This window comes from Paracoccus angustae, from assembly GCF_042648745.1.
GTDB classification, from domain to species: domain Bacteria; phylum Pseudomonadota; class Alphaproteobacteria; order Rhodobacterales; family Rhodobacteraceae; genus Paracoccus; species Paracoccus angustae.
Genome location: NZ_JBHRXY010000001.1, coordinates 1 through 114,138 on the forward strand (window position 1 = coordinate 1; position 114,138 = coordinate 114,138).

General features: G+C 66.4%; 99 protein-coding genes, 2 tRNA genes and 2 pseudogenes (1 of these 103 only partly in view). 60 read left to right on the forward strand and 43 right to left on the reverse strand.

From position 1 onward, the window contains the following. Positions 1–601: 601 nt before the first annotated feature. Both ACFOM8_RS00005 and ACFOM8_RS00010 read right to left on the reverse strand, forming a co-directional pair. On the reverse strand, positions 602–1,612 hold the full coding sequence (locus ACFOM8_RS00005; RefSeq protein WP_377758217.1) for a purine-nucleoside phosphorylase: 1,011 nt from the start codon (positions 1,610–1,612) through the stop codon (positions 602–604). A 429-nt stretch (positions 1,613–2,041) separates the two neighbouring features. Continuing rightward, positions 2,042–2,284 (reverse strand): 3-keto-5-aminohexanoate cleavage protein, encoded by a 243-nt coding sequence (locus tag ACFOM8_RS00010; RefSeq protein ID WP_377758218.1) that lies wholly within the window; start codon positions 2,282–2,284, stop codon positions 2,042–2,044. Positions 2,285–2,961: 677 nt separating this feature from the next. Here ACFOM8_RS00010 and ACFOM8_RS00015 point away from each other — a divergent pair. From ACFOM8_RS00015 to ACFOM8_RS00035, 5 genes and pseudogenes are all read left to right on the forward strand, one after another. Then, positions 2,962–3,651 carry a hypothetical protein gene (locus tag ACFOM8_RS00015; protein WP_377758219.1) on the forward strand — a complete coding sequence of 230 codons (690 nt, stop codon included), beginning with the start codon at positions 2,962–2,964 and terminating at the stop codon, positions 3,649–3,651. Continuing rightward, positions 3,648–5,846, forward strand: a complete 2,199-nt coding sequence (locus ACFOM8_RS00020) for a hypothetical protein (RefSeq protein WP_377758220.1) — start codon at positions 3,648–3,650, stop codon at positions 5,844–5,846. Before ACFOM8_RS00015 ends, ACFOM8_RS00020 begins: the two co-directional genes overlap by 4 nt. Next, on the forward strand, positions 5,843–6,856 hold the full coding sequence (locus ACFOM8_RS00025; protein ID WP_377758221.1) for a TniB family NTP-binding protein: 1,014 nt from the start codon (positions 5,843–5,845) through the stop codon (positions 6,854–6,856). The genes ACFOM8_RS00020 and ACFOM8_RS00025 overlap by 4 nt, the downstream gene beginning before the upstream one ends. After that, positions 6,853–8,355: a TniQ family protein gene (locus tag ACFOM8_RS00030; RefSeq protein ID WP_377758222.1), complete on the forward strand. Its 1,503-nt coding sequence runs from the start codon at positions 6,853–6,855 to the stop codon at positions 8,353–8,355. Before ACFOM8_RS00025 ends, ACFOM8_RS00030 begins: the two co-directional genes overlap by 4 nt. 249 nt (positions 8,356–8,604) lie before the next feature. Further along, a pseudogene (locus ACFOM8_RS00035) lies at positions 8,605–8,885 on the forward strand (transposase); the annotation flags it as partial. Between the two features lie 130 nt (positions 8,886–9,015). Here the strand turns inward: ACFOM8_RS00035 and ACFOM8_RS00040 are convergent. The 3 genes from ACFOM8_RS00040 to pyrC form a co-directional block, all read right to left on the reverse strand. Continuing rightward, on the reverse strand, positions 9,016–10,503 hold the full coding sequence (locus tag ACFOM8_RS00040; RefSeq protein WP_377758223.1) for a replicative DNA helicase: 1,488 nt from the start codon (positions 10,501–10,503) through the stop codon (positions 9,016–9,018). Positions 10,504–10,610: 107 nt separating this feature from the next. Next, a complete protein-coding gene (locus tag ACFOM8_RS00045; protein ID WP_377758224.1) occupies positions 10,611–11,282 on the reverse strand; it encodes an orotate phosphoribosyltransferase in 672 nt (223 codons plus the stop codon). Next, entirely contained in the window at positions 11,279–12,322 is a 1,044-nt protein-coding gene (pyrC, locus tag ACFOM8_RS00050) for a dihydroorotase (protein ID WP_377758225.1), read from the reverse strand. Before pyrC ends, ACFOM8_RS00045 begins: the two co-directional genes overlap by 4 nt. 135 nt (positions 12,323–12,457) lie before the next feature. On the opposite strand from pyrC, the gene ACFOM8_RS00055 reads away from it, so the two are divergent. Beyond that, complete coding sequence (locus ACFOM8_RS00055) at positions 12,458–12,757, forward strand: antibiotic ABC transporter (RefSeq protein ID WP_377758226.1); 300 nt, start codon at positions 12,458–12,460, stop codon at positions 12,755–12,757. Between the two features lie 46 nt (positions 12,758–12,803). Here the strand turns inward: ACFOM8_RS00055 and gap are convergent, their stop codons facing one another. From gap to purB, 4 genes are all read right to left on the reverse strand, one after another. Continuing rightward, a complete protein-coding gene (gap, locus tag ACFOM8_RS00060; protein ID WP_377758227.1) occupies positions 12,804–13,805 on the reverse strand; it encodes a type I glyceraldehyde-3-phosphate dehydrogenase in 1,002 nt (333 codons plus the stop codon). Positions 13,806–13,893: 88 nt separating this feature from the next. Then, on the reverse strand, positions 13,894–14,037 hold the full coding sequence (locus ACFOM8_RS00065) for a hypothetical protein (protein ID WP_377758228.1): 144 nt from the start codon (positions 14,035–14,037) through the stop codon (positions 13,894–13,896). A 41-nt stretch (positions 14,038–14,078) separates the two neighbouring features. Beyond that, entirely contained in the window at positions 14,079–15,089 is a 1,011-nt protein-coding gene (locus ACFOM8_RS00070; RefSeq protein WP_377758229.1) for a FliG C-terminal domain-containing protein, read from the reverse strand. 60 nt (positions 15,090–15,149) lie between these two features. Then, a complete protein-coding gene (gene purB, locus ACFOM8_RS00075; protein ID WP_377758230.1) occupies positions 15,150–16,472 on the reverse strand; it encodes an adenylosuccinate lyase in 1,323 nt (440 codons plus the stop codon). Positions 16,473–16,618: 146 nt separating this feature from the next. Here purB and ACFOM8_RS00080 point away from each other — a divergent pair, with 146 nt between their 5' ends. Both ACFOM8_RS00080 and ACFOM8_RS00085 read left to right on the forward strand, forming a co-directional pair. After that, positions 16,619–17,335: a hypothetical protein gene (locus ACFOM8_RS00080; protein WP_377758231.1), complete on the forward strand. Its 717-nt coding sequence runs from the start codon at positions 16,619–16,621 to the stop codon at positions 17,333–17,335. A 24-nt stretch (positions 17,336–17,359) separates the two neighbouring features. After that, positions 17,360–18,382, forward strand: a complete 1,023-nt coding sequence (locus ACFOM8_RS00085; RefSeq protein ID WP_377758232.1) for a YihY/virulence factor BrkB family protein — start codon at positions 17,360–17,362, stop codon at positions 18,380–18,382. Here ACFOM8_RS00085 and ACFOM8_RS00090 read toward each other — a convergent pair whose 3' ends face one another. From ACFOM8_RS00090 to ACFOM8_RS00100, 3 genes are all read right to left on the reverse strand, one after another. Then, entirely contained in the window at positions 18,383–20,065 is a 1,683-nt protein-coding gene (locus ACFOM8_RS00090; RefSeq protein ID WP_377758233.1) for a peptidoglycan -binding protein, read from the reverse strand. A 3-nt stretch (positions 20,066–20,068) separates the two neighbouring features. Further along, positions 20,069–21,307: a biopolymer transporter ExbB gene (locus tag ACFOM8_RS00095; RefSeq protein WP_377759145.1), complete on the reverse strand. Its 1,239-nt coding sequence runs from the start codon at positions 21,305–21,307 to the stop codon at positions 20,069–20,071. Positions 21,308–21,526: 219 nt separating this feature from the next. After that, entirely contained in the window at positions 21,527–22,084 is a 558-nt protein-coding gene (locus ACFOM8_RS00100) for a gamma-glutamylcyclotransferase (RefSeq protein ID WP_377758234.1), read from the reverse strand. 70 nt (positions 22,085–22,154) lie between these two features. On the opposite strand from ACFOM8_RS00100, the gene ACFOM8_RS00105 reads away from it, so the two are divergent. Then, positions 22,155–23,096, forward strand: coding sequence for a DUF2125 domain-containing protein (locus ACFOM8_RS00105; RefSeq protein ID WP_377758235.1), 942 nt, complete (start codon positions 22,155–22,157; stop codon positions 23,094–23,096). 180 nt (positions 23,097–23,276) lie between these two features. Here ACFOM8_RS00105 and ACFOM8_RS00110 read toward each other — a convergent pair whose 3' ends face one another. Both ACFOM8_RS00110 and hisC read right to left on the reverse strand, forming a co-directional pair. Next, a complete protein-coding gene (locus ACFOM8_RS00110; RefSeq protein ID WP_377758236.1) occupies positions 23,277–24,197 on the reverse strand; it encodes a prephenate/arogenate dehydrogenase family protein in 921 nt (306 codons plus the stop codon). Then, positions 24,194–25,279 (reverse strand): histidinol-phosphate transaminase, encoded by a 1,086-nt coding sequence (gene hisC, locus ACFOM8_RS00115; RefSeq protein WP_377758237.1) that lies wholly within the window; start codon positions 25,277–25,279, stop codon positions 24,194–24,196. Before hisC ends, ACFOM8_RS00110 begins: the two co-directional genes overlap by 4 nt. Before the next feature lie 169 nt (positions 25,280–25,448). Here hisC and ACFOM8_RS00120 point away from each other — a divergent pair, with 169 nt between their 5' ends. From ACFOM8_RS00120 to ACFOM8_RS00135, 4 genes are all read left to right on the forward strand, one after another. Beyond that, complete coding sequence (locus ACFOM8_RS00120; protein ID WP_377758238.1) at positions 25,449–26,702, forward strand: glycosyltransferase family 4 protein; 1,254 nt, start codon at positions 25,449–25,451, stop codon at positions 26,700–26,702. 147 nt (positions 26,703–26,849) lie between these two features. Next, positions 26,850–28,010 carry an isovaleryl-CoA dehydrogenase gene (locus ACFOM8_RS00125; protein WP_377758239.1) on the forward strand — a complete coding sequence of 387 codons (1,161 nt, stop codon included), beginning with the start codon at positions 26,850–26,852 and terminating at the stop codon, positions 28,008–28,010. Beyond that, complete coding sequence (locus tag ACFOM8_RS00130; RefSeq protein WP_377758240.1) at positions 28,010–28,546, forward strand: lysozyme inhibitor LprI family protein; 537 nt, start codon at positions 28,010–28,012, stop codon at positions 28,544–28,546. The genes ACFOM8_RS00125 and ACFOM8_RS00130 overlap by 1 nt, the downstream gene beginning before the upstream one ends. Then, on the forward strand, positions 28,539–28,742 hold the full coding sequence (locus ACFOM8_RS00135; RefSeq protein ID WP_377758241.1) for a lysozyme inhibitor LprI family protein: 204 nt from the start codon (positions 28,539–28,541) through the stop codon (positions 28,740–28,742). Before ACFOM8_RS00130 ends, ACFOM8_RS00135 begins: the two co-directional genes overlap by 8 nt. Positions 28,743–28,798: 56 nt before the next feature. Here the strand turns inward: ACFOM8_RS00135 and ACFOM8_RS00140 are convergent, their stop codons facing one another. Next, positions 28,799–29,410: an OmpW/AlkL family protein gene (locus ACFOM8_RS00140; protein WP_377759147.1), complete on the reverse strand. Its 612-nt coding sequence runs from the start codon at positions 29,408–29,410 to the stop codon at positions 28,799–28,801. Between the two features lie 134 nt (positions 29,411–29,544). Between ACFOM8_RS00140 and ACFOM8_RS00145 the strand changes: the two genes are divergently transcribed. The 8 genes from ACFOM8_RS00145 (at position 29,545) to ACFOM8_RS00180 (ending at position 39,178) form a co-directional block, all read left to right on the forward strand. Then, the gene (locus ACFOM8_RS00145) at positions 29,545–31,149 is read left to right on the forward strand and encodes a carboxyl transferase domain-containing protein (RefSeq protein WP_377758242.1); all 1,605 of its coding nucleotides are present in this window, start codon (positions 29,545–29,547) and stop codon (positions 31,147–31,149) included. Between the two features lie 162 nt (positions 31,150–31,311). Beyond that, positions 31,312–33,240, forward strand: a complete 1,929-nt coding sequence (locus ACFOM8_RS00150) for an ATP-binding protein (protein ID WP_377758243.1) — start codon at positions 31,312–31,314, stop codon at positions 33,238–33,240. Further along, the gene (locus tag ACFOM8_RS00155; RefSeq protein ID WP_377758244.1) at positions 33,233–33,952 is read left to right on the forward strand and encodes a glutathione S-transferase family protein; all 720 of its coding nucleotides are present in this window, start codon (positions 33,233–33,235) and stop codon (positions 33,950–33,952) included. The genes ACFOM8_RS00150 and ACFOM8_RS00155 overlap by 8 nt, the downstream gene beginning before the upstream one ends. Then, positions 33,945–34,808, forward strand: coding sequence for a hydroxymethylglutaryl-CoA lyase (locus tag ACFOM8_RS00160; protein WP_377758245.1), 864 nt, complete (start codon positions 33,945–33,947; stop codon positions 34,806–34,808). The genes ACFOM8_RS00155 and ACFOM8_RS00160 overlap by 8 nt, the downstream gene beginning before the upstream one ends. Next, entirely contained in the window at positions 34,801–35,583 is a 783-nt protein-coding gene (locus ACFOM8_RS00165; RefSeq protein WP_377758246.1) for a crotonase/enoyl-CoA hydratase family protein, read from the forward strand. Before ACFOM8_RS00160 ends, ACFOM8_RS00165 begins: the two co-directional genes overlap by 8 nt. A 45-nt stretch (positions 35,584–35,628) precedes the next feature. After that, positions 35,629–36,084, forward strand: coding sequence for a dUTP diphosphatase (gene dut / locus ACFOM8_RS00170; RefSeq protein ID WP_377758247.1), 456 nt, complete (start codon positions 35,629–35,631; stop codon positions 36,082–36,084). 5 nt (positions 36,085–36,089) lie between these two features. Continuing rightward, on the forward strand, positions 36,090–37,130 hold the full coding sequence (locus tag ACFOM8_RS00175) for a HesA/MoeB/ThiF family protein (protein WP_377758248.1): 1,041 nt from the start codon (positions 36,090–36,092) through the stop codon (positions 37,128–37,130). A gap of 23 nt (positions 37,131–37,153) precedes the next feature. After that, positions 37,154–39,178: a M3 family metallopeptidase gene (locus ACFOM8_RS00180; protein WP_377758249.1), complete on the forward strand. Its 2,025-nt coding sequence runs from the start codon at positions 37,154–37,156 to the stop codon at positions 39,176–39,178. Between the two features lie 239 nt (positions 39,179–39,417). On the opposite strand, the gene ACFOM8_RS00185 is transcribed toward ACFOM8_RS00180, so the two are convergent. Continuing rightward, entirely contained in the window at positions 39,418–39,981 is a 564-nt protein-coding gene (locus ACFOM8_RS00185; RefSeq protein ID WP_377758250.1) for an SH3 domain-containing protein, read from the reverse strand. 170 nt (positions 39,982–40,151) lie between these two features. Between ACFOM8_RS00185 and ACFOM8_RS00190 the strand changes: the two genes are divergently transcribed. Continuing rightward, positions 40,152–41,153: a 2-hydroxyacid dehydrogenase gene (locus ACFOM8_RS00190; RefSeq protein ID WP_377758251.1), complete on the forward strand. Its 1,002-nt coding sequence runs from the start codon at positions 40,152–40,154 to the stop codon at positions 41,151–41,153. 37 nt (positions 41,154–41,190) lie between these two features. Then, on the forward strand, positions 41,191–42,354 hold the full coding sequence (locus ACFOM8_RS00195) for an MFS transporter (RefSeq protein ID WP_377758252.1): 1,164 nt from the start codon (positions 41,191–41,193) through the stop codon (positions 42,352–42,354). Here ACFOM8_RS00195 and ACFOM8_RS00200 read toward each other — a convergent pair. The 3 genes from ACFOM8_RS00200 to panC form a co-directional block, all read right to left on the reverse strand. Next, positions 42,351–42,926, reverse strand: a complete 576-nt coding sequence (locus tag ACFOM8_RS00200) for a LysE family translocator (RefSeq protein ID WP_377758253.1) — start codon at positions 42,924–42,926, stop codon at positions 42,351–42,353. The two genes, ACFOM8_RS00195 and ACFOM8_RS00200, sit on opposite strands and share 4 nt — an antisense overlap. 69 nt (positions 42,927–42,995) lie before the next feature. After that, positions 42,996–43,805, reverse strand: coding sequence for a 3-methyl-2-oxobutanoate hydroxymethyltransferase (gene panB / locus ACFOM8_RS00205; protein WP_377758254.1), 810 nt, complete (start codon positions 43,803–43,805; stop codon positions 42,996–42,998). After that, a complete protein-coding gene (panC, locus tag ACFOM8_RS00210; protein WP_377758255.1) occupies positions 43,795–44,661 on the reverse strand; it encodes a pantoate--beta-alanine ligase in 867 nt (288 codons plus the stop codon). The genes panB and panC overlap by 11 nt, the downstream gene beginning before the upstream one ends. A gap of 163 nt (positions 44,662–44,824) precedes the next feature. Here panC and ACFOM8_RS00215 point away from each other — a divergent pair, with 163 nt between their 5' ends. Then, positions 44,825–47,317 carry a GcvT family protein gene (locus ACFOM8_RS00215; RefSeq protein WP_377758256.1) on the forward strand — a complete coding sequence of 831 codons (2,493 nt, stop codon included), beginning with the start codon at positions 44,825–44,827 and terminating at the stop codon, positions 47,315–47,317. Positions 47,318–47,337: 20 nt separating this feature from the next. On the opposite strand, the gene ACFOM8_RS00220 is transcribed toward ACFOM8_RS00215, so the two are convergent. Then, entirely contained in the window at positions 47,338–47,895 is a 558-nt protein-coding gene (locus tag ACFOM8_RS00220) for a TetR/AcrR family transcriptional regulator (protein WP_377758257.1), read from the reverse strand. A gap of 306 nt (positions 47,896–48,201) precedes the next feature. Next, a tRNA-Gly gene (locus ACFOM8_RS00225) sits at positions 48,202–48,276 on the reverse strand. A 171-nt stretch (positions 48,277–48,447) separates the two neighbouring features. Here ACFOM8_RS00225 and ACFOM8_RS00230 point away from each other — a divergent pair. Together ACFOM8_RS00230 and ACFOM8_RS00235 are read left to right on the forward strand one after the other, a co-directional pair. Then, positions 48,448–49,065: a DUF5671 domain-containing protein gene (locus ACFOM8_RS00230; RefSeq protein ID WP_377758258.1), complete on the forward strand. Its 618-nt coding sequence runs from the start codon at positions 48,448–48,450 to the stop codon at positions 49,063–49,065. After that, the gene (locus ACFOM8_RS00235) at positions 49,058–49,432 is read left to right on the forward strand and encodes a hypothetical protein (RefSeq protein WP_377758259.1); all 375 of its coding nucleotides are present in this window, start codon (positions 49,058–49,060) and stop codon (positions 49,430–49,432) included. Before ACFOM8_RS00230 ends, ACFOM8_RS00235 begins: the two co-directional genes overlap by 8 nt. A gap of 3 nt (positions 49,433–49,435) precedes the next feature. Here the strand turns inward: ACFOM8_RS00235 and uvrA are convergent, their stop codons facing one another. Beyond that, positions 49,436–52,288, reverse strand: a complete 2,853-nt coding sequence (uvrA, locus tag ACFOM8_RS00240; protein WP_377758260.1) for an excinuclease ABC subunit UvrA — start codon at positions 52,286–52,288, stop codon at positions 49,436–49,438. A 183-nt stretch (positions 52,289–52,471) separates the two neighbouring features. Here uvrA and pyc point away from each other — a divergent pair, with 183 nt between their 5' ends. Next, positions 52,472–55,903 carry a pyruvate carboxylase gene (gene pyc / locus ACFOM8_RS00245; protein WP_377758261.1) on the forward strand — a complete coding sequence of 1,144 codons (3,432 nt, stop codon included), beginning with the start codon at positions 52,472–52,474 and terminating at the stop codon, positions 55,901–55,903. Between the two features lie 16 nt (positions 55,904–55,919). Here pyc and ACFOM8_RS00250 read toward each other — a convergent pair whose 3' ends face one another. Further along, a complete protein-coding gene (locus ACFOM8_RS00250; RefSeq protein ID WP_377758262.1) occupies positions 55,920–57,317 on the reverse strand; it encodes a hypothetical protein in 1,398 nt (465 codons plus the stop codon). A 57-nt stretch (positions 57,318–57,374) separates the two neighbouring features. Further along, positions 57,375–58,889 carry a YifB family Mg chelatase-like AAA ATPase gene (locus ACFOM8_RS00255; RefSeq protein WP_377758263.1) on the reverse strand — a complete coding sequence of 505 codons (1,515 nt, stop codon included), beginning with the start codon at positions 58,887–58,889 and terminating at the stop codon, positions 57,375–57,377. A 127-nt stretch (positions 58,890–59,016) separates the two neighbouring features. Here ACFOM8_RS00255 and coaBC point away from each other — a divergent pair, with 127 nt between their 5' ends. From coaBC to uvrB, 10 genes are all read left to right on the forward strand, one after another. Beyond that, positions 59,017–60,252 carry a bifunctional phosphopantothenoylcysteine decarboxylase/phosphopantothenate--cysteine ligase CoaBC gene (coaBC, locus tag ACFOM8_RS00260; protein WP_377758264.1) on the forward strand — a complete coding sequence of 412 codons (1,236 nt, stop codon included), beginning with the start codon at positions 59,017–59,019 and terminating at the stop codon, positions 60,250–60,252. Next, positions 60,249–61,286 (forward strand): cysteine desulfurase family protein, encoded by a 1,038-nt coding sequence (locus tag ACFOM8_RS00265; RefSeq protein WP_377758265.1) that lies wholly within the window; start codon positions 60,249–60,251, stop codon positions 61,284–61,286. Before coaBC ends, ACFOM8_RS00265 begins: the two co-directional genes overlap by 4 nt. 31 nt (positions 61,287–61,317) lie before the next feature. Then, a complete protein-coding gene (gene sufB / locus ACFOM8_RS00270) occupies positions 61,318–62,862 on the forward strand; it encodes a Fe-S cluster assembly protein SufB (RefSeq protein WP_377758266.1) in 1,545 nt (514 codons plus the stop codon). A gap of 68 nt (positions 62,863–62,930) precedes the next feature. Continuing rightward, positions 62,931–63,686, forward strand: a complete 756-nt coding sequence (gene sufC / locus ACFOM8_RS00275) for a Fe-S cluster assembly ATPase SufC (RefSeq protein WP_377758267.1) — start codon at positions 62,931–62,933, stop codon at positions 63,684–63,686. Continuing rightward, positions 63,686–65,020 (forward strand): SufB/SufD family protein, encoded by a 1,335-nt coding sequence (locus ACFOM8_RS00280; RefSeq protein ID WP_377758268.1) that lies wholly within the window; start codon positions 63,686–63,688, stop codon positions 65,018–65,020. Before sufC ends, ACFOM8_RS00280 begins: the two co-directional genes overlap by 1 nt. Beyond that, complete coding sequence (locus tag ACFOM8_RS00285; RefSeq protein WP_377758269.1) at positions 64,993–65,511, forward strand: hypothetical protein; 519 nt, start codon at positions 64,993–64,995, stop codon at positions 65,509–65,511. Before ACFOM8_RS00280 ends, ACFOM8_RS00285 begins: the two co-directional genes overlap by 28 nt. After that, entirely contained in the window at positions 65,508–66,101 is a 594-nt protein-coding gene (locus tag ACFOM8_RS00290; protein ID WP_377758270.1) for a Yip1 family protein, read from the forward strand. Before ACFOM8_RS00285 ends, ACFOM8_RS00290 begins: the two co-directional genes overlap by 4 nt. Further along, a complete protein-coding gene (locus ACFOM8_RS00295) occupies positions 66,098–67,309 on the forward strand; it encodes a cysteine desulfurase (protein WP_377758271.1) in 1,212 nt (403 codons plus the stop codon). Before ACFOM8_RS00290 ends, ACFOM8_RS00295 begins: the two co-directional genes overlap by 4 nt. A 92-nt stretch (positions 67,310–67,401) precedes the next feature. Next, entirely contained in the window at positions 67,402–68,616 is a 1,215-nt protein-coding gene (locus ACFOM8_RS00300; protein WP_377758272.1) for an NAD(P)/FAD-dependent oxidoreductase, read from the forward strand. A gap of 155 nt (positions 68,617–68,771) precedes the next feature. Continuing rightward, on the forward strand, positions 68,772–70,958 hold the full coding sequence (gene uvrB / locus ACFOM8_RS00305) for an excinuclease ABC subunit UvrB (RefSeq protein WP_377758273.1): 2,187 nt from the start codon (positions 68,772–68,774) through the stop codon (positions 70,956–70,958). On the opposite strand, the gene ACFOM8_RS00310 is transcribed toward uvrB, so the two are convergent. From ACFOM8_RS00310 to glpD, 8 genes are all read right to left on the reverse strand, one after another. Further along, positions 70,955–73,591, reverse strand: coding sequence for a PAS domain-containing hybrid sensor histidine kinase/response regulator (locus ACFOM8_RS00310; RefSeq protein ID WP_377758274.1), 2,637 nt, complete (start codon positions 73,589–73,591; stop codon positions 70,955–70,957). The genes uvrB and ACFOM8_RS00310 overlap by 4 nt on opposite strands. Before the next feature lie 223 nt (positions 73,592–73,814). After that, complete coding sequence (locus ACFOM8_RS00315) at positions 73,815–75,542, reverse strand: ABC transporter substrate-binding protein (RefSeq protein WP_377758275.1); 1,728 nt, start codon at positions 75,540–75,542, stop codon at positions 73,815–73,817. Between the two features lie 39 nt (positions 75,543–75,581). Then, on the reverse strand, positions 75,582–75,983 hold the full coding sequence (locus tag ACFOM8_RS00320; RefSeq protein WP_377758276.1) for a DUF2160 domain-containing protein: 402 nt from the start codon (positions 75,981–75,983) through the stop codon (positions 75,582–75,584). Beyond that, positions 75,983–76,792: a carbohydrate ABC transporter permease gene (locus ACFOM8_RS00325; RefSeq protein ID WP_377758277.1), complete on the reverse strand. Its 810-nt coding sequence runs from the start codon at positions 76,790–76,792 to the stop codon at positions 75,983–75,985. Before ACFOM8_RS00325 ends, ACFOM8_RS00320 begins: the two co-directional genes overlap by 1 nt. Further along, complete coding sequence (locus tag ACFOM8_RS00330; RefSeq protein WP_377758278.1) at positions 76,789–77,655, reverse strand: carbohydrate ABC transporter permease; 867 nt, start codon at positions 77,653–77,655, stop codon at positions 76,789–76,791. The genes ACFOM8_RS00325 and ACFOM8_RS00330 overlap by 4 nt, the downstream gene beginning before the upstream one ends. Next, positions 77,655–78,734 carry an ABC transporter ATP-binding protein gene (locus ACFOM8_RS00335; RefSeq protein WP_377758279.1) on the reverse strand — a complete coding sequence of 360 codons (1,080 nt, stop codon included), beginning with the start codon at positions 78,732–78,734 and terminating at the stop codon, positions 77,655–77,657. The genes ACFOM8_RS00330 and ACFOM8_RS00335 overlap by 1 nt, the downstream gene beginning before the upstream one ends. Continuing rightward, positions 78,734–79,798: an ABC transporter ATP-binding protein gene (locus ACFOM8_RS00340; RefSeq protein WP_377758280.1), complete on the reverse strand. Its 1,065-nt coding sequence runs from the start codon at positions 79,796–79,798 to the stop codon at positions 78,734–78,736. Before ACFOM8_RS00340 ends, ACFOM8_RS00335 begins: the two co-directional genes overlap by 1 nt. Beyond that, a complete protein-coding gene (gene glpD, locus ACFOM8_RS00345) occupies positions 79,795–81,345 on the reverse strand; it encodes a glycerol-3-phosphate dehydrogenase (RefSeq protein WP_377758281.1) in 1,551 nt (516 codons plus the stop codon). The genes ACFOM8_RS00340 and glpD overlap by 4 nt, the downstream gene beginning before the upstream one ends. A gap of 121 nt (positions 81,346–81,466) precedes the next feature. Between glpD and ACFOM8_RS00350 the strand changes: the two genes are divergently transcribed. Continuing rightward, the gene (locus tag ACFOM8_RS00350) at positions 81,467–82,231 is read left to right on the forward strand and encodes a DeoR/GlpR family DNA-binding transcription regulator (RefSeq protein ID WP_377758282.1); all 765 of its coding nucleotides are present in this window, start codon (positions 81,467–81,469) and stop codon (positions 82,229–82,231) included. A gap of 451 nt (positions 82,232–82,682) precedes the next feature. Here ACFOM8_RS00350 and ACFOM8_RS00355 read toward each other — a convergent pair. Then, a protein-coding gene (locus tag ACFOM8_RS00355; RefSeq protein ID WP_377758283.1) for an IS5 family transposase occupies positions 82,683–83,440 on the reverse strand; the annotation gives its coding sequence in 2 pieces (ribosomal slippage) (positions 82,683–83,104 and positions 83,104–83,440; 759 coding nt in all). Positions 83,441–83,747: 307 nt separating this feature from the next. Here ACFOM8_RS00355 and ACFOM8_RS00360 point away from each other — a divergent pair. Continuing rightward, on the forward strand, positions 83,748–84,089 hold the full coding sequence (locus ACFOM8_RS00360) for a transposase (protein WP_377758284.1): 342 nt from the start codon (positions 83,748–83,750) through the stop codon (positions 84,087–84,089). Between the two features lie 544 nt (positions 84,090–84,633). Here ACFOM8_RS00360 and ACFOM8_RS00365 read toward each other — a convergent pair. Beyond that, positions 84,634–85,533: a LysR family transcriptional regulator gene (locus tag ACFOM8_RS00365; protein ID WP_377758285.1), complete on the reverse strand. Its 900-nt coding sequence runs from the start codon at positions 85,531–85,533 to the stop codon at positions 84,634–84,636. 105 nt (positions 85,534–85,638) lie between these two features. Here ACFOM8_RS00365 and ACFOM8_RS00370 point away from each other — a divergent pair, with 105 nt between their 5' ends. Genes ACFOM8_RS00370 through ACFOM8_RS00380 form a run of 3 tightly spaced genes read left to right on the forward strand, consistent with a single transcriptional unit; the run spans position 85,639 to position 88,158 of the window. Continuing rightward, entirely contained in the window at positions 85,639–86,619 is a 981-nt protein-coding gene (locus ACFOM8_RS00370) for a quinone oxidoreductase family protein (protein WP_377758286.1), read from the forward strand. Between the two features lie 57 nt (positions 86,620–86,676). Next, on the forward strand, positions 86,677–87,669 hold the full coding sequence (locus ACFOM8_RS00375; RefSeq protein ID WP_377758287.1) for an aldo/keto reductase: 993 nt from the start codon (positions 86,677–86,679) through the stop codon (positions 87,667–87,669). A 27-nt stretch (positions 87,670–87,696) separates the two neighbouring features. Continuing rightward, positions 87,697–88,158, forward strand: a complete 462-nt coding sequence (locus ACFOM8_RS00380; protein ID WP_377758288.1) for an aldo/keto reductase — start codon at positions 87,697–87,699, stop codon at positions 88,156–88,158. Positions 88,159–88,264: 106 nt separating this feature from the next. Here the strand turns inward: ACFOM8_RS00380 and ACFOM8_RS00385 are convergent, their stop codons facing one another. Continuing rightward, complete coding sequence (locus ACFOM8_RS00385; RefSeq protein ID WP_377758289.1) at positions 88,265–89,512, reverse strand: phospholipase D family protein; 1,248 nt, start codon at positions 89,510–89,512, stop codon at positions 88,265–88,267. Between the two features lie 127 nt (positions 89,513–89,639). Between ACFOM8_RS00385 and ACFOM8_RS00390 the strand changes: the two are divergent. The 3 genes and pseudogenes from ACFOM8_RS00390 to ACFOM8_RS00400 form a co-directional block, all read left to right on the forward strand. Continuing rightward, positions 89,640–90,167 (forward strand): annotated as a pseudogene (locus ACFOM8_RS00390) (restriction endonuclease subunit S); the annotation flags it as partial. Next, positions 90,164–91,285, forward strand: a complete 1,122-nt coding sequence (locus ACFOM8_RS00395; RefSeq protein WP_377758290.1) for an AAA family ATPase — start codon at positions 90,164–90,166, stop codon at positions 91,283–91,285. The pseudogene ACFOM8_RS00390 and the gene ACFOM8_RS00395, both read left to right, overlap by 4 nt. 14 nt (positions 91,286–91,299) lie before the next feature. Next, positions 91,300–92,916 (forward strand): type I restriction-modification system subunit M, encoded by a 1,617-nt coding sequence (locus ACFOM8_RS00400; RefSeq protein WP_377758291.1) that lies wholly within the window; start codon positions 91,300–91,302, stop codon positions 92,914–92,916. A 279-nt stretch (positions 92,917–93,195) separates the two neighbouring features. On the opposite strand, the gene ACFOM8_RS00405 is transcribed toward ACFOM8_RS00400, so the two are convergent. After that, positions 93,196–93,285 (reverse strand) — tRNA-Ser (locus tag ACFOM8_RS00405). A gap of 44 nt (positions 93,286–93,329) precedes the next feature. Next, complete coding sequence (gene edd / locus ACFOM8_RS00410; protein ID WP_377758292.1) at positions 93,330–95,132, reverse strand: phosphogluconate dehydratase; 1,803 nt, start codon at positions 95,130–95,132, stop codon at positions 93,330–93,332. 146 nt (positions 95,133–95,278) lie between these two features. On the opposite strand from edd, the gene ACFOM8_RS00415 reads away from it, so the two are divergent. Genes ACFOM8_RS00415 through pgi form a run of 5 tightly spaced genes read left to right on the forward strand, consistent with a single transcriptional unit; the run spans position 95,279 to position 100,821 of the window. Then, positions 95,279–96,472 carry an RSP_2647 family RNA methyltransferase gene (locus tag ACFOM8_RS00415; protein WP_377758293.1) on the forward strand — a complete coding sequence of 398 codons (1,194 nt, stop codon included), beginning with the start codon at positions 95,279–95,281 and terminating at the stop codon, positions 96,470–96,472. Then, complete coding sequence (locus ACFOM8_RS00420) at positions 96,472–97,011, forward strand: RSP_2648 family PIN domain-containing protein (RefSeq protein ID WP_377758295.1); 540 nt, start codon at positions 96,472–96,474, stop codon at positions 97,009–97,011. The genes ACFOM8_RS00415 and ACFOM8_RS00420 overlap by 1 nt, the downstream gene beginning before the upstream one ends. A gap of 60 nt (positions 97,012–97,071) precedes the next feature. Continuing rightward, on the forward strand, positions 97,072–98,523 hold the full coding sequence (gene zwf / locus ACFOM8_RS00425) for a glucose-6-phosphate dehydrogenase (protein WP_377759148.1): 1,452 nt from the start codon (positions 97,072–97,074) through the stop codon (positions 98,521–98,523). Positions 98,524–98,525: 2 nt separating this feature from the next. After that, entirely contained in the window at positions 98,526–99,197 is a 672-nt protein-coding gene (gene pgl, locus ACFOM8_RS00430; protein ID WP_377759150.1) for a 6-phosphogluconolactonase, read from the forward strand. Positions 99,198–99,210: 13 nt separating this feature from the next. After that, a complete protein-coding gene (pgi, locus tag ACFOM8_RS00435) occupies positions 99,211–100,821 on the forward strand; it encodes a glucose-6-phosphate isomerase (RefSeq protein ID WP_377758297.1) in 1,611 nt (536 codons plus the stop codon). 88 nt (positions 100,822–100,909) lie between these two features. On the opposite strand, the gene ACFOM8_RS00440 is transcribed toward pgi, so the two are convergent. Next, positions 100,910–101,128 carry a SlyX family protein gene (locus ACFOM8_RS00440; RefSeq protein ID WP_377758298.1) on the reverse strand — a complete coding sequence of 73 codons (219 nt, stop codon included), beginning with the start codon at positions 101,126–101,128 and terminating at the stop codon, positions 100,910–100,912. 51 nt (positions 101,129–101,179) lie between these two features. On the opposite strand from ACFOM8_RS00440, the gene hisS reads away from it, so the two are divergent. From hisS to ACFOM8_RS00460, 4 genes are all read left to right on the forward strand, one after another. Beyond that, on the forward strand, positions 101,180–102,661 hold the full coding sequence (gene hisS / locus ACFOM8_RS00445; protein WP_377758300.1) for a histidine--tRNA ligase: 1,482 nt from the start codon (positions 101,180–101,182) through the stop codon (positions 102,659–102,661). Next, complete coding sequence (locus ACFOM8_RS00450; RefSeq protein WP_377759151.1) at positions 102,661–103,722, forward strand: ATP phosphoribosyltransferase regulatory subunit; 1,062 nt, start codon at positions 102,661–102,663, stop codon at positions 103,720–103,722. Before hisS ends, ACFOM8_RS00450 begins: the two co-directional genes overlap by 1 nt. Then, entirely contained in the window at positions 103,719–104,399 is a 681-nt protein-coding gene (gene hisG / locus ACFOM8_RS00455) for an ATP phosphoribosyltransferase (RefSeq protein ID WP_377758301.1), read from the forward strand. Before ACFOM8_RS00450 ends, hisG begins: the two co-directional genes overlap by 4 nt. 106 nt (positions 104,400–104,505) lie before the next feature. Continuing rightward, the gene (locus ACFOM8_RS00460; protein ID WP_377758303.1) at positions 104,506–104,775 is read left to right on the forward strand and encodes a DUF2171 domain-containing protein; all 270 of its coding nucleotides are present in this window, start codon (positions 104,506–104,508) and stop codon (positions 104,773–104,775) included. Positions 104,776–104,853: 78 nt separating this feature from the next. Here the strand turns inward: ACFOM8_RS00460 and ftsY are convergent, their stop codons facing one another. Beyond that, entirely contained in the window at positions 104,854–105,861 is a 1,008-nt protein-coding gene (gene ftsY / locus ACFOM8_RS00465; RefSeq protein WP_377758305.1) for a signal recognition particle-docking protein FtsY, read from the reverse strand. A 138-nt stretch (positions 105,862–105,999) separates the two neighbouring features. Between ftsY and ACFOM8_RS00470 the strand changes: the two genes are divergently transcribed. From ACFOM8_RS00470 to ispG, 4 genes are all read left to right on the forward strand, one after another. After that, the gene (locus tag ACFOM8_RS00470; protein ID WP_377758306.1) at positions 106,000–107,292 is read left to right on the forward strand and encodes an adenylosuccinate synthase; all 1,293 of its coding nucleotides are present in this window, start codon (positions 106,000–106,002) and stop codon (positions 107,290–107,292) included. A 72-nt stretch (positions 107,293–107,364) separates the two neighbouring features. Then, a complete protein-coding gene (locus ACFOM8_RS00475) occupies positions 107,365–107,577 on the forward strand; it encodes a DUF2842 domain-containing protein (protein WP_377758308.1) in 213 nt (70 codons plus the stop codon). Beyond that, positions 107,574–108,236: a thiamine diphosphokinase gene (locus ACFOM8_RS00480; RefSeq protein WP_377758309.1), complete on the forward strand. Its 663-nt coding sequence runs from the start codon at positions 107,574–107,576 to the stop codon at positions 108,234–108,236. Before ACFOM8_RS00475 ends, ACFOM8_RS00480 begins: the two co-directional genes overlap by 4 nt. A 78-nt stretch (positions 108,237–108,314) precedes the next feature. After that, complete coding sequence (gene ispG / locus ACFOM8_RS00485; RefSeq protein ID WP_377758311.1) at positions 108,315–109,442, forward strand: flavodoxin-dependent (E)-4-hydroxy-3-methylbut-2-enyl-diphosphate synthase; 1,128 nt, start codon at positions 108,315–108,317, stop codon at positions 109,440–109,442. Positions 109,443–109,566: 124 nt separating this feature from the next. Here the strand turns inward: ispG and moaA are convergent, their stop codons facing one another. Then, the gene (gene moaA, locus ACFOM8_RS00490) at positions 109,567–110,574 is read right to left on the reverse strand and encodes a GTP 3',8-cyclase MoaA (protein ID WP_377758313.1); all 1,008 of its coding nucleotides are present in this window, start codon (positions 110,572–110,574) and stop codon (positions 109,567–109,569) included. Between the two features lie 110 nt (positions 110,575–110,684). Between moaA and ACFOM8_RS00495 the strand changes: the two genes are divergently transcribed. Next, on the forward strand, positions 110,685–111,188 hold the full coding sequence (locus tag ACFOM8_RS00495; RefSeq protein ID WP_377758314.1) for a hypothetical protein: 504 nt from the start codon (positions 110,685–110,687) through the stop codon (positions 111,186–111,188). Here the strand turns inward: ACFOM8_RS00495 and ACFOM8_RS00500 are convergent. Continuing rightward, positions 111,176–111,850 carry a DNA alkylation repair protein gene (locus tag ACFOM8_RS00500; protein WP_377758316.1) on the reverse strand — a complete coding sequence of 225 codons (675 nt, stop codon included), beginning with the start codon at positions 111,848–111,850 and terminating at the stop codon, positions 111,176–111,178. The genes ACFOM8_RS00495 and ACFOM8_RS00500 overlap by 13 nt on opposite strands. 82 nt (positions 111,851–111,932) lie before the next feature. Between ACFOM8_RS00500 and aroA the strand changes: the two genes are divergently transcribed. Beyond that, a complete protein-coding gene (gene aroA / locus ACFOM8_RS00505; RefSeq protein ID WP_377758318.1) occupies positions 111,933–113,264 on the forward strand; it encodes a 3-phosphoshikimate 1-carboxyvinyltransferase in 1,332 nt (443 codons plus the stop codon). Here aroA and ACFOM8_RS00510 read toward each other — a convergent pair. Next, on the reverse strand, positions 113,261–113,641 hold the full coding sequence (locus ACFOM8_RS00510; RefSeq protein WP_377758320.1) for a VOC family protein: 381 nt from the start codon (positions 113,639–113,641) through the stop codon (positions 113,261–113,263). The two genes, aroA and ACFOM8_RS00510, sit on opposite strands and share 4 nt — an antisense overlap. 54 nt (positions 113,642–113,695) lie before the next feature. Next, a protein-coding gene (locus ACFOM8_RS00515) for a propionyl-CoA synthetase (RefSeq protein ID WP_377758322.1) crosses the window boundary here: on the reverse strand, positions 113,696–114,138 show its final stretch. The gene runs 1,450 nt beyond the window's last position; the window shows 443 of its 1,893 coding nt (coding positions 1,451–1,893); its start codon lies off the right edge, out of view; the stop codon is at positions 113,696–113,698.

Below are 114,138 nucleotides of genomic sequence, written 5' to 3' on the forward strand. Positions count from 1 at the left end.
CCATCTGTCATGCAGGCAGGGAATCACAGATCAAGCCACAGGGGTATCCTGAATCGGGAATGGCGCAACGTGCTCTAGTTCGCCGGCTTCGGCTTGGGCCTTCATCCGACGCTGCTGGCGCATCGCGGTTAAAAACTCGGTCAGACGCGCTGCGATATCTGTGCTCGAAAGCTGGGGCGATCTTGCATGCATGATGGGGAACTTGGACACTTGGGCCTCCACGGATCAGAAAATAGCAGGAAATGGAGGAAGCGCTGCGAAGCTGAAGTCATCACATCAAGCTTGACGAATGCTGTCTGGAAGAGATCCGAACTGGCTCGCACGCATCATCCGTTGTCGCCCCGAACAGGGACGGGACGGTCAGCGTATGAGACGAGATGAGCAGAACTGGATCATGAGGCGAGACTACGAGCGCCAGACGAAAAGTCAACGACCTCGACCGCGGTCGATCATGTAAACCGGCCGTATCGCGCTTCACTTCCTCGGTCAGCTACAACTTGTCGGACGGATTGCAGCTCAGGCTACGTCCAAAAAGGGTAACAGAGACGAGGAAATCTCCTCTCTTCGAGGACAGCCGAACTCGCTTTGAACGGGTTGCAGGTCAGTTGTTTTCCGGTGCTTCCGGCACGCCGTCCTTCCACGTCTCCCACTCGCTGACGATCTGATCTACGAGAGGCGCACCCACCAAGGCGATGTTCTCGACCGTTTCCGCAAAGCCGCCCGCTGTCTCACCCGGTGCGGGGTCCAGGTGCTGCAGGGTGGTCTCATTCGGATTGCCCTGGTCGAAGTTTACTGAACCCCGGATGGCCGCGATCCGGTCGGTTCCATGCAGGCGCTTGATGACCTGGGCGATGGCATTGTCCTCCATCTCGGTGACCAGGTAGTCATCGGCTCCGTAAAGATCGGCCATGTATTGCGCCTCTGCCGACAACCCTGGTCCGTGGAAGAAGGTATCACCGGTCATGTGCGTGCCGACCTTTACCGTAGGAGCGGCCTGTGCGGCTTCATCCGGATACCGCATCCGATAGGTCCGTGCTTCTTCCGAGTCCTTCAGCTCGATGTCCGATGACAGGTGAACGCCCCAGGCCACAAGATCCGGGTTCAACTGATGCACGCGGTAATCCTCGTAGCCCTTGCGTGGCATGAAGACGGGTGTGCCCGGCTCGCCCTCTTCAGGCGCCCAGCGATGACCGAGGTCATAGTCGATCAGCCAGCTTCCCCACACCACGTCGCCGATGGTTCCCCTGGAGGGCGGTGTTCCCGCGACCCCGGTGATCAAATAATAGGCCTGGGAGAAGTCGTAGTCCGGGTTCAGCAGGATGGCCTGCATCGAGGCAGATGCATTGACCTTGCCCATTCCCAAGACCGAACCGCAGACGCCATCGTCATTGCAGTGGACGGGCGCAAAGGCACCCGGCACGTCAGTTGCCTCTGCGTCCAGCCAGTAGCGCTTATACCAGTGCTGATACTCACCGGCACGATCGCCGGTGTTCTCGCCGATTTCGAACATGGAGCCCACGAACACCTTGACCTGGATCGGCTCGGCCGATGACGCTCCCGCCAAGGCGAGAGCAAGGGCCGAAACCGCTAGGGAGCTGGTAAGGACATGCATGGTTGCTCTCCTTTTTTGCTGCGGACAGGCACGCCGACATCAGCCACGGCACCTGTCAGCAAGGACAACTGCGAGGATAGAGCAAGACAGGGCGATTGTCAGGCGCCCCTGCGGGAATTTCGGTCAGAACAGCCATTATCGTGCGAACCTTGCGAAGTGCTGTCCTTGAACTTCGGGATCGGCAGGCAGTCAATCCCTCTGCTCAAAGATCATCACCTGTCCCGACATGCTTATGCTGTGCCGCAGGCAACTGGCCTGTTGAAAAACCATTGCGAACAGGGTCATCTGCAGACTGCAGTCACATGTGTCAGCCGGGCGAGCCCTTCGGGCCCGGCAGGGGGCGGCATCTGCTGAGGTCTCAATGTCCAGCGACAGCTCTGTCTGAACGCGCCGGCCCTTGCTGACCTGTTCAGCACAGGGCACCGCTGGCTACCCTCCACCCAGAGACCGGCTATCCTCCAGCCCCACGCCAACATGGCTGCCCAAGATTGCGCCTATCGTGGAAAGGGGCATCTGGTGCCGTCCAGCCGCCAGCACCGAGAACTCATAGGCGTCGTGGCCGAAGAGGCGGTCGGCCGTTTGGCGCATGACCATCAGGTTCTCGGCGCTAGGCCGACCCCACTCAGGACACCCCTCACGGTTTGGATCACGAAGTGCGGCTTGATCAGCCATTCGGGGAGGCACTGATTCTACCAGGTCGCAACTCGATCATGTGATCTAAATGGTGAGGGGAGCCGATCCGCCTGATTCGCCGAGAAAAAATAGCGATCTGGAGCGGAAGAAGGCTCTCCACAGACTGTTGGATCACATTGTCCTCTCGAACCCGCCATTGACATGATTCGATATGGGAAGAAGGTAGCCGTTTTGTTCCTCCGGCGAAAAACACAGCCTCACCGCGTCGGACTTGCCTGCCCGCTATCCCACTCCTCCTTGGGCCTCCTACGTTTGCTCGCCGCCAGCGCATGAGCAGGTCTAGAAACCCATGATGCCGGAATTTGCGAAAAAGTTTCTGATGCGGATCAGGAACTTGGAAGAACAGGACGTTCGCCCGCTTGGTTGTGGATAACCTTGTCAAGTGGCTTTCTTTTTTCACAGGGACTCGGAATCAATAGGGCCATCGACAACGACACTGAGGTGACTTCCGAACTGATCAACCGATGAAAAGAAAAGCCCGGCACAAGGCCGGGCGGGAAGTTGACGGGCGAACCCGTAGAATCGACCTTGAAGGTAAGCTCTCGATAGAAGAGCGCAAGTGGTTCCGTCGACATTTCCAGCAACTTCGTCTCATCCCAACCTGCACCGGTCTCCAGAGCAGGGTTCGCATTCTATTGTCGAAGGAAATCCAACCCATGAAGCTTCCGGCTTCTACGTTTTACCTGCCCGACCCGGCGAACAGCCGCGCGGTCCGCGCGATTCCGAAGGCGTCGCAGGGCCACTTCGTCGGAGAATTTGTCTTCGGCGTGGAGAAGCCGCAGCGCGTCGGGTTCGAAAGTCTGCTCGAGTTCAAGGCGGCGCTCTGCACCGTTTATCGCCCTGGCTTCGTTGACTTGGAAGAACAGATCGCGCCGATCGCTTTCCGCAAGCAGAACGGGGAGATCGGCCATCATCATCTCGATTATAGAGCAACCTTCGAAGGAGGCATGCGGATCGGGATCGTCGTGAAGCCGTTCTATATCGCCGCGCGTTCGACCTTCCGCGCCCACATCATGGCTGTGGCGGAAGCTGCCATGCCCGCTGTTGTGGACAGGATCGCCGTGGTTACGGAACAGCACATTCACCCGGTCGAACTTTACAACGCCACGCTGTTTCACGCCGCCCGTCGGCCTGTCGAGGAGGAGGACATTGCGATCAGCCACCGCGCTGCTCGACTGCAGGCGCCTGTCACGGTGGAACATTTGATGGAGCAGGGCCGTCAGGATGGGGTGACCTTGTTCGGCATCGCGCGGACCATCCACCGCGGCGATTTGAGGCTTGTCCGCAAGGAGCGCATCGATGGTCGAGCTCTGATTGCCGCCAATGATGCCAAGGCCGCAGCATGAGCAGGGGGAGCCATCTTGCGGTTTCGGCGCAGGTGCCCGTCGAAAAAGGCGCCGTGTTCGAGCTGAACAATCGCCGAGGCAAGGTCGCGGAACTTCGCACTACGTCCTGCCTCGTCGTTTGGGACGAATTCGTTGATCCAAACACGGGCGAAGTATTGCCTGCGATCTCCGACACCGTGTCTCATGAGGACTTCTGCCGCTACGATCGGAATGGGCGCTTGAGCATCATCCGTCGCCCCTCTGCTGCTGCAGCCGAAGGGCAGCGTGACCGGAGCCACCGCACCAAGGCGGAAATTGCGCGCATGAAGCATCGTTACTGCTACGTTTCCGCGGCGCAGCAGATGATCTCCGATGGCGACCTGGAAGAAAGTCGTGCCGGCTTCATCGCGCGGGGTGAAATTCTCATCGGTCTCGGCACGGTCTACTACAACCAGTATCTTAAGAAGGAGGCCGGCGCATCAGGCAAACGGGGCGGCGCAAAGGTGAACCTGGGGGATCAGTCCGACCTGCCGAAGTCCCCGGCCAACATCTACAAGTGGTATTGCGCCTTCCGGCGCGGTGGCCAGAACGCCCTGTTCGACAGATATATCAGTTCTGGAAACCGCGGGAGCCGCTATACGGAGGCTGAACAGGCACTTGTTCAATCTGTAATACGTCAACGTCTGGACGAAGAACGTTGTTCGATCGCGTCCATCGTGGACAGCGTGAGAGCGGTTATCGATGTTCGGAACGACGAGGCTGCGCGGAGCAACCCGCCTGGGAAGTTCTTCAACAGACCGGGTTACGAGTTCATCCATAGCGCCATCGATGCACTTGCCCCGCTCGACCATGCCATTCGAACCCGAGGCCTGAAGGTCGCGTATCGCGACATGCATGCCTTGGGGATCGGGGTAAAAACCAGCCGTGCGCTCGAGCGGGTGGAGATCGATGAATACACATTCGATCTCATGGTCATCCTGAAGGGACTCGGGGTCTGGGACTGGCTCCGTCTTGAGGAACGGTCGATTCTCGGGCTGGATGGCTCGACCCGTCGCGTCGTCCTCTCCGCCGCCCTTGATGTCCATACCCGTTGCATCGTCGGCATGCAGATCTCGGCAAGCCGAACGACGTCTCTTCTGCGGGAGACCGTCGAGATGATTTTTATGGACAAGACGCCAATCGCAGATGCGGTCGGCGCGCACGAGCCATGGCACATGCATGGCCGTCCCGAGACGATCGTGCTCGACCGTGGGCCAAACTACATTGGCGACGAGGTCTATGACCTCCTGGCAGATCTCGGCATCGTCAATCTCGGTGCACCCGCCAAGAAGCCTTGGCTCCGGCCGTTCATCGAGCGGCTCTTCAGGACGATCCATCTCGGCTTCGCGCAGCGGTTCTCCGGGCGGACCTTCAGCGACGTCGTGGCTCGGGGAGAGAATGACCCGGCGGCTCGTGCGTCAATGACCATCGACGAATTCCTTCACTGGCTCGTGCGATGGATCGTCGATATCTACCACAATACGGAACATGCGGGCCTTCTGGGCCGCACGCCTGCCGAGGCTTGGACGCAGTCCCAGACCAGTTCGCGTCTCCAGGCTGTCTCGCGCGAGGAACTGCGCAAGGTCTTCGGGATTCGCCGGACTCGCAAGCTGGGCCCATCTGGCATCACCATGATGCACATCCGATATCAGACCGATGATCTGATGAAGATCTACTATGCGCCGCCCAACCGGCAGAAGTCCTTGGAAGTGGCCTGGTGGCCACATGACATCGGCACGATCTCGGTTAAAGTCGGGCCAGACCGCTGGATGAATGTCACGTCAGCGGATCCGATGTGGATCGGCAAGTCCTTCGACGACCTGATGATGGTTCGCTACAGGCTCACAGGCGAACGTGACCGCTCAGACGCCGTAAAGGCGCGGGCGCTGGCGGACCTAAATGCAGCGGCTCATCGGGGCAAAGTGCTCCGGGGGTTGCTGCCGACGTTCGTCACGGACGGGACCTACGACCGCTATGAGGCCGACTTCATGCGGTTCATGTCGACGGCCGAGCGCGAGTTCGACGTGCCCGAGCACATGGACCTGTTCGATGGCATCATAGACCTTCAGGCCGCAGCACCTGCAGCCGACATGTCGCTGATGCCGTCAGCCACCCCAACCGCCTTTCCGCCCACCACCTCGACGTCCTTGGACGACGATGACGACATCATGGAATGAAAACGATGAAGGCGATGATCGAACGCGACGCACAGCCTGCAACCGCGATCGCGGCCCCGCCCGCGCCGCCCGACCTGCCGGGCCGCATTGCGTGGTTGGATGCCCGCTACCTCAAGAATGCCCGCGACGCCGAGTTTCAGGAGTGCCTGCGCGACATCCTCCAGGTCGGACCCGAGGGCACGCTCCTGCCGATCGCCATCCGCGATCCTCTGAACGGAGAGACGCGCGGCATGCAGGTCATTGGCGCATCCGGGGACGGCAAGTCCGTCATGATCCAGCGCAACCTGTTCGCACTGCCCGGCTTCGTGAAAATGAACGCTGGCACCGCAGGAAACTATCTCCACATCACCGTGTCCCCGGAAGCCACGATCAAGAGCCTTGCTTCAGATATCGCGGCTGCTACGGGATATGGCCGGCTGGCGGAACGCACAAAGACACATGAAGCATGGGCTATCGTCCGCCATCGCCTCAAGAAGTTCGAGATTGCGATGCTGTGGATCGACGAAGCACATCACCTGCTGCGGGGAGGGGCGGGGCGAGATGTTGCCGGAGCCCTCCAGACCCTGAAGAACCTGTTGCAGGGGGAAGGGGCTGTCGCCGTCATCCTGTCCGGCGTGCATCACCTCGAAGACCGCATCGCAGCGGATCCCGAGACGTTTCGTCGTTATCGCCTGTGCCAGCGCCTCCAGTCTCTTGCCGCGGGAGGTGGGGACATGCAGCTGCTGAGGCGCTTCATCGAAAAATGCTGCCAGAAGCTTGATCTTTCGCTTCCGGACGATCCTTCCTTCGCCGAGCGTATCGTGTTTTCCCAGGCTGGGGGCCTGGGCCGTTCGATCATCTTCGCCAAGATGACCATTCGTCGTGCGCTAGTTAATCGAAAGGAAGGCGTAAGCATCGAGGATGCGCGCCGAACCTGGATTCTGAATGGCGGAGAAGACAACGGGCCGTGCCCCTTTGATCCCATGCCTTGGTCGGACCTGCGCAAGCTTCTCGCAGAGAGCGGTTGGTGACGAAGTTGTTGACGCCCCGCATTCCTTACGATGCGGCTGAGACTATCCAGTCCTATGCCGCTCGCCTGTCCTTCTTCCATACCGGACAAGGCACGTCGCGCCTGCTCGAAGATTACGAGGTGAGGCCGGCGCGCTTCGCAGCAGGTCACCATGACGAGGTGGCCAAATTTGCTGCTGCGGTGGGTGAAGATATCAGTGCTCTCCAGGCTGGCACAGTCCGCACATACTCTCGCTATAATTCCTTCCGCGAGGAGGATTTCTCGAGGAATGTTCTGTCAACCCACGTGCGGCAGTTCTGCCCGCATTGTTTGCGCGAGGATGGGCCGCCCGCCGAATGGCGCCATCGGCTCATCTGGTGCTTTCTGCCAATACCTGACTGCCTGCGGCACCGTTCCAGCCTCGTGGAGGTTACGCCTGGGGACGCGGCCGACATTCGCGATGCCGTCGCATGTGTCGGAGGCCTTGATGTGGCTGAGACATCGACGTCTTACGCTGAGGGTGGACGACATCTTGCTTGGCTGCATGCGCGCCTGTCGTCGTCGAATCGCCCCGGATGGCTGGATGGACAAAGCATTGAGCAGGTGCTGAACGCATCGGAAATGCTCGGGATTGTCCTGGAGCACGGGCAAGGCGCCCGCCCCGGGCGCTTGTCACGGCGGGATAGGAGTTCCGCGTTGGCAACTGGATTCCGAATCTACGAGGAAGGTGCCGGAGCGGTCTACGGGGCGCTCGACGAGATACGGAGGAGCGCCACGGCCACAGCCGTTCATGCCGGACCCTTGGCGATGTATGGAGCCCTCTACGACTGGCTTGATCGTCGGTCGCAGCTGATCGCTCCGGGACCTGTGCGCGATATCCTGCGCGAGCACATCCTGAACCATGATGCGTATGCGCCAGGTGAGAGGCTCCTGGGCGAGCCGGTGGGGAAACGGCGCCTGCACTCGGTGATCAGTCTTGCGATGACGCTGAAAGTCAACCGCCGGCGCATGTCCCGCCTGCTGCAGAAATTGGGACTGGTGCCCGAGGGTGCTACGGACGGTGAAAGCGGACGCCTTGTATTTCCCGTTGAGGAGGTGGAACAGCTTATCAAGGATTACGAGACCGCGATCCCGCTTGCGCAGGTGCCGGACTACATTGGCGGCACGCAGAGCCAGACATTGGCCTTGTATCGCGCGGGGGTCTTGCCACCTGTCATTCCGGCCGACGCGCCGGGCGCCGTGCGCAGGGTCATTTTCGCACGGCGCGTCCTAGATGATCTGCTCTCGAGGATCGGGGAGCTCTCACCGTTTGATGATACGCAGCGTGAGAAGGTTCTGTCCATCGGAGAAGCCTGCCAACGTCACGGCGGCCGAACTGAGGATCTGACGCAAGCTGTGCTTGCAGGAAAAATCGAAGCCTTTCGCCTGCCAGGGGATACCCGCCTTCACGCTGTTCGAGTCAGCGTCTCGGAGCTCGCGGCTGCAGGACAACCGGGGAGGCATGTAGGCAACCGGCCTTAGCAATACTCTTGTTCAACTCGATAATCTTGTCACAGGGCCCGTATATGCGGGCCCTTTTTCTTTCGCATGGTTCGAAGCGCCACGAAAACTATGTCCCAAACTGCAAAAACCTTTGCTCCTAGGTGTATTAACCTCATTGTTTTCGCACGGAAAATCCTTGACTTCGGCACTAACTATGCCCCGAATAACATGTTGTTCGGAGCATAGCTGCTGCCGGCTGGGGGCTATGTTTGTGCAGTCGGGGTTTAGCGGGGCTATCCGGCGAAGGAGGTTTCGGAGCGGCTCGGTGTCAGCACGCATTCGCTCTATGCTTGGAAGCGCCGGTTCGCAAAGGCAGTGTCGGGTGATACGGTGAAGGATGCCGAGATCCGTCGGCTGAAGCGAGAGCTGGTCCGGGTATCGGAGGAGCGTGACATCCTTAAAACGGGCGCGCCATTGTCCGCCATTGGTCCGAGGACAATGGCGAGCGCGTATTTCGCCAGGGATGCAAAGTGAGATACGCGTTTGTGGCCGAGCATCGGGGTCAGTTTAAGCCTGCGATCGTTGTATTGCTGCTCTGACAGCGTGCGTGGTCGTGGCGCTTTCGTGACGAACTTGTCCCCCAGGGCATCCTTCCATTCCTGAGAAAGGATCGCACCATCAAACCATGGGATCAAACAGCTAGTCCCATTGCGACTGCCGGTCCTTGGCCAGATTGCCGAAACGGGTGAACTGGCCTTCAAAGGACAGCTCGACCGTGCCGATAGGGCCGTGGCGCTGCTTGCCCAGGATCACCTCGGCCTTGCCGTGGCATTGCTCCATGACCTGCTGCCATTTCGCCATCGCGTCCAGATCGCTGTCCGACGGCTTTTCGCGTTCCTTGTAATATTCCTCGCGGAACACGAACATCACGATGTCGGCGTCCTGCTCGATGGACCCGGACTCGCGCAGGTCGGACAGTTGCGGGCGCTTGTCGTCGCGGTTTTCCACCTGCCGCGACAGCTGCGACAGGGCGATCACGGGAATGTTCAGCTCCTTGGCGACGGCCTTGAGACCCTGCGTGATCTCGCTGACCTCGTTCACGCGGCTGTCCTTGGCCGAGGCGGCTTTCAGCAGTTGCAGATAGTCCACCATCAGCACGTCCAGCCCATGCGTCCGCTTCAGCTTGCGGGCGCGGGCGGCAAGCTGGTTGATCGGCAGGGCGGGCGTGTCGTCGATATACAGCGGGCAGTTCTGCAAGGCATGCGCGGCCTCGACAAAGCGGCGGAACTCGGCTTCGTCCATGTTGCCGCTGCGGATGCGTTCCGAAGGCACCTCGGCGGCTTCCGACAGGATCCGCGCGGCAAGCTGTTCGGCCGACATCTCCAGGCTGAAAAAGCCCACCACGCCGCCTTCGACCGTGCCGACCGTCCCGTCCGGGCGCTCGCCCGTCTTGTGGGCCTTGGCGATGTTGAAGGCGATGTTGGTCGCCAGCGAGGTTTTCCCCATCGACGGGCGTCCCGCCAGGATCACCAGGTCGGAATTGTTCAGCCCGCCCATCTTGGCGTCCAGGTCGATCAGCCCGGTCGAGATCCCCGACAGCTTGCCGTCGCGCTGATAGGCGGCGTTCGCGGCCTGCACCGCGCCCGTCACGGCCTTGAGAAAGGACTGGAAGCCCCGCTCGGCCGTGCCCGCCTCGCCCAGCTTGTACAGCGTCTGTTCGGCGGCCTTGATCTGCTCCTCGGCCTCGTCGCCCACCTCGACCGTGGCGGCGCGGGCCGAGATGTCCTGGCCCAGCTGGATCAGTTCCCGGCGCAGGGCGAATTCGCGAATCATCTGGGCATAGTCGCGCGCGGCATAGGCGCTGATCGCCGCCCCCGCGATCCGCGCCAGATAGGGCGCGCCGCCCAGCTCCTTCAGCCCCTCGTCATGTTCCAGGAACGCCTTGATGGTGACGGGGCTGGCAAGGGCGTTCTTTCGGATGCGTTCCGCGCAGATCTCGAAAATGCGGGCGTGGACCGGGTGATAGAAATGATCGGGCTTGATGATCTGGCTGACGCGGTCGAACACGTCGTTGTTGGTCAGCAACGCGCCCAGAAGCTGCTGTTCGGCTTCAAGGGAAAAGGGGATCGTCGGCGTGTCCTCGGCGCTGACGGGCTGGCCCGGAACGATGGCGCGCAGGTTGGTCATGTGCTGCCCCCTTTGGTCTTGCCCCCGTTCTACACCCGATGCGCCGCGCGGGGAACGCCGCGCGGCGCGATTTCGGGGGGCCGATCTGTGGATCAACTGTGGATAAGTCAGGCGTTCGCGGCTTGCCAGGCGCGGGGATCGGTCAGGAAGATCTCGACCTCGGCCAGCGTTTGCGCGTCAAAGACGGCCTGGGCCTTCGCCTCGGCCAGCACGTCCCACCAGGTGCAGAGGTGATGCAGGGAAACCCCATGATCGGCCAGACGCTGCGTCGTTTCGGGGAAGATGCCGTAATAGAAGACCACGGCCGTGTGCGCGCAGGTCGCCCCGGTGTCGCGAATCGCGTCCACGAAGGACAGCTTGCTGCCGCCGTCGGTGGTCAGATCCTCGACCAGCAACACGCGCTGGCCCTCGGTCATCGCCCCCTCGATCCGGGCATTGCGGCCATAGCCCTTGGGCTTCTTGCGCACATAGGTCATCGGCAGGCCCAGCCGTTCCGCGACCATGGCGGCGAAGGGGATGCCCGCCGTCTCGCCGCCCGCGACGTTGTCGAAGGCCTCGAACCCCGCGTCCCGCATGACGGTCGCGGCCATGAAATCCATCAGCGTGCGGCGCACCCGTGGAAAGCTGATGATGCGGCGGCAGTCCACATAGGTCGGACCCTTCAACCCCGAGGCATAGGTGAAGGGGGTCTCGGCGTTGAAATCGACGGCCTTGATTTCCAGCAGCATCCGGGCGGACAGCCGGGCGATCTCCTCGCGCGCGGGAAAGGTCAGGCTCATCGGTCCTCCAGATGCCAGTAAAGGGGAAAGCCGGGATCGAAGACGGTGACGGTCTCGGCGCCCGCGTCGATCTGCGCGGGATAGGTGGCGGGGGTGCCGCGCCTGATCAGCGTGACGCGGCTTTCGTTCGGCGGCAGGCGATAGAAGGCGGCGCCGTGCAGGCTGGCGAAGCCTTCCAGCCGGTCCAGCGCGCCCTCGTCCTCGAAGACCTGGGCCAGGATCGACATTGTGTTCGGTGCCGTGAAGCAGCCCGCGCAGCCGCAGGGTTGCAGCTTGGCGCTGTCGGCGTGCGGGGCGCTGTCGGTGCCCAGGAAGAACCGCGACTCGCCGCCCGTCGCGGCCTCGCGCAGCGCCAGGCGGTGCGATTCGCGCTTGGCGACCGGCAGGCAGTAGTAATGGGGGCGAATGCCGCCGGCGAGGATGGCATTGCGGTTGATGACCAGATGATGCGTGGTGATCGTGGCGGCCAGGTCGTCTCCGCCAGCGCGGGCATAGGCCACGCCGTCGCTGGTGGTGATATGCTCCATCACCACGCGCAGGCCGGGGGTGCGGCGGCGCAGCGGATCCAGCACGCGGTCGATGAAGACGGCCTCGCGGTCGAAGATGTCCACCGCCGGATCGGTCACTTCGCCATGGACGCAAAGGGTCACGCCAGCCTCGGCCATCGCCTCCAGCACGGGCTGAACGCGGTCGAAATCGGTCACGCCGCTGGCGGAATTGGTCGTGGCGCCGGCGGGGTAAAGCTTCACGGCGCGGATGATGCCGTCCTGGAAGGCGGCCACCACATCGGCGGGATCGGTCGCGTCGGTCAGATAAAGCGTCATCTGCGGCTGCAATGCGGCGCCGTCCGGCAGGGCTGCCAGGATGCGGTCGCGATAGGCGGCGGCCTGGGCGCCGGTGACGACCGGAGGCACCAGGTTCGGCATCACGATCGCGCGGCCGAAACGGGCGGAATGGGGGGCGACGGCGGCCAGCATCGCGCCGTCGCGCAGGTGCAGGTGCCAGTCGTCGGGGCGGCGAAGGGTGATGCGGTCGGTCATGGGCTGCCTCTATACAGCGCGGGCGGGCATTGCCAAGCGCGTCATGCACAAAATGGCAGGCAGCCGTGCAACGCTTGCCCTTGTCCTGACGTTTGCGTCACGCCAGATTGAGCAGATGATCCAAAGGATGACGCCATGTTCCCGATGATGCCGAAGAACCCCGTCCGCCTTTGGACGCAATTCGCCCGGATGGCCGTCGAGGCGCAGATGGTGATCGGCCTTCGGACGGCGGGAATGATGGGCATCATGGCGCAGGCCCCGGGAGAACCCTTTGTCATGGTCGCCGAAAAGCAGGCCGCCGCGACCGAGTCGCTGTTCGCCATCGCCCAGGCCGCGGCCCGCGGGCACAGCGCCGAGCGCATGATGGCCGCCGCCCTGCGGCCTTACGGCAAGCGGACCCGCGCCAACTCGCGTCGGTTGGGCCGGGTCCGGTAAGGCGACGGCGGGGTTTTCCCCCGCCGCCACGGTTCAAGGCAGGCGATCAGATCAGCTTGCCCATCGCGACCGCCGTGTCGGACATGCGGTTCGAGAAGCCCCATTCGTTGTCGTACCAGGTCAGGATGCGGCACAGGCGGCCCTCCATCACCTTGGTCTGGTCCATGTGGAAGACCGAGGAATGCGGGTCGTGGTTGAAGTCCGAGGACACCAGTTTTTCCTCGGTATATCCGAGGATACCTTTCAGCGGGCCGTCGGCCGCCGCCTTGATCGCGGCGTTGATTTCCTCGACCGAGGTGTCGCGGCCGGCTTCGAACACCAGATCCACGACCGAGACGTTGGGCGTCGGCACGCGGATCGCCACGCCGTCCAGCTTGCCCTTCAGTTCCGGCAGCACCAGGCCGACAGCCTTGGCGGCGCCGGTCGAGGTCGGGATCATCGACAGGGCGGCGGCGCGGGCGCGGTACAGGTCCTTGTGCATGGTGTCCAGCGTCGGCTGGTCGCCGGTATAGCTGTGGATCGTGGTCATGAAGCCCTTGGCGATGCCGATGCTGTCGTTCAGCACCTTGGCGACGGGCGACAGGCAGTTGGTGGTGCAGCTTGCATTGGACACGACCAGATCTTCGGCCGTCAGCGTGTCGTCGTTCACGCCGAAAACGATGGTCTTGTCGGCATTGTCCCCGGGAGCCGAGATCAGCACGCGCTTGGCGCCGGTTGACAGATGCGGCTGAACCTTGTCCTTGGACGTGAAGATGCCTGTGCATTCCATGATCACGTCGATGTCGCCCCAGGGCAGTTCGGCCGGGTTGCGGATCGCCGTGACCTTGATCGGACCCTGGCCCACGTCGATCGAATCGCCGTTGACCTTGACTTCCGCCGGGAAGCGGCCATGCACGCTGTCATAGCGCAGCAGATGCGCGTTGGTTTCGACGGGGCCCAGATCGTTAATCGCGACGACCTCGATGTCGGTGCGGCCCGATTCGATGACGGCGCGCAGGACGTTCCGGCCGATCCGCCCGAAACCGTTGATCGCAACTTTGACAGCCATGGTTCTCTCTCCCGACCAAGTGACGTTGCGCCTCTCGTATCGCGCTGTTTCGGCTGATGCAAATGCCGCGCGGCCTGCCGGCGGCGTGTTAGCGCCAGAAGCTGAGATATTCGATCAATCCGTCCGCCATGCGGGCGGCCATCAGCGGCAACTGCCATTGAAGCCACAACTGGTCGGCGGCGAACAGCCCCAGGATCAGAACCAAAAGCGCGATGGCGATGGCGTTGGTCATGTCCGCCTTATCCGCCGGGCGCGGGGACGGCGCAAGCATCCTTACTCGTCGTCCTGAGGCAGGATCAACGTGATCTCGCCCGCTTCCTCCAGCCGGCGGATGGCCGAGACGACCTCGGTCATCGCCTCCTCGATGTCCGAGGAGCGCAGCTTGCCCAGGTCGTTGCGTTCCTCCCGCAGGCCGTCGGACATGCGCTGCGACAGGTTCGCCAGGATGAACTCGGCCGCCGCGGCCTCGGCTTCGCCGGTGGCGGCAAGCGCGCGGACCAGGACGGGCTGCTCGACCTCGCGGATGATGCGGGGAATGTCGCGGGGCAGGACGCGGGCGGGGATATGGGCGAAGATGAAGATCGCCTTGCGCACGCTGCCCGCGAATTCGGCGTCGTGGCGGTCCAGGCTGTCCAGAACGTCGTCGCGCAGGTCGGCGGTGGCGAAGTTCAGGATCGCCCCCATCCGGTCCGTCGCGGGGGTGGACAGCGCCGGCCGGGGCAGGGCCTCGGCCGCTTGCAGCAGCACCAGGCCGACGCGGTGCAGCGATTCGGGCGTGACCCCCGCCGTCATGGACATGGCCTGCGCCACCGCCCGCGCCCTTTCGCGGGGCAGGCCCACGAACACCTCGGAGGCGCGTTCGACCGGCAGCTTGGACAGCATCAGGGCCACCATCTCGACCGCCTCGGAATTGGCAAGCGACAGGATGGCGGGCGCGGGCAGGGCCGCGATGCGGATCCAGGGATCGCCCCGGCCCTGGATCACCGCGCGGCGGCGCAGCCGGTCGGTACTGTCCTCGGACAGCTGCTGGCCCAGCATCGCCAGCGTGCCGTCCAGATCGCCCGGAAAGGTCACGCCGACAGCTTCCAGGCGGTCGCAGAATTCGGTGATGATCGCGTCGCGGGTCTGGCGGTCTATCAGCTCCATCCCCGCCATTTCTTCGGCCAGAAGGGTCTGGCTTTCGCTGTCCAGGCGCGACAGGCTCGACGCCTCGTCGTCATCCAGAAGAAGGCGGACGATCACCGCCGCCTTTTGCCTTTGGTTCAATGCCGTTTGTATCGTCATGGCCCTGTCCAGATTGACCGTCGCTGGAATCAGTCTGGCACGGCTTCCCTAACATGCGGTTTACGCCGGATGCTTCTGGTCGGTTTCGAACACCCGGCGGAAGATCGTGTCCACATGCTTGGTGTGATAGCCAAGATCGAACTTCTCCTCGATCTGGGCCGGGGACAGGGCGGCCGTCACTTCGGGATCCGCCAACAGTTCTTCCTTGAAATCAGCGCCTTGTTCCCAGACCTTCATGGCGTTTCGCTGCACCAGGCGATAGGCGTCCTCGCGCGAGACGCCAGCCTGGGTCAGCGCCAGAAGCACCCGCTGCGACATCACCAGCCCTTTGAACCTGTTCATATTGCGCAGCATGTTGTCGGGATAAACGACCAGCTTGTCGATCACGCCCGTCAGCCGGTTCAGCGCGAAGTCCAGCGTGATCGTCGCGTCCGGCGCGATCCCGCGTTCGACCGAGGAATGGCTGATGTCGCGTTCGTGCCACAAGGCCACGTTCTCCATCGCCGGGATCACGGCCATGCGGACCAGCCGCGCCAGGCCGGTCAGGTTCTCCGTCAGGACCGGATTGCGCTTGTGGGGCATCGCGGACGAGCCCTTCTGGCCGGGGCTGAAGAACTCCTCGGCCTCCAGAACCTCGGTCCGCTGCATGTGGCGGATCTCGATGGCGATGTTCTCGATGCTGCTGGCGATCACCCCAAGGGTCGCGAAGAACATCGCGTGGCGGTCGCGCGGGATGACCTGGGTGCTGATCGGCTCGGGGCGCAGGCCCAGCTTGGCGCAGACATGCTCCTCGACCGCCGGGTCGATGTTGGCGAAGGTGCCGACCGCGCCCGAGATGGCGCCGGTCGCGACCTCCCACCGGGCCTTTTCCAGACGGTTCCGGTTGCGGTCCATCTCGGCGTAGAAGCGCGCGAAGGTCAGGCCCATGGTGGTCGGTTCGGCGTGGATGCCGTGGCTGCGCCCGATGCGCACCGTGTCCTTGTGTTCATAGGCGCGCCGCTTCAGCGCCTCGAGCACGCGGTCCAGATCGGCCAGCAGGATGTCGGCGGCGCGGACAAGCTGGACGTTCAGCGTCGTGTCCAGAACGTCGCTGCTGGTCATCCCCTGGTGGACGAAGCGCGCCTCGTCCGCGCCGACATGCTCGGCCAGGTGGGTGAGAAAGGCGATCACGTCGTGCTTTGTGACGGCCTCGATCTCGTCGATGCGGGCCACGTCGAATTCGACGTCCTTGGCGCGCCAGACGGCCTGGGCGTTCTCGCGGGGGATCACGCCCAGGTCGGCCTGGGCGTCGCAGGCATGGGCCTCGATCTCGAACCAGATGCGGAAACGGGTCTCGGGCGACCAGATGGCGGTCATGGCGGGGCGGGCATAGCGGGGGATCATGGCGGGCCTCTTTTCCGGTTGGGGCGGGAATAGCGGCGCAATGACCCGGCGGCAAGTTTTCGATTTCCTCCCGGCGCGGCACGGGAACATTCCGGCGGCGCAAGCTGTTGAGGATTCGACCTATCCGACAAGACCGGAGAAAAGCCATGCATCCGACTCACGACGACGACCGCCCGCTGACCGAAGCCGACCGCACCAGCGAAACCCGGTTCGGCCCCCGCCCCGTGCCCCCGGGGCATCATGGGCCCAGGCCGTCCGTCCAGGCGCGGCGCGTGATCGCCTCGGGGAAGGTTTCGCCCGATGGCCGCTCGTCCTTTCCGACGCCCTCTCTGGGGGCCAAGATCGCCGTCTGGGGCGGGATCGCGGTTGGCGTCGCGGGCGGCACGGCGGCGGCCGTTCTGGCCGTGCGCAAGATCGCCGACGCCGTTTCCGGCGATTCCTACGCCTCGCATCACCGCCGCAAGTTCCAGGCCCCGCGCTTTGTCGAGATGGACGAGCACGAGCGCGAGGCGATGCGCCGCCGCGTCCGCGCCCAGGAACATGCCGACCACCAGGAGGTCAGCCGCCTGCGGGCCGAGGCCTCGCAGCATCGTCCTGCGCAAAAGCCCAAGGCCTCCAAGCCCAAGGGCAATTTCGTCGAGGATCTGATCCACACGTCGACCAAGCTGTCCGAAAGCCTTGAAGGCGTGGCCAAGTCGCTGTCGATGGCCATGGACGGCTTTCGCAGCGTGGCGCGCCAGGCGACCGAGGTCGTGGCGGAGTTCGCCGATACCGCGGACCAGTTGCGCGCGGCCCTGCGGGGCGAAAGGCCGAGGTCCGCGCAGCGGGACCCGGGCGATTCGGATCGCGCGCATCGGCTTTGATCGACAGAAGACAGGGAAAGCGCCATGAGAAGCAGCACGCCTGGCGTCCTGGATGCCCTGTTCGGCGATCTGGACGATCCGACCCGCAAGCGGTTCGGAATGAAGACCGACGGGACGCCTGACGCCGACAGCCCGTCGCGGCCCCGTCCGGCGGGCAAGGATGTCGGGCTGCGCGACCTGGGCAAGGACGACTGGATGGAGATCGCGAAATCGACCTTCAACCAGATCGGCACCGACCGCGTGACGGCGGTGGCGGGCGGGATCACCTTTTTCGGCCTGTTGTCGCTGTTCCCCGCCATCACGGCGCTGGTGTCCATCTATGGGCTGGTGGCCGACCCGGCGACGATTTCCGGGCATCTCGACCTGCTGCAAAGCTTCCTGCCGCAGGGCGCGCTGGACATCATCCGCGGCCAGGTCGAGGCGATTACCTCGTCGCCGGGCACCGTGCTGTCGCTGGCAGGCCTTGGCGGGCTGCTGGTGGCCTTTTATTCCGCCAACGGCGGCATGAAGGCCTTGCTGTCGGCGCTGAACGTGGCCTTTTTCCAGGCCGAAACGCGCGGATTCCTTCGCCTGAACGTGGTGTCCATGGCGTTTACCTTAGGCGGGCTGGTGCTGATCGTTCTGATGCTGGGCGTGATCGCCGTTATTCCGATCGTTCTGCAAATGCTGCCGCTGGCCGAATCGACCAGCACCTGGGTGGCGGTTGTCCGCTGGCCGATCATGTTCGGGGTGCTGATCCTGGCGCTCGCGGCGCTGTACCGTTGGGGTCCCGACGTGCCGGATTCCCGCTGGCGCTGGATTTCGCCCGGCGCGGTGCTTGCAGCCGTGGGGCTGGTGATCACGTCGATCCTGTTCAGCTGGTATGCCGCGAATTTCGCCGACTACAACGAAACCTATGGATCCTTGGGCGCGGTGATTGCGCTGATGATGTGGCTGTGGTTCGCATCGACCGTGGTTCTGGTCGGCGCCGAAGTCAATTCCGAGATCGAGCGCCATCTGAAGAAGCTGGCAGGCGTGCCCGACAACCGGAAGGCTGAACAAAAGTGATCAGCGTTCGGTCAGCTTCAGCTCGATGCGCCGGTTCGCCGCCAGCGCCTCGGGCGTCGTGCCCTGGGTGACGGGCCGCGTGTCGGCAAAGCCCGTGGCCGCAAGGCGGTTGGCCGGAAAGCCCAGGTCTTCGGTCATGTAGCGCACCACGGCAAGTGCGCGGGCCTGGCTCAGTTCCCAGTTGTCGCGATAGCGCCCCGTCCCGGACAGGAGGGTGCTGTCGGTATGGCCGTCCACCCGGATGATCCAGTCGATTTCCGGCGGAATGTCGTCCGCGATGTCGGACAGCATCCGCGCCACCCGGGCGATCTGGTCGCGCCCCTCGGGGGACAGGGTCGTGGCGCCAGGCGGGAACAACACTTCGGACTGGAAGACGAAGCGGTCGCCCACCACCTGCACGCCCTCGCGCCCGGACAGGATCTCGGACAGGCGGCCGAAGAATTCCGACCGATAGCGGGCCAGATCCTTGGCTTCCTCCTCGGCGCGCTGGCGGGCCTGTTCCTCCAGCGTCAGGCGGCGGTCGGTTTCCTCGGCCGCGCGCAGCAGGGCGGCGTTCAACTGCTGCCCCAGAGTCTCGACGCGCAGTTCCGCCTGCTTCTGCTCATCCCCCGCGGCGTCCAGAAGCGCCTGCAACGATCCCAATTGCGCCGTCAGCGAGGCCACCTGTTCGTTCAGCAGCGCGACCCGCCGCTGGCCGTCCTCCGACAGGGCCTTCTGGTCGGACAGCGCCTTTTCCGCCGTGGCCAGAAGCGCGGCCCGACGCTCGGCCTCGGTCAGGCTGCGGGCCGCCCGGGCGGTCGCCTCGTCGCGCGCCGCCTCGGCCGCGGCAAGCAGGGTCAGGGTTTCCTCGGCGCGCTTGCGGCTTTCCTCCAGCGCCAGGGTCATGGCGGTCAGTTCGGCATCCGCGCTTTCCAGCCGTTCGCGCAAGGCGCGCGCGGCCTCGGCATCGGTCAGCCGGGCCGCCTCCGCCTCGGTCAGCTGCGCTTGCAATTCGCCGGCCTTGGCCTCGGCCATTTCGGTCTTCTGGCGCAGATCGGCCAGCAGGGCTTCCAGCGCCTCGCGGCGGGCGGCGGCAAGGCGCGCCTGTTCGGCCTGGGCGTCGATTTCCCGGCGGGCGGCAGCCACCGCCAGTTCCGCGGCCCCGGCGCGGCTTTGCTGCTCCTCCAGCCGTGCCTGGGCTTGCCGCTGCTGCGCGCGGGCTTGTTCCCGGTCGGCCGCGCGTGCGGCCATCAGCGCCGCGACCTCGGCTTCGAAATCGGTCAGGCGGGACCGCGCCTGCGCCAGTTCGCCCCGGCTGCTTTCCAGTTGCGAGGACAGCCGCGCGATGCGGGCGGCGCGGTCGCGCGCCTCGGCCTCGGCATCGGCAAGCTGGCCTTCCAGGTCCGCGCTGCGATCCTCGGACGCGGTCAGCGCCTTTCCAAGCGCCGAAACCTGTTGGCCAAGCTGTTCCAGCCGCCGTTCCTGGGCCGAGATCGTGCGTGTCTGTCCGGCGATCGTCTGGTCCTGTTCGGCGATGGTGTCGTCCTTGTCGGTGATCTGTTCGCGCAGCACTGACTGCATCACGGTGAAGATCGTCAGCACGAAGACCAGCACCATCAGCAGCGTGGCCAGGGCGTCCACAAAGCCCGGCCAGATATTGGCGGAAAAGCGGTGCCCCGAGGATGCGGCGCGGCGCAGGGCCATGGCTCAGGCCCTGTCCCGCGACACAAGCGGGTCGCGCAGAAGATCGTCGCGGAACGGATCGTTGAAGCGCGCCGCGCGAACCGCGCGGGTCAGAACCAGGATGTCCGAGCGCAGTTCGGCCACCATCTCGTCCCGGCCTTCGGTCAGATCCTTGCTCAGCCGGTTCAGCGCGGCCTCGATCCCGCTCAGGTCGGGGGCTGCCGCCGCGGGACGTTCCGTTTCCCTTCGGACCAGATCAACCAGCCGGTCCTGCCCGCCGACCAGCCGTTCCTGTCCGTCCGCCAGCCGGGACAGCGCCTCGGTCAGCCCGGCGATGCGGGACAGGGAGGCTTCCTGCTCGGCCTCGCTGCGCTGGACCAGCGCCTCGATGGCCTGGGCCATCACCACCACGCGTTCGTCCGCCATGGCGGCGGCATCGTCGCGTTGCAGGTCGCGTTCGGCGTGCAACTGCTGCAAGCGGTCCATCTGGGCCGCCATCTGTTCCAGAAACCCGGCCAGGGCGGCCTGATCGACGGCATCGCCTTCTGACCCTGCCAGGCTGACGCGGGTGAAGCCCGACATCCATTCTTCCAGCTCGCGGTAAAAGCGGTTCTGGCCGTGGGTGGCGAACAGCTCCAGAAGGCTGACGACCAGCGATCCGGCAAGGCCCAGCAGCGACGAGGAAAAGGCGGTCGCCATGCCGCCCAGCTGGGATTCCAGCCCGCTCATCAGCTTGTCGAAGACCTGGATGCCGCTTTCGCCCTGCTGCGGGGCCAAGGTGCGGATCGTCTCGACCACGGCGGGGATGGTCGTCGCCAGGCCATAGAAGGTTCCCAGAAGACCCAGGAAGATCAGCAGGTTAGCCAGGTATCTTGTGATGTCGCGCAACTCGTCGATGCGGGTCGCCACCGAGTCGAGGATCGAGGCCGCCGCGCCGGTCGAGATGACCCCGCCTGCCGCCCCGCGCGTGCCAAGCAGCGCGGCCAGGGGCGCCAGAAGGCGCGGGGGCTGGTCGCTGGTGTCCAGCCCGCCCCGCGCCGCGATGCCCTTTTCGACCGCATTGCCGCGGCGGGCGGCGAACCGCTCGATCCAGCTGACCGAGCGGATCAGCTGGCCCACCTGCCAGAAGCAGGCCAGGACACCCAGGGCGAAAACGGCCAGGATCAGGCCGTTCAGCCACAGGTTCGCGCGGAAGATCGGCAGGATGCGGCCATAGGCGATCCAGCCGCCCGCCAGCACCAGGGCCAGCACCGTGACCATCATCACGATCTGGCGCACGGGCTGCGTGAAATGCGGGCCGACGGGTGCTGGCGCCCGGGTCGCGGTGATCCGCCGGTTCGCCGCGCCCGTGCGGTGCGGAAGGGCGGACTGGTCAGGCCGCTGGCTGCTGGTCGGGTCGGTCAACTGGTCGCATTCCCATGGCCATACACTGTCAGCCGAGAGTGTAGGGCGCACCCCTTCGCTTGCCAAGCGATCCGACGTTCAGACCGGTGGGTTTCCATCGCTTTCCAGCAGCTTGCGCACCTCGTCCGTCAGATGGTCCATTGTCGCGTCGGCCAGGCCGATCTGCGCCAGATGCGCGGCGGTGTTGAACAGGTAATCGGCGTTGGGGCCGCGTCCGCCCTGCGCCCGGGCGATGATCCGCGCCTGTTCGGCCAGATCCAGCCCGCCCGCATACTGGACGTGATCGCGCCGCATGACATAGGCCAGCGCCTCGATCCGGCGGCCGTCCTCGAGCCGCAAGGGCAGGATCGCCTCCTGATAGGCGTCCGTCACCAGTTCCCGCGCGCGCAGATAGGCCAGCACCTCGTCATGGTCGGCCTCGGCGATGCGCAGCGCCAGGCCGCTGCATTCGCCGCCCGGCTGCGCGTCGAGGCCCAGCACCAGCCCCGGCAGCGCCGCCGTGCCGCGATGCTGGATCGACCGCAGGCAGAAGCTGCGGGCATAGCCCGTCACCCAGGCCCGCGCGCTTTCGACCGGCGAAAAGCCCGGATCCCAGATCAGCGATCCGTAGCCGAAAACCCATTCAATCTTTCGCATCGTCCCGAACCCGTCCATTCACCGAAAGTTAGGACGGCGCGTGCCATGACGGAAGGGGACAGGTGGGCGGATGAGGATTTCAAGGCTGCTTGCAATCATCGCGCTGGCACTTGCCGGAGTGTGGTTCGCGGCCGAGCCCCTGCTGGTCGCGCAGGCGCGGCGGCACGTGCAGGCGGACGGCATCGCCCCGCAACCCGGATGGGGACGCCTTGGGCTGGCGCTGTCGGGCGCCACGCTGCCGACGCGGGCGGGGCCGCTGGTCTTGCCAGGCCTGGATCTGTGGGTGACGCCGCTGGCGCCGACGACCCTGCGGGCCGAGCTGCCCGCAGCGGCCTTTCTCGATGCCCCGGCCGGCCGGCGGCAGATCGGGATGGAGGATGCCGTTGCAGCCGTGACGCTGTCGCCTTTGGGCGCGGCAAGGCAGGCAAGCGCATCCTTTGCGGCCCTGGCGCTGGACGGCGCGCCGCTGTCCGGGCAGGGCGGCGTGACGGCGCGCAGGGTGGCGGACGACCGGCTTTCCGGCCATCCCCTTCAGGTGCGGATCGACCTTCCCGACCTGCGCCTGCCGCAGGCCAGGTCCGCAACCGGCGGGCTGCGCCTGTGGCTGGATCGCGCCCCCGGCCTTGCGACCCAAGCGCCGCCCGCCGTGCTGGGCGTGATGACCGAGGGGCTTGAGATCGACACCGGCGGTTTCACCGTGCGGCTGGCCGGGCAATTGAGCAAGGGCGCGGACGGTCTGGCCCAGGGGCGGGTCGCGCTTTACAGCGGCGATGCCGCCGCCATGCTGGATGCGGCGATCGGGGCGGGGCTGATCCCGCCGAATGTCCGCCTGCTGGCGCGGGCCATGCTGAACAGGATCGGACAGATGGATTTCGCGAGCGGCGGGGAAGAATGGCCGGTCATGCCGCCCGCGGCCCAGGGTCAGGTCCGCATCCCGCTGGAAATGCGCGGGGGTCGGATGTATCTCGGCACGATCGAGATCGGGGCGGCCCCAGCCTGGCCCGTGCCTTGAAAAGCGTCCGCATTCGGGGGATCGGAAGAAGAAGGGCAGCTTGCCTGCCTGCACGCCTGCCTGCACGGGCACGATGAGGAAACGCCGCGTTATCTTGCCCGCGTGTGACGCCGCCATTCCGCCACCCCCAAAGAACCGCGCCGGACCCGAGCGGGCTTGCAAGCGCGTGTCGCGTCCGGCCTAGCCGCCAGTGGCGACGCGTCCGAAATCGGGTGCGGCGGTGTCCTGGCCGGCCTCGATGATGCCGCGGCGGATGGCGCGGGTGCGCGTGAAATAGTCGAACAGCTGCTGGCCGTCGCCCATGCGGATGGCGCGTTGCAGAACAAACAGTTCCTCGGTGAAGCGGCCCAGGATGTCCAGCGTCGCCTCCTTGTTGTGCAGGAACACGTCGCGCCACATGGTCGGGTCGCTGGCAGCAATGCGGGTGAAGTCGCGGAACCCGGCGGCGGAATACTGGATCACCTCCTCGTCCGTGACGCGGCGCAGGTGGTCGGCCACGCCCACCATCGTATAGGCGATCAGGTGCGGCGCGTGGCTGGTCACGGCCAGAACCAGGTCGTGATGGGCGGCCTCCATGCTGTCGGTCTTGGCGCCCATGGCGCGGACCAGATCCGACAGCCGCGCGACCGCCTGCGGATCGCTGTCGGGCAGGGGGGTCAGCAGCCACCAGCGGTTGCGGAACAGGCTGGCAAAGCCCGCGCGGGGACCGGAATGTTCGGTGCCCGCCAAGGGGTGGCCGGGCACGAAATGCACGCCTGGGGGGATGTGCGGGGCCACGGCGTCGATGACCGACTGCTTGACCGAGCCGACATCCGTGACCGTCGCCCCCGGCTTCAGATGCGGCGCGATGTCCGCCGCAACCGCGCCCATGGCGCCCACCGGGACGGCCAGAACGATCAGGTCGGCCCCCGCCACGGCCTCGGCCGCGCTGTCGGCGATGCGGTCGCACAACCCGATCTCGCGGGCGGTGCCGCGGGTTTCCGCGCTGCGGGCAAAGCCCACCACCTCGCGCGCAAGCCCGCCCTCGCGGATGGCATGGGCCATGGACCCGGCGATCAGGCCAAGCCCGATCAGCGCCACGCGGTCATAGATCACGGTCATGCGCGGCCCCGTTCCGACATGAAGCGGCCCAGGCAGTCCAGAACGCGGCTGACGCCATCCTGGTCGCCCACGGTGATGCGCAAGGCGGCGGGCAGGCCGTATCCCGCGACGCGGCGCACCAGAATGCCATCGCCGCGCAGGGCGGCGTCGGCGGCCTCGGCCTCGGCCGGGTCTGCAAAGCGGGCCAGCACGAAATTCGCGAAGCTTTCGTCGCAGCCGATGCCCATCTGGACCAGCGACTGGCGCAGCCGGTCGCGCATCCGGGCGTTCAGGTCGGCGCACTGGTCGCGAAAGGCGGTGTCCCGGACCGCGGCCTCGGCGGCGGCCATCTGGGCGTTCGACAGGTTGAAGGGCTGGCGGATGCGGTTCAGCACGTCGATGATCTCGCGCGCGCCGTAGCCCCAGCCGATGCGCAGGCCCCCAAGTCCGTGGATCTTGGAAAAGGTCCGCGTCATCACGACGTTCGGGTGGCGGTCGACCAGTCCCGCGCCGCCATCGCCGGACGCGAATTCCGTATAGGCGCCGTCATGGACCAGCAGAACCGCGGGGGGCAGCCCGTCCACCAGGCGCTGCACCTCGTCCGGGGTCAGCATGGTGCCGGTCGGATTGGCCGGGTTGGCGATGAAGACGATCCGCGTCCGGTCCGTGACGGCCGCCAGGATCGCGTCCACGTCGATGCGGCGCGTATCCTCGGGAACGGTGACGGGAACCGCGCCGACCATGCGGGCCAGGATCGGATACATGGAAAAGCCGTGCTCGGTCGTGATCACCTCGTCGTCAACGCCGGCAAAGGCATGGACCACGAATTGCAGCACCTCGTCCGAGCCCACGCCGCAGACGATCCGGTCGGGGTCCAGGCCGTGAACCTCGCCGATGGCGCGGCGCAGGGGGCCGTGATCGGTGTTCGGATAGCGGTGCAGATCCGCCGCCGCCGCGGCATAGGCCGTCTTCGCCTTGTCGCTGCACCCCAGCGGGTTTTCGTTCGACGACAGCTTCAGCACGTCGCCGCGCCCCGGCAGCCGGCTTTCGCCGCTGACGTAAAGCGCGATGTCCATGATTCCCGGGCGTGGTTTGATCGGCATGATGATTTTCCTTTGCCCTGCCTTTATTCCGTGACGCCTGCCTGGGGAAGATCGCAAATTCGTTTGTCTCGGGACGGGTTTTGGACAACAAGGGGATCCGTTGTTTCCTGTGCTGTCCGTTTCCATGTCCTGTCTGGCCAAGCCGCGCGTTCTTATCGTCGCCCCAAACGTGTCCGCGCGCTTTGGCGGAGAGGCGATCCTGCCGTTGAACTATTTCCGGCTGCTGACCCGGCGCGGCTATGTCGTTCATCTGCTTGCCCATGAACGAAACCGGCAGGAACTTCAGACGCTTGCGGAGTTCGACCCGGCAAGGGTCCATTTCATTCCCGACACGCGATGGCACAGGCTCGCCTTGCGCGCCTTCAGCGGAACCGTGCTGCTCAGCACCATGATGACGGCGCTGAACGAGGTCTTCCAGAGCCGCGTCATCGCCAGGCTGGTCCGGGACCGCGAGATCGACCTGATCCACCAGACCACCCCGGTGTCCCCCGCGATCCCCAACAGGCTGCACCGGTTCGGCCTGCCGCTGGTCATCGGGCCGATGAACGGCGCTATCGACTATCCCCCGGATTACCATGGCGGAGGCGGCGCGGCGCGGCGGCGCGTCAAGGACGCGGCACGGTTCGGGCTGCGGATGATGAACCATCTGATGCGCGGCAAGCTCAACGCCTCGCTTCTTCTGGTGGCCAATGAGCGGACACGCGCGGCACTGCCCGATCCGAATCATCCCCGGATCCGCATGCTGGTCGAAAACGGCGTCGATCTGGACCGATGGCAGTCCCCGCCTTCGATGCGGCAAGCAACGGGCGAGGGGGCGGGGCGGCTTCGGCTGGTCTTCCTGGGCCGGCTTGTCGACTGGAAGGCGGTGGACATCACGCTGGAGGCGGTTGCCCTGGCCCGGGCCTCCGGTGCGAAGGTCACGCTGGACGTGATCGGCGACGGTCCCGAACGGGCGGCGCTTGTGTCGCTGGCGCAGGAACTGCACCTTGGCGATCATGTGCGCTTTCACGGCTTTGTTCCTCAGGAACGCTGCGCGGCCGTGATCGGGCAGGCTGATGCGCTGGTTCTGAATTCCCTGTGCGAATGCGGCGGCGCGGTCGTGCTGGAGGCCATGGCCATGGGGCTGCCGGTCGTCGCCAGCGCCTGGGGCGGTCCCCTGGATTATCTTGACGAACGGTCCGGCATCCTTGTCGATCCCTCGCCCCGGGCCAGCTTTCCGGGCCGCCTTGCGGAAGCCTTCGCCAAGCTGGCGGGCGATCCGGACCGTCGGAGGCGCATGGGCGCCGAAGGGCAAAGGGTCGTCCGGGAACGGTTCGACTGGCAGGCCAAGATCGACCAGATGATCGTTTACTACCACGAGGCCCTTTCGGTCGCGAAGCCGCAGCCCTCGCGGACCGTTCCGGCCTCCGGCAAGACCTCTTGACCTTGGACGCCAGGCGGAACCTCGGGCAGCCCCGCCGACGAGGTTGACCGGCTTTCCCTTCCGGCGCAGGCTGGTGCTTGACCGCCGGCGGAACGCTGGCCTATAAGAAATGAACGACCGTTCAATAAACCGGAAGGGGGTTTGCGGATGTTCATGCGTGGGATGGAGTTCGACCTGGGCGAGGATGTGAACGCCCTGCGCGACATGGTGCACCGCTGGGCGCAGGATCGGGTGAAACCCATAGCCGCGCAGGTGGACCGCACGAACGCCTTTCCGAACGAGCTGTGGACCGAAATGGGCGATCTGGGCCTTTTGGGCATCACCGTGCCCGAGGAGTTCGGCGGTGCGGGCATGGGCTATCTGGCCCATGTGGTCGCCACCGAGGAGATCGCGCGGGCCTCGGCCAGCGTCAGCCTGTCCTATGGCGCGCATTCCAACCTGTGCGTGAACCAGATCAAGCTGAACGGCACCGACGAACAGCGCCGCAGGTATCTGCCCGACCTGTGCAGCGGCGCGGCCGTGGGCGCCCTTGCCATGTCCGAGGAAGGCGCGGGCAGCGACGTGGTTTCGATGAAGCTGCGGGCCGAGAAGAAGAACGACCGTTATGTGCTGAACGGCAGCAAGTACTGGATCACCAACGCCCCGGATGCCCATACCCTGGTGGTCTATGCCAAGACCGACCCCGGGGCGGGCAGCAAGGGCATCACGGCCTTTATCGTCGAACGCGGCATGGCGGGCTTTTCCACCGGCCCGCATTTCGACAAGCTGGGGATGCGGGGGTCGAACACGGGCGAGCTGATCTTCGAGAACTGCGAAATCCCCTTCGAGAACGTCCTGGGCGAGGAAGGCCGGGGCGTCCGCGTGCTGATGTCGGGTCTGGATTACGAACGGCTGGTCCTGTCGGGCATCGGTACCGGCATCATGGCCGCCTGCCTGGACGAGGTGATGCCCTATGTCCGCGAGCGCAAGCAGTTCGGTCAGCCGATCGGATCGTTCCAACTGATGCAAGCCAAGATCGCCGACATGTATGTCGCGCTGAACACCGCGCGCGCCTATGTCTACGAGGTCGCGCGCGCCTGCGACGCGGGCCGCGTCACCCGCCAGGACGCGGCGGGCGCGGTGCTTTACGCCAGCGAACAGGCCATGGTGCAGGCCCACCAGGCCGTGCAGGCGCTTGGCGGGGCCGGGTTTCTCAACGACAGCGTGGTCAGCCGCCTGTTCCGCGACGCCAAGCTGATGGAGATCGGCGCGGGCACCAGCGAAATCCGCCGGATGCTGATCGGGCGGGAACTGCTGGGGCTGGTCTGATGCGGTGGCTGGCCCTGGCCGCCTTGGCGGCATCGCCCGCCTGGGCGCAGAGCGATGCCGAATGGCCGCCCTTCGACGCCTCGCTGATCGACGCCTGCCTGGAAAGCGCCGACCGGCAGACCGGGACCGGGACCGGGACCGGCACGGCGCCGGATCATGCCGCCTGCATCGGCGCGGCGTCCGGTCCCTGCATCGACTCGCCCGACGGATACAGCACCGTGGCGATGTCCTATTGCCTGGGCGAGGAACTGGATGTCTGGGACAGGAAGCTGAACGACAGCTATGCCAAGGTGCTGGAGGCCGCCAAGGCCGCCGATGCCGAGATGGCGGAGCTGGGATCGGCCGCCGAAAAGCAGGAGCCGCTGCTGCGCCAGATGCAACGCGACTGGATCGCCTTTCGCGATTCGGCCTGTTCCTACGAAGGCAGCCGCTGGGGCGGCGGCACCGGCGCCGGTCCGGCCGGCGTCGATTGCAGCCTGCGCCTGACGGCGCAGCAATACCTGCGCCTGCGCGCGTGGGAGCCGCGCCATGACTAGGGCGTTCCCGGTCCGGGCCGAGGCCCTTGTGGCGATGGAGCGGGACTGGATCGCCTGTCGCGACGCGCGCTGTGCCTATGACGGGATCACCAACGGCGGCGGGACGGGCGGCGCCTTGGCGGAACCGACCTGCACGCTGAACGAGACCGCCCGGCAGGTGATCCTGCTGATGGCCTATCGGCGGGACAGGACATGACGGCCCGCGCGGCGGCGTGGCGGCGCACCCCCGGGGGGATGCGCCTGGCGCATGGGTCAGAACTTCGTCACGTAACCGATGCCCGCGACGACCGGGTCCACCTCGACCTGGCCGATCGCGGCGCCGTTCAGCGTCACATCGGCGTCGATGTCGATCCAGCGCAGGTCAACGCGGACGGCCGAACGATCGTTGATCCAATAGTCGGTGCCCAGATGCGCGGCCAGGCCCCAGCTGTTCTTCACGCGCAGGTCAGAGCCGGTCAGTGGACCCCGGGATTCGGCGTCATGGAAGCCGGTGAAGTTCACGCCGACGCCGACAAAGGGCTTCAGCTGCGGGGTGGCGTCGAAATGGTATTGCAGCGACACGACCGGAGGCAGGTGCTTAACGGTGCCGATCTCGGTCCCGCGCGACCTGATCGAATGCTTGAAGGGCAGGGCGCCCAGAAGTTCGACCCCGACATTGTCGCGGATGAAATACTCGACGGTGACCTGAGGGCGGGTGTTGTCGCCGATCTCGACCGGAACTGTGCCGCCCGCCAGCGCGCCGTTGTCGGACTTGGGGTTCACGTTGGCGATGCCCAGACCGACGGTCAGGTCGCCCGCCTGCTGCGCGGCCACCGGCGAAACGACGGCCAGCGCGGCTGCGGCGGCAAGGCACAGGGTTTTCATCATGAAGCTCCTTCAAAGGTTGCAGGGCGCGGCATGGACCCGGGGCAGGGCCGAAAACATGATCTGGATCAAACCGCTGTGAAGAAAACCTCGGCTGCGGCATCGCGTCGCGCCTTTTCCTGGACCCAAAGGCCATGAAGCTGACATCCGCCGCCCTGACGACATCGGACACGTTCCGCGCCAACCGCGACGCACATCTGGCGCTGCTGGAGGTCGCGCGCGAAGCGGCCCTTGCCGCCGCTGCCGGAGGCGGACCCAAGGCGATGGAGCGTCACGTCGGTCGCGGCAAGATGCCCCCGCGCGAAAGGGTGGCGAACCTGCTGGATCCGGGCAGCCCATTTCTGGAAATCGGCGCCACGGCGGCGCATGGCATGTATGACGGCGCGGCCCCCGGCGCGGGCGTGATCGCGGGCGTGGGCCGGGTGCATGGCCAGGACGTGATGGTTGTGGCCAACGACGCCACCGTGAAGGGCGGCACCTATTATCCCCTGTCGGTCAAGAAGCACCTGCGCGCCCAGGAAATCGCCGAGCAATGCCGCCTGCCCTGCGTGTATCTGGTGGATTCCGGCGGCGCGAACCTGCCCAACCAGGACGAGGTTTTCCCCGACCGCGACCATTTCGGCCGCATTTTCTACAACCAGGCGCAGATGAGCGCCCGGGGCATCCCGCAGATCGCCGTTGTGATGGGGTCATGCACGGCCGGCGGCGCCTATGTCCCCGCCATGTCCGACATCACCATCATCGTGCGCAACCAGGGCACGATCTTCCTGGCCGGCCCGCCGCTGGTCCGCGCCGCCACCGGCGAGGTCGTCACCGCCGAGGACTTGGGCGGCGGCGATGTCCACACCCGCCTGTCCGGCGTGGCCGACTATCTGGCCGAGGATGACGCCCACGCCCTGGCCATGGCCCGCCGCGCCATTGCCAACCTGAACCGCCGGATGCCCGACACGGTGGCCTGGCAATCCCCCGAGCCCCCCGCGCACGACCCCGAGGAAATCCTGGGCGTGGTTCCCGCCGACCTGCGCACTCCCTACGACATCCGCGAGGTGATCGCCCGCGTGGTGGACGCCAGCCGCTTCGACGAATTCAAGGCCCGCTTCGGCGAAACGCTGGTCACGGGCTTCGCCCATGTCGAGGGCTGCCCCGTCGGCATCGTCGCCAACAACGGCGTCCTGTTTTCCGAAGCCGCCCAAAAGGGCGCCCACTTCATCGAACTGTGCAGCCAGCGGTCCATCCCGCTGGTCTTCCTGCAAAACATCACCGGCTTCATGGTGGGCCGCAAATACGAAAACGAGGGCATCGCGCGGCACGGCGCCAAGATGGTGACGGCGGTCGCCACGACCAACGTGCCCAAGATCACGGTGCTGGTCGGCGGCAGCTTCGGCGCGGGCAATTACGGCATGGCGGGCCGCGCTTATTCCCCGCGCTTTCTCTGGACCTGGCCCAACTCGCGCATCAGCGTCATGGGCGGCGAACAGGCGGCGGGCGTGCTGGCCACCGTGCGCCGCGAGGGGATCGAACGCGCCGGCGGCACCTGGTCGCCCGAGGACGAGGCCGAATTCAAGCGCCCCACCATCGAGATGTTCGACCGCCAGTCCCACCCCCTCTACGCCTCGGCACGGCTGTGGGACGACGGCATCATCGACCCCCGCAAGACCCGCGACGTTCTGGCCCTGTCGCTGCGCGCCAGCCTCAACGCCCCCATCGAGCCGACGCGCTTCGGCCTGTTCCGCATGTGACGGGGGCGATGATGGATGCCTCCGGCGGGGATATTTGGGCAAAGATGAACGGACCGGCTTCAAGGGGATCCGCATGACCCGCCCTGCTTTGGACCCGAAATATCCCGCGGGGGTCCGGGGGCGCGAAGCCCCCGGCGGCCACCGCCCTGTGCGAGACCTGCCATGTTCCAGAAAATCCTGATCGCCAACCGCGGCGAGATCGCCTGCCGCGTCATCGACACCTGCCGCAAGCTGGGCGTCCGCACGGTCGCGGTGTTTTCCGACGCCGACCGCGCCGCCCGTCATGTCGCCATGGCCGATGAAGCGGTCCATATCGGCGGACCCGCGCCCAAGGACAGCTACCTGCGCGGCGACGCAATCATCCGGGCCGCGCTGGATACCGGCGCGCAGGCGATCCATCCGGGCTACGGCTTTCTGTCGGAGAACCCCGATTTCGTGGATGCCGTGACGGCGGCGGGACTGGTCTTCATCGGCCCATCCGCCAGTGCGATCCGCGCCATGGGGCTGAAGGACGCCGCCAAGGCGCTGATGGCCCAGGCGGGCGTGCCGGTGGTGCCGGGCTATCACGGCGAAAACCAGGATCCGGCCCATCTTGCGGCGCAGGCGGGCCTGATCGGCTATCCGGTTCTGATCAAGGCCGTGGCGGGCGGCGGCGGCAAGGGGATGCGCCTTGTCGAACGCGCAGCCGACTTCGAAAGCGCCCTGCAATCGGCGCAAGGCGAAGCCGCGACCGCCTTCGGCAATCCCGCCGTCCTGATCGAGAAATACATCCAGCAGCCCCGCCATATCGAGGTCCAGGTCTTTGGCGACGGCACCGACGCCGTTCACCTGTTCGAACGCGACTGTTCGCTGCAACGCCGCCACCAGAAGGTGATCGAGGAAGCCCCGGCGCCCGGCATGACGTCCGAGATGCGGCAGGCCATGGGCGAGGCGGCGGTCCGCGCCGCCGAAGCCATCGGCTATGCGGGCGCCGGCACCATCGAGTTCATCGTGGACGGCAGCCAGGGCCTGCGCCCCGACGGCTTCTGGTTCATGGAGATGAACACCCGCCTGCAAGTCGAACATCCCGTAACCGAGGCGATCACCGGCGTCGATCTGGTCGAATGGCAGCTGCGCGTCGCCAGCGGCGAACCCTTGCCCGCGCGGCAGGAGGATCTGACGATCCAAGGCCATGCCTTCGAGGCGCGCTTGTATGCCGAGGACGTGCCCGCGGGCTTCCTGCCCGCCACCGGGCGCCTGGCGCATCTGCGCTTTGCCGAAACTGCGCGCAACGAAACCGGCGTGCGCCAGGGCGACACGATCAGCCCCTGGTATGACCCCATGATCGCCAAGGTCGTCACCTGGGGCAGGACGCGCGCCATCGCGCTCAGCAAGCTGGAAGCCGCCCTGGTCGATACCGAGGTCGCGGGCACCGTCACCAATATCGACTTCCTGATCGCGCTGACGCGGCATCAGGGATTCCGCGAAGGCCGCGTCGATACCGGCCTGATCGCCCGCGACCTGGACGCGCTTGTGGCGGCGTCCGAACCCCAACCCGCCGCCCGCGCCCTGGGGGTGATCGGCCTGGCTGGCCTTGCCGATCCGCAGGTCAAGGGCGGCATGACCCTGTGGCAGCCGCTTCGCCGGACGATTGCCTGGCAAGGGGGCGAAGCCGCATTGGAGGTTCTCGGCCCCGGCGCCGCGCGCGTGACCCTGGACGGCCGGCCGCACGAGGTCCGCTGGCAGGGCGACCGCTGGTGGGTGGACGGCAGCCTGTGCCGCCACCGCATCACCGCCCATGGCGGCGGCATCAGCGTTTTCGGCGCGGGCAGCCTGCATCTGGCGCCGCTCGACCCGCTGGACCGGCGGGCGGACGCGGACGCAGGGGCCGCGCTGACGCTGTCGCCCATGCCGGGACTGGTGAAATCCGTCCATGTCGGCGCGGGCCAGGCCGTGAAGGCGGGCGACCGGCTGGCCGTGCTGGAGGCCATGAAGATGGAGCACAGCCTGACCGCCGCCCGCGACGGCGTGGTGGCCGAAGTCCTGGCCAGCGCCGGCGACCAGGTCGAGGCCGGCGCCCCCCTGGTCCGGCTGGAGGATGCCGATGCCTGAACCCACCCCCACCGACGCCCCGCCCCCCGCCCAAGGCGGCCCGGTCAAGGACGACAGCGGGGAAATCGTCCTGTGGCACGTCCCCTTGTCGCGGTCGATGCGCATCCTGTGGCTGCTGAACGAGCTGGATCTGCCCTTCAGCCTGAGGGTGATGGATCTGCGCGGCAAGGACATGCGGGCCGCCGAATACGCGGCCATCCATCCGGTCGGCCGCGCGCCCGCGTTGCAGATCGACGGCAACGTGATCCACGAATCGGGCGCGATGGTGGAATACCTGTGCGAAACGCGCGGCCCGCATCTGTGGCGCGCGCCGGGCGAGGAGGGACGGCTCGGCTGGCTCGACTGGCTGCATTTCGCCGAAACCATCGGCCAGCACATCGCCAGCCTGACGCAAAGCCACCTGATGCTGCGCGATCCCGCAACGCGCTCGCCCACGGTGATGAAGCTGGAAACCGCGCGGCTGGCCCGCACGCTGCGGCTGGTCGAACAAACGGTCGAGCGGCAGGACTGGCTGATGGCCAGCGGCTTTTCGGGCGTGGACTGCGCCGTCGGCTGGTCGGTCTGGACCGCTGGCCGCTTTGTCCGCCCCACCCCGGCCTTGCAGGCCTATGCCGACCGCTGCGCGGCCCGCCCCGCCTTCCGCCGCGCGCTGCCGCAGAAAGGCGAGCCGCAGCTTTACGAGCGCGACTTCTACGAGCTTCCCGATGCGTGAAACGGTTGAAATCTTCGAAATGGGTCCGCGCGACGGCTTGCAGAACGAAAAGCGGCTGATTCCGGCGGCGGACAAGATCGCGCTTGTGGACCTGCTGTCGCGGGCGGGCTTCCGGCGGATCGAGGTCACCAGCTTCGTCAGCCCGAAATGGGTGCCGCAGATGGGGGACGCCGCGCAGGTCATGGCGGGCATCGCCCGCGTTCCGGGCGTCAGCTATGCCGTGCTGACCCCGAACATGAAGGGCTACGAAGGGGCGAAGGCCGCCCGGGCCAGCGAGGTCGCGATCTTCGCCAGCGCGTCCGAAGGCTTCAGCCGCGCCAACCTGAACGCGACGATCGCCGAAAGCCTGGAACGGCTGGCCCCCGTGGCCGCGGCGGCGAAGGCCGACGGGATCCCGGTGCGCGGCTATGTCAGCGTGGTGACGGATTGCCCCTTCGACGGCCCGACCCCGCCCGGCGGCGTGGCCCGCGTCGCGGCGGCGCTGCGCGACCTGGGCTGTTACGAGATCAGCCTGGGCGACACCATCGGCCAGGGACGGCCCGAAACCATCGACGCCATGCTGGCGGCGGTTCTGGATGAACTGCCCGCCGACCGGCTGGCCGGGCATTATCACGACACGGCGGGCCGGGCGCTGGAGAACATCGACGCCAGTCTCGCGCGCGGGCTGCGGGTTTTTGATGCCGCTGTGGGCGGGCTTGGCGGCTGTCCCTATGCCCCCGGCGCGGCGGGCAACGCGGCAACGGAAAAGGTCGCCGCGCATCTGGCAGCGCGGGGATTTTCGCATGGGCTGGACATGGCGGTCGTCGAACAAGCCGCCGCCTTCGCACACAGCCTCAGGGGGACGGCCCATGTTTGACACGATCCGCATCGACACCGACGGGCGCGGCGTGGCGACGCTGTGGCTGGCCCGCCCCGACAAACACAACGCCCTGTCCCAGCCGATGATGGAGGAACTGACCCAGGCCGCAGCCCGGCTTGGCGCTGATCCCGCCGTGCGCGTGGTCGTGCTGGCGGGCGAGGGCGCCAGCTTCTGCGCGGGCGGCGACCTTGCTTGGATGCGCGCGCAGATGGATGCCGATGCGGCAACCCGGCGCGCGGGCGCGCGGACCCTTGCCGGAATGCTTTCGGCGCTGAACCTGCTGCCCAAGCCGCTGATAGCCCGCGTTCACGGCAACGCCTTCGGCGGCGGGATCGGCATAATGGCGGTTGCCGACATCGCCATTGCCGCCAACACCGCGCGCTTCGGCCTGACCGAGGTGAAGCTTGGCCTGATCCCCGCCACCATTGGCCCCTATGTCCTGGCCCGCATGGGCGAGGACAAGGCCCGGCGCGTCTTCTTCTCGGCCCGCCTGTTCAGCGCGGACGAGGCGGTGACGCTGAACCTCGCCGCCCGCGCCGTCGCCCCCGAGGACCTGGACGCGGCGGTCGAAGCCGAGGTCGCGCCCTTTCTGCTGGCCGCTCCCGGCGCGGTGGCCGCCGCCAAGGCGCAGTGCCGCGCCCTCGGCCCCCGCATCGACGGGGCCGTGATCGAAGACAGCATCGACCGCCTGGTCGCCGTCTGGGAAGGCCAAGAGGCGCCCGAGGGCATCGCCGCCTTTTTCGACAAGCGCAAGCCGCGCTGGCAGGTCTGACCGGCATCCGCTATTGCGGAGGGCAGGACAGCAGGGGCGGCAGGCATGGAAGTCAGGATACTGGACGCGCGGATCCACGAATGGGGGCTGCCCGATTACCAGACGGCGGGTTCGGCGGCGATCGACCTGTTCGCCTGCATCGACGCGCCCCTGGACATCGCCCCGCAAGCCCCGGCGGTGCTGATCAGCGCCGGGATCGCGCTGTCCTTCGACGATTTCTCGTTTGCCGGACTGGTGCTGCCCCGGTCGGGGCAGGGCCACAAGCGCGGGCTGGTGCTGGGCAACTCGACCGGGCTGATCGACCCCGATTACACGGGCGAGATCCTCGTCAGCACCTGGAACCGCAACCCCGCAGGCTCGGCGCCGATCACCGTCCGGCCGGGCGAGCGGATCGCGCAGATGATCTTCGTCCCCGTCCTGCGTCCTGCCTTCGCGGTGGTCGACAGCTTCAGCCGGACCACGACGCGGGCGGCGGGCGGGTTCGGCTCGACCGGGGCCTGAGAGCGGTGCTGGGGTTCTGGCTGCTGGTCGGGGTCGCGGCGGCCGGATGGGTTTTCGGCCTGCCGCGCCGGTGGCTTCTGGCGGCGCTTGCCGCCGTTTGGGCGCTCATCGAACTGTCCCATCTGGCGGGCATGGGAACGACCTTTGGCGGATCGGCGCGCGGCTGGCTGGTCGCGGCGGGGTTGGCGGGTCTGGTGCTGGCCTATCGCGGGGGGCTTGCGCGGCTGCGGGCGCGGGCGGCGCCGGCCGAAGCGCCCGCCGTTCCGCAGGCAGGCATGGCCGATACGGAACTGGACCGCTATGCCCGCCACCTGGTGCTGCGAGAGATCGGCGGCCCCGGCCAGATGCGCCTGCGCGAGGCACGGGTGCTGGTGGTCGGCGCGGGCGGGCTTGGGGCGCCGGTCTGCCTTTATCTCGCGGCGGCGGGGGTGGGGCGGATCACGGTCGCGGACGACGACCGCGTCAGCCTTTCGAACCTTCAACGCCAGGTGATCTTTCGCAGCGACCAGCGCGGCGAGGGCAAGGCCCAGGCCGCATCGGGGGCAATGCGCGCGCTCAATCCGCATGTCGCCGTGACATCCCTGGCGCGCCGCATCACCGACACCGACGCCGACCTGATCGCCCGGCACGACCTGGTTCTGGACGGCACCGACAGCTTTGCCGCGCGCGACGCGATCAACCGCGCCTGTGTCGCCGCCCGCGTGCCGCTGATCGCCGGGGCCATCGCGCAATGGGAAGGGCAGGTCACGCTGTACGATCCTGCGCGCGGCGGGCCGTGCCTGTCCTGCCTGTTCCCCACGGCCCCCGCGCCGGGCCTTGCCCCGCCCTGCGCCGAGGCGGGCGTAATCGGCCCCTTGCCCGGCGTCGTCGGCAGCCTCATGGCGATGGAGGCGATCAAGCATCTGACCGGCGCGGGGCAGGGCCTGCGCGGGCGGATGCTGATCTTCGACGGGCTTTACGGCGAAAGCCGGATGATCGGCACCGCGCGGCGCCCGGACTGCGCGGTCTGCGGATCGGGTCTGGCACGAGGCGTCGAACCTTCCTAGGTTCATGGCAGCAAGGAGACGCCATGAATCCCGAACTGACCCGCTGGACCGGACCCGAGGGGCTGCCCCGCTTCGACCTTATCGCGGATGGGGACTTCGTTCCCGCCTTTGACCGCGAACTGGCCGCCGCCGAAGCCGCGATGGAGGCTATCGCCGCCAATCCCGACGCGCCGACCTTCGCCAACACCGTTGCCGCGCTCGAGGTCGCAGAGGAGGGGCTGAACCGCGTCCTGTCCATCTTCTACACCTTGGCCAGCGCCGATTCGAACCCCGCGCGCGAGGCGCTGCAACGCGACTTCGCTCCGCGCCTGGCGGCCTATAACAGCAAGACGGGAATGGACCCCCGCCTGTTCGCCCGCGTCAAGGCGGTCGCGGCGACGGCGGACACCCTGCCGCCCGAGGATCGGCGCATCACCGAACTGGCCTTGCGCGGCCTGACCCGATCGGGCGCGGGGCTGGAAGGCGCGGCCCGCGACCGCATGGCCGAAATCCGCGCCCGCATGGCCGTGCTGACCACGCGGTTTTCCCAGAACGTGCTGGCCGACGAACGCGATTACGTCCTGCCGGTCCCGGACGACCGGCTGGCCGGACTGCCCGACTGGCTGGTCCGGTCCATGCGCGCGGCGGCAGCGGCGCGCGGGATCAAGGGGCAGGTCGTCACCCTGTCCCGGTCGCTGATCGTGCCTTTCCTGGAACATGCCGGCGACCGTTCGCTGCGCGAGATGGCCTTTCGCGCCTGGATTGCGCGGGGAACGGGACAGGGCGCGGGCGGCGAGGCCGCGAACAACCTGCCCCTGGCGGCAGAGATCCTGGCGCTGCGGCACGAACGCGCGCGGCTGCTGGGATACCCCGATTTCGCGGCCTACAAGCTGGAACCCGAAATGGCGGGCACCGCCGACCGCGTGGCCGATCTGCTGGGGCAGGTCTGGGAACCGGCCCGCGTTCGCGCGGCCAGCGACGAGGCCCGGCTGACCGCCCTGGCGCGAGAGGACGGCGTGAACGGCGCGCTGGAACCTTGGGACTGGCGGCTTTACGCGGAACGGCTGCGGCGGCGGGACCACGACTTTGACGCCGATCAGGTCAAGCCCTACCTGACGCTGGACGCGATGCTGGCGGCCATGATGGACGTGGCGCACCGCCTGTTCCGGCTGGAATTCCAGCCCTTCGACGCACCCTTGTGGACCCCCGATGCGCGGGCCTGGAGGATCATGCGGGACGGGCGGCTGATGGCGGTCTTCGTGGGCGATTACTTCGCGCGTCCCTCGAAACGGTCGGGGGCCTGGTGTTCGGCGCTTCAGGTCCAGCACAAGATCGGCGCGGGGCAGCGGCCCATCGTGGTGAACGTCTGCAACTTCACCCCGCCCGAGGCGCCGGGCGCGCCCGTCTTCCTGTCCTGGGACGACGCGCGGACGCTGTTTCACGAATTCGGTCACGCGACGCATCACATCCTGTCCGACGTGACCTGGCCCTCGATTTCCGGGACGGCGGTGGCGCAGGACTTCGTGGAACTGCCCAGCCAGCTTTACGAACACTGGCTGGAACAGCCCGCCGTGCTGGATGCCCACGCGCGCCATTACCAAACCGGGGAATCCTTGCCCGCCCAGTTGCGCGACCGGCTGCTGGCGGCGGGAAAGGCGGATGCGGGGTTTTCCACCACCGAATACCTGGAAAGCGCGCTTGTCGATCTGGCCTTTCACCGGGGCGAGCCGCCCGCCGATCCGATGGCCGAACAGGCGCGGGTGCTGGCGGCGCTGGATGCGCCGTCCGCGATCCCGATGCGCCATGCGACGCCGCATTTCAGCCACGTGTTCAGCGGCGACAGCTATGCCAGCGGATACTACAGCTACATGTGGTCCGAGGTGATGGACGCCGACGCCTTTGCCGCTTTCCAGGAAACCGGCGACATCTTCGATCCGGCCACCGCGCGGCGGCTGGAGGAGACGATCCTGTCCAGGGGCGGTTCGGCCCCGGCGGACCAGCTGTGGCTGGCTTTCCGGCAGCGGATGCCGGGGGTGGACGCGTTGCTGCGGGGGCGGGGGCTGGCCTGACAGGCAGGCGGCAAGGGCGGAGAAAGGAATCGCATCGCGTTTCCCCGCATCGGTGAACGGGTTCCATCGGAAACCTTGCTGCACAACAAGCCCCCGAGGGGCCGGTGCCCGCCCAGAGGGGCGGGACGGGCGCTGGCCGGACCTTTGGGGCCGTCCGGCTCAGGTGGTGATGTCACCGCGTGGCGAGGGCGTCGGCCTTCGCCGTTCCGGGCCACCGGGATCGGGGGGCGGCCAGCCCTTCAGTCCCGCACCTCGTCCGGGTCCACGCCCCAGATCGCCGATTTCGGCACCCAACCACGCTGCCCGCCGCCGGAAATCCGGCACCAGTCCGGCTGGCATTCGCCAAGGCGGACGATGGCGCCCATCTCGGCCCGGGCCACGATGTCGGCGTCGGGGTGGGGACGGCTGCGCAGTTCCACCATGTCCTGCGTCACCAGCGCGGTGCGCACGCCCGACAGCAGCGCATAGTGGATCCAGCCGCCCGCGCCATCCTTGTCCTCGACCCGGCGCCAATGGCCGAACTCGGCCACCACGCGCAAGGGCATCCCGGCATGGCGGAACACCCAGTCGATGCGGTGCGACAGGCTGGGGCCGCGGCGGGCGTTGCCCTCGGACCCTTTCAGGCTGACATAGCGCGGCACCGGCAGGTTCGTGACCGGACCGCGCGTCGGCCCGCCGTCATCCTGGACGCGGATGATCCGCGCGTCGGCCGATTGCGGCACGCCGTCCACCTGCGCCAGCGCCAGCCCCACCGATGCCGCCAGAACCGCTGCCCCGCCACCCAATAGCGTCCGTATCCGCATAAACCCGTCCGTTCCTGCCGACCGCCTTTGGCGATCCCTTCTGCCCCTTTTGCCGGGCCGCAAGGCGCCCCGATGGGGTCTTGTGCGCGCCCCATATCGCGGGCAGTTTGCCAAAAGCGGCGTGCTTTTGAAAGGCCGCCGCGACATGACATCGAGAAAGTGAGGCCATCATGCACAGCCCGCAGCCCTCGCGCCAGAAACTGCGCGTCGCGGTGACGCGCCGCCTGCCCGAGGCGGTCGAGACGCGCATGTCCGAGCTGTTCGACGTGATCCTGCGCGAGGACGACAACAAGATGTCGCGCGACGATCTGGCGGCGGCGATGCGCGGGGCGGATGTGCTGGTGCCCACCGTGACGGACCATATCGACGCCGCCATGCTGGCCCAGGCGGGCGAGCGGTTGAAGCTGATCGCCAATTACGGCGCGGGCGTGGATCACATCGACGTTCATTCCGCCCGCCAGCGCGGCGTTCTTGTGACGAACACCCCCGGCGTCGTGACCGAGGACACGGCCGACATGGTCATGGCGCTGATCCTGGGCGTCACCCGCCGCATCCCCGAAGGCATGGCCGAGATGCAGGCGGGCCGCTGGGCCGGATGGGCGCCGACCGCGCATCTGGGCGGGCGCGTGGGCGGGCGCCGGCTCGGCATCTTGGGAATGGGCCGGATCGGGCAGGCCGTGGCGCGGCGGGCCAATGTCTTCGGAATGCAGGTCCATTACCACAACCGCCGCCGCCTGCGCCCCGAGATCGAGCAGGATTTGCAGGCGACCTACTGGGAAAGCCTGGACCAGATGCTGGCGCGGATGGACATCATCAGCGTGAACGCGCCGCATACGCCGTCCACCTTTCACCTGCTGAACGCCCGGCGGCTGAAGCTGCTGAAGCCCACGGCGGTGGTGGTCAACACCTCGCGCGGGGAAGTCATCGACGAAAACGCCCTGACCCGGATGCTGCGCGCCGGCGACATCGCGGGCGCAGGCCTGGACGTGTTCGAGCACGGGCACGAGATCAACCCCCGCCTGCGCGAACTGCCCAACGTCGTTCTGCTGCCGCACATGGGATCCGCCACGGTCGAAGGCCGGGCCGAAATGGGCGAAAAGGTGATCATCAACATCAAGACCTTTGCCGACGGCCACAGGCCCCCGGATCTGGTCGTGCCCAGCATGTTGTAGTCCAGGGGGCCGCCGGATGGCGAATGGGACGCGGACAATGACGGGTGCAGGCACGGCCGGGATCGGGGCGCGGTGGGCCGTCTCGGCGCTGTTCTTCGCCAACGGCCTGGTGGTCGGAAGCTGGGCGCCCAAGCTGCCCGCCATGATGGCGCGGCTGGGGATCGGCGAATCCGTCGCGGGGCTTCTGGTGCTGGCGCTCGGGATCGGGTCGATCTGCCTGATGCCGGTTTTCGGGGCCTTGGTGGCAAGGCGGGGGTCGGCCCACGCCGTCAGGCTGGCGGCGACGCTGTTCGCGCCCAGCCTGATCTGGATCTCGCTGGCGCCGACGGTCTGGGCCGTGGCGATCACCGTTCTGGCCTTCGGCGGGCTGATCGGCGGCATGGATGTCGCGATGAACGCCAACGCCGTGGCGGTCGAGCGCGCCCGGCGCCGCGCGATCATGTCGTCCTGCCACGGCTTCTGGTCCCTGGGCGGGCTGGCGGGCGCCGGGACGGGGGGCATTGCCATCCAAACCCTGGGCGAGCTGACCCATGCCGTTGTCGTGACGCTGATCGTTGCGGCGATCCTGGCCCTGGCCTTTCCGCGCCTGCTGCGCGACAGCCCCCCGGGCGGACACAAGCACCAGCCGCTGCGGCTGCCGCGCACGCCGCTGCCTTACCTGATCGGGGTGATGGCGCTGGCCTCGATGATCCCGGAGGGCGCGATCCTCGACTGGGCGGCGGTTTACCTGCGCCGCGAAATGGGCGCCTCGCTGGCCTTGGCGGGGTGGGGCTTTGCCGCTTGCGCAGGGACCATGGCGGTGATGCGCTTTCTGGGCGATGGCATCCGCGGCCGCTTCGGCGCGGTCAGGACGCTGCGGATCAGCACGGCCATCGCCATGGCGGGGCTGGCGCTGGCGGCGCTGGCGCACTCGCCGGGGACGGCGATCGCCGGGTTCGGGCTGGCGGGCATCGGCATCGCCAACATGGTGCCGATCGCCTTTTCGGCGGCGGGCAACCTGCCGGGGCTGGCGCACGGCGTGGGGCTGTCGGTCGTCACCACCATGGGCTATTCGGGGATCCTGCTGGCGCCCGGCAGCATCGGCTTTCTGGCCGAGCGGATGAGCTTTTCGGTGATCTTTCTGGCGTTGTCGCTGCTGCTTCTGGTGCCGCTGCTGTTGTCGCGCCTGGCGCGGACGGCCGATTTCGATGGCGGCGCCTAGGGGCGCACGACGCCCGCGACCAGCATCACCGACACCATCGTCAGCCAAACGGAGGCGGCGCGCCGAACGGCCCGCAACCGCCCCGTGCCCGCGCCGCCTTGGCGGGCCAGGGCTCCGGCTCCGCCCCAGATCATCGCCACGCCCGCCGCCACCAGGCAGAACAGGGCCAGCCGCGACAGGAACTCGGGCGCGGCCGAAGGAGGCAACAGCACAAGGCCGATGATCAGCGCCTTGGGGTTCAGCATGGTTGTCAGACAGATCCGCCATGCGGTGACCTCGCCCCCCGCATCGGCCAGGGGTCCGCGGCCCCACAGCTTGATCGCAAGGAACATCACCCATGCCGCCGCCGCCAGCTTGATCGCATGGCCGGCCAGGGGATAGTGCGCCATCAGCCCGTGGCCGACAAAAGCCAGCGGCAGGATCGCCGTCACGTAGCCCAGAAGCTCGGCCGGAATCAGGCGCATCGCCCGGAGGAACCCGGTCGAGGCACCGGCAAGGCCCATCAGCGTGTTGGTGGGGCCGGGCGTCAGCAGAAGGCCCAGAATGGCGGACAGAAAGGCGGCAAGGGTCATGGTCGTTCCTCGCGTCGGTCCGCCACGGGAATATCGGCCCCGGGGCGGGGCGGCCTTGATCCGGATCAATCAGCGATAGACGTTGTCCTCGGCCGGAAAGCTCCGCGCGCGGACGGCGGCGGCATAGTCTGCAATGGCGCGGTCCGCCTGCGCGCCCAGATCCGCGAACCGGCGCACGAAGCGCGGCACGCGGGCGGACAGGCCCAGCATGTCGTCCAGCACCAGGATCTGCCCGTCGCAGCGGGCGGACGCGCCGATGCCGATGGTGGGCACCGCGACCGATTCCGTCATGCGCACGGCCAACGGTTCCACGACCCCCTCGACCACGATGGCGAATGCGCCCGCCTCGGCCACGTCGGCCGCGTCCTGGATGTGGCGCGCCCAGCTGTCCGCGTCGCGTCCCTGGGTCTTGAAGCCTCCCAGCGTATGCGTCGCCTGCGGCAGCAGGCCGACATGGCCCATCACCGGGATGCCGCGTTCGGTCAGAAAGCGGATCGTGGGCGCCATGCGGCTGCCGCCCTCCAGCTTGACGGCCCCGCAGCCCGTTTCGCCCATGATGCGCGCGGCGTTGCGGAAGGCCTGCTGGGGGCTTTCCTCATAGCTGCCGAAGGGCATGTCCACGACCGCCATGGCGCGCTGGCTGCCGCGCACGACCGCCTGGCCGTGCAGGATCATCATCTCGACCGTCACGCCCACGGTCGAGGGCAGGCCGTGAACCACCATGCCCAGGCTGTCGCCGACCAGGATCAGGTCGGCATGGGCGTCCACCATCGCGGCCATGGGCGCGGTATAGGCGGTCAGCGCGACGATGGGGGTCGCCCCCTTGCGGGACGTGATCTCGGGCGCGGTGACGCGCTTGGTGCGGGTTTCAACGGACATCGGGGGCGCCTTTCGGATGGGCGACACGCTGGTCGATCAGCAGCACGTCGCCGAAGCGGACGGCCAGCAGGATCACCACCGGGCGCTGGATGGTGGCGATGCGCGACAGGGTGGCGGCATCGCGGATGTCGATGGAGCGGATCTGGGCCAGGGGTTCCGCCCCGATGATGCGGCGCAGCTCGGCCCGGACGGCAGAAAGGCCCGCACCCTCGGCCACCATCTGCCGGGCGCGGTCCAGGGCGCGGTTCAGCACCGGGGCCGCTGCCCGCTGGGCGGGCGACAGGCGGCGGTTGCGCGAGGACATGGCAAGGCCGTCGGCCTCTCGCACGGTGGGCACGGGCAGGATTTCGACCGGGACATCCAGGTCCGCCACCATCTGCCGGATCACGGCAAGCTGCTGGTAATCCTTTTCGCCAAAGGCCGCCGCGTCGGGCCGGACGATGTTGAACAGCTTCGTCACCACCGTCGCCACTCCCCGGAAATGGCCGGGCCGCAGCCGGCCCATCAGCATCCGCGACAGGTCCGTGACCTCGACCGCCGTTTGCGCGCCGGGGCGATAGATGTCGTCCACGGCCGGCAGGAACACCGCGTCGCAGCCTGCCTGCCGCAGTAGGCCCAGGTCGTTTTCCTCGTCCCGCGGGTAGGTCGCCAGATCCTCGTGGGGGCCGAACTGGGTGGGGTTCACGAAGATCGAGGTGACGATCCGCCCGCCGCCCCGGGCGTCCAGCCAGCGGCGGGCCTGGGCCACCAGCGACAGGTGCCCGTCATGCAGCGCGCCCATGGTGGGCACCAGGGCCACGCGGCCCTGGCCTTGACGCCAGTCGCGCATGGCCTGCTTGTCGCGGCAAATCTGCATTCCGTCCCCCCTTGGTGGCGCGCAGCCTAACGGACGGCGGCGGATTCGCACAAGTGCTGCGTTGCAGCATGTCGTTTTTGGCCATTATAGGTCGGCCCCATCGAACCCGCGGGCGGCGTCCGTGGCAGTAACGGTGTCAACAACCCACCAAGGAGTCGCGCGAATGAAGTCGCATGTGAAGGTTCTTGTCGTCGGAGGCGGCGCGGTCGGCTGCGGCATCGCGCTTCATCTGGCCCGCGCCGGGTGGGAGGTGATGCTGGTCGAGCGCGACGAGCTGACGGCCGGATCCACCTGGCACGCGGCGGGGCTGCTGCCGCTGTTCAACATGGGCTATGCGACGACCCATATCCATGACTATTCGGTCAAGCTTTACGCGGATCTGGAATCGCAGACCGGCCTGAACGCGGGCTTCACCCGCTGCGGCAACCTGCGGATGGCGCAGACGGATGCGCGCATGGACGAATACATGCTCTATTCCGCCACCGCCGAGACGGTCGGGATCGAGCATGAATTCCTGACGCCCCAGCAGATCAGGGACCGCTGGCCGCTGGTCCGCACCGAGGATCTGAAAGGCGCGCTGTTCCACCCGACCGACGGCTATATCAACCCCGCCGACGTGACCCAGGCCATGGCCAAGGGCGCGCGCATGGCCGGCGCCACCATCGAGCGCAAGATCCAGGTCAACGGCTATCGGTGGACCGGCAGCGAATGGATCGTCACCTGCGAAAAGCTGGTGGAAAAGGGCGGCAACCTGGTCGGATCGGGCGAAACCTTCGAGATCCGGGCCGAGCATGTCGTGACCGCCACCGGCAACCACGCGCAGCGCACCGCCCGTCTTCTGGGGATCAAGATCCCCGCGATCCCGGTCGAGCACCAGTATATTGTCACCGAACCCGACCCGGCCCTGGTGAAGTGGCGCGCCGAAGGCAACCCGGAACACCCGGTCCTGCGCGATGCCGACGCGAAATGGTATGTGCGCGAGGAACGCGGCGGCTGGATCCTCGGCCCCTATGAACGCAACGCCCCCGCGCGGTTCCTGTATGACGTGCCCGAATCCTTCCGCGCCGACCTGTTCCCGCTGGATCTGGAACGGATCGAGGAGGAATACATGTCCATGATCCACCGGCTTCCGACCTCGGAAACGGTGGGGCTGAAGGACGACTACAACGGGCCGATCTGCTATACCCCCGACGGCAACCCCCTGGTCGGCCCGGCCCCCGGCCTGCGCAACATGTGGCTGGCCGAGGGCTTCAGCTTCGGCATCACCGCGGCGGGCGGCGTCGGCCATTACCTGACGCAGATGATGGTGGAAGGCGAGGCCGAGATCGACATGGCCTCCCTCGATCCGCGCCGCTACGGCGGCTGGATGACGACCGAATACGCCGCCCGCAAGAACGAGGAGGCCTATGAGCACGTCTTCATCCTGCACCACCCCGACGAGGAGCGCGAAGCCTGCCGCCCGCTGCGCACCTCGCCCGCCTATGACCGGCAAAAGGCGCGCGGCGCGCAGTTCGGCCATGTGAACGGCTGGGAACGCCCGAACTACTTCGGCCCGCAGGACTTCGACGACCATGCGTCTCGCAGCTTCCGCCGCGGCGGCTGGTGGCAATACGCCAAGGCCGAGGCCGAGGCGATCCGCAATGCGGCGGGCCTGATCGACGCGACGGCATTCGCCAAGCACACCGTCAAGGGACCGGGCGCGACGGCGTTCCTGGACTGGCTGACCACCAACAAGCTGCCCAAGGTGGGCCGCATCAACCTGACCTATGCGCTGACCGACGCGGGAACCACGCGGACCGAATACACCATCGTCCGCCTGGCCGAGAACGACTACTATCTTGTCTCCGCCGGGGCCTGGGCGGCCTATGACGGCGACCATCTGGTGAAATCCGCAGAGGATTTCATGGCGGCGGGCGGCGATTTCGTCAGCATCCAGGACGTGACGACCCAATGGGGCGTCTTTGCCCTGGCTGGGCCTGCGTCCCGCGACATCCTGGCCAAGCTGATCCGCGACGCGCAGCCCGAAACCGCGCTGTCCAACAAGCGGTTCCCCTGGCTGTCGGCCAAGCGGATCGAGCTGGGGATGGTTCCGGTCAACGCCATCCGCGTCGCCTATACGGGCGAACTTGGCTGGGAACTGCACCACCCGATCGAAATGCAGAACCACCTGTTCGACCGGCTGGTCGAGGCGGGCGAGCCTTTGGGCATGAAGCTGGTCGGCGCGCGGGCGCAGAACTGGCTGCGGCAGGAAAAATCCTATCGCGCCTTCGGCACGGAACTGGGCCGCGACGCGACCCCGCTGGAAGCCGGTCTGGACCGCTTCGTGGACCTGTCCAAGGATTTCCGGGGCAAGGCGGCGATGGAGGCCAAGGGCATCCGGTCGATGTGCGTCACGCTGCTGATCGACGGGCCGCAGGACGCCGATCCCTGGGGCCGCGAGGGGATCTTCCTGGACGGCCGGAAGATCGGCCGCCTGACCTCGGGCGGGTATTCGGCGGCCTTCGGCAAGCAGATCGGCATGGGCTATGTCCGACCGGATCTGGCGGCGCCGGGGACAAAGCTGAAGGTCCGCATGTTCCGCGAATTGTGGGACGCCGAAGTGACCGAGGACAGCCCTTACGATCCGCAAAACGCGCGGATCCGTGTGGACGGCTGACGCCCCGCCTGCGCCGCCGGTCAGCCGACCAGCAGGCGCAGGGCATCCTCGTAGGAGGACGTCCGGATCTGCGATTCGGGCAGATAGGTCTTGCCGATGTTCAGGGCCGCATAGCCATGGGTCAGCGCCCAGACCGCCGCCTCGAACGCGGCGGCGGGGCGGCTGGCCGTGAAGGGCGCGCACAGGCCCTTGAGAACAAGATAGCTGCCATGGGCGGTATCGCGCAGTTCCGGATCCTGCGTGGGCAACTGGTCGAACATCAGTCGGAACAGCGCCGTCCGCGAACCCGCAAAACGGATATAGGTCATGTTGACCGCAAGCAGCGCCTGAAAGGGACTGGTCCCTTCGGGCAGGCTGTCGCGGGTGGCGGCCAGATCGTGCAGGAAGCTTTGAAATCCCTTTGTCGCGATGGCGATCTTCAGGCCCGGCATGCCACCGAAGTGATGGGCCGGCGCGGCGTGGGACACGCCCGCCCGCGCGGCCACGCGCCTCAGCGTCAAACCTTCCGCTCCTTCCTCGTCCAGCAGGGCGACGCCTGCCGTGATCAAGGCTTGGGGCAATGCGCCGCGAACAGGCATCTTACCTCATTGCCAAACTTGACAGTGTAAAGCCTTTGCGCGAATGTGCCTCGTCACCGAAAGGTTAACGGCATGCCGGTGTGGAAGACAAGCATGCCGAAGGGGTGACGGGTAACGAGTACCTGGGTGGCTCGTTCAAGGCTCTGGTCTGAGTTTTTTATATGTATTTCATTTAATTGGTATTCAGGCCAGGGCTGCGGCGCCTTGTCAACACCTTGTTGCAATCTGTGCAATAAAATGTCTAAACATGTCAACCCAAGATTGAAACAAAAAAGCCGGACCCGAAGGTCCGGCTTTTTTGTGTTCTGGAGCGGGCGATGAGATTCGAACTCACGACCCTAACCTTGGCAAGGTTATGCTCTACCCCTGAGCTACGCCCGCATCCTGTTCCGTTTGGCGTTCCGTTTGACCGTCTCGCCTTCGGTGAGCGGTGATTTATGGGACTGCGCAGGGGGGCGCAAGAGGGAAAATCACCTTTCGGGCGGATTTTTTCGGCCGGTTGACAGGCTTCGTCCAGCCGCGCGAACCTGGCCGCCAGCAAGGGGGAAAGCCGTGGCCGCGACCGAGCAGCTTTCGCAATTCGTGCGTGACGCCCTGGCGGGCGGACACGAGGCGCCGCGCATCCGCGAAGCCCTGCAAGGGGCCGGCTGGACCGTGCCCGAGATCGAGGGCGCGATGGCCGCCTGGCAAGGCGGGGGCGACCTGCCGCCTGTGCCGCGCCCGCGCCCCTATGTTTCGGCGCGCGAGGCGATGTTGCATGCGCTGCTGATGATCGCGCTGGTGTTGTTGTGCTTTCATGTCACGCGCCTCGGCTTTCAGGTCATCGACGCCGCCATTCCCGACCTGACAGAGGCAGGCCCGCCCGACACCGGGTCGATGCGGTTCTCGATCGCCGCGATCATCGCCTTTCTGCCGTTGTTCCTGGCTTTGGACCATCGCATGGCGCGGCAAACCGGCCCAAGCGACCGGCAAAGACGCTCGCAGGCGCGGCGGGTCTTCGCGTCGGTCACGGTTCTTGCCGCCGCCCTGGTGCTGCTGGGCGATGTGGTTTCGGTCGTTTACGCCTTTCTGTCGGGCGCCCTGACGCCGCGCCTGGCTGCGAAATGCGCCCTGGTGGCGGTGATGGGGCTGCTGGTGGGCGCCTGCTACCGCGAGGACCTGGATGGTTAGGCACTGGCCCGTCCGGGCGCTGGCCGCGCTGTCGCTGGCGGTCCTGGCCGCCGGGATCGCGGCAAGCGGCGGACCCGCGCAGGGCAGGGCGGAACGGCGCGACCAGACCCGGGACCGCGACCTGTCCGAGATCCAGTCGCTGCTGCACTGCAAGGCGCAGGGTGCCGGTCAGGTGGTGACCGACCCCGCCCCGACCGAGGCCTGCCCGGCGACCCCGCGCCTGGCCGACCCCTTCACCGCCGCGCCTTACCGGATCGAGCTTGTGGCGCCCGACAGCATCAGGCTCTGCGCCGCATTCGAACGGCCCGCCCCGTTTTCAGCGCGCGACGGATCGGGCTGCATCGTCCAGCGGATCGCGGTGGATTAACGCTTACTCCGCCGCCCGGACGCGCGCGGGCCGCAGCATCGGCGCAAGATAGCGGCCCGTATGGCTTTCGGCGATCCTGGCCACGTCCTCGGGCGTGCCGACCGCCACGATGCGCCCGCCGCCGTCGCCGCCTTCGGGGCCGATGTCGATGATCCAGTCGGCGGTCTTGATGACATCCAGGTTGTGTTCGATCACCACCACCGTGTTGCCCTGGTCCACCAGCCGGTGCAGCACCTCCAGAAGCTTGCGCACGTCCTCGAAATGCAGGCCGGTGGTGGGTTCGTCCAGGATATACAGCGTCTTGCCGGTGGACTGGCGCGACAGTTCCTTGGCCAGCTTCACCCGCTGCGCCTCGCCCCCCGACAGGGTGGTGGCCTGCTGGCCGACCTTGACGTAGCCCAGGCCCACTTCCATCAGCGCGTCCATCTTGTTGCGGATGGCGGGAACGGCGGAAAAGAAGCCCTGCGCGTCCTCGACCGTCATGTCCAGCACGTCGGCGATGGACTTGCCCTTGAACAGCACCTCAAGCGTTTCGCGGTTATACCGTTTGCCCTTGCAGGTCTCGCAGGTGACGTAGACATCGGGCAGGAAGTGCATCTCGATCTTGATAACGCCGTCGCCCTGGCAGGCCTCGCACCGGCCGCCCTTGACGTTGAAGCTGAACCGGCCGGGCTTGTAGCCGCGCGCCTTGGATTCGGGCAGGCCCGCATACCAGTCGCGGATGGGGGTGTAGGCGCCGGTATAGGTCGCGGGGTTCGACCGGGGGGTGCGGCCGATGGGCCGCTGGTCGATGTCGATCACCTTGTCCAGATGCTCCAGCCCCGTGATGGTCTCGCAGGGGGCGGGGGTCTGGCGCGCGCCGTTCAGGCGCAGGCTGGCGGTCTTGAACAGCGTCTCGATGGTCAGCGTGGACTTGCCGCCGCCCGAAACGCCGGTCACGCAGACGAACCTGCCCAGCGGAAACTCCGCCGTGACATCCTTGAGGTTGTTGCCAGTGGCCTTGACCACCTTCACGGCCTTGCCGTTGCCCTTGCGGCGTTCGTCGCTGACCGGGATTTCCCGGACGCCCGACAGGTACTGCCCCGTCAGGCTGGCCGGGTCGGCGGCGATCTGGTCGGGCGTGCCGTGGCTGACCACGGTGCCGCCGTGGACGCCCGCGCCCGGCCCCATGTCAAAAACGTAATCGGCATGGCGGATCGCGTCCTCGTCATGTTCCACCACGATGACCGAGTTGCCCTGGTCGCGCAGCCCCTTCAGCGTGTCCAGCAGCCGGTCGTTGTCGCGCTGGTGCAGCCCGATGGAGGGTTCGTCCAGCACATACAACACCCCGGTCAGGCCCGACCCGATCTGGGACGCCAGCCGGATCCGCTGGCTTTCGCCGCCCGACAGGGTGCCCGCCGCGCGGCTCAGCGTCAGATAGTCCAGGCCGACATTGACCAGAAAGCCCAGCCGTTCGCGGATTTCCTTGAGGATCGCATGGGCGATCTCGTTCTTCTGCTTGGAAAGGTGCTGGGGCGCGGCCTCGATCCAGGCAAGCGCCTCCTTGATCGACAGTTCGACCACCTGGCCGATATGCTGGCCCGCGATCTTGACCGCAAGGGCCTCGTCTTTCAGGCGATAGCCATGGCAGGCGCCGCAGGGGCGGTTGTTCTGGTAACGCTCGAATTCCTCGCGCACCCATGCGCTGTCGGATTCGCGCATCCGGCGTTCCATGTTGGGGATCACCCCCTCGAACACGCGGCGGACGTTGTAGACGCGGCCCGCGTCGTCAAAACGGAACTCGATCTCCTCCTTGCCCGAGCCGTGCAGGAACATGCGCTGCACGTCAGCGGGCAGGTTCTTCCACGGCGTCTTCTTGTCGAAGCCGTAATGCTTGGCCAGCGCGTTGACCGTCTGCGTCAGATAAGCGGACTTCGACTTGGCCCAGGGGGCGATGGCGCCCTTGTCCACGGACAGCGCGGCGTCCGGCACCACCAGCCGTTCGTCGAAGAACAGTTCGGCCCCCAAGCCGTCGCAGACCGGGCAGGCGCCGTATGGGGCGTTGAAGGAAAACAGCCGCGGCTCGATTTCCGGGATGGTGAAGCCGCTGACCGGGCAGGCGAAGTTTTCGCTGAAGGTCGTCCGCTCCGGCTCGTCGGCGGCGGTTTCCACGACGGCGATGCCGTCGGCCAGATCCAGCGCGGTGCGCAGCGAATCGGCCAGGCGCGTTTCCAGCCCTTCGCGCACGACGATGCGGTCCACCACCACGTCGATGTCATGGCGGAACTTCTTGTCCAGCACGGGCGGCTCGTCCAGTTCGTAAAACCGGCCGTTCACCTTGACCCGCTGGAAGCCCTGCTTGCGAAGCTCCAGGAACTCCTTGCGGTATTCGCCCTTGCGGTCGCGGACGATGGGCGCCAGCAGATAGGCGCGCGTGCCTTCGGGCATCTCCATGATCCGGTCCACCATGTCCTGGACCTGCTGCGCCTCGATCGGCAGGCCGGTGGCGGGGGAATAGGGCGTGCCCGCGCGGGCGAACAGCAGCCGCAGGTAGTCGTAGATCTCCGTGACTGTTCCGACGGTTGACCGGGGGTTCTTCGAGGTGGTCTTTTGTTCGATGCTGATGGCGGGCGACAGGCCGGTGATGTGATCGACGTCGGGCTTGCCCATCATGTCCAGGAACTGCCGCGCATAGGCCGACAGGCTTTCGACATAGCGGCGCTGCCCTTCGGCATAGATCGTGTCGAAGGCCAGCGAGGACTTGCCCGAACCCGACAGCCCGGTAATCACCACCAGCTTGTCGCGCGGGATGTCCATGTCCACGCCCTTGAGGTTGTGTTCGCGCGCGCCGCGAACCTCGATGAACTTCTGTTCCATGCTGCGTCCCTGGCCGACCAAGCGCATCACATAGTGCGGCGGGGGCAAAAAGCAACCGCAGAATGGGAACATCAGGCGAACACGACCTTGCGTAAACCTTTTGTTGCAGTCGGGGTGTCGTGGCGCTTGCGCTGCGCTGCGGCATCGCTAGTCTCTCGCGCAACTTCGAAGGGGGACGGCGCGATGTTCAACAAGATTCTTGTGGCCAACCGCGGAGAGATCGCGATCCGGGTGATGCGGGCGGCCAACGAGCTGGGCAAGCGGACGGTCGCCGTTTATGCCGAGGAGGACAAGCTGGGGCTGCACCGCTTCAAGGCGGACGAGGCCTACCGGATCGGCGAGGGGCTGGGTCCGGTGGCGGCGTATCTCTCGATCCCCGAGATCATCCGGGTGGCGAAGGAGTCGGGCGCCGACGCGATCCATCCGGGCTATGGCTTGCTGAGCGAGAACCCCGACTTCGTGGATGCCTGCGCGCAAGCCGGGATCACCTTTATCGGCCCGCGCGCGGACACCATGCGGGCGCTTGGCGACAAGGCCAGCGCACGGCGCGTGGCGATCGGGGCGGGCGTGCCGGTGATCCCCGCGACGGAGGTGCTGGGCGACGACTTCGAGGCGATCAAGCGTGAGGCCGCCGCCATCGGCTATCCCTTGATGCTGAAGGCTTCCTGGGGCGGCGGCGGGCGCGGGATGCGGCCGATCAGCGGCCCCGAGGAACTGGTGGACAAAGTCCGCGAGGGCCGGCGCGAGGCCGAGGCCGCCTTCGGCAACGGCGAGGGCTATCTGGAAAAGATGATCCTTCGCGCCCGCCACGTCGAGGTGCAGCTGCTGGGCGACACGCATGGCGGGCTGTATCACCTGTATGAGCGCGACTGCACCGTTCAGCGCCGCAACCAGAAGGTCGTCGAGCGCGCGCCCGCGCCTTACCTCACCGAAGACCAGCGGGCCGAGGTCTGCGGACTGGCGCTGCGGATCGGGCAAGCGGTCGGATACCAGAACGCGGGCACGGTCGAGTTCCTGATGGACATGGACACGCAGCAGTTCTACTTCATCGAGGTGAACCCGCGCGTGCAGGTCGAGCACACCGTGACCGAGGAGGTCACCGGCATCGACATCGTGCAGTCCCAGATCCGCATCGCCGAGGGCGCGACGCTGGCCGAGGCGACGGGCGTGCCCTCCCAGGATCAAATCACGCTGTCGGGCCACGCGCTGCAATGCCGTGTCACGACCGAGGATCCGCTGAACAACTTCATCCCCGACTATGGCCGGATCACCGCCTATCGGTCGGCCACCGGCAACGGCATCCGGCTGGACGGCGGCACCGCCTATTCGGGCGGCGTGATCACGCGCTACTACGACTCGCTGCTGGTCAAGGTCACAGCCTGGGCGCAGACGCCCGAAGGGGCGATCCGCCGCATGGACCGCGCGCTTCGCGAGTTCCGGGTGCGGGGGGTCAGCACGAACATCGACTTCGTGATCAACCTGCTGAAGCACCCGACCTTTCTCGACGACACCTATACCACCAAGTTCATCGACACCACGCCCGAGCTGTTCCGGTTCGACAAGCGCCAGGACCGGGCCACCAAGATCCTGACCTATCTGGCCGACATCAGCGTGAACGGCCACCCGGAAACGGCGGGCCGCCCCCGGCCGCCTGCCCAGGCCCGCCCGCCGGTGCCGCCCGCGCCGAAGGCGGAGCCCGCGCCCGGCACCCGGCAGATGCTCGAGGAGAAGGGCGCGCAGGCGGTGGCCGACTGGATGGCCGATCAGAAGCGCCTCCTGATGACCGACACCACCATGCGCGACGGCCACCAGTCGCTGCTGGCGACGCGGATGCGGTCCATCGACATGATCCGCGTGGCCCCATCTTACGCCGCCAACCTGCCGGGGCTGTTCAGCGTGGAATGCTGGGGCGGGGCGACCTTCGACGTGGCCTATCGCTTCCTGCAGGAATGCCCCTGGCAGCGGCTGCGCGACATCCGGCAGGCGATGCCCAACCTGATGACGCAGATGCTGCTGCGGGCGTCCAACGGCGTGGGCTACACCAACTATCCCGACAATGTGGTGCAGTCCTTCGTGCGTCAGGCGGCGGACAGCGGCGTGGACGTGTTCCGGGTCTTCGACAGCCTCAACTGGGTGGAAAACATGCGCGTCGCCATGGACGCGGTGATCGCCACCGGCAAGATCTGCGAAGGCACCGTCTGCTATACGGGCGACATGCTGGACCCCGACCGGTCCAAGTACGACCTGGCCTATTACGTCAGCACCGCCCAGGACCTGAAGGCCGCCGGCGCGCATGTGCTGGGCCTGAAGGACATGGCGGGCCTTCTGAAGCCCGCCGCCGCGCGCATCCTGATCCGCGCGCTGAAGGAGGAGGTGGGCCTGCCCGTCCACTTCCACACCCATGACACCAGCGGCCTTGCCGGGGCCACGATCCTGGCGGCGGCCGAGGCGGGGGTGGACGCGGTCGATGCGGCCATGGACGCCTTTTCGGGCGGCACCTCGCAGCCCTGCCTCGGCTCCATCGTCGAGGCGCTGGAGGGCACCGAGCGCGACACGGGGCTCGACATCGCGGCGATCCGGCAGATCAGCAACTACTGGGAACGCGTGCGCGAGCAATACGCGGCGTTTGAGTCCGGCCTGCAATCCCCGGCCTCCGAGGTCTATCTCCACGAGATGCCGGGCGGGCAGTTCACCAACCTCAAGGCGCAGGCGCGATCGATGGGGCTGGAGGACCGCTGGCACGAGGTGGCGCAGGCCTATGCCGACGTGAACCGCATGTTCGGCGACATCGTGAAGGTCACGCCGTCGTCCAAGGTGGTGGGCGACATGGCGCTGATGATGGTGGCCCAGGGGCTGACGCCCGCGCAGGTCATGGACCCGGCCACCGAGGTCAGCTTCCCCGACAGCGTGGTGGACATGATGAAGGGCAACCTCGGCCAGCCCCCCGGCGGCTGGCCCGCCGAGCTGCAGCGCAAGGTCCTGAAGGGCGAGGCGCCCATCACCGACCGCCCCGGCGCGCATCTGCCCCCCGTGGACATCGAGGCCACCCGCCGGAAGCTGTCCGAAGACCTGGGCGTCGCCATCGACGACGAGGATCTGAACGGCTACCTGATGTATCCCAAGGTGTTCACCGACTACAGGACGCGCCACGAGACCTATGGCCCGGTGCGCGTGCTGCCGACCCGGAACTTCTTCTACGGCATGGAGCCGGGCGACGAGATCAGCGTCGAGATCGACCCCGGCAAGACCCTCGAGGTGCGGTTCCTGACCATCGGCGAGACGGACGAGAAGGGCGAGGTCAAGGTCTTCTTCGAACTGAACGGCCAGCCGCGCCAGGTCCGCGTGCCGAACCGCAAGGCCACCGCGACCGCCGCGGCGCGTCCCAAGGCCGATCCGGCCAATGCCGGCCATGTCGGCGCGCCGATGCCGGGCGTCGTGGCCTCGGTCGCGGCGACAGTGGGCGCAAAGGTGCGTCAGGGCGACCTGCTGCTGACCATCGAGGCGATGAAGATGGAAACCGGCCTCCACGCCGACCGCGACGGCACCGTCAAGGCCGTCCACGTCCGCCCCGGCGAACAGATCGACGCGAAAGACCTGCTGGTGGAGGTCGAGTGAGACGATCGCCGCGGTCCTACAGAAGGGCCGCGACGATGAGCACCCACAGGGTCAGCGCCGCGCCCGTGGCCAGGGCGTAAAGCCCGTTCCACCGCGCACCTGCATGACGGGCCTCGACCCCGCCCAGCTTGCCCACCAGCAGGACCGAGGCGGTGAAGGGCGAGGTGTTGCCGCTGATGGCCCATCCGCCGGTGATCGCCACCACCATGGCCGTGGGGTGAATGCCCAGCGTCTCGGGCGCGGGCAGCAGCGGCACCAGCAGCGACACGGCCAGGATCGGGTTCATGCCGATCTGTCCGGTCAGCGGGATCGCCCAGACCAGCGCCGCCAGGAACAGCAAAGGCGGGACAACCGACGGATCCGGCCCGTGCGCGGCCATGACCGGCACCAACAGGTACGAGCCCAGGCTGCCGATGAAGCCTGCCATGAACAGCAGGATGATCTCGCCCCGATAGCCCGCCAGATCGCGCGTGGCGAACTGGCCGATGCGCGCGCCCAGGGTGGCGGCGCGGCCACCCGGCAGGGGCGGCAGGATCAGGAGCCAGCCCATCGCGACCAGCGGAACCACCGTCATCACCGCGCCCGTCACGGCGACGCCGGTCGCCAGATGCAGCGCGAAGACGCCCCCCACGACAACGGCCAGCAGGACCAAAAGCGGGCGCAGGCGGACCAGCCAGCGGTCGGTCTCGATCGCGCGGGGCGGGGGCGGGGCGGAAAGCCGCGGCTTGAACACCGCGTCCAGCAGCCAGCCGATGCCGATCATCAGGGCCGAGCTGACAAGGCAGAACCCGACCGCGCCGGGCCAGGACGCGCCTTGCACGACCGACAGGGTGACGGCCATCGACAACGCCATCGGCGACCAGCACAGCGTCGAGGCGAAGCCCCGCTGGACCGCCACCAGCATCCGCCGCAGCCGGTGGCGGCGCAGTTCCTGGTTCGCCTCTCGCGCGGTGCTTTCGGCGGCGAGCGACCCCAGAAGCGAGATGGATCCGTAAAGCAGGATCAGCCCGAACAGATGCCCGCCCAGCGTCAGCGCCAGATAGCGCCTCCCCGGCGGCTGGCGCGCCAGGAAGCGCCCGCAGTCCAGGATCGCCTGCGACCCGATGGCCGCGCTGCGGAGCGCCGACAGCGCCGTGAACAGCGCGATAACGAAGCCGCCGCGCGTCAGCGCCGTCAGCGTGGCCTGCGCCCAGTCGGCACGGGCTGCGGCAGCCCAGGCCACGAGGGCGAGGCCCACCGCGACAAAGGCCAGCCGCGACAGCTTTGCGGTCAACGAAAACAGCGCAAGCGCCCCGACCAGCAGAACCGCGGCGGCATCGGCGAAGCCCTGGCCCGCGCCGTATTCATGCGGAACCGTTGCCAGCAGGGCGAGGGCGGTCAGGATGCCGCCGATCCGGGCGCTGATAGGGGGCATGGTCCGGGTCCGTTGTCAGGGTTGGCCCGCCATAGCCCCGCCTTGCACGATGCGCAATCAGCCGCCTGCCACAAAGGGCAGGCGATAGCTGATCGCCTCGGCCAGATGGGGCGTGCGGACGGCGGCGGAACCGGCGAGGTCCGCAATGGTGCGCGCGGTGCGCAGGATGCGGTGATAGCCGCGCGCGGTCAGGCCCAGCCGTTCCGATGCCTTCAAAATCAGGGCCCGGCCTTCCTGATCCGGCGCGGCGATCCGGTCCAGAAGGCTGCCAGACGCCTCGGCGTTCACGCGGATCTGCGGATGGCCGCGGAACCGCGCCGCCTGCACCTCGCGCGCCTCAGCCACCCGCGCCGCGACCTGCGCCGAGGTTTCCCCGTCCGAGGGCAGTTCCAGGTCCAGGAAGCCGACGGCCGGAACCTCGAGCCGCAGGTCGAAGCGGTCCATGAGCGGACCCGAGATCTTGCCCATGTAGTCCCCGCCGCAGGTCGGCGCGCGCGGACAGGCCCGGGCGGCATCGGCCAGATAGCCGCAGCGGCAGGGGTTGGCGGCGGCGATCAGCAGGAAGCGGCAGGGATAGCGGATATGGGCATTGGCGCGGGCCACCACGACCTCGCCCGTCTCGATGGGCTGGCGCAGGGTTTCCAGCACCTGCCGGGGAAATTCGGGAAACTCGTCCATGAACAGGACGCCGTTGTGGGCCAGGCTGATCTCGCCCGGCTTGGCGCCGCGCCCGCCGCCGACGATGGCGGCCATCGACGCGGTGTGGTGGGGTTCCCGGAAAGGCGCGCGGCGGGAAATGCCGCCGTCGTCCAGGGTGCCCGCAAGCGAATGGATCATGGAGGTTTCCAGCGCCTCGGCCGCGCCAAGGGGCGGCATCAGGCCGGGCAGGCGGGCGGCGAGCATGGACTTTCCCGCGCCGGGCGGGCCGACCATCAGCAGGTGGTGCCGCCCGGCTGCGGCGATCTCAAGGGCGCGCTTGGCGCGTTCCTGGCCTTTCACCTCGGACAGGCAACCCCCCGTGACGGCGCCGTCGATCACGCCGGGCTGCGCGCGGGCGATGGGCGCGCGGTCGGTCAGATGGTCGATCACCTCGCGCAGCGTGGCGGGGGCAAGAACCGGGACGGCATCGACCCAGGCGGCTTCCGGGCCGCAGGACCGGGGGCAGATGAGCGCGCGGTCGTCCTCGGCGGCGGCCATGGCGGCGGGCAGGGCGCCCGTCACCGCGACCAGCCGCCCGTCCAGCGCCAGTTCCCCCAGGGCCACGCAGCGGGACAGTTCCTCGCCCGGCACGATCTCAAGGGCGGCCAGGATCGCCAGGGCGATGGGCAGGTCGAAATGAGAGCCTTCCTTGGGGATGTCGGCGGGGGACAGGTTCACGGTCAGGCGGCGGTTCGGCATGGCGATGGACAGCGCGCCGAAGGCGGCCTTCACCCGCTCGCGCGCCTCGCTGACGGCCTTGTCGGGCAGACCCACGATGGCAAAGCCCGGCAGGCCCGCCGCGACCGAGCACTGAACCTCGACCAGCCGCGCCTCGATCCCTTCGAATGCGACGGAATAGGCGATGGCGACCATGACGTTTCCTTCTCGTTCCCGCGATGGTTAACGGCGGGGGGCTTAAGGAAAGGTTAACGGAAGGCGATTGCTTGCGAGGAGGGGGCGGGACGGCTATGTGTCTGGCACGGCGCGACAAGGGGGCAAGATGAACGGCAAGCGTATCCTGCTGATCGTTGGCGGCGGCATCGCGGCCATGAAGGTGCCGGGGCTGATCCGGCTGCTGCGCGCCGAGGGCGCGGCCGTTACCCCCGTCCTGACGCAGGCGGGCGCGCAGTTCACCACGGCCATGACCCTGTCGGTCCTGTCGGGCGAAGCCGCGCACGACAGCCTGTGGGACATCGCGTCCGAAGCCGAGATCGGCCATATCCGGTTGTCGCGCGACGCCGATCTGGTGGTGGTGGCGCCCGCGACCGCCGACCTGCTGGCCAAGATGGCGCATGGCCTGGCGGACGACCTGGCCTCCACGCTGCTGCTTGCGACCGACAAGCGCGTGCTGGTCGCGCCCGCCATGAACGTGCGGATGTGGCACCACCCTGCGACGCAGCGGAACCTGCGGGTGCTGCGCGACGACGGCATCCTGTTCGTCGGCCCCGAGGATGGCGACATGGCCTGCGGCGAATACGGCACCGGCCGCATGTCCGAACCCGAGGCGATCCTGGAAGCCATCCGCGAGGAACTGGCCCCCGCCGCGCCCCTGAAGCTGCTGCCCGAGGCGCAGGTCCGCACGGGCGCGCTGGCGGGGCGGCATGTGATCGTGACCTCGGGGCCGACGCACGAACCCATCGACCCGGTGCGCTATATCGCCAACCGATCCTCGGGGGCGCAGGGAACGGCGATCGCCGCCGCCTTGCGCGACATGGGCGCGCGGGTCAGCTTTGTCACCGGCCCGGCCGAGATCGCCCCGCCCGAAGGGGTCGAGGTGATCCGCGTCCAGACCGCCCGTCAGATGCGCGACGCGGTGGAAGCCGCGCTGCCCGCCGACGCGGCGGTGATGGCGGCGGCGGTGGCGGATTGGCGGATCCGCAACTCGTCCGCGAAGAAGATGAAGAAGGACGGCACCGGCAAGCCGCCCTTGCTGGAAATGACGGAAAACCCCGACATCCTGGCCTGGATCAGCCAGCCCGGTGAACGGCGCCCGGGGCTGGTGGTGGGATTTGCGGCGGAAACCAACGACGTGATCGCCCATGCAACCGACAAGCGGCTGCGCAAGGGCTGCGACTGGATCGTCGCCAACGATGTCAGCGAAGGCACCGGCATCATGGGCGGATCGGAAAACGCCGTCACCGTTATCACCGGAACAGGCGCCGAGGCATGGCCGCGCATGGCCAAGGAGGCCGTGGCCCGCAGGCTGGCGCAAAAGATCGCCGAGGCGATCGGATGAGAACCTATCTCGACTGGAACGCCACCACTCCCCTGCGCCCCGAGGCAAAGGCCGCGATGCGCGACGGGATGGAGATCGTGGGCAACCCGTCCTCGGTCCATACCGAGGGCCGCGAGGCCAGGATGGCGATGGAACGCGCGCGCGAGGAACTGGCGGCCGCCCTGGGCGCGGAAGGCGCGGACGTGATCTTCACCTCGGGCACGACGGAAGCGGCGGCGATGGTGCTGGCGGGCAGGGGCGTCCATTGCGCGCCGGTGGAACACAGCGCGATCAAGGTCTGGTGCGAGCAGGATCTGGCGGTGGACGGCGACGGGATCGTCACGGTGCCGGACCCGGCGCGGGCCAGCCTGCAACTGGCGAACAACGAAACGGGCGTGATCCAGGATCTGCCGCAGGGGCTGGCCTCCAGCGACCTGACGCAGGCTTTCGGCAAGGTGCCTTTCGCCTTCAACTGGCTGGGCGTCACGGCGGGCTTTGTCAGCGCCCACAAGCTGGGCGGGCCGAAGGGGATCGGCGCGCTGATCGTCAGGCGCGGCACCGACGTGCCCGCGCTGATCCGGGGCGGGGGTCAGGAACAGGGCCGACGCGGCGGGACCGAGAACCTCCTCGGCATTCTGGGCTTTGCGGCGGCGGCCAAGGCGGCGCAGAAGGATCTGGAGGCGGGCCTGTGGGATCAGGTCGCCGCCCGCCGCGACGCCCTGGAGGAACGGCTGCTGTCCTTGCCCGGAACAATCGTTGCCGGAAAGGGCGCCAGGCGCTTGCCGAACACGACCTGCCTTCTTACATCGGGCTGGAAGGGTGAAACCCAGGTCATGCAGATGGATCTGGCGGGCTTTGCCATTTCGGCGGGCTCGGCCTGTTCCTCGGGCAAGGTCCGGGCCAGCGGCGTGCTGCAAGCCATGGGTTTCGACGATAAGGCCGCGCAATCGGCAATTCGGATCTCGATAAGCCCGGCTATGGGCGACGATCAGGTGAACCGATTTGCGGATGCGTGGGAAAGCGCGTATGGACGCTGGCGCGAACGCAACGGCTAGGCGACACACCCAGCCTTGGGAAGGACAAAGGATGACTGCAACCACCGATCTTGACGTGCGCGAGGGCGTTGACCGCGAAACGGTCGAGGCCGTGCAAAGCATTGGCAGCTACAAATACGGCTGGGATACCGAGATCGAGATGGACTATGCCCCCAAGGGGCTGAACGAAGACATCGTCCGCCTGATCTCGCAGAAGAACAACGAACCGGAATGGATGACCGAATGGCGGCTGGAAGCCTATCGCCGCTGGCTGACCATGACGGAGCCGAGATGGGCGATGCTGAACTATCCAGACATCGACTATCAGGACCAGTATTACTACGCCCGCCCGAAAAGCATGGAAGTGAAGCCGAAGTCCCTGGACGAGGTGGATCCGAAGCTGCTGGCGACCTATGAAAAGCTGGGCATTCCGCTGAAGGAACAGATGATCCTGGCAGGGGTCGAGGGGGCATCGCCGTCCCCGGGCGTGGACATGGCGATCGCTGCGACCGAAGGCCGGCGCGTAGCCGTCGACGCGGTGTTCGATTCGGTGTCGGTCGGCACGACCTTCAAGGACGAACTGGCCAAGGCCGGGGTCATCTTCTGCTCGATCTCCGAAGCGATCCGCGAGCATCCCGAGCTGGTGAAGAAATATCTCGGCTCCGTGGTGCCGCAGTCCGACAACTATTTCGCCACGCTGAACAGCGCGGTCTTTTCGGACGGCAGCTTCGTTTACGTCCCCAAGGGCGTGAAATGCCCGATGGAGTTGTCCACCTATTTCCGCATCAACGCGGAAAACACCGGGCAATTCGAACGCACGCTGATCATCGCCGACAAGGGCAGCTATGTCAGCTATCTTGAAGGCTGCACCGCGCCGAAGCGCGACACGCACCAGCTGCACGCGGCGGTCGTCGAAATCGTCGTGCTGGAGGACGCCGAGGTCAAGTATTCCACCGTCCAGAACTGGTATCCGGGCGACGAGGAAGGCCGTGGCGGCATCTACAACTTCGTCACCAAGCGCGCCGACTGCCGCGAGGCCCGCGCCAAGGTGATGTGGACGCAGGTGGAAACCGGCAGCGCGATCACTTGGAAATACCCGTCCTGCATCCTGCGCGGTGACGAATCCCAGGGCGAGTTCTATTCCATCGCCATCGCCAACAACCACCAGCAGGCCGACACCGGCACCAAGATGATCCATCTGGGCCGGAACACCCGCTCTCGTATCGTGTCCAAGGGCATTTCGGCGGGCAAGGCGCAGAACACCTATCGCGGCCTGGTGACGATGCATCCGCGCGCGACGAACAGCCGCAACTACACGCAGTGCGACAGCTTGCTGATCGGCGATCAGTGCGGCGCCCATACCGTGCCCTATATCGAGGTCAAGAACACCTCGAGCCGCGTCGAGCACGAGGCGACGACATCCAAGGTCGATGACGACCAGCTGTTCTATTGCCGCCAGCGCGGCATGGACGAGGAGGAGGCCGTGGCCCTGGTCGTCAACGGCTTTTGCCGCGAGGTCTTGCAGGCCCTGCCGATGGAATTCGCCATGGAGGCGCAGTCGCTGGTCGCCATTTCGCTGGAAGGCTCGGTCGGCTAAGGGCCGCGACGGGATTTGATGATAGTGCCGTGGCTTCGGCACCGCCGCCACCATCCGATGAGGAAAAGATGCTGAAAATCGACAACTTGCACGTCAAGCTTGAGGAAGAGGACAAGCGGATCCTGAAGGGTCTGTCGCTGGAGGTTCCGGCCGGTCAGGTTCATGCGATCATGGGTCCGAACGGGTCGGGCAAGTCCACGCTGTCCTATGTCCTGTCGGGCCGCGACGGCTATGAGGTTACCGAGGGCACCGCCACGCTGGACGGCGAAAGCCTGCTGGACATGGAGCCGGAGGAGCGCGCGAGCGCCGGCCTGTTCCTGGCCTTCCAGTATCCGGTCGAGATCCCCGGCGTCGGCAACATGACCTTTCTGCGCACCGCCGTGAACGCGCAGCGCAAGGCGCGCGGGCAGGACGAACTGTCCTCGGGCGATTTCCTCAAGCTGGTGCGCGCCAAGGCCGCCGAATTGCAGATCAGCCCGGACATGCTGAAGCGCCCGGTCAACGTGGGCTTCTCGGGCGGGGAAAAGAAGCGCAACGAGATCTTGCAGATGGCCATGCTGGAACCGCGCATGTGCATCATGGACGAAACGGATTCGGGCCTTGACGTCGATGCGATGCGGCTGGTTTCGGACGGCGTGAACGCGCTGCGTTCGCCCGACCGCAGCTTTCTGGTCATCACGCATTACCAGCGCCTGCTGAACCACATCCAGCCGGACGTGGTGCATATCATGGCGGATGGCCGGATCGTGAGGTCGGGCGGGCCGGAACTGGCCCTCCAGGTCGAGGAAGAAGGCTACGGCGATCTGCTGGCGGAGGCCCGCTGATGGCGGACACGGCAGTCAAGGCGAAAGACCAGACCCCGACAATCGAGGGCGCGGCCAGGCCCGTCAACGCGCTTGAGGCGCGCTTGGCGGCGCTGAACCTGCCGCAGGGCGGGTTCGCGGCGGCGGCGCGCCAGGACGCGCTGGACCGGTTGCAGGACATGGGCCTGCCCGGCCCGCGCGACGAATACTGGCGCTATACCGACCCGCGCCCCTTCAATGCTCCGGTGCCTGCCGCGCTGGCGGTTCCGGCTGCGCAGGAAACGCCGCTGTTCGACGGACTGGACAAGCTGACGCTGGTCTTCGTCGATGGCGTCTTCGACGAAGCGGCCTCGGACGATCTGGCGCTGGACGGGGTCGAGATCGCGACTCTGGCCCAGGCCGATGCAGGCGCCGGCTGGGCGGCCGATCTGTACGGCACCCTGGAAGCGGCGGGCCAGAAGCCGGTCAAGCGGCCCTTTGCGGCGCTGAACACGGCCGCCGCGCGCGACGGGCTGCTGATCCGCGTGACATCGACGCCCGCCCGGCCGATCCATGTCGTGCATCGGCGTGCCTCGGACAGCGCGGATGCGATCTGGCACCACGTCATCCGCATCGAGGAGGACGTCGAACTGACGCTGCTGGAAACCGGGATGTCGGGCGCGCGGTCGAACAGCGTGATCGAGGTCGATCTGGCCCCCGGCGCGCGCTTCCACCATGTCGCGTCCAAGCGCGCGGTCGATCCCCGGGTCGGCATCGGCCACATCTTCGCCCGCGTTGCGGAGCGCGCGCAGTTCAAGTCCTTCACCCTGTCGGTGAACGGCACGACCATGCGCAACGAGGCCGTGATCGACATCGCGGGCGACGACGCCGTGGCCCATATCGCCGCAGCCGTGCTGGGCGATGGCGGCAAGGCGCCGTTCCACCAGGACGACACCGTGTTCATCACCCACGGGGCCGAACGCTGCGAAAGCCGTCAGGTCTTCAAGAAAGTGCTGAAGAACGGGGCCGAGGGCGTGTTCCAGGGCAAGATCCTGGTCAAGCCCGGCGCGCAGAAGACCGACGGCTACCAGATCAGCCAGGCGCTGCTGCTGGACGAACGCAGCCAGTTCCTGGCCAAGCCGGAACTGGAAATTTACGCCGACGACGTGAAATGCTCCCACGGCTCGACCACCGGCGCGATTGACGAGGAAGCGTTGTTCTATCTCCGCTCTCGCGGGGTGCCGCGGGAACGCGCCATCGTGTTCCTGGTTCTGTCCTTCCTAGCCGACGCCCTGGCCGAGATCGAGGACGAAGGAATCCGGGAGTGCATCTATGAACGGCTTGACGTGTGGCTGACCCTGAACGCGGTTCAATAAGGCGCGCGCCGGGGGGCATCGCCCCGCGGGTGCTGCAAAGCTGGTGGGCCCCGCGCCGGGTGGTGCGGGGCCTTTCCGCCATGCCGGAACAGGTCAAGCTGGTGGTGCTGATGGCCGCGATGCTGGTCTTTCTGATCGCGCAGGCCCCCGCCCATGCGCGGATGGCGCAGCTGGACCCCTCGATCCCCTTTCAGGCCCGGATGGGGGGCGCGCTGCTGGCGGTGATGTTTCTGATGCCGGTTCTGGCCTATGCCCTGGCCGCGCTGACGGCCGCGCTGTCCCGCCTGACGCCCTGGCGCCTGTCGCCCGAGGATTCGCGCCTGGCGCTGTTCTGGGCGCTGCTGGCCGTGGCGCCCGCGATGCTGCTGGCCGGGCTGGTGGCCGGGCTGGTTGGGCCGGGACCGGGGCTGGCCGTGGTGCAGGCGGTCTGCGGGGCGGGCTTTCTGATGATCTGGGGCGCCGGCATCGCGGCGCTGGCGAGGCGAGCATGAGTTTCGACGATTTCAAGGCCCTGGTCGGCCTGTCCTTCCGCGATCCGCAAAGGGCGGCGCAGCTGCTGATGGGACAGGACTGGCCGGTTCAGGCGCGCTGGATGGCGCTGCTGGCGGCGGTGTCGGTCTCGGCGCTGCTGGCCTGGCTTGCGGGCGCGATGTTCGCCGCGCCCGCCGAGAATGACGCGCAGGTCGTTCTGCTGAGCCGGCAGCCCATGGTGCTGGCGGTCATGCAGATGGTGGCCATTCTTGTCGCGGCGGGCCTGATGTCGGGCGTGGGCCGCATGTTCGGCGGCCGGGGCCGGTTCGAGGACGCGCTGCTGCTGACCGTCTGGATCGAGGTTCTGCTGCTGCTGGTCCAGGCCGCCCAGATCGTGCTGTCTCTGGTTCTTCCCTCGGCCGCCGGGATGCTGGGCATCGCGGCGATGGCCCTGTTCCTGTGGCTGACCGTGCAGTTCACCAAGGCGCTGCACGGCTTTCGCAGCAGCCTGAAGGTCATGGTGGGCCTGATCGGAACCGCCATCGCCGCCGGGTTCCTTCTTTCCATCCTTGCCGCCGCCCTTGGGATCATGCCGGAGATGCCGCAATGAGCTTTGATGTCGATAAGGTCCGCGCCGATTTCCCGATCCTGTCGCGGCAGGTGAACAAGCGCCCGCTGGTGTATCTTGACAGCGGCGCCAGCGCGCAAAAGCCGCGCCAGGTGATCGAGGCGGTCACCCGCGCCTATGAAGACGAATACGCCAATGTCCACCGGGGCCTGCATTTCCTGTCGAACCTGGCGACCGAGAATTACGAACGCGTCCGCGCCATCATCGCCCGCTTCCTCCACGCCCCGCACGAAGACGAGGTGATCTTCACCAGCGGTTCTACCGAGGGGATCAACCTCGTCAGCTATGGCTGGGCCGCGCCCCGCTTGCAGGCAGGGGACGAGATCGTGCTGTCGGTGCTGGAACACCATGCTAACATCGTGCCCTGGCATTTCCTGCGCGAACGGCAGGGGGTGACGCTGAAATGGGTGGAACCGGAACCCGACGGGTCGCTGCCGCCCGAAAAGGTGTTGGCCGCCGTGGGGCCGCGCACGAAGCTGATCGCCGTCACGCACATGTCGAACGTGACCGGCACCATCGTGGACGTTGGGGCGATCGCGCGGGGCACGGACGTGCCGGTGCTGGCCGACGGCAGCCAGGCGGCGGTGCACATGCCGGTTGATCTGGCCGCGCTCGGCGTCGATTTCTACTGCATCACGGGGCACAAGCTTTACGGTCCGTCAGGATCGGGCGCGATGTGGATCCGGCGCGGCCGCCAGGCCGAGATGCGGCCCTTCATGGGCGGCGGCGACATGATCCGCACGGTGACGCGCGACAGCGTGGATTACGCCGACCCCCCCTTGCGGTTCGAGGCGGGCACCCCCGGCATCGTCAACCAGATCGGACTGGGCGCGGCGCTGGAATACCTGATGGACCTGGGAATGGAGAACATCTCCGCCCATGAACGGTCCTTGCGCGATTACGCCCGCGACCGGCTGCGCAGCCTCAACTGGTTGCAGGTCCAGGGCGATGCGCCGGACAAGGGCGCGATCTTTTCCATGACCATGCAAGGCGCCCATGCCCATGACCTGTCCACCATCCTGGACAAGCGCGGCATCGCCGTGCGCGCAGGCAGCCATTGCGCCATGCCGCTGATGGAGTTCTTCGGAATCACCGCCAGTGCCCGGGCATCCTTCGCGATGTACAACACCAGGCAGGAAGTGGACGCCTTGGTCGAAGGATTGAGCTTCTGCCGCGAGCTTTTCGCGTAAAACTTGCAAAGATCCGGAAGGTCGCCGAAGAACCTCTTGCCCCATGACGGAATGTCTGCATCCCTGACCGGAACACGGCTCAAGGGGCGGATATGGCAGAGATTCTTGTTCTGGGTGCGGGCATGGTCGGCGTCACGACCGGGCTGGCCTTGCAGGCGCGCGGGCATCAGGTCACCATCGTCGAGCGCGGCGTGCCGGGTCGCGAGACAAGCTATGGCAATGCGGGCCTGATCCAGACCGAAGCGGTCGAACCCTATGCCATGCCGCTGGCGCCGGGGGCGCTGATGCAGATCGCTCTTGGCCGGGGCTACGACGTGAAATGGAACCTTTCGGGCCTGCTGTCCCAGATCAACGCGGTGTGGACCTATGCGATCAACTCGCTGCCGGCGGGGCATCGGCGCGCGACCCTGACATGGGGCAAGCTGATCCGCCAATCGACCGAACGCCACGCGCCGCTGGTCGAAGCCGCCGGCGCCGACAACATCATCCGCCGCGACGGCTATATCGAGGTGCACCGCACCCCCGCCCGCATGGAAAGGGCCCGCGAGACGGCCAAGCGATTCAGGGACGAATTCGGGGTCGAGGCCAGGCTGATGGACGGCAAGGCCCTGCGCGCCATGGAACCCGCCATCAAGATCGAGGTCGAGGGCGCGACCCATTGGTCGGACACCTGGACCTGTTCCGATCCCGGCGGGCTGGTCGCGGCCTATGCGGCGCTGTTCGAACGGCGGGGCGGGCGGATCGTCAACGGCGACGCGGGCGACCTGCACCGCGCAGGCAACGGCTGGCGTGCGGGCGAAGCCCATGGCGAACACGCGGTGGTGGCGCTTGGCCCCTGGTCTCCCATGCTGCTGCAACGCTTCGGCCTGCGGGTTCCGATGGTGTTCAAGCGCGGCTATCACCGCCATTACCGCATGGAAACGCCGCCGAACCATCCCATCGCGGATTTCGGCAACTCGGTTGTGCTGTCGCCGATGCGGCGCGGCTTGCGCATCGCCACGGCCGCCGAACTGACCAGCCATCCGCGCCTGGCCCCGCCGCAACTCAAGCACGGTGAAAAGGCCGCCCGCGAACTGTTCGACATCGGTCCCCCCGTCGAGGCCGAACCCTGGACCGGCCGCCGCCCCTGCATCCCCGACATGCTGCCGGTGATCGGCCGCGTGCCCGACCAGCCGAACCTTTGGGCGCATTTCGGCCATGGCCACCAGGGCTTCACGCTTGGCCCGGTCACGGCGGAAATCCTGGCCGAGGAACTGGACGGCGGTCCGGGCTGGGCCGAGTTGCAGCCGACGCGGTTCAAGCGCTGACCGCTTCTTCTTTGTCCAAATACCCTCGGGGGTGAATTGGCGCATGGCGCCAAGAGGGGGCGCGAGCGCCCCCTGCTGCCGCGATCCGTCAGCAGCCCCCGTTGACTTTCGCGCGCGGGGACACACCTTCTAGGTCTGCCGATGAAGGATGCCCCATGGGTCACAACAACACCAACGCGCCCGTCGCGCGTCCCGTCGAAGTCACCCGCCCCAAGCTGGAGGGCGGGCGGCGTTTCGTGATGAAAAGCGAGTTCCAGCCCGCGGGCGACCAGCCGACCGCCATCGTCGAACTGACCCAAGGCGTGCAGGCGGGCGAACGCGACCAGGTGCTGCTGGGCGCGACGGGCACCGGCAAGACCTTCACCATGGCCAAGGTGATCGAGGCGACGCAGCGCCCCGCCATCATCCTGGCGCCCAACAAGACCCTGGCCGCCCAGCTTTACGGCGAGTTCAAGGGCTTTTTCCCCGACAACGCGGTGGAATACTTCGTCAGCTACTACGACTATTACCAGCCCGAAGCCTATGTCCCCCGGTCCGACACCTATATCGAGAAGGAATCGCAGATCAACGAGGCCATCGACCGGATGCGCCATTCGGCCACGCGGGCGCTCTTGGAACGCGACGACGTGATCATCGTGGCCTCGGTTTCCTGCATCTACGGCATCGGCTCGGTCGAGACCTATTCGGCGATGACCCAGGACATGCTGGTGGGCGACAGCTACGACCAGCGCGAGTTCCTGTCCCAGCTTGTCGCGCAGCAATACAAGCGCCTCGATGCGGCCTTCCAGCGCGGCGGCTTCCGCGTGCGCGGCGACGTGGTCGAGGTCTGGCCCGCCCACCTGGAGGACCGCGCCTGGCGCTTCGACTTCTTCGGCAACGAGCTTGAGGCGATCACCGAGTTCGATCCGCTGACGGGGCAAAAGACCGACAACTTCCGCCAGATCCGCATCTATGCCAACAGCCACTACGTCACGCCGCGCCCGACCCTTCAGCAGGCCATCAAGGGCATCAAGGCGGAACTGCAAACCCGGCTGAAGCAGCTTGTGGACGAAGGCAAGCTGCTGGAGGCCCAGCGGCTGGAACAGCGCACCAACTTCGACCTGGAGATGCTGGAGGCCACCGGCGTCTGCAACGGCATCGAGAACTACAGCCGCTACCTGACCGGCCGCGCGCCGGGCGAGCCGCCCCCCACGCTGTTCGAGTTCATCCCCGACAACGCCATCGTCTTCGCCGACGAAAGCCACGTGTCGGTGCCGCAGATCGGCGGCATGTATCGCGGCGACTTCCGGCGCAAGTTCACGCTGGCCGAACACGGCTTCCGGCTGCCAAGCTGCATGGACAACCGCCCCCTGAAGTTCGAGGAATGGGACGCCATGCGCCCGCAATCGGTGTTCGTGTCCGCGACCCCCGCGCAATGGGAACTGGACCAGACCGGCGGCGTCTTCACCGAACAGGTCATCCGTCCCACCGGCCTTCTTGACCCCGAGATCGAGATCAGGCCCGTGGAAATGCAGGTGGACGACCTGCTGGACGAGATCCGCAAGGTCAGCAAGGCAGGTCTGCGGACGCTGGTCACGACGCTCACCAAACGCATGGCCGAGGATTTGACCGAGTATTTCCACGAGCAGGGCATCCGCATCCGCTACATGCACAGCGACATCGACACGATCGAGCGGATCGAGATCCTGCGCGATCTGCGCCTTGGCGCCTTTGACGTGCTGGTGGGCATCAACCTGCTGCGCGAAGGCCTGGACATCCCGGAATGCGGTCTGGTGGCGATCCTGGATGCCGACAAGGAAGGCTTCCTACGCTCGGAAACGTCGCTGATCCAGACCATCGGCCGGGCGGCGCGGAACGTGGACGGTCGGGTGATCCTCTATGCCGACACCATCACCGGCAGCATGGAACGCGCCATGGCGGAAACCGAACGCCGCCGGCAGAAGCAGATGGCCTATAACGAGGCCCACGGCATCACGCCGCAAACCGTGCGCAAGAACGTCGAGGACGTGCTGGCGGGCCTTTGGCAGGGCGACACCGACCAGTCGCGCGTCACAGCCAAGCTGGACCGTCCGATGGTCGGGGCGAACCTGCAAGCCCATCTGGACGCCCTGCGCAGCCAGATGCGCAAGGCTGCCGAGAACCTGGAATTCGAGGAAGCCGCCCGCCTGCGCGACGAGGTGAAGCGCCTGGAGGCCGTGGAACTGGCGGTGGCCGACGATCCCCTGGCACGTCAATCCGTGATCGAGGACGCGGCCGAGGAAGCCGTCAAGGCATCCGGCCGGTCCACCGCGGGCCGGGCAGGGCAGCGCGGCGGCAACAAGCGGTCCAAGCGGCGGCGCTAGTCCCCCGCGGGGCGGGACAGCACCTCGCTGATCTTGCGCGCCAGCTGGTCGAAGCTGAAGGGCTTGGGCAGGAAGTTTCCGCCCGACCGCACCCGGTCGTCGGTTTCCAGAGACTTGCCGGTATAGCCGCTGGTGTAAAGAACCCTCAAGCCGGGACGCATCGCTTGCGCCTGTTCGACCAATTGCGGACCGGTCATCTGCGGCATGACCACATCGGTAAACAGCAGCCTGATGTCCTGCCGCGCCCGGAGCAGGGCCAGGGCGGCGGCGCCCGAACCCGCTTCCAGAACCGTGTATCCCAGTTCCTGCAAGGCGGACACGGTAAAGCTGCGCACGCGGTCCTCGTCCTCGACCGCCAGGATCACGTCTTCGGGGCGGCCCGGGGGCGCGTCCGCCGCCGGGTCGCCCGCGGCCTGCGGGGCGCCTTCCCGGCAGCGGGGAAGATACAGGTCAACGGTCGTGCCCCGGCCGATCTGGGAACTGATCGAGACATGCCCGCCCGACTGGCGGATGAAGCCGTAGACCTGGCTGAGGCCCAATCCCGTGCCCCGTCCGGTCGGCTTGGTGGTGAAGAAGGGATCGAAGGCCTTGGACAGCACCTCGGGCGTCATCCCGGTGCCGGTGTCCCGCACGCGGATGCGGACATGGTTGCCCGGCTCGATCCCCAGGTCGCGGGCCTGGTCGCCGTCCAGATCGGCATTGGCCGTTTGCAGCACCACCCGCCCGCCGTCCGGCATGGCGTCGCGGGCGTTGACGGCCAGGTTGACGATGGCGTTTTCCAGCTGGTTCCGATCGACCTTGACCGCCCAAAGGTCCGGCTGCAACTGCGCCTCGATTACGACCGTTTCCCCCAGAGACCGCGACAGCATGTCCGACAGTCCGGTCAGCAAGCCGTTGGCATCGACCACGGCCGGCTCCAGCGGCTGCTGGCGCGAAAAGGACAACAGCCGCTGCGTCAGGGCGGCGGCGCGGTTCGCGCCTTCCAGCGCGCCCTCGATATAGGGGCCGACATCGCTGTTGCCCCGCGCCAGCTGGCGCTGCGTCAGGTTCAGGCCGCTGATGACCACGGCCAGCATGTTGTTGAAGTCGTGGGCGATGCCGCCGGTCAGCTGGCCCACGGCCTCCATCTTCTGCAACTGGCGCAACTGGCGTTCGGCGGCTTCGCGGCGCTCGAATTCCTCGCGCAGGACGATCTCTCGCTGGGCGAGGGCGGCTTCCTGCTCCTCGACGCGGCGGTTGAGGCTGCGCAGCGCCTCGGCACGCTCCATCGCGAGCCAGGTCTGCTGGACGATTTCCTTGGCAAGGATGATCTCCGGCTCGGTCCAGATGCGCACGGCGGCCTGGTGCAGATAGATGCCCGCCGCCCATCGTCCGCCAGTCAGCAGGGGCACGCAGATCCCGGCCAGCACGCCGTCCCGGGCATAAGGCGCGAACGCGCCTTGCGCATCCTCGCGACTGTCGCCGAAGATCAGCGCGCGGCCTGCGCGGCGTTCGGTGTCGGCAAGGCGGCCATAGTGATCCGTCGCCTGCATTCCGATCAGCGGCTTCAGCGCGCCGTCCGTCCAACATGCCTCGTGGCAGATGCTTTCGGGGCCGTTCAGGCGATAAAAGCCGACGCGGTTCACGCCAAGCCGTCGGCCCAGGGCCTCGGACGCGCTTTGCAGGATCTCGCGCGGGTCGGTCAGCGTGCGCTGGCGGCCGATCTGTTCCAGGACGAACTCGCGTTCCTCCTTGGCGGCGCGCAGCCTCAGCTCGGCCTCCTTCCGGGCGGTGATGTCGTAGCTGACGCCGGGCAGGCGGACGCAGTCTCCGTTCGGGCCCGGAATGCACCGGCCTTGCGCCGAGACCCAGCACACGGTCCCGTCCGCGCGCAGCAGGCGGTATTCCGAACTGAAGGAGCCTACCGTGCGGATCGTTTCGGCGACTTCGGCTTCCACTCTGGCGCGGTCCTCGGGATGGATGCCTTTGAAGAACTCGGCGATGGGGGCGCCCCCGATGGCAACGGCTTCGTCCACGCTATAAAGCGTGGCGAAACGCTTGTCCGACGTGACGCGGTCCGCCGGAACGTCCCAATCCCAGATGCCGACGCTGTTGCCCGACGACATGGCGAGATCCAGCCGTTCGGCGGCCTCGGCCCGCGCGCGTTCGGCCAGGATGCGGGCCGTTGTCTCGTTTGTGACGCAAAACAGGCCGCAGATGCGCCCGCTGTCGTCGAAGACCGGCGAATAGGTGAAGGTCCAATAGCTTTCCTCAGGCTCGCCCTGGCGGCTGAGATCAAGGCGCATGTCCACCATCCGCTGACTTTCGCCGCGCAGGCAGGAGTCCACCAAGGGCGCGATGTCGTCCCAGATGCTGGCCCACAGATCCCGGAAGGGGCAGCCAAGCGCATGGGCTTCCCGATAGCCCAGGATCGGCCGGTAGGCGTCGTTGTAGAAGGACAGAAGATCCGGCCCCCAGGCCAGATACATCGGCGTCGGGCAGGTCAGCATGGCGGACAGGATGGCGCGCAGGGACACGGGCCAGGACTCAAGCGGCCCCAGGTCCGTCGCCGACCAGTCGCGAGACGCGATCTGCCGCGCGACCTGGCTGTCCGTGGCGGGCAGCCAGGTCTCGGCGGGCGTTTCGATGTTCATCTGTCTGTCCTGATCGCGCATCCTGTCGGAATCGTCCCGATGGTCAAGGGCTTATCCCGGGCCGAAGTGCGGGGATATTCGCGTGGAGGACGTGAAGCTGCAAGGGTTCCGCAGGGTCATCGCGCAACTGCGCCCGCAGGACATGCAGGAAGGCAACGGGTGGGATCGGCGTGCCGCCATGCAAGGGAACCCGGAGACCCGGATTCCCGCGGCGCGCGATGCGTTACTGCTGCCAGCTTTTCACCAGCTCGTCATAGCTGATGGTTTCGGGCTGCGGATCCTCGTTCTCGAGCTTCAGCTGCGGGGCAAGGCTGCCATGTTCCTTGGCATAGGCGTTCCACCATTCCAGGTCATGTTCCTCGGCCATCTTGGGGCCTATGTCGCCCTGGACGCCCGCGCGTTCCAGCCGCTCCAGCACCTTTTCCTGTTCGGCGCACAGGCTGTCCATCGCCTCTTGCGCGGACTTGGCGCCGGACGCCGCGTCGCCGATGGCCTGCCACCACAGCTGCGCCAGCTTGGGATAATCCGGCACGTTGGTGCCGGTGGGCGACCATTGCAGGCGGGCAGGGCTGCGATAGAACTCGATCAGGCCGCCCAGCTTGGGGGCGCGGTCGGTGAAGGACTGGTGGTCCAGCGTGGACTGGCGGATGAAGGTCAGGCCGACATGGCTTTTCTTCACGTCCACGGTCTTGGAGGTCACGAACTGCGCGTAAAGCCAGGCCGCCTTGGCCCGGTCGTCGGGCGTCGATTTCAGCAGCGTCCACGAGCCCGCGTCCTGATAGCCCAGCTTCATGCCGTCCACCCAGTAGGCGCCATGGGGCGACGGGGCGAAGCGCCACTTGGGCGTGCCGTCCTCGTTCACCACCGGCAGCCCCTCCTTGACGAAATCGGCGGTGAAGGCGGTATAGGTGAACATCTGCTGGGCGACCTCGCCCTGGGAAGGCACGGGGCCGCTTTCGCTGAAGGTCATGCCCTGGGCGGCAGGTGGCGCATAGGCTTCCATCCAGTCCAGGTATTTCTGGATCGCATACACCGCGGCCGGACCGTTGGTGTCGCCGCCGCGGGCAACGCAGCTGCCGACGGGGCGGCTGTTTTCATCCACGCGGATGCCCCATTCGTCCACCGGCAAGCCGTTGGGGATGCCCTTGTCGCCGTTGCCGGCCATGGACAGCCAGGCATCGGTGAAACGCCAGCCCAGGCTGGGATCCTTCTTGCCATAGTCCATGTGGCCGAAGACCTGCTTGCCGTCGATCTCGCGGCCCGTGAAGAACTCGGCGATGTCCTCGTAGGCCGACCAGGTGACGGGCACGCCCAGGTCGTAGCCGTATTTCTCGCGGAACTCGGCCTTGTTCGTCTCGTCGTCGAACCAGTCCTTGCGGAACCAATACAGGTTGGCGAACTGCTGGTCGGGCAGCTGGTACAGATTGCCGTCAGGCGCGGTGGTGAAGGACTTGCCGATGAAGTCGTCGATGTCGAGGTTCGGGTTCGTCACCTCCGCGCCCGCGTTCGCCATCCAGTCGGTCAGGTTGCGCGCCTGCTGGTAACGCCAGTGGGTGCCGATCAGGTCGCTGTCGTTGACATAGGCGTCATAGATGTTCTCGCCCGACTGCATCTGCGTTTGCAGCTTTTCCACCACGTCGCCTTCGCCGATCAGGTCGTGGGTGACGGTGATGCCGGTGATGGCCGAGAAGGCGGGGGCGAGGGTCTTGGATTCGTATTCGTGGGTGGTGATGGTTTCCGACACCACCTTGATCTCCATCCCCGCAAAGGGCTGGGCGGCGTCGATGAACCATTGCATCTCTGCCTCTTGCGCTGCGCGGTCCAGGCTGGACATATCGCCGATCTCGGCATCCAGAAAGGCCTTGGCCTCCTCGATCCCGGCCATGGCCAGGTTCGGTGCGCCGGTGGCCATCAGCGCAAGCGCCATGGCGGTCGTCAAATGCAGCTTCATGTCTTGTCCTCCCCAGGATGGGCCTTTGCGGCCCGGTTTTCACACCCAGCGGAACACCGCCGCGGCGTAGATCAGTGACAGGATCAATCCTCCCCAGGCGGGTGCCCCTCCGAAACCCAGCCAGGCGAGGTTGATGAAGGCCGAGCCGAGAAGGCTGATGAACAGCCGGTCGCCCCGGGTGGTCCAGATGCGAAGCGCCCCCCTGCGCGGCGTTTCGGGAAAGCGGATGGCGGCCCAGGTGAAGCCCAGCAGCAGGGCGGCGATCACCCAGAAGAACAGCGCGGTCGGAAAGGTCCAGGCCATCCAGCCGCCGGGGTTGAGGCTGCCGGTCCATTCGCGGACGCCGTTTTCGGCCGGAACCAGCAGGACAACCCAGACCAGGACAGCCAGCATCAGCAGGGCGGCAAGGGCGAAGCCGGCGGAGACGGCGCGCCGGTGCATCACACCCTCCCCAGGGCAAAGCCCTTGGCGATGTAGTTCCGCACGAACCAGATCACCAGGGCGCCTGGCAGGATGGTCAGCACCCCCGCCGCCGCCAGCACCCCCCAGTCAAGTCCCGATGCGCTGACCGTCCGCGTCATGGTCGCCGCGATGGGCTTGGCGTTGACCGATGTCAGCGTGCGCGACAGCAGCAGTTCCACCCAACTGAACATGAAGCAGAAGAACGCGGCGACCCCGATGCCGCTGGCGATCAGCGGCATGAAGATCTGCGTGAAGAAGCGCGGAAAGGAATAGCCGTCGATATAGGCGGTCTCGTCGATCTCTCGCGGGACGCCCGACATGAAGCCCTCCAGGATCCACACGGCCAGGGGCACGTTGAACAGGCAATGCGCCAGGGCCACGGCGATATGGGTGTCGAACAGGCCGACGGCCGAATAAAGCTGGAAAAAGGGCAGCGCGAAGACGGCGGGCGGGGCCATGCGGTTCGTCAGCAGCCAGAAGAACAGGTGCTTGTCGCCCAGAAAGCGATATCGGCTGAAGGCATAGGCGGCGGGCAGGGCCACGGCCAGCGACAGCGCCGTGTTCATCACCACATAGATCAGGCTGTTGACATAGCCCATGTACCAGCTGGGATCCGTCAGGATCACGCGGTAGTTGTTCAGCGTCGGGTTCAGGGGCCAAAGGCTGAAAGCGCCGGTGATCTCGGCATTGGTCTTCAGGCTCATGTTCACCAGCCAGTAGATCGGCACCAGCAGGAACAGCAGGTAAAGCGTCATCACCACCGCCGATCCCCGGGACGCGCGCGTCATGGCACGTCCCTTTGCGCGGTCATGGCGGTGTAGAACACCCAGGAGATCAGCAGGATCACCAGGAAGTAGATCAGGCTGAACGCCGCCGCGGGTCCAAGGTCGAACTGCCCGATCGCCATCTTCACAAGGTCGATGGACAGGAAGGTGGTGGCGTTGCCGGGGCCGCCGCCGGTGACAACGAACGGCTCGGTATAGATCATGAAGCTGTCCATGAAGCGCAGCAGCACCGCGATCAGCAGCACGCCCTGCATCTTCGGCAGTTCGATATACCGGAACACGCCCCAGCGGCTGGCCTGGTCGATGCGCGCGGCCTGGTAATAGGCGTCGGGGATCGATTGCAGCCCGGCATAGCAGAGCAGCGCCACAAGGCTGGTCCAGTGCCAGACATCCATCACGATGATCGTGGCCCAGGCGTCCAGGGGATCGTTGACATAGTTGTAGTCGAAGCCCATCGCCGCCAGCGTATGGCCCAAAAGCCCGATGTCCACGCGCCCGAAGACCTGCCAGATGGTGCCCACCACGTTCCAAGGGATCAGCAAGGGCAGCGCCATCAGCACCAGCACAAGGCTGGCCCAGAAGCCGCGCTTGGGCATGTTCAGCGCGATGAAGATGCCCAGCGGGATCTCGATGGCCAGGATGATGGCCGAGAACAGAAGCTGTCGCCCCAGGGCCGCGTGGATGCGGTCGCTTTCCAGCACGTCCTGGAACCAGCCCAGGCCGTTCCAGAAGAACTGGTTGTTCCCGAAGGTGTCCTGCACGGAATAGTTCACCACCGTCATCAGCGGGATCACCGCGGAAAAGGCGACCACGACCAGCACCGGCAGAACCAGGAACCAGGCGCGGTTATTGACGGGCTTGTCCATCACGCGGCCCTTTCCAGCGGCTCGATGCGCCAGTCATCGACAAAGACGCCGATGCGGGCGGGGTCCAGGGCCACGCGGTCGAATGTGGCGGGGATCGGCTGATCCTCGGGGACGACCAGGTTGAAGGGCGCGCCCGCGACCTCGCCTCGCAGGATGCGGTGGTGGCCCACGTCCTCGGCGCGGATCAGGCGAAAGGGCAGGCCCTCGGCTGCGGGACGCGCGGCGTCGGGGCGGATGCCGATCTGCACGCGGCCTTGCGGCGCGGCATAGGCGGCGCCAAGCGGGATGGCGGTTCCCGCGACATGGGCCGTTGCGCCTTGGACCTGCGCGTCCAGCAGGTTCATGCCGGGCGAGCCGATGAAATAGCCCACAAAGGTATGCGCGGGGGCGTCGAACAGCGACTGCGGGGTGCCCGCCTGCACGACGCGGCCTTCCGACATGACGACCACCTCGTCGGCGAAGGTCAGGGCCTCGGTCTGGTCATGGGTGACGTAGATCATCGTGTGGCCGAATTCGCGGTGCAGGGCCTTAAGCTGGGTGCGCAATTCCCACTTCATCTGCGGGTCGATCACGGTCAGGGGTTCGTCGAACAGGATCGCGTTCACGTCCTGCCGGACCATGCCGCGCCCCAGGCTGATCTTCTGCTTGGCGTCCGCGGTCAGGCCGCGCGCGCGGCGGTCCAGCGCGTCCTCCATCCCGATCATGCGGGCGACCGACGCCACCCGCTCGGCGATCTGCGCCGCCGCAAGACCCCGGTTCTTGAGCGGAAAGGCAAGGTTCTGGCGCACCGTCATGGTGTCGTAGACCACCGGGAACTGGAACACCTGCGCGATGTTGCGATCCGCCGTGGGCAGATCCGTCACGTCGCGGTCGCCGAACAGCACCCGCCCACGCGACGGGTGCAGCAGGCCCGAGATGATGTTCAGCAGCGTGGTCTTGCCGCAGCCCGACGACCCAAGAAGCGCATAGGCTCCGCCGTCGCGCCAGGTCAGCGACATCGGCTTCAGCGCCCAGTCGGCATCCGCCCGGGGCGCGGGGCTGTAGCTGTGGGCCAGACTGTCCAGGGTGATCCGCGCCATCACGCCGCCCGCGCATAGGGGGCGGCACGCGCAAGCCTGCCGCCCTGGTCGAACAGATAGACATGCGCCGGATCCAGCCATACCGTCAGCGGCCCCTGCGCCAGCCGGCGCACGCCGGGCACCAGCCCGACCCAGCGTTCCCGCCCGTGCAGCAGGTGCAGATAGGTCTCGGCCCCCGTGATCTCGGTCGCGTCCAGGCGGGTGGACAGGGAAATGGCGCGCGGAGCCGGCTCCAGCGTCAGGTGAGGGGCGCGGAAGCCTGCGGTATAGCTGCCGTCCGGGACATCCACGGGCCAGCGGGCATCGTCAAGCGCCGCCTTTCCGCCCTTTACCGCGACCGGCATGAAATTCATCGGCGGATCGCTGAAGACGCGCGCGGTCACGGCGTCCTGCGGGGCGCGATAAACCTGGGGCGTGGGGCCGAACTGCGTCACGCGGCCTTCCCACAGGGTGGCGGTATGGCCGCCCAGCAGCAGCGCCTCCTCGGGTTCGGTGGTGGCATAAACGAAGATCGCGCCCGAGGCCTCGAAGATGCGGGGGATTTCGGCGCGCAGCTCTTCTCGCAGCTTGTAGTCGAGGTTCGCCAAGGGTTCGTCCAGCAGGACCAGCCCTGCGCCCTTGACCAGGGCGCGCGCCAGCGCCGTGCGCTGCTGCTGGCCGCCCGACAGTTCCAGCGGGCGGCGGTCCAGAAGGGGGGTCAGGCGCATCATCTCGGCCGTCTCGCGGACGCGGGCGTCGATGTCGGCGCGCGCCACGCGTTGCAGGCGCAGAGGGGACGCGATGTTGTCATACACGCTCATCGAGGGATAGTTGATGAACTGCTGATAGACCATCGCCACGCCCCGGTCCTGCACCCGCTGGCCGGTCACGTCCCGGCCTTGCCACAGCAGCCGCCCCGCCGTGGGCTGGTCCAGCCCCGCCATCATCCGCATCAGCGTGGTCTTGCCCGACAGCGTCGGCCCCAGCAGCACGTTCATGCTGCCCGGCGCCAGCACCAGATCCGTGGGATGGATCCAGGCTTGGCCCGCGACCTCCTTGGAAACGCCCCGAAGCTCCAGCGTCATGCGGCGACCCTTTCGCTGGCAATGTAATCCTCGACCGCCGCGACCTGCTCGGGCGAAAGCCGCAGGCCCAGCTTGGACCGCCGCCACAGCACCGCATTGGCGTCGCGCGCCCATTCCTGCCGGATCATCCACCGCAGTTCGGATTCGGTCAACGTCGCGCCGAAGTCGCGTCCCAGATCGGCGGCTGTCCTCGCGCCCGCCAGGATCTGCGCGGCCTCGGTCCCATAGGCGCGCACCAGGCGGTTGGCCCAGCCGGGGGTCAGGAAGGGATGGTCGCGCATCAGCGCCTGGCTCAGCGCCCCCGCGCCGTCCACCGCGAAATCGCCGCCGGGCAGGGGAACGCCCGCGGTCCAGGCAGCAGTCGTGCCGGGCAGATGGGGGGCCAGCTTCGCCAGCGCCGCCTCGGCCAGGCGGCGATAGGTGGTGATCTTGCCCCCGAAGACGTGCAGGCAGGGCGGGCCGTCCGCGTCAAGCGACAGCACGTAATCCCGCGTCGCCGCCGTGGCCGAGGACGAGCCGTCGTCGTAAAGCGGCCTGACGCCGGAAAAGGTCCAGACCACGTCCGCAGGCGTGACCGGCCGCCGGAAATAGCGGGATACGAAGTCGCACAGATAGGCGATCTCCTCGGGCGTGCAAACCGCCTGATCGGGCGGGCCGTCGTGATCCACATCGGTGGTGCCGATCAGGGTGAAGTCGCCTTGATAGGGGATGGCGAACACGATGCGCCCGTCCTGGCCTTGCAGGAAATAGGCCTTGTCGTGGTCGAACAGCCGCCGCGTGACGATATGGCTGCCGCGCACCAGCCGCACCCGCTCGGCCGAGGGCAGATGCGCTACGTCGCGGATGACCCGCCCCGCCCAGGGGCCGGCGGCATTGATCAGCACCCCCGCGCGGAAGGCGCGTCCATCGGCCAGCCGCACACACCAGCCGTCGCCGTCGCGCCGCGCCTCCGCGACCCTGGCGCCGACGATGATGTCGGCCCCCCGCGCCGCCGCGTCGCGCGCGTTCAGCACCACCAGCCGGGCGTCGTCCACCCAGACGTCGGAGTATTCGTAAGCCCGCGCCAGCCGGTCCTGCAACGGCTTGCCTTCGAGCGCGCGGCGCAGATCCAGCGAGGATGTGCCGGGCAGGATTTCCCGCGTGCCCAGGGTGTCATAAAGAAACAGCCCCGCCCGGATCACCAGGTTCGGGCGACGGCCGCGCGCCCAGGGCATCGCCACCGACAGCAGCCGCGACACCGGCGAATGTCCGGCAAAACGCATCTCTGGGTCCAGCGGCAGGACAAAGCGCATCGGCCAGGCGATATGCGGCATCGCACGCAGCAGCACCTCGCGTTCCCGCAGCGACTCGCGCACCAGGCGAAGCTCCAGGAATTCAAGGTAACGCAGCCCGCCATGGAACAGCTTGGTCGAGGCGCTGCTGGTTGCCCCGGCCAGGTCGCCCTGTTCCGCCAGCCGCACGGAAAGGCCCCGCCCGGCGGCGTCGCGGGCGATCCCCGTGCCGTTGATTCCACCGCCGATGACGAACAGATCCGTCGCTTGCGACATCGCAGCCTCACTCCCCTGTGAGGAAGTCGAACATCCGCGCGCATATCTTGTCAACACGGATGTTCGTTCCTGCGCAGTTTCTTTCGCTTGACAGATGGGCGTGGCGCGTTCTTCTGAACGCATGAACATCAGGCAGATGCAGATCCTGGAAGTCGTGCGCGCCTCGGGCCGGGCCAGCGTCGAGGAACTGTCCGCGCGTCTCGAGGTCACGCCGCAGACGATCCGCCGCGATCTGGCGGAACTGGCCGACCAGGGCGTCCTGGATCGCGTCCACGGCGGCGCGATCCTGCGCAGCGGGGCCAGCAACATCGCCTACGAGGAACGCAGGCGGATGAACGAGGACGCCAAGGCCGCCATCGGCCGCGCCTGCGCCGCGCAGATCCCCGACAACAGCTCGGTCATCCTCAACATCGGCACCACGACCGAGGCGGTCGCCCGCGCGCTGCTGCGCCACCGCAACCTGACGGTGGTGACGAACAACATGAACGTGGCCAATATCCTGGCCGCCAACGACAGTTGCGAGGTCCTGGTCGCGGGCGGGCTGCTGCGCCGGTCCGACGGCGGGCTGGTGGGCGATCTGACCAGCGAATTCATGGCGAATTTCAAGACCGACTTCGCCATCATCGGCTGTTCGGCCCTGGATGATGACGGCGACATTCTCGACTTCGACCTGGCCGAGGTGCGCGTCAGCCGCGCCATCCTGCGCCAGGCGCGCGAACGCTGGCTGGTGACGGATTCCGCCAAGCTGGCGCAAAAGGCCCCGATCCGTGTGGTGTCCCTGGCCGAACTGGACGCGGTGTTCATCGACCGGCCGGTGCCGGATGGCTTGCTCAGGGTTTGCGACGAAGGGGGAACGCGCGTGGTGGTGGCGTCCCCCGACCCCTGAGCCACACTTGCGGACGAGTGGTTCTTCGGCCTTGACCAGACATGACGCCCTTTCGCTTGACGGGCCTGCGTCCGCCGCAGCCTTCCGCAACATCGCTGATGGCAAGAAGGCGTCGCCAGATCGGCCCGGGTCCGTTTCTGCGGGCTGAAAGGTCGAAAGGGTGGCGCTGTCAGGGCGCGACCAGGTCGATCAGCGATTTACAATCTGGATTATCTGTTTCCATCCAAGGCGTCTGGGTGGGGGGCGGCAAGATGACCTCATTGCACTGATCCAGCCGGACGCGGTTTCGATCCGGCCCAAGGGTCAGCGTTCATTGGTGCTGGCGCGGGGCGCGCGTGGCTTCGGCTTCCGGGTGGCTTCCCGAAAATCCGGCCCTGTCGCTGAGGATGTTCCGCGCTTCGCCCGCCAGCACACGAATATCGCGATGAACAAATTTACAGCCCGTGGACATTCACTTCGCGGCGATGAGAGTCGCCACGAGGTGCCAGTTGGCGGCGTAACTGCATGCGGTCTTTTCATAGCGCGTGGCGATGGCCCGGAATTCCTTGATCTTTGCGAAGAATTTCTCGATCAGATGTCGCCATTTATAGGCATGCCGATCATAGTCGTGCTTGATCTTGCGGTTCGCTTTCGGCGGAATGACTGCGATCGCACCGCGCATGTCCAACTCCGCAAGCAGCCAATCGGCATCGAAGGCCTTGTCGGCCAGAAGCGCATCGAATGCCACGTCCTCGATCAGCGTTGCGACGCCTTTCAGATCGTGGGCCTGATCCGGCAGGAGAACAAGGTCGCACAGGTTCCCGAGAGCATCGACCAAGGCCACAATCCTGGTGGTCAGTCCGCCGCGCGAGCGCCCGATGGCCTGAGCATGAGTCCCCCTTTTGCGCCGCTCGCCTTCTGGTGAGCCTGGACGACGGTGCCGTCGATCAGCGCGTATTCGAAATCGGGATCGCCGCGGATCTCCATGAAAAGGCGCTCGAAGACACCGCCCTTGGCCCGTCTGCGGAACCGCCGGAACACGCTGTTCCAGTGTCCGAATTCCGACGGCAGATCCCGCCAAGGCAAACCGGTGCGCACGCGCCAAAAAACGGCTTCCAGGAACAGGCGATTGTCTTTCCCTGTCACACCGCTGTCGCTCTTCTTGCCGGGCAAATGCGGCTCAAGACGCACCCAAATCTCATCCGTCACCACAAAACGCTGCTCGTCCATCCGAACCTCCCTTTGGGAAGTCTGAATCAGAAATCAGGCACGGTGAGAATCCTGAATGTCCACGGACCCTAATATCATTAGGTTGTCGGGATGGACTCTGCCGGGACACTTGACTGGACCCTGGAAGCCAGCGGTTCGGCATCTGCCTGCGCGCTCTTCTCCCGAGTATACCGAGATTGTAGCCTTCCGGTCGCAACCTGTCTCGGCTTGCGGGGGTCCTGCCGGTAACTGTCCGGTCTGACTACCCTGCCGCGCGTGAGCGTGGGAGATAGTGTCCGCTGTAGATGGTGGACACTATGGTGCGAGCGTGGCGCGTCGGACGAAGCGGCTTTGGACGGACGAAGAGAAGCGGTCGATCTGCCTCCAGACGACGGCACCGGGCGTTTCGGTTGCGCAGGTGGCGCGCCGTTATGCGGCGAACTCCAACATGGTGTTCAAGTGGCTGCGCGATCCGCGTTATGCCCCTGAGACAACGGCAGCGGCGGCCTTCCCTGCCTTCCTGCCTGTGGAGATCATCGACCATGTCAGGAAGGATGATCTGATCGTGACCAGCGAGCTGACAGGCATCGAGCGCCGGGCGGGACGAGGCGGTCTTACGCCAGAAGTTGGTCGAGACCGGCGCCATCGACGTGATGATCGCTCACCATAATGATTTCAATAGCATGGCGCTCTGAACCCGAACTGCGCGCGGTTAATAGGTCTAGAGAAAATCGGCCCTAAGAGACCGCTTTCGGGCCGTCCGGCGGCAGGGTCGGTGCTCAGCCCCGCCCACATAACCCTCGAAAAAACAGAAAAATCCGACCGCAGCCGGATCAGGAGAACGCTTTCGCGAGGGCAAGTGGCGGAGGGGATGGGCCTGATATCCAACCTTCTCCAGGTTTCACCCGGCTGGGGATCGCAGCAAGTGCGAAGCCCCACTCGGAGCAAATCAGGCTGAATTGAGCGTCCGCCAGTCGCGCGTGGCTGACTACAGCACCGTTTTCGTCGGACGGGTTGAGTGGTGCGGGGCTGGGCACCTTCGGTTACGAGCTGCCGAGAATGAACGACCGCGGGACGCGCAGAGCCGCATCATTCAAGCTTTATCATGTGTGCGCTTTGTGGCCGCGATGCCGCAATTCGGTGATCAGTCGTCCACGCAGGTACAGATGAATACGAGCGAGCTACAAACGGGCGGTTCGAGCAATGGCAACGAGCTATACTTTTGGTCGATAGCGCATAGCCTCGAGAAACAGACGAAACGCGCGGGAGGCCTGGTGGCGGTTGGGGTAGTAAAGGTGATAGCCCTCTGTCACCGGGCACATGCCGTCCAGAACCGTCCGGAGGCGGCCATCTGAAAGGTGCGGCTCGATGAGATCCTCTGGAAGATACGCCAGCCCGTGCCCGTCAACTGCGGCGTCCACGATTGGTTTGACACTGTTGAACGCCAGTTGTCCCTGCACCCGCACGTTCAGGGCCTCCCCGCCAGAGTCAAACCTCCACGGATAGAATGCACCGGAGGTCATCGAGCGGCGGTTGATGCAGGAGAACTTCATCAGGTCCGCTGGCGTTTCAGGTGCCCCGGCCCTTGCGAGATAGGCAGGTGCGCCCACAACGGAAAAGCGAAAATCCGGCCCGATCCGCATGGCGATCATGTCCTTGCTGACGGCGTTGCCGAAGCGGACCCCTACGTCCAGGCCCTCCTTGATGATGTCGGTGAAGCCGTAATCGATCGAGAACTCGACCTCGATTTCCGGGTATGTCTCCAGAAACTCCTGCAGCTTTGGCCGGAAGATCGTCTCGATCACATAGTCATTGCAGGTGATGCGGACCTTGCCGCGGGGGCGGTCGCGCAGATCGCCGAGATTGCCCAGTTCGATATCGATCTGCTCGAACAGCGGCCCGACCGACTGGATCAACTGAACGCCTGCCTCGGTCGGGGCGACGTTGCGGGTGGTGCGGTTCAGTAGCCGCAGGCCCAGCCGGTCCTCCAGATTGCGCACGGCGTGGCTGAGCGCCGAGGGCGTCATCCCCAGCCGGGCGGCCGCTTTCGTGAAGCTGCGTTCCTGTGCAACGGCGAGGAAGGATGAGATATCGCTGTGCGGGCCCGATGGCATTGTTGAATTGTTCTCACAAGCTCATGAAAGACAATACGGCTAATCATCATAATGCGCCCGGCCTATCTTGCTGCCAACCGAAATCGACATGCGAAGGAGCAAGAGATGCGGAAAGTGGTTCTGAATGAATTTGGCGGCCCGGAAAATCTGGTCGTGGAAACGGCGGACGACCTGAAGGCGGGGCCGGGCGAGGTTCTGATCGACGTGGAGGCAGCCGGGGTCAACTTTCTGGACGTGACGCAGCGCAGCGGGGCCTCGGCCGTCCACAAGGTTGAACTGCCGCTGGTTCCTGGTCTCGAAGGCCTCGGACGGGTGCGCGAGTTGGGCGACGGCGTCGGCGAGACCGATGAACTCAAGGTCGGAGCGCGCGTGGCCTGGATGGACGGGAAAGGGTCCTATGCCAGCCAGGTGGTGATCTCACCCGACCGGATCGTGCCGGTGCCGGATGATTTCACGCTCAGCCAAGGGCTGATCTTTCAGGCGCTGACTGCGCATTACCTCGTCCATGAATATCGCGATGTGAGGCCGGGCGACCGGGTTCTGGTCCACGCCGCATCGGGTGGCGTCGGGCAGTTGCTGGTCCAGTGGCTGAAGCATTTCGGCGCCTGGGTCGTGGGCACCGTCTCGACCGAAGAAAAGGCGGAAGCCGTCCGTGCGCTCGGGGCGGACGAGGCCGTCGTCTATGGCCGCGACTATGATTTCAAGGATCAGGTGCTGGCGCTGACGGATGGTCAAGGTGTCGATCTGGCCTTTGACGGGCTAGGCGAAAAAACCCTGATGAACACCATCGGATCACTGCGCCGCGGCGGCACCGTCGTTGCCATCGGCGCGGCCTCCGGCCCGATCCCGGCGATTGAACCGACCGTGCTGACGCCGAAGGCGCTGCGGCTGGCAGGTGGGTCCGTCTTCAGCTTCGTCGCCGATCCGGCCGAGCTGCGGAAGCGGGCCGCTGATGTCGTGACGGGCATCCAGGAAGGCTGGCTGAAGCTGGAAAACGCGACCGAATATCCGCTGGACGGCGCGGCGGATGCCCATGCCGATCTGGAGAACCGCCGTGCCAAGGGCAAGCTGTACCTGAAGCCCTGATTTATCGGTCCCCCTTCATCCGGGGGACCAGATCCACCTCAAAGTTAGGAAACAGAGATGAAATCCAACATTATTTTTGCCGCCGCGCTGGCGTTGGCCCCGCTCACGGTGACCACGGCGAATGCACAAGATACAACAGCAGGAGCAGCCGAAGAGCGCACCGATGCGCAGGCCATACAGGCTATCCATGAAGAATGGGCGGACCTGATCGCTGAAAAGGACAGCGCGGCAATCGGCGCGCTATATGCCGAAGACGCCGTACTGATGGCGCCGGGCGAGGCCACCGTGGAAGGCGCACCCGCCATTGAAGACCGCTACCGGCTGATCGATACGGCCGCCGCCTATGAGAACGAGCGGGCCGTCGGCCGCGCCATTGCACAAAGCCGCATTCCCCGCGACGAGATTTTCGTCACGACAAAACTCTGGGTTCAGGATGCAGGCTACGACGCCACCAAGGCCGCGTTTCGGCGTTCGCTGGATCGCCTGCAACTGGATTATCTGGACCTCTACCTGATCCACCAGCCTTACAGCGATGTGCACGGCTCATGGCGCGCCATGGAAGAATTGCATGAAACGGGAACGATCCGCGCCATCGGCGTCAGCAATTTCCAGCCTGATCGCGTCATGGACATCGTGTCGTTCAATCGCATCACGCCTGCGGTGAACCAGATCGAAACCCATCCCTTCCATCAGCGCGTTGAGGAGCAGAAATTCCTGATCGAGAACGGTGTGCAGATGCAATCCTGGGGGCCATTTGCCGAGGGGCGTAACAACCTGTTCAGCAATGTCACCCTGAAGGGGATTGCCGACGCGCATGACCGGACGGTCGCCCAGGTGGTCCTGAAATGGCTGCTGCAGCGCAATATCGTCGCCATCCCGAAATCCGTGCGCCCCGCTCGCATCGCCGAGAACTTCGCCAGCTTCGATTTCGATCTGAGCGATGAGGAGATGGCCACCATTGCCACGCTCGACACCGGCGAAAGCGCCTTTATCGATCACCGCGATCCCGAAGCCGTCAAGGGGATCGCCGCATGGAAATTCGATACCTGAGGAGCATGTGAGATGACAAACAACCCCATGATCAGATTGAACGACGGCGCGGAAATGCCGACCATCGGCTTCGGCGTGCTGTTCAGCAGCGGCAATGAGACCGTCGAGATGGTAAAGACGGCGATTGGTGCAGGCTATCGCCTGATCGACACGGCCGCTGCCTACCGCAATGAAGAGCAGGTCGGCGAAGCGATCCGGCAGAGCGGGATCGACCGCTCGGAGCTATTCGTCACAACGAAGCTGTTTCTGGCCGATTATGGCTACGACGAGGCGATGCGCGGCTTCGATTCCAGCATGGAAAAGCTGGGGTTGGATTATCTGGACCTTTATCTTCTACATTGGCCGGTGCCACGCAACTTCGACGCGACGCTGGCATCGTGGCGCGCCCTGGAGGACCTGCAAGCAGCCGGGCACATTCGGTCCATCGGCGTTTGTAACTTCAACCCCGATCACCTCGACAATCTCATCGCGCAAACGGGGTGGGAATAAGGTGGGGGTTTGGTGGGCCTGGCCCTTTGCCCAAGGCGACGAGTGTGGCGCTTCACTCAGCCCTTGTGGCTGGACTGCTTATTGTCGGGCGGGTTTTGCGTTCAGCCTACCCCGGGTGATAATAAATGGCGTCGAGCATTGCCGCCCGACACTCCCAAAGCTGTCCATCGCGAGTATCGGGCTTGTCGATGTTGTACCACTCCGATGCGCGGATCACTTCCACGACTCGGTCCCAGTAATTTTCAAGACTAAGAGTCGACTTGGCGAAGCCCATCCCATTCGCCGCGGCTACAATATTGGGATTGGAGATGCAGAGGAATACGTCGGGCCGTTTCATGGCAAGCAGGCGTGACGCCGTCGCGACGCCCCCAACTCTGCTCGAATTGGCAAACGCCTTGACGAAAAGGCGGGCAAATCGATTGAAATGCTCTCTTGTGGCCTCTCCCTTCTGTGGAATGCTGTCAACGGCGCGAGCTAGAAACCGGTCGTTCTCTGCAACGCGATTCTTGAAGTCTCCCGCGCCACGCATTGAACCGAACCAACCCCAATCTCTATCAAGCGATACGTCACCGGCCTTTTCTTGAACCCCTATTGCACCTGCGATTGCTTTTCTTTGCGGTGTTGTTAGGTCGTGGAACGAAGGCACGGCAGATAGCCAACCCTGCGCAGTTCGGAGCAGGTCCAGACTTTCATCAACGTCGTGGTGAGCGGACCCTCGCACGGCCCGGACATACTGATCCCAATCCATACCCACCAAGGGGGACGATAGGCTCTTCACGCTTGCAGGTGGCACCGCTGCCAGCGGATCGCGAGGCGGACCTGGCCTTCTTGCGGCGAGTTTGCATCCGAGCCGGTATCGCGCCGCCAATTCTTCTGTTACGCGCTCTCCGAGTGAGGCACTTCGCGCGGCGAAGGAAAGGGTATCAGCGAGCATCTTGTCGCTGACGGAACCCCTAACCAGGACACAGGCCTCGTGGTTCTTGCCTAGCCCGCCGTGAGTGAAGTTAGCGCTCCCGATGATTGCAGCAGCCCGTTTCCCAGAACGGAACGCGTAGACCTTTGGGTGGAATGTCCCACCAGGAAAATTCGTGACGACGTAGCATCCGTCGACCCCGATGAGGGAGTTTACAAGGTTTGGATCGGTCTGAGCGAACGCGAGGCCGAATGTCACTGCTCTGATTTTTGCTGAATGGGATAGCAGTTTTCGGGCGAGGGAGGTGGATGTGCCCCAAGCGACCGACCAATGAAGCTCGTCATATTCGGTCAGAAGGCCCTGGATGGCATTCTCTACGTCGTTCCCCGTCAGAAATTCGATTTCCAATTCAATTATCCCCTCACGCGACTTGCAGGTCATCAGTTGATCGAAGCATAGCAGGCGCGGGTCAGCCCACAACTCGTGGTGAGGGGAGAGAGACCGAAGCGCCCCTACCAGCCGTCGACCAAAATCCCGGTCGCAGGGACACCAAGCCGATACCGGAAGCACACCCAGCACAGCTGATCCCACCCTATACGGAGGCGGCATTCCGTTCGTGTCGCCAGCCGATATCTCCGAGCTACGATATGTCGATGAAACCAAAACCACTCTGACCGCAGCCGGATTCGAGAAAACTCGCCCAATCAAGGCACGCAGCGTTCTTTTCGTATGCATCGGTTCCACGATTGGGAAGATCGCGCAGAACGTTCGGCATTGCGCGACGAACCAGCAAATCAATGCGGTCATTCCTAACGCAAAGCACTCGGATGGCTTTGTCTATTTCGCCTTGTCAAATGCTTCTGAGCGCATCGCGTTGCTTGCCGGACGGCAGGCCGTTCCAATCATCAATAAATCACTCTTCTCTTCGGTACGGTTACTAGCCCCAAGTCTTCCTGAACAAAAACGCATCGCCGACTGCCTCGCCTCCCTCGATGATCTCATCGCCGCAGAGAGCCAAAAGCTCGGCACCCTCAAGACCCACAAGAAGGGGCTGATGCAACAGCTTTTCCCCTCGGTCGTAGAGGATGACGCATGAATCATTCTGAAATCGCCACCACCCTTCGCGATGCCAAGGAAAAGATCGTCCTGCTCTATGCATTCAACGCGACTGGCAAGACCCGACTGTCGGTTTCATACAAAGACGCGACCAAGAACAAAAAGGGTGCTCACACAGGTGTTTACTATAACGCCTATAGCGAGGACCTGTTCGTCTGGCAGAACGACCCCGAGAACGACGGAACGCCTATCCAGCTAGATGTCCGCAAGTGCAGTCTGAACAAGTTCCACAGCGCACTGACCGAAGACAACGTCCGTGACAAACTGAACCGCTTCAAGCCAGGCTATCGTTTTGAGTTCATTTACTACGATGACCCACAGGACGGCATCCAAGCAGTGTCGTTCTTCCAGGAAGTGCCAGATCCCAATGACGCCAACAACGTCACAAGAATCACCTACAAGATTTCGCGTGGCGAAGAGCGAATTTTCATCTGGTGCTTCTTTCTTGCACTGTTCGAAGTTGATGGATGGGCAGACCAGCAAGCAGCCCACTTCTTCATCGATGATCCTGTCTCAAGTCTGGATGATCATAACATTTTTATTACTGCGTCGACGCTATTCGATCTAATCGAGGATCACTTCGAGAAGCGCAAGATCATCATCACCACGCATCACCTCGGATTTTTCGCGATCCTCGCCGACTGGCTCAAGAAGGGTGAGAAGGCCGACAAGTTCAAGAAGCATTCGAAGGTCGGCATTCTCAGTGCCAAGAATGGTGAGCTGGCGTTGGAGAGTCCGAACAACGACGTTCTCCTTTATCACTTGCGCCTCTTGCAACTAATTGAACAGGCGTGGGCAGCGAACGAGGTGCGGGCGTTCCACTTTGCGCTGCTGCGTCAAGTTCTGGAGAATGTGGCGTCCTTCCTTGGGGTGGGCCAGTTTGGATATGTACTGACGCAAATCGGGATCGATGATCCCGACGATACCGCACGCGTGATCAATACGCTTTCCCACAAAAAGGTATATTACTTCGAAAGTGAAATATTAGAGAAGGACTCTCGAGATCTTTTTGACAAGATTTTTCTTGGCCTAAAGAGCAAGTACAATTTTGTTCTTCATGCTTCAGAACCGGCCCCAGCTCCCGCGCCCGCCCCTTAGAAAGCACCCGTACAATGAACGACCACAACCAAAAGCAGCTGGGCAAAACGCTCTGGAATATCGCCGACCAGCTGCGCGGCGCGATGAATGCGGACGACTTCCGCGATTACATGCTCTCTTTCCTCTTCCTGCGCTACCTCTCTGACAATTACGAGATGGCTGCGAAGAAGGAGCTAGGGCGCGACTATCCCAACGCGATCGGCAATGGCGGGCGCTCGCCCCTCTCTGTTTGGTATGCGGAGAACCCCGATGATGTGGTTGCTTTTGAAAAGCAGATGCGTCTCAAGGCGCACTACGTCATCAAGCCGGAACACCTATGGACCAGCATCGCCCATATGGCGCGCACCCAGAACGACGAACTGTTGAACACCCTGCAGGCGGGCTTCAAATATATCGAAAACGAGTCGTTCCAGAGCACGTTCGGTGGACTGTTCTCGGAAATCAATCTCGGCTCTGACAAGCTGGGCCGGACATACGCTGATCGCAACGCCAAACTCTGCACCATCATCACCGAAATCGCCAAAGGGCTTGCCGACTTCTCCTCGGATGTGGATGCGCTTGGCGACGCCTACGAATATCTGATCGGCCAATTCGCCGCCGGTTCGGGCAAAAAGGCGGGAGAGTTCTATACCCCGCAGCAGGTGTCAGACATCCTATCCGCGATCGTTACGCTCGACAGCCAGGAGCCCGCAACCGGGAAGAAGGAGCGGCTCGCCAGCGTGTTCGACTTCGCATGCGGTTCAGGCTCGCTGCTTCTGAACGTGCGCAAGCGCATGGGTCCGCACGGTATCGGCAGAATCTACGGGCAAGAAAAGAACATCACCACTTACAACCTCGCCCGCATGAACATGCTGTTGCACGGCGTGAAGGACACGGAGTTCGAAATCTACCACGGCGACACGCTGAACAATGACTGGGACATTCTGCGCGAGTTGAATCCCGCCAAGAAGCCCTCCTTCGATGCCATCGTGGCCAACCCGCCATTCAGCTTGCGCTGGGAGCCGACCGAGGCGATGGGCGATGATGTGCGGTTCAAGAACTATGGGCTAGCGCCCAAGTCTGCCGCCGACTTCGCATTCCTGCTGCACGGGTTCCATTACCTGAAGGATGAAGGCGTGATGGCCATCATCCTGCCCCACGGGGTGCTGTTCAGAGGTGGGGCGGAAGAGCGCATCCGAACCAAGCTGCTGAAGGATGGTCATATCGATACAGTGATCGGCCTGCCTGCGAACCTTTTCTATTCGACGGGCATTCCGGTCTGCATCCTTGTTTTGAAGAAGTGCAAGAAGCCCGACGACGTGCTCTTCATCAACGCCGCCGAGCACTTCGCGAAGGGCAAGCGCCAGAACCAGCTCACCGATGATCACATCGGCAAGATCATCGAAACCTACCAATTCCGCAAGGAGGAGGACCGCTATTCCAAGCGCGTGAGCATGGAGCGCATTGCTGAGGAGGGCTATAATCTCAACATCTCGCGTTACATCAGCACGGCGTTGGCTGAGGAGCAGCTAGACCTAGTCGCTACGCAAAAGTTGTTGAGTGAAATCGAAGGACAGATCCGGGGATCAACTGAGAGGCACAACGCGTTCTTAAGGGAACTCGGGCTTTCCCCTCTACCGGGACGGGAGTAACCCGAGCTCAACCAAAGTACGATTTCTGTTCCATGCGGTAAAATGCCCCTGACGTCGAAGTGCCGGGACATGCCGCCATAATTTTTTAACAATAACAGATGACTACGAGAAATTCACCAAATCGACGCAGGCAACAGGTCCGGAGAATATCTGCCCCGAGAGACCGCTTCCGGGCCGCCTGGCACCGGGGCCAGTGCTCAGCCCCTCCCGCATAACCCTTGAAAACAACGAGAAGATCCGGCTGCGGCCTGATCGGGAGAACGCTTTCGCGGGGGCAAGTGGCGGAGCAGGTGGGATTCGAACCCACGGAACCATCGCTGGCCCGGCGGTTTTCAAGACCGCTGCCTTAGACCACTCGGCCACTGCTCCGTCGGGGGCTGCGTAACCCTTGGCAGGGCGATTGCCAAGATCCCTTACACCACCACGCCGGCGCCCTCGGTCGCAGGGCCGGCGACGGCGCGGAAGGCGGCGAACAGCTCGCGGCCCATGCCCTCGCTGCTGGACCGGGGGTCGTGGGGCGCGGCCGGGCGGGACTCGAAATCCGGGGCAAGGCAGTCGATCGTGCCCCGGACCGCATCCAGGCGGATCAGGTCGCCGTCGCGGACGCGCGCCAAGGGGCCGCCGACCGATGCCTCGGGCGAGATGTGGATGGCGGCCGGCACCTTGCCCGATGCGCCGGACATGCGGCCGTCGGTCAGAAGCGCGACCTTCAGGCCGCGGTCCTGCAAGACGGCCAGGATCGGCGTCAGCGAGTGAAGCTCGGGCATGCCGTTGGCGCGCGGACCCTGGAAGCGGACAACGACCACGGTGTCCTGGGTCAGCTCGCCTGCCTTGAAGGCGTCCTTGACTTGATCCTGGTCGCTGAAGACGCGGGCCTTGGCCTCGATCACGTGGCGTTCTACCGCCACGGCGCTGACCTTGATGACCCCCCGGCCCAGGTTGCCTCCAAGCTGCTTCAGGCCGCCGGTGCGGGCAAAGGGATTGCTGGCGGGGCGCAGGATCTTGTCGTTCAGCGTGTCGCGGGATCCTTCCTCCCACCGGACTCGGTCGCCGTCCAGCTTCGGCTCGGCGGTATAGCCGTCAAGGCCCGTGCCGTTTATGGTCTTCACGTCCGGGTGCAGCAGACCGGCCTCGAGCAGCTGGCCGATCATGTAGCCGATGCCGCCTGCCGCGTGGAAATGGTTCACGTCCGCCAGGCCGTTGGGATAGACGCGCGCCATCAGCGGCACGGCTTCGGAAATGTCGTGGAAATCCTCGATGTCGATCAGGATGCCCGCGGCCTTGGCCATGGCGGGGATGTGCATCACCAGGTTCGTGGAGCCGCCCGTCGCCATCAGGCCGACGATGCCGTTCACGAAGGCCTTTTCGTCCAGAACCTCGCCCGCGGGCAGGAAGTCGTTGCCAAGCCGCGTGATCGCGGCGGCGCGCTGGACGCCCGCCACGGTCAGGGCGTCGCGCAGGGGCGTGTTCGGGTTCACGAAGCTGCTGCCCGGCAGGTGCAGGCCCATGAACTCCATCAGCATCTGGTTGCTGTTCGCGGTGCCGTAGAAGGTGCAGGTGCCGGGCGAATGATAGGACGCCATCTCGGCCGCCATCAGGGCGTCGCGGCCGACTTCGCCTGCGGCGAACTGCTGGCGGACACGGGATTTCTCGTCGTTGGGCAGGCCCGAGGGCATGGGACCGGCGGGCAGGAACACCGCCGGGATATGGCCAAAGGTCGCGGCGGCCATGACAAGGCCCGGCACGATCTTGTCGCAGACGCCCAGATACAGCGCGGCATCGAAACAATCGTGGGACAGCCCGACGCCCGCCGCAAGCGCGATCACGTCGCGGGAAAACAGCGACAACTCCATCCCCGCGCGGCCCTGAGTCACGCCGTCGCACATCGCGGGCACGCCACCCGCAACCTGAACCGTGGCGCCCGCCGCGTTGCCGGCCCGGCGGATCAGGTCGGGGAAACGCTCGTAGGGCTGATGGGCCGACAGCATGTCGTTGTAGGCGGTGATGACCCCGATGTTGGGTTTGCGCGACAGGGCAAGGTCGTCCTTGTCGGGCATGGCGGCATAGGCATGGGCCTGGTTGCCGCAGGACAGATGGGCGCGGCGGGGGCCTTCCTCGGCCGCGCGGGCGATCTTTGTCAGATAGGCCTCGCGCGTGGTGCGGGACCGGGCGCGGATTCTGTCGGTGACGCGGTCGATGGTGGCGTGCGGGGTCATGGGCTGGCTCCTTCTGCGTAAGGGGAATATACGTTGTTAGCGTTAACGGTTCAATGTCTCTTGTGCCGGTGTGCGGTTTGCTGGGCGACGGACTTGTGCCGGGCGGGGCGGCGTGCCAGATCCAGGGCGCGAAAGGATACATTCCCATGACCGATCTGCCCGTGCTGCGCCTGCGCCCGAAATCCAAGCCCCAGGCGATCCGCCACGGCTTTCCCTGGGTTTTCGCGGACGAGGCCGTGCTGGACCGGCGCAGCCGCGCCATTCCCGCGGGCAGCTTCGCCGTGCTGGAGGATGCCGAGCGCAAGCCCCTCGCGCTGGTGACGGTCAACCCGAATTCGAAGATCGTCGCGCGGGTGATGGATCCCGAAACCCGGGCCTCCATCGACGGCGCATGGCTGCGCGCCAAGCTGGCGCGGGCCTTGGCAATGCGGGAACGGCTTTACGACACGCCCTTTTACCGACTGGTCCATGCCGAGGCCGACGGACTGCCGGGACTGGTGATCGACCGTTTCGGCGATGCGGCGGTGGTTCAGCCGAACGCCGCCTGGGCCGACCGGATGGCCGGGGATCTGGCCGATGCGCTGGTCGATGTCACCGGCGTGTCCACCGTGATCCTGAACGGGCAGGGGCGCGCGCGCGGTCTGGAAGGGCTGGACGAACGGATGGAGGTTCTGCGCGGCCAGGCCCCGGGCCAGCCGATCCCGGTGCCGATGAACGGCGCGACCTATCTGGCCGACTTGATGGGCGGGCAGAAGACCGGGCTGTTCTTCGACCAGCGCCCGAACCATGCCTTTGCGCAACGGCTGGCGCGGGGCGCGACGGTGCTGGATGTGTTCAGCCACGTGGGCGGCTTTGGGCTTGCGGGTCTGGCGGCGGGCGCGGCCCATGCCACCTGCGTCGACGGCAGCGCGGCGGCCCTGGACCTGGCCAAGGGCGGGGCAGGGCGGATGGATGCCGCCGACCGGCTTGACACCATTCAGTCCGACGCTTTCAAGGCGATGGAGCAGCTGGCCGCCGAGGGCCGCCGCTTCGATGTCGTGGTTTGCGACCCGCCCGCCTTCGCGCCCTCGAAACCCGCGCTGGAGGCGGGGCTGCGCGCCTACGAGCGCGTGGCGAAGATGGCCGCGCCGCTGGTCGCGCCGGGCGGCTATCTGGGCCTGTGCAGCTGCTCGCACGCCGCCGACCTGACGGCCTTCCGCAATGTCAGCGCGCGCGGCATCGGACGTGGCGGGCGGCGCGGCGTGCTGATCCACACGGGCCAGGCCGGGCCGGATCATCCGATGCTGCCGCAGCTGGCGGAAACCGGCTATCTCAAGGCGCTGTTCTTCCGGCTGGACTGATGCGCGCTGTTCTTGACGCCAACGTCCTGTTCCCCACCATTCTGCGAGAGATCCTGACCGATCTGGCCGCGGCCGGGCTGTTCGTGCCGCTGTGGTCGCCCCGCATCCTGGCCGAATGGCGCCACGCGGCCGCCCGGCTTGGACCGGATCAGGACGCCGTTGCGGGGGCCGAGATCGCGCTGCTGCGCGACCGCTTTCCCGGCGCCGAAATGCCCGACAACGGTACCCTTGCCATCGACGGGCATTTTCCCGACCCTGCCGACCGGCACGTGGTCGAGGCCGCGCTTGCAGGGCGCGCGCCCCTGATCGTCACCGCGAACCTGCGCGATTTCCCCCAGCGGCTGATGGCAGGCCTGGGTCTGCGGGCGATCCATCCCGATGCTTTCCTGCTGGACCTGCTGGCGGCGGATCCGCCGGCCGTCGGCAAGGCCGTCCAGACGGCGCGCGGCAAGGCGGCTGCCCTGGGCGGCGCCATGACTGCCGCCGAAATGCTCAAACGCTGCCGCCTCCCTCGGCTGGCCAAGGCCCTGAGAGGTTGAACCGAGTTGCTGTTAACGCTAACAAGGAATATGGCGACTGCCAACCCCAAGGAGGACAGCATGGTCTCGCGCGTCATTCCCGTTGACGACTTCGATCTGGTGATTTTCGGCGCCACGGGCGACCTGGCGCAACGCAAGATCCTGCCGGGCCTGTTCCGGCGCTTCGTTGCGGGTCAGATCCCCGAAAGCTCGCGCATCATCGGCGCGGCGCGCACCGAGCAGGACGACCATGGCTTCCGCGAGGAAGCGGCCAAGGCCGTTGTCGAATTTGCCGGCGTCCAGAAGAACGATCCCCGGCTGGCGCAGTTCCTGCAACTGCTGGGCTATACGCCCATCGACGCCAAGGGCGAGGGGGGATGGGCCGACCTAAAGGCCCGGATGCGCCCGGGCGCGGTTCATGCCTTCTATTTCTCGGTCGCGCCGGCGCTGTTCGGCGACATCGCGGAACGGCTGGCCTCGAACGGCATCGCGGACGCGGACAGCCGCATCGTCGTGGAAAAGCCCTTTGGCCGCGACTTGCGGACGGCGCGCGCGCTGAACGCCATGCTGGCCCAGCATTTCCGCGAAGAACAGATTTATCGCATCGACCATTACCTGGGCAAGGAAACCGTCCAGAACCTGATGGCGGTCCGCTTTGCCAACATCCTGTTCGAGCCGCTGTGGAATTCCCAATACGTCGATCACGTCCAGATCACCGTGGCCGAGACCGTGGGCGTGGCCGGGCGCGGCAGCTATTACGACAAGTCCGGCGCGATCCGGGACATGGTTCAGAACCACATGATGCAGCTTCTGTGCCTGATCGCGATGGAGCCGCCCTATCACTTCGACCCGAACGCCGTGCGCGACGAAAAGCTAAAGGTGATCCGCGCGCTTCAGCCGGTCAGCGCCGGCGACATCGTGCGCGGCCAGTATCAGGCCGACGGCAAGTCCACCGGCTATCTCGAGGACGCGGAAAACCCCGATTCGCGCACCGAAAGCTATGTCGCGATGAAGGTCTGCATTTCCAACTGGCGCTGGCAGGGCACGCCCTTCTACCTGCGCACCGGAAAGAAGCTGCGCGCCCGCACCAGCGAGATCGCCATCGTCTTCCGCGAGCCGCCGCATTCGATCTTCGACGACAGCGGCGCGCCCAAGGCCAACGAACTTGTCATCCGCCTGCAACCGAACGAGGGCATGAACCTCAAGGTGATGATCAAGGAACCGGGCCCGGGGGGGATGCGGCTGGTGCAGGTGCCGCTGGACATGTCCTTTGCCGATGCGCTTGGCGCCGACGGCAGCGACATGCCCGACGCCTATGAACGGCTGATCATGGACGTGATCCGGGGCAACCAGACCCTGTTCATGCGCGGCGACGAGGTCGAGGCCGCCTGGGCCTGGACCGACCCCATCATCGCCGCCTGGGAAGACAGCAAGCGCCGCCCCGAACCTTACGACGCGGGATCCTCGGGGCCCGAGGAAGCGTTGCGCCTGATGCATCGCGACAATCGCCGATGGAGGGAAATCCGCGGATGAGCATGATCTTCAAGGAATACCCCGACCGCGAGATGCTGTCCCTGTCGCTGGCCGACCAGATGGCCTCGCAGCTGGCGCAGCAGCTGCGCACGGGCGACACGGCCAGCCTTTGCGTGCCGGGCGGGACATCGCCCACGCTGGTCTTCGAGACGCTCAGCGGGGCGGATATCGACTGGAACCGCGTCACGGTCTTTCTGGGCGACGAACGCTGGGTGGACGGCGAACACAAGCGGTCGAACGGCCGCCTGCTGCGCCGTCACCTTCTGCGCGACCGGGCGGCCGCGGCGAACTATATCGACCTTTACACCGGGGCCGCGACGCCTGACGAGGCCGCCGAATCCCTGGCCGAGGCGATCCGCCCGCATCTGCCGATCACCGTGGTCCTGCTGGGCATGGGCAACGACATGCATACAGCGAGCCTGTTCCCCGGCGCCGACCGCTTGGCCGAGGGGCTGGCATCCGACGCCCCCCTGGTTCTGCCGATCCGCGCCGAAGGCGCCGAGGAGCCGCGCATCACCCTGACCCGCCCGGCCCTGGCCGACGCGATGAATGTCCATGTCCTGATCATGGGCCCGGAAAAGCGTGGGGCGCTGGAGCGGGCGCAGAAGCTCGACCCGCTCGAGGCGCCGATCCGCGCCTTTCTGGACAACGCCACCGTTCATTGGGCCGAATAGGAGCCTTTCCCACATGACAGAGATCTGGACCCGCCTGAAATCCCATCGGCAGGCGCAGGGCGAGACCCACATCGCCGACCTGTTCGATGCCGATCCGGCCCGCGCCCGCGCCTTCTGCACCGAGGCCGACGGCCTGGTTTTCGACTGGTCCAAGACGGCCATCGACGCGGGCGCGCGCGATCTGCTGGTCGAATTGGCGGAAGGCGCGGACGTGGCGGGCCGACGCGAGGCGATGTTCGCGGGTGAGAAGATCAACGAGACCGAAGGCCGCGCCGTTCTTCATACCGCCTTGCGCAACCTGCGCGGCAGCGTGACGGTGGACGGCCAGGATGTGATGCCCGCCGTGCGCGAAACGCATGACCGCATGGCCGATTTCGCCCGCGACGTGCGGTCCGGCGCCTTCACGGGGCAGGGCGGCGCCATCACGGACGTGGTCAATATCGGCATCGGCGGGTCCGACCTTGGCCCCTGTATGGCCGTTCTTGCCCTGGCGCCCTATCACGACGGGCCGCGCTGCCATTTCGTCAGCAACGTGGACGGCGCCGACATCGCCGACACCCTGAAGGGCCTGGATCCGGCGACGACCCTGGTGATCGTGGCGTCCAAGACCTTCACCACCATCGAGACGATGACCAACGCCCAAACCGCGCGCGACTGGATGGGCCGTGTCGTGACCGACCCGGCGGCGCAATTCGTGGCGCTGTCCTCGGCCGCGGGCAGGACGGCGGAGTTCGGCATCGACCCGTCGCGCGTTTTCGGGTTCGAGGATTGGGTCGGCGGGCGCTATTCCGTCTGGGGTCCGATCGGGCTGTCGCTGATGCTGGCCATCGGGGACGAGCGGTTCGACGAGTTCCTGGCGGGCGCCGCTGCGATGGACGCGCATTTCCGCAGCGCGCCCTTGGCGGAAAACCTGCCGGTGCTGCTGGCCCTGGTGGGCATATGGCACCACCAGATCTGCAGCTATCCGACCCGCGCGGTGCTGCCCTACGACAACCGCCTGATGCGGCTGCCGGCCTATCTGCAACAGCTGGAAATGGAATCGAACGGCAAGCGCGTCGCCATGGACGGGTCCGACCTGACCGTCGTGTCCGGCCCGGTCGTCTGGGGCGAGCCGGGCACCAACGGCCAGCACGCCTTTTACCAGCTGATCCACCAGGGCACGACGCCGGTGCCTTGCGAATTCATCCTGGCCGCGCGCGGCCACGAGGATGATCTGGCGCACCATCACATCCTGCTGGCCGCGAACTGCCTTGCGCAATCCGAGGCCCTGATGCGCGGCCGCACGCTGGACGAGGCGCGCGCGCTGATGCGGGCCAAGGGACTGGAAGGCGCGGAACTGGACCGGCAGGCGCGTCACCGGGTGTTTCCTGGAAACCGCCCCTCGACCACGCTGCTGATCGAGAAGCTGACGCCCTTTGCCCTGGGCCAGATCGTCGCGCTGTATGAACATCGCGTGTTCGTCGAAGGCGTGATCCTGAGCATCAACAGCTTCGACCAGTGGGGGGTCGAGCTTGGCAAGGAACTGGCGCTGAAGGTCGGGCCGCTGCTGAAAGGCGAGAGCGCGCCGGGCCACGATGCGTCCACCGAGCATCTGGCGAGCCTGTTCCGCCGGATGCGCGGATAGGCAGCCTGGCCGGGGGGCCGCCTGCCCCCCAAGCGCGTTCCGCGCGTCCCCCCCGGGGGTATTTGCTGCAAAGAAGAAGCCCTGCCGCCTACCAGTGCGGCGGGCGCTGGTCGGCCAGGGGGATCGAGCCTTCGGCATCGGCCTGCTGTTCGGCGGCGAAGCGCATCAGCATCTCGACCCGGCGGGTCAGCAGGGCGATCTCGGCGTCCTGGCGGGCGATGACCTCGTGCAGGTCGTCGGTCACGCGCGTCAGATGCGCCAGCGCTTCTTCGGCTGCGAGAATTCGCGTCTCGGTATCCTTGTCCATATCGGCCCCTTCGGTTAAGGCAGCCACGGATTTGGCCGGAAAGGCAGGACCATGGCGAAAGATCAGAAAAAACAGCCCCGTCCCAAGGCGGACACGCCCAAGGGCTTTCGCGACTATTTCGGCGCGGACGTGACCGAACGCAAGGCGATGCTGGACCGGATCGCCGAAATCTATCACCGCCATGGATTCGATCCCCTGGAAACCAGCGCCGTCGAGACGGTCGAGGCCCTGGGCAAGTTCCTGCCCGACGTGGACCGTCCCAATGCCGGGGTGTTCGCCTGGCAGGAGGACGCCGTTCCCGGCGGCGGGTCGGGCGACTGGCTGGCGCTGCGCTATGACCTGACGGCGCCCTTGGCGCGGGTGGCGGCGCAGTTCCGCAACGATCTGCCCTCGCCTTATCGGCGCTATGCCATGGGGCCGGTCTGGCGCAACGAGAAGCCGGGGCCGGGGCGGTTCCGGCAGTTCTATCAATGCGACGCGGATACGGTGGGGTCCGCGTCCGTCGCGGCGGATGCCGAGATCTGCGCGATGCTGGCCGATGCGCTGGAGGCCGTGGGCATCGCGCGCGGCGACTATCTGGTGCGGATCAACAACCGCAAGGTGCTGAACGGCGTCCTGGAAGCGGCCGGGGTTCGCCCCGACCGGGCCGACGACGTGCTGCGCCAGATCGACAAGTTCGACAAGGTGGGCCGCGACGGCGTGCTGGCGCTGCTGACCACGGGCCGCAAGGACGACAGCGGCGCGGTGATCGAGGGCGTGGGCCTGTCCGAGACGCAGGCCGCGCCGGTGCTGGCCTTCCTGACCTCGAAAGGGGCGGACAACGCCGCAACCTTGGAGAACCTCCGCGCAGCGGTCGGCGCATCGGCCATCGGGGCCGAGGGCGTGGAGGAGCTGGCCGAGATCGCCGGAATGCTGGCGGCCATGGGCGTGGCCGAGGATCGGGCGGTCATCGACCCCTCGGTCGTGCGCGGCCTGGGCTATTACACCGGTCCGGTCTTCGAGGCCGAACTGACCTTCGAGATCCTGGACGACAAGGGCCGCAAGCGGCAGTTCGGGTCCGTCGCGGGCGGCGGGCGCTATGACGGGCTGGTTGAACGCTTCACGGGCCAGAAGGTGCCCGCGACCGGGGTCAGCATCGGCGTGGACCGGCTGCTGGCCGCGCTGCGCGCCAGGGGGCTGGCCGGCACGCAGGCGCAGGGACCGGTGGTCGTCACCGTCATGGACCGGGACCGGATGGCGGATTACCAGGCGATGGCGGCGGACCTGCGCGCGGCGGGCATCCGGGCCGAGGTTTATCTGGGCAACCCCAAGAACTTCGGCAACCAGTTGAAATACGCCGACAAGCGCGGCGCGCCGGTTGCGATCATCCAGGGCGGGGACGAGGCCGCGCGGGGCGTCGTGCAGGTCAAGGATCTGGTTCTGGGCGCGCGCATCGCGGCCGAAGCCAGCCTTGACGAATGGAAGGCGCAGCCCGCCCAGACCGAGGTGCCCCGCGCCGATCTGGTCGCGGAAGTGCGGCGGATCGTCGGATGATCTCCAAGCGCGACAAGCAGGCCGTCGGCCAGCGGTTCCTGTCGGCCTTCCGCGGGGCGGGCGCGGTCGAGGTCGCGCCCGACATCCTTCTGCCCGCCGATACGCTGCTGGACCTGTATGGCGAGGATATTCGCGCCCGCGCCTATACCTCGACCGATCCCTTGCGGGGCGAGGTGATGCTGCGGCCCGACTTCACCGTGCCGGTGGTGCAGATGCACATGGCGGGGGGCGCGGAACCCGCCCGCTATTGCTATCTGGGCGAGGTGTTCCGCAAGCAGGATCCCGGCGAGGAGCGGCCGGCAAACCCGCGCGACAACGAATACCTCCAAGCGGGGTTCGAACTGTTCGCCCACGACCGCCAGGCCGACGCCGAGGTCTTCGCGCTGTTCCACCGGCTGCTGGCGCCCTATGGGCTGCGCGCCGTGACGGGCGACATGGGGCTGGTGATGAATGCCGTCCGCGCGCTGCCGCTGTCGGACGCCCGGCGCGAGGCTTTGCTGCATCATGTCTGGCGGCCGGGCCGGTTCGGGCGGCTGCTGGAGCGGTTTTCGCGGCCCGCAGCCCCGCGCACCTTTGCCAAAAGCGCCGCCCCCTGGGCCGGGCTGCGGTCCGAAGCCGAGATGAAGCGGCGCATGGCCCGGCTGATCGCCGATCAGAAGGCCGCGCCGCTTGATCCGGTCTGGACCGCGCGGCTGGACCGGCTGTTCTCCATCAGCGCCCCGATCCCGGACGCCTTGGCGCAACTGTCGGACCTGGCGCGGGAATGGCCGGACCTTGAACCCGTCATCGGCCGTGTCGGGGAACGGTCGGGGATGCTGTCGGATCTGGGCGTCGCGCCCGAAGCCGTCCTGTTCGACGCAAGCCACGGTCACCGCACGATGGAATATTACGACGGCTTCACCTTCAGCTTTCTGGCGCAAGGGCGCGCAGACTGGCCGCCCGTCGCGACGGGCGGGCGATACGACGCGCTGACCGCCGTGCTGGGGCGGGGCGGGCGCGCCATTCCGGCGGTGGGCGGCATCATCCGTCCGGGCCTAATTGCCGAACTGGAGGCCGCATGATCCGGCTGGGCGTGCCGTCCAAGGGGCGGCTGATGGAACAGACCTTCGACTGGTTCGCCGCCCGGGGGGTGGCCTTGTCGCGCAGCGGCTCGGACCGCGAATACGCGGGCCGGGTGCAGGGCGCCGACGGCGTGTCGCTTGTCCTGCTGTCGGCGGGCGAGATCCCGCGCGAACTGGCCGCGGGCCGGATCGAGCTTGGCGTGACCGGCACCGATCTGGTGCGCGAGAAGCTGGCGGGCTGGCGGTCCGACGTGGCCGAGGTGGCGCCCATGGGCTTTGGCCATGCCGACCTGATCCTGGCGGTGCCCGATTGCTGGCGGGATTGCGAAAACCTGGACGATTTCGCGGCCATCGCCCGCGATTTCCGCGCCGCGCACGGCTTCCGCCTGCGGATCGCCACCAAGTATCACCGGCTGGTCCGGGCATGGCTGGCTGGCCACGAGGTCGCGGATTATCAACTGGTGGATTCCCAGGGCGCGACCGAAGGCACGGTCGCCAACCAGACCGCCGAAGCGATTGCGGACATCACCAGTTCGGGCGAAACCCTGCGGGCCAATCACCTCAAAATCCTTCCCGACGCCCTGATCCTTGCCAGCCAGGCAACGCTGTTCGCCAACCGCGCCGCCGCTGAAACGGCTGAGGTCCGGGCGTTCCTGTCCCTTCTGGCGGAAGGATAAGGACGGTTAGACAAACGACGCCTTGCTTTTGGAATGGATCGAATCCGCCGGACCGGACGTTACCACGGTGCCGCCCGGGCGGGCGGGTGAAAACGGAGGATTTGCGATGATCGACTCGAGCCAGATCAAGGAGCATATGGAAGTCGTCGGTGCCGATGGCGTGCATGTGGGCAAGGTGGACCATCTGGACGGCGACCGCATCAAGCTGACCCGCAAGGACGAGGCGCACGGGCAGTCGAAGGACCATCACCATTACCTCCCCCTGGCGGATGTCGCGTCAGTCGACGGGGGCAAGCTGTGGCTGTCGGCCGATGCCGCCAATGCAGGGCAGTTGCTTCAGGAAAAGGACGGCTCGCCGATCGCCGACAGCCTTTGACGGGATGGCTGGCCGGATGATCGGCATCCGGCCTTTGCCGCTTGCGGCCGGGCGGGGCTTTTAACCCTGCCGGCCGCCCTACAGCCCGACCAGCGCGCGGGCGAAGTCGTTCGCGTCGAAGGCGTCCAGATCGTCGATCTGCTCGCCGACGCCGATGGCATGGATCGGCAGGCCGAAACGATCGGCAAGCGCCACCAGCACGCCGCCGCGCGCGGTTCCGTCCAGCTTCGTCATCACCAGGCCCGAGACATCGGCCAGCTGGCGGAATGTTTCCACCTGATTGAGCGCGTTCTGGCCGGTGGTTGCATCCAGCACCAGAAGCGTGTTGTGCGGCGCGCCCGGATCCTTCTTGCGGATCACGCGGACGATCTTGGCCAGTTCCTCCATCAGATCCTGGCGGTTCTGCAAGCGGCCGGCCGTGTCGATCATCAGCAGGTCGGCGCCCTCGGCTTCGGCCCGGGTCATGGCGTCGAAGGCAAGGCTGGCAGGGTCGCTGCCCTGGGCCGCGACCATCACCGGCACGCCCGCCCGCTGGCCCCAGATCTGCAACTGTTCCACGGCGGCGGCGCGGAAGGTGTCGCCCGCCGCGATCATCACCGACTTGCCCGCCGCGCGGAACTGGCTGGCAAGCTTGCCGATGGTGGTGGTCTTGCCCGCGCCGTTGACGCCCACGACCAGGACCACCTGCGGCTTTTTCGGATAAAGGGGCAGGGGGCGGGCCACGGGGGTCATGATCCGGGCGATCTCGCCCGCCAGAAGCTCCTTGAGTTCGGTGGACGACACCCGGCGGCCCATCCGGCCCTCGGCGATGTTGGCCGTCACGCGCAAGGCGGTTTCGACGCCCAGGTCCGCCTGGACAAGCATGTCCTCCAGTTCCTCGAGCATCTCGTCGTCGAGGGCGCGGCGCGGCTCCTCGGGGCGCGTGGCGGGGGCGGTGCCGAACAGGCGTCCCACGATCCCGCCCGAAGGGGCGGGCGCCGGGGCGGGGGCAGCCTCGGGCGCGGCCTCGACGATGTCGTCCAGCCCTTCTCCGATCTTCGAAGACGACCGCGTCAGCCGTTCGCGCAATTTGGTGAAAAACGACATGCCCGCACCTTTCCAATCCGCCGAAGACCCTAATCGCTGCGGGCCGAAAGGAAAAGGGCGGCAAATCGCTGCTTTCCCCCGGCCCGCCCTTGCGCTAGACCCGGCCCCGGACTTTTTCGGGGAATGGAAGGACCGTTCATGGCCAATGTGGTGGTTGTCGGCGCGCAATGGGGCGACGAGGGCAAGGGCAAGATCGTCGATTGGCTGAGCGAGCGGGCCGACGTGATCGCCCGCTTTCAGGGCGGCCACAATGCCGGGCACACGCTGGTCATCGGCAACACGGTCTTCAAGCTGTCGCTGCTGCCGTCGGGGATCGTGCGCGAGGGCAAGCTGGCGGTGATCGGCAACGGCGTGGTGCTGGACCCCTGGGCGCTGTTTTCCGAGATCGACAAGCTGTCGGCGCAGGGCGTCAGGATATCGACCGAGAACCTGATGATCGCGGAAAACACCCCGCTGATCCTGCCCCTGCATCAGGATCTTGACAAGCTGCGCGAGGAAGCCGCGGGCAAGGCCAAGATCGGCACCACCGGGCGCGGCATCGGCCCGGCCTACGAGGACAAGGTGGGCCGCCGCACGATCCGCATGGCCGACCTAGGCGACGAGGAAACCCTGGACGCGCGCCTGGACCGGCTGCTGGCCCATCACGACGCGCTGCGCCAGGGGCTTGGCGCGGAACCCATCGACCGGGCGGAACTGAAGGCCAGGCTGATGGAGGTGGCGCCGAAGCTGCTGCCCTATGCCCAGCCGGTGTGGAAGATCATGGCCGATGCGCGCAAGGCCGGAAAGCGCATCCTGTTCGAAGGGGCGCAGGGCAGCCTGTTGGACATCGACTTCGGCACCTATCCCTATGTCACCAGTTCCACGACCATGTCGGGTGCGGCGGCATCGGGGACCGGGATGGGACCGTCGGCCATCGGCTTCGTGCTGGGGATCGTCAAGGCCTACACTACCCGCGTGGGCGAGGGGCCGTTCCCGACCGAGCTGCACGACGCCGACGGCCAGCGCCTTGGCGAACGCGGCCACGAGTTCGGCACCGTCACGGGGCGCAAGCGCCGCTGCGGCTGGTTTGACGCGGTTCTAGTGCGCCAGACCTGCGCCATCAGCGGTGTGAACGGCATCGCCCTGACCAAGCTGGACGTGCTGGACGGGTTCGAGACGCTGAAGATCTGCGTTGGCTACGAGATCGACGGGGTGAGATACGACTATCTGCCGACCGCCGCCGCGTTGCAGGCCAAGGTCACGCCCATCTATGAGGAAATGGAGGGCTGGCAGGAGTCGACCCAGGGGGCGCGCAGCTGGGCCGATCTTCCGGCGGAGGCGATCAAGTACGTTCGCCGGGTCGAGGAGCTGATCCAGTGCCCGGTCGCGCTGCTCTCGACCAGTCCCGAACGGGACGATACGATCCTGGTCACGGATCCGTTCGCGGACTGAGGCCGCAGCCCGGGGGTTTCACACCCCCGGACCCCCGTGGGATATTTGGGCAAAGGTGAACAGGAGCGGCGGATGAACCTGAAGACGCGCAAGAGGCTGTCGCTGCTGATCCTGGTTGTCGGGATGCCGCTTTATGTCGTGGCGGCCGTCAGTCTGGTGAACTGGATGGACGCGCGGTTCGGACGCCAGCCGATCCTGATCGAGGTGGCCCTTTATGTGGGCCTCGGCATCCTTTGGGTTCTGCCCTTCAAGCGGGTGTTTTCCGGCATCGGGCGCGGGGAATGATCCCGCCGCTGGTCATCTCGGACCGGGGGGTGACGGTGATCGGGGGCGGCACGGCCACGCCTTACGACTTGCAGACCGCCTTGGCGGTGGCGCCCACCCTTGTGGCGGCGGACGGCGGGGCTGACCGGGCGCTGGCCCTGGGCCAGCCGCCCGACTGGGTGATCGGCGATCTGGACAGCATCTCGCCCGGGGCGCAAAGGCTGATCCCGGCGGGACGGATCCACCAAGTCGCCGAGCAGGACAGCACCGATTTCACCAAATGCCTGACCCGCATCGCCGCGCCATTCGTGATGGCCGTGGGCTTTGCGGGGCTGCGGCTGGATCACACGCTGTCGGCGCTGACCACCATGGCCTTCACCCCCCGGCCCTTTGTGATCCTGCTGACCTCGGACGACGTGGTGTTTGTCGCGCCGCCCAGGCTGACCCTGCCGCTGATGCCGGGGACGCGGGTGTCGCTGTATCCGATGGGGCCGGCGCGCGGGATCAGCACGGGGCTGGAATGGCCCATCGAGGGGATCGAGTTCGCGCCGGGCGGGCGGGTCGGCACGTCCAACATTGCGAACGGCGTCGTGACCCTGCGGATCGAGGGCAAGATGCTGCTGATGCTGCCGCGCAGCACGTTGGCGACGGTGATGACGGCCTTGCGGCTGCCTGCCTGAACGATCAAAGCCCCGTGCGGCGGTTGCCGCCCTGGCCGGGATGGCTTATCTGCAAGGGGCGAACCCGCGGAGGCATCCATGTCGCTGAACCCCATCCGTCCCTGGCGCAACATCGAGCGGCGGAAATCCCGACAGATCATGGTGGGCCGCGTTCCCGTGGGGGGCGATGCGCCGATCAGCGTGCAGACCATGACCAACACGGACGGCCATGACGTGCGCGCCACGCTGGACCAGGTGATCCGCGCCGCCGACGCGGGCGCCGACATCGTGCGGATTTCCGCGCCGGACCAGGAAACCACGCGGGCCCTGCGCGAGATTTGCCGCGAAAGCCCGGTGCCGATCGTGGCCGACATCCATTTCCACTACAAGCGCGCCATCGAGGCGGCCGAGGCGGGCGCGGCCTGCCTGCGCATCAACCCCGGCAATATCGGCGATGCGGCGCGCGTGCGCGAGGTGATCAGGGCCGCCAAGGATCACGGCTGTTCGATCCGCATCGGCGTCAATGCCGGGTCGCTGGAACGGCATCTGCTGGAGAAATACGGCGAGCCCTGTCCGGATGCGATGGTCGAAAGCGGGCTGGATCACATCAGGATCCTGCAAGACAACGATTTCCACGAATTCAAGATCAGCGTGAAGGCCAGCGACGTGTTCCTGGCCGCCGCCGCCTATCAGCAGTTGGCGGACGCGACCGACGCCCCGATCCATCTGGGCATCACCGAGGCGGGCGGCTTCGTGGGCGGCACGGTGAAATCCGCCATCGGCCTGGGCAACCTGCTGTGGATGGGCATCGGCGACACGATCCGCGTCAGCCTTTCCGCCGATCCGGTCGAGGAGGTGAAGGTCGGCTTCGAGATCCTCAAGTCGCTGGGCCTGCGGACGCGGGGGGTGCAGATCATCTCGTGCCCGTCCTGCGCGCGGCAGGGGTTCGATGTCATCAGGACCGTGGAAGCCTTGGAAAAGCGCCTTGAGCACATCAAGACGCCCATGTCTCTGTCGATCATCGGCTGCGTGGTCAACGGGCCGGGCGAGGCGCTGATGACGGATATCGGTTTCACCGGCGGCGGGGCGGGCAGCGGCATGGTCTATCTGGCCGGGCGGCAGAGCCACAAGATGACGAACGAGCAGATGATCGACCATATCGTGCGGCTGGTCGAGGAACGTGCCGAGAAGATCGAGGCCGAGGCCACGCAAACCGCCGCGGAGTGATCGCGTCCCGCGGCGTCGAGGGGTGAGGAGCGCACGGGAAAGGTCCGGCGGATCTTTTCAGCGACCAACGGGCGAAGCTCCGCCCCACGGATTCCGGCCGGATATTTCGGCGAAGAAGAAGTCCTCAGCCGCCCGTGTGGCTCATGTGGCGGCTCATCTGGCCGGCGACGGTCTGGCGCGAATAGTCGAAATCGTGTCCCTTGGGCTTGCGGGCGATGGCCGCGCGGATGGCGTCCTTCAAGACCGCATCGTCGGCCGACCTCCGCAGCGGAGCGCGCAGATCGGCGCGGTCTTCCTGGCCCAGGCACATGTAAAGCTCGCCCGTGCAGGTGACGCGCACGCGGTTGCAGCTTTCGCAGAAGTTATGCGTCAGCGGCGTGATGAACCCGATCTTCTGACCGGTTTCCTGCAAGCGGACATAGCGGGCAGGACCGCCCGTGCGTTCGGCAAGATCCAGCAGCGTGAAGCGTTCGGCCAGCCGCGCGCGCAGGTCGGACAGCGGCCAGTATTGGTCCAGCCGATCCTCGTTGCCCAGGTCGCCCATGGGCATGACCTCGATAAAGGTCAGGTCGTGGCCTTCGTCGCCGCACCAGCGGACCAGATCGAACAGTTCGCTGTCGTTCACGCCCTTCAGCGCGACGGCGTTGATCTTGACGCGCAGCCCTGCGGCGGTGGCGGCCCGGATGCCGTCGAGCACCTGCGGCAGCCGACCCCATCGGGTGATGGCCGCGAACTTGTCGGGGTCGAGCGTATCCAGCGAGACATTGACCCGCCGGACGCCGCAGTCCGCCAGCTCTCCGGCGTGTCGGCCAAGCTGGCTGCCGTTCGTGGTCAGGGTCAGTTCGTCCAGGCCCGCGCCCAGGTGGCGCGACATGGAACGGAAAAAGGTCATGATGTTGCGCCGCACCAAGGGTTCGCCGCCCGTGATGCGCAGCTTGCGGACGCCAAGGCCGACAAAGGCGCCGCACAAACGCTCCAGTTCCTCCAGCGTCAGAAGCTCGGCCTTGGGCAGGAACTGCATGTGTTCGGCCATGCAGTAAACGCAGCGGAAATCGCAGCGGTCCGTTACCGATACCCGCAGATAGGTGATCGGCCGCGCGAAGGGGTCGATAAGGGGTGCCGCCTGTTGCATGGTCTTAATCTAGGCGTGCTGGCGGTCGCAGACAAGCGGCGACTGGTTGTGGACGGGCGCGCGTTATGCAGACTAGGTTGAAGCTGAATAAGGGACAGAAGGGACAATCCATGCGTTTCACCACCGCCGCCCCGGCGATGATCCTGACCGCGGGCCTGTTGGCGGGCTGCACCCAGGGGGCGATGACGGCCAGCCGCACCGCTGCCGCCCCGCAGACGCAGATGACAACCGAACAGGCTGCCGCCGCAGCGGCCGTGACCCGCGCGCCCGCGCCGCGTCCGGCGGCCCGCGCAACCGCGGCCCAACTGGACACAACGACGCCCGAGCAGCGCGCCGCCGCCGCGCAACCGGCCGAGGCCGCCGAAACGAAGCTGGGCAGCACCATCGCCTCGCTGGGCGATCCGACCGAAGGCGGGTTCTGGATCAAGACGCCGCTGGTCAAGGACCGCGGCATCGGGCGGATCGTGGATCCGGCGACGGGCAAGTCGGCCAAGGTCGATCTGATACCGCTGGATGGTCCCGCCAGCGGCGGATCTCAGGTCTCTCTGCCCGCGTTGCAGCTGCTGGGGGTGTCGCTGACCGACCTGCCGACGATCGAGGTTTATCGGTCCTGAACCAGCCGCAGGGATTCCTTGCGCGCAAAGGGCTTCATCCGCGCCCCGTGATCGGCCAGAAAGGCCCGGACGCGGGGCGCGTCGCGTTTCGAAAGATCGCGCAGCCACCAGGCGATGGCCTTCTGGATAAAGGTGTGGCGGTCGTCCGCCAGCCGCGCGGCCCAGTCCAGAACGCGCTCGCGCGCCGCCAGGTCGCCGGGCTTGGGGTTGTTCAGCTTGGCCCAGGGCAGGGTGCCCACCAGGGCCGCGCGGCGGGTCCAGGGGTTCGGGTGGTCCAGCCAGGTTTCCGCCTGATCCAGCCGGGCGGGATCGGCCACCAGCCGTTTCTGTCCCGCGATCGTCGCGTGATCGGCAATGGCCCAGCCGTCGAACTGCGGCACCCATCCGGCAATCAGCGCCCACGCGGCCTGGTCGGGGCGGATGCGGGCCTGGGTCAGCAGCTTGGCCGCGGCGATCCGCGCCTCGTGGATGTCGCTGGCCCACAGGTCGCGGGCCAGGGCGATGCGCCCGTCCAGATCGCGGGACGCGCGCCATTCCGCCACCAGTGCGTCGATCTGCGGGTTCGATACCCCCAGATAGGTCCGCGCCGCCTTGTGATAGGCCAGCATCTGTTCGGCCTTGCCGGTCTCCGCCAGCGCCCGCAGCGCATCCAGTTCGTTCATGGGGGCCTCCGTTCCGCCGTTCTAGGGGTGGCAGAGGCCACGCGCCAGCGGTAAAAGACCTGCGCAATCAACAGGTGTGCCCATGTCTCATTCCACTGATCCCCGCCCGATGACCGCCCGCCGCAGCGGCCCCCTGCGGGGTGTGGCCCAGGTGCCGGGCGACAAGTCGATCAGCCACCGCGCGCTGATCCTGGGCGCGCTGTCGGTGGGCGAGACGCGGATCACGGGATTGCTGGAAGGTCAGGACGTGCTGGACACGGCAAAGGCCATGGCGGCATTCGGCGCGCAGGTGGACCGGCTGGGGACCGGCGAATGGTCCGTTCATGGGGTGGGCGTCGGCGGATTTTCCGAACCCGAGGGCGTGATCGACTGCGGCAATTCGGGAACCGGGGTGCGGCTGATCATGGGGGCGATGGCCACAACGCCCATCACCGCGACCTTTGCGGGCGATGCCAGCCTGTCGCGCCGCCCGATGGCCCGCGTCACCGATCCGCTGGCGCTGTTCGGCGCCCGGATCGCCGCGCGCGACGGCGGGCGGCTGCCGATCACCATCGAAGGCGCGGCCGATCCGCTGCCCGTCCGGTATCGCACCCCGGTCGCCAGCGCGCAGATCAAGTCGGCGATCCTGCTGGCGGTCCTCAACGTCCCGGGCGAGACGGTGGTGATCGAGGCGGAACCGACCCGCGATCATTCCGAACGGATGCTTGCGGGCTTCGGCGCCGAGATCCGCACCGAGACCACCGCCGAAGGACATGTGATCACGCTGCAAGGCCGCCCGGACCTGCGGGCGCAGCCCGTCGCCGTGCCGCGCGATCCGTCCAGCGCGGCCTTTCCGGTCGCCGCCGCCCTGATCGTGCCCGGATCCGAGATCCGGGTGCCCGGCGTCAGCCGCAATCCGACGCGCGACGGGCTTTACGTCACCTTGCTGGAGATGGGCGCGGACATCGCCTTTGAAGACCCGCGCGAGGAAGGGGGCGAGCCGGTGGCCGACCTGGTGGTCCGTCACGGCCCGCTGAAGGGCGTCACCGTTCCGGCCGAACGCGCGGCCAGCATGATCGACGAATTTCCGGTGCTGTCCGTGATCGCGGCCTTTGCCGAGGGCACAACGGTGATGAACGGCGTGGCGGAGCTGCGCGTGAAGGAAAGCGACCGGATCGACGCCATGGCGCGGGGGCTGGAGGCCAATGGCGTGACGGTCGAGGAAACCCGGGACAGCCTGACAGTTCACGGCATGGCCCGGGTGCCGGGCGGCGGCACGGCGATCACGCATCTGGATCACCGAATCGCCATGTCTTTCCTTGTGCTGGGTCTTGCGGCCGGGGCGCCGGTTTCCATCGACGACGGCGGGCCGATCGCCACGTCCTTCCCGGACTTCCTGCCCTTGATGCGGGGCTTGGGCGCGGACCTGGGCTAGCCGGTTTCTTCGTCGAACTTCACCTCGATGTTGTTGCCGTCCGGGTCCAGGACAAAGGCGGCGTAATAGCCGGGATGATAGTCGCGCAAGCCCGGTGCGCCATTGTCCGTGCCCCCCGCCCTCAGCCCGGCGGCGTGAAAGGCCTGCACCTCCTCGCGCGAATTGGCGATAAAGGCCAGGTGGATCCGGCTGGACGGTGCATTGGCATCGGCCTGGTCCAGATAGAAGCCGTCCAACTCCAGCCAATCCCGTCCGCCTCGGACTTCCTTGCTCAGGCCCAGAGCCTCGAAGACCGCCCGGTAGAAGACGATCGCCTTATCGAGATTCACCGACCGAAGATGGACATGGTCAAGGACATGAAGGGTTTTCTTGGTCATGCTCGCCTCCGACACCGCAACGCAAATGCGGGCCGGAGGTTCGAGAAATTTTTGTTAGGCGTGCCGCGGATAACCGACGGCGCGCAGGGCCAGGGCGATCTCGTCCAGGATGGCCGGGTCGTCGATGGTGGCGGGGGTCTTGAAAGGCTGACCATCCGCGATCTTGACCATCGTGGCGCGCAGGATCTTGCCCGAGCGGGTCTTGGGCAGGCGGTCCACGACGCAGGCCGTTCTGAAGGCCGCAACCGGGCCGATCCGGTCGCGGACCATGCCCACGACCTCTTGCACGACCTGGGCGTCGGGGGTGTTCGTGCCCTTCTTGAGGCACAGGAAACCCAGCGGCATCTGCCCCTTGAGGCTGTCGGCCACGCCGATCACGGCGCATTCGGCGACGGCGGGATGGGCGGACAGCACCTCCTCCATCGCGCCGGTGGACAGGCGGTGGCCCGCGACGTTGATCACGTCGTCGGTGCGGGCCATGATGTAGAGATACCCGT

Coding starts and splice junctions, on each gene's coding strand:
- coaBC (WP_377758264.1), top strand. CDS start 59,017: ATGAACGGCAAGCGTATCCTGCTGATCGTTGGCGGCGGCATCGCGGCC.
- ACFOM8_RS00145 (WP_377758242.1), top strand. CDS start 29,545: ATGAAGCTGACATCCGCCGCCCTGACGACATCGGACACGTTCCGCGCC.
- ACFOM8_RS00375 (WP_377758287.1), top strand. CDS start 86,677: ATGAAATCCAACATTATTTTTGCCGCCGCGCTGGCGTTGGCCCCGCTC.
- uvrA (WP_377758260.1), bottom strand. CDS start 52,288: ATGGAACAGAAGTTCATCGAGGTTCGCGGCGCGCGCGAACACAACCTC.
- ACFOM8_RS00440 (WP_377758298.1), bottom strand. CDS start 101,128: ATGGACAAGGATACCGAGACGCGAATTCTCGCAGCCGAAGAAGCGCTG.
- sufC (WP_377758267.1), top strand. CDS start 62,931: ATGCTGAAAATCGACAACTTGCACGTCAAGCTTGAGGAAGAGGACAAG.
- ACFOM8_RS00090 (WP_377758233.1), bottom strand. CDS start 20,065: ATGGCCCTGCGCCGCGCCGCATCCTCGGGGCACCGCTTTTCCGCCAAT.
- ACFOM8_RS00480 (WP_377758309.1), top strand. CDS start 107,574: ATGATCCCGCCGCTGGTCATCTCGGACCGGGGGGTGACGGTGATCGGG.
- ACFOM8_RS00400 (WP_377758291.1), top strand. CDS start 91,300: ATGAACGACCACAACCAAAAGCAGCTGGGCAAAACGCTCTGGAATATC.
- ACFOM8_RS00155 (WP_377758244.1), top strand. CDS start 33,233: ATGCCTGAACCCACCCCCACCGACGCCCCGCCCCCCGCCCAAGGCGGC.
- ACFOM8_RS00365 (WP_377758285.1), bottom strand. CDS start 85,533: ATGCCATCGGGCCCGCACAGCGATATCTCATCCTTCCTCGCCGTTGCA.
- pgi (WP_377758297.1), top strand. CDS start 99,211: ATGACAGAGATCTGGACCCGCCTGAAATCCCATCGGCAGGCGCAGGGC.
- ACFOM8_RS00105 (WP_377758235.1), top strand. CDS start 22,155: ATGAGGATTTCAAGGCTGCTTGCAATCATCGCGCTGGCACTTGCCGGA.
- ACFOM8_RS00415 (WP_377758293.1), top strand. CDS start 95,279: ATGACCGATCTGCCCGTGCTGCGCCTGCGCCCGAAATCCAAGCCCCAG.
- aroA (WP_377758318.1), top strand. CDS start 111,933: ATGTCTCATTCCACTGATCCCCGCCCGATGACCGCCCGCCGCAGCGGC.
- ACFOM8_RS00460 (WP_377758303.1), top strand. CDS start 104,506: ATGATCGACTCGAGCCAGATCAAGGAGCATATGGAAGTCGTCGGTGCC.
- ACFOM8_RS00215 (WP_377758256.1), top strand. CDS start 44,825: ATGAAGTCGCATGTGAAGGTTCTTGTCGTCGGAGGCGGCGCGGTCGGC.
- ACFOM8_RS00005 (WP_377758217.1), bottom strand. CDS start 1,612: ATGCATGTCCTTACCAGCTCCCTAGCGGTTTCGGCCCTTGCTCTCGCC.
- ACFOM8_RS00130 (WP_377758240.1), top strand. CDS start 28,010: ATGCGGTGGCTGGCCCTGGCCGCCTTGGCGGCATCGCCCGCCTGGGCG.
- ftsY (WP_377758305.1), bottom strand. CDS start 105,861: ATGTCGTTTTTCACCAAATTGCGCGAACGGCTGACGCGGTCGTCTTCG.
- pyrC (WP_377758225.1), bottom strand. CDS start 12,322: ATGACCGACCGCATCACCCTTCGCCGCCCCGACGACTGGCACCTGCAC.
- sufB (WP_377758266.1), top strand. CDS start 61,318: ATGACTGCAACCACCGATCTTGACGTGCGCGAGGGCGTTGACCGCGAA.
- ACFOM8_RS00470 (WP_377758306.1), top strand. CDS start 106,000: ATGGCCAATGTGGTGGTTGTCGGCGCGCAATGGGGCGACGAGGGCAAG.
- ACFOM8_RS00055 (WP_377758226.1), top strand. CDS start 12,458: ATGTTCCCGATGATGCCGAAGAACCCCGTCCGCCTTTGGACGCAATTC.
- ACFOM8_RS00235 (WP_377758259.1), top strand. CDS start 49,058: ATGGTTAGGCACTGGCCCGTCCGGGCGCTGGCCGCGCTGTCGCTGGCG.
- ispG (WP_377758311.1), top strand. CDS start 108,315: ATGTCGCTGAACCCCATCCGTCCCTGGCGCAACATCGAGCGGCGGAAA.
- ACFOM8_RS00320 (WP_377758276.1), bottom strand. CDS start 75,983: ATGCACCGGCGCGCCGTCTCCGCCGGCTTCGCCCTTGCCGCCCTGCTG.
- purB (WP_377758230.1), bottom strand. CDS start 16,472: ATGATCCCCCGCTATGCCCGCCCCGCCATGACCGCCATCTGGTCGCCC.
- pyc (WP_377758261.1), top strand. CDS start 52,472: ATGTTCAACAAGATTCTTGTGGCCAACCGCGGAGAGATCGCGATCCGG.
- ACFOM8_RS00495 (WP_377758314.1), top strand. CDS start 110,685: ATGCGTTTCACCACCGCCGCCCCGGCGATGATCCTGACCGCGGGCCTG.
- ACFOM8_RS00265 (WP_377758265.1), top strand. CDS start 60,249: ATGAGAACCTATCTCGACTGGAACGCCACCACTCCCCTGCGCCCCGAG.
- glpD (WP_377758281.1), bottom strand. CDS start 81,345: ATGTCGCAAGCGACGGATCTGTTCGTCATCGGCGGTGGAATCAACGGC.
- ACFOM8_RS00025 (WP_377758221.1), top strand. CDS start 5,843: ATGAAAACGATGAAGGCGATGATCGAACGCGACGCACAGCCTGCAACC.
- ACFOM8_RS00340 (WP_377758280.1), bottom strand. CDS start 79,798: ATGACGCTGGAGCTTCGGGGCGTTTCCAAGGAGGTCGCGGGCCAAGCC.
- ACFOM8_RS00185 (WP_377758250.1), bottom strand. CDS start 39,981: ATGCGGATACGGACGCTATTGGGTGGCGGGGCAGCGGTTCTGGCGGCA.
- uvrB (WP_377758273.1), top strand. CDS start 68,772: ATGGGTCACAACAACACCAACGCGCCCGTCGCGCGTCCCGTCGAAGTC.
- ACFOM8_RS00395 (WP_377758290.1), top strand. CDS start 90,164: ATGAATCATTCTGAAATCGCCACCACCCTTCGCGATGCCAAGGAAAAG.
- ACFOM8_RS00195 (WP_377758252.1), top strand. CDS start 41,191: ATGACGGGTGCAGGCACGGCCGGGATCGGGGCGCGGTGGGCCGTCTCG.
- ACFOM8_RS00140 (WP_377759147.1), bottom strand. CDS start 29,410: ATGAAAACCCTGTGCCTTGCCGCCGCAGCCGCGCTGGCCGTCGTTTCG.
- ACFOM8_RS00370 (WP_377758286.1), top strand. CDS start 85,639: ATGCGGAAAGTGGTTCTGAATGAATTTGGCGGCCCGGAAAATCTGGTC.
- ACFOM8_RS00125 (WP_377758239.1), top strand. CDS start 26,850: ATGTTCATGCGTGGGATGGAGTTCGACCTGGGCGAGGATGTGAACGCC.
- dut (WP_377758247.1), top strand. CDS start 35,629: ATGGAAGTCAGGATACTGGACGCGCGGATCCACGAATGGGGGCTGCCC.
- panB (WP_377758254.1), bottom strand. CDS start 43,805: ATGTCCGTTGAAACCCGCACCAAGCGCGTCACCGCGCCCGAGATCACG.
- ACFOM8_RS00385 (WP_377758289.1), bottom strand. CDS start 89,512: ATGACCTGCAAGTCGCGTGAGGGGATAATTGAATTGGAAATCGAATTT.
- gap (WP_377758227.1), bottom strand. CDS start 13,805: ATGGCTGTCAAAGTTGCGATCAACGGTTTCGGGCGGATCGGCCGGAAC.
- ACFOM8_RS00080 (WP_377758231.1), top strand. CDS start 16,619: ATGCATCCGACTCACGACGACGACCGCCCGCTGACCGAAGCCGACCGC.
- hisS (WP_377758300.1), top strand. CDS start 101,180: ATGGCGAAAGATCAGAAAAAACAGCCCCGTCCCAAGGCGGACACGCCC.
- ACFOM8_RS00475 (WP_377758308.1), top strand. CDS start 107,365: ATGAACCTGAAGACGCGCAAGAGGCTGTCGCTGCTGATCCTGGTTGTC.
- ACFOM8_RS00290 (WP_377758270.1), top strand. CDS start 65,508: ATGAGTTTCGACGATTTCAAGGCCCTGGTCGGCCTGTCCTTCCGCGAT.
- pgl (WP_377759150.1), top strand. CDS start 98,526: ATGATCTTCAAGGAATACCCCGACCGCGAGATGCTGTCCCTGTCGCTG.
- panC (WP_377758255.1), bottom strand. CDS start 44,661: ATGCAGATTTGCCGCGACAAGCAGGCCATGCGCGACTGGCGTCAAGGC.
- ACFOM8_RS00015 (WP_377758219.1), top strand. CDS start 2,962: ATGAAGCTTCCGGCTTCTACGTTTTACCTGCCCGACCCGGCGAACAGC.
- ACFOM8_RS00045 (WP_377758224.1), bottom strand. CDS start 11,282: ATGAGCCTGACCTTTCCCGCGCGCGAGGAGATCGCCCGGCTGTCCGCC.
- hisG (WP_377758301.1), top strand. CDS start 103,719: ATGATCCGGCTGGGCGTGCCGTCCAAGGGGCGGCTGATGGAACAGACC.
- ACFOM8_RS00220 (WP_377758257.1), bottom strand. CDS start 47,895: ATGCCTGTTCGCGGCGCATTGCCCCAAGCCTTGATCACGGCAGGCGTC.
- zwf (WP_377759148.1), top strand. CDS start 97,072: ATGGTCTCGCGCGTCATTCCCGTTGACGACTTCGATCTGGTGATTTTC.
- ACFOM8_RS00165 (WP_377758246.1), top strand. CDS start 34,801: ATGTTTGACACGATCCGCATCGACACCGACGGGCGCGGCGTGGCGACG.
- moaA (WP_377758313.1), bottom strand. CDS start 110,574: ATGCAACAGGCGGCACCCCTTATCGACCCCTTCGCGCGGCCGATCACC.
- ACFOM8_RS00295 (WP_377758271.1), top strand. CDS start 66,098: ATGAGCTTTGATGTCGATAAGGTCCGCGCCGATTTCCCGATCCTGTCG.
- ACFOM8_RS00150 (WP_377758243.1), top strand. CDS start 31,312: ATGTTCCAGAAAATCCTGATCGCCAACCGCGGCGAGATCGCCTGCCGC.
- ACFOM8_RS00095 (WP_377759145.1), bottom strand. CDS start 21,307: ATGATGGTCACGGTGCTGGCCCTGGTGCTGGCGGGCGGCTGGATCGCC.
- ACFOM8_RS00085 (WP_377758232.1), top strand. CDS start 17,360: ATGAGAAGCAGCACGCCTGGCGTCCTGGATGCCCTGTTCGGCGATCTG.
- ACFOM8_RS00160 (WP_377758245.1), top strand. CDS start 33,945: ATGCGTGAAACGGTTGAAATCTTCGAAATGGGTCCGCGCGACGGCTTG.
- ACFOM8_RS00070 (WP_377758229.1), bottom strand. CDS start 15,089: ATGACGATACAAACGGCATTGAACCAAAGGCAAAAGGCGGCGGTGATC.
- ACFOM8_RS00010 (WP_377758218.1), bottom strand. CDS start 2,284: ATGGCTGATCAAGCCGCACTTCGTGATCCAAACCGTGAGGGGTGTCCT.
- ACFOM8_RS00040 (WP_377758223.1), bottom strand. CDS start 10,503: ATGACCAACCTGCGCGCCATCGTTCCGGGCCAGCCCGTCAGCGCCGAG.
- ACFOM8_RS00325 (WP_377758277.1), bottom strand. CDS start 76,792: ATGACGCGCGCGTCCCGGGGATCGGCGGTGGTGATGACGCTTTACCTG.
- ACFOM8_RS00335 (WP_377758279.1), bottom strand. CDS start 78,734: ATGGCGCGGATCACCCTGGACAGTCTGGCCCACAGCTACAGCCCCGCG.
- edd (WP_377758292.1), bottom strand. CDS start 95,132: ATGACCCCGCACGCCACCATCGACCGCGTCACCGACAGAATCCGCGCC.
- ACFOM8_RS00250 (WP_377758262.1), bottom strand. CDS start 57,317: ATGCCCCCTATCAGCGCCCGGATCGGCGGCATCCTGACCGCCCTCGCC.
- ACFOM8_RS00065 (WP_377758228.1), bottom strand. CDS start 14,037: ATGACCAACGCCATCGCCATCGCGCTTTTGGTTCTGATCCTGGGGCTG.
- ACFOM8_RS00200 (WP_377758253.1), bottom strand. CDS start 42,926: ATGACCCTTGCCGCCTTTCTGTCCGCCATTCTGGGCCTTCTGCTGACG.
- ACFOM8_RS00255 (WP_377758263.1), bottom strand. CDS start 58,889: ATGGTCGCCATCGCCTATTCCGTCGCATTCGAAGGGATCGAGGCGCGG.
- ACFOM8_RS00280 (WP_377758268.1), top strand. CDS start 63,686: ATGGCGGACACGGCAGTCAAGGCGAAAGACCAGACCCCGACAATCGAG.
- ACFOM8_RS00300 (WP_377758272.1), top strand. CDS start 67,402: ATGGCAGAGATTCTTGTTCTGGGTGCGGGCATGGTCGGCGTCACGACC.
- ACFOM8_RS00180 (WP_377758249.1), top strand. CDS start 37,154: ATGAATCCCGAACTGACCCGCTGGACCGGACCCGAGGGGCTGCCCCGC.
- ACFOM8_RS00315 (WP_377758275.1), bottom strand. CDS start 75,542: ATGAAGCTGCATTTGACGACCGCCATGGCGCTTGCGCTGATGGCCACC.
- ACFOM8_RS00510 (WP_377758320.1), bottom strand. CDS start 113,641: ATGACCAAGAAAACCCTTCATGTCCTTGACCATGTCCATCTTCGGTCG.
- hisC (WP_377758237.1), bottom strand. CDS start 25,279: ATGCCGATCAAACCACGCCCGGGAATCATGGACATCGCGCTTTACGTC.
- ACFOM8_RS00420 (WP_377758295.1), top strand. CDS start 96,472: ATGCGCGCTGTTCTTGACGCCAACGTCCTGTTCCCCACCATTCTGCGA.
- ACFOM8_RS00135 (WP_377758241.1), top strand. CDS start 28,539: ATGACTAGGGCGTTCCCGGTCCGGGCCGAGGCCCTTGTGGCGATGGAG.
- ACFOM8_RS00380 (WP_377758288.1), top strand. CDS start 87,697: ATGATCAGATTGAACGACGGCGCGGAAATGCCGACCATCGGCTTCGGC.
- ACFOM8_RS00310 (WP_377758274.1), bottom strand. CDS start 73,591: ATGAACATCGAAACGCCCGCCGAGACCTGGCTGCCCGCCACGGACAGC.
- ACFOM8_RS00190 (WP_377758251.1), top strand. CDS start 40,152: ATGCACAGCCCGCAGCCCTCGCGCCAGAAACTGCGCGTCGCGGTGACG.
- ACFOM8_RS00110 (WP_377758236.1), bottom strand. CDS start 24,197: ATGACCGTGATCTATGACCGCGTGGCGCTGATCGGGCTTGGCCTGATC.
- ACFOM8_RS00020 (WP_377758220.1), top strand. CDS start 3,648: ATGAGCAGGGGGAGCCATCTTGCGGTTTCGGCGCAGGTGCCCGTCGAA.
- ACFOM8_RS00350 (WP_377758282.1), top strand. CDS start 81,467: ATGAACATCAGGCAGATGCAGATCCTGGAAGTCGTGCGCGCCTCGGGC.
- ACFOM8_RS00330 (WP_377758278.1), bottom strand. CDS start 77,655: ATGGACAAGCCCGTCAATAACCGCGCCTGGTTCCTGGTTCTGCCGGTG.
- ACFOM8_RS00500 (WP_377758316.1), bottom strand. CDS start 111,850: ATGAACGAACTGGATGCGCTGCGGGCGCTGGCGGAGACCGGCAAGGCC.
- ACFOM8_RS00100 (WP_377758234.1), bottom strand. CDS start 22,084: ATGCGAAAGATTGAATGGGTTTTCGGCTACGGATCGCTGATCTGGGAT.